At 34.0% G+C, this 115,343-nt stretch carries 112 protein-coding genes (1 of these 112 only partly in view); 47 read left to right on the top strand and 65 right to left on the bottom strand.

Annotated elements, in window-relative coordinates; genetic code table 11:
- From H8R22_RS07120 to H8R22_RS07105, 4 genes are all read right to left on the bottom strand, one after another.
- On the bottom strand, nt 1–947 hold the beginning of the coding sequence (locus tag H8R22_RS07120; protein WP_187009765.1) for a DNA topoisomerase 3. The gene continues 1,345 nt to the left of window position 1, outside the view; 947 of the gene's 2,292 nt are visible here — the first part of the coding sequence; its start codon is at nt 945–947; the stop codon falls past the left edge of the window.
- Nucleotides 948–1,207: 260 nt separating this feature from the next.
- Nucleotides 1,208–1,615 carry a hypothetical protein gene (locus H8R22_RS07115; protein WP_187009764.1) on the bottom strand — a complete coding sequence of 136 codons (408 nt, stop codon included), beginning with the start codon at nt 1,613–1,615 and terminating at the stop codon, nt 1,208–1,210.
- A 236-nt stretch (nt 1,616–1,851) separates the two neighbouring features.
- Entirely contained in the window at nt 1,852–2,700 is an 849-nt protein-coding gene (locus H8R22_RS07110; RefSeq protein WP_187009763.1) for a formate/nitrite transporter family protein, read from the bottom strand.
- 60 nt (nt 2,701–2,760) lie between these two features.
- Nucleotides 2,761–3,192, bottom strand: a complete 432-nt coding sequence (locus H8R22_RS07105) for an RDD family protein (RefSeq protein ID WP_187009762.1) — start codon at nt 3,190–3,192, stop codon at nt 2,761–2,763.
- A gap of 313 nt (nt 3,193–3,505) precedes the next feature.
- Between H8R22_RS07105 and prfA the strand changes: the two genes are divergently transcribed.
- Together prfA and H8R22_RS07095 are read left to right on the top strand one after the other, a co-directional pair.
- Nucleotides 3,506–4,582, top strand: a complete 1,077-nt coding sequence (gene prfA / locus H8R22_RS07100; RefSeq protein WP_187009761.1) for a peptide chain release factor 1 — start codon at nt 3,506–3,508, stop codon at nt 4,580–4,582.
- Nucleotides 4,583–4,750: 168 nt separating this feature from the next.
- On the top strand, nt 4,751–6,769 hold the full coding sequence (locus H8R22_RS07095; protein ID WP_187009760.1) for a DUF5723 family protein: 2,019 nt from the start codon (nt 4,751–4,753) through the stop codon (nt 6,767–6,769).
- A 156-nt stretch (nt 6,770–6,925) separates the two neighbouring features.
- On the opposite strand, the gene H8R22_RS07090 is transcribed toward H8R22_RS07095, so the two are convergent.
- Entirely contained in the window at nt 6,926–7,774 is an 849-nt protein-coding gene (locus H8R22_RS07090) for a mechanosensitive ion channel family protein (RefSeq protein WP_187009759.1), read from the bottom strand.
- 39 nt (nt 7,775–7,813) lie between these two features.
- Nucleotides 7,814–8,923, bottom strand: a complete 1,110-nt coding sequence (locus tag H8R22_RS07085) for an AI-2E family transporter (RefSeq protein ID WP_187009758.1) — start codon at nt 8,921–8,923, stop codon at nt 7,814–7,816.
- A 551-nt stretch (nt 8,924–9,474) separates the two neighbouring features.
- On the opposite strand from H8R22_RS07085, the gene pyrF reads away from it, so the two are divergent.
- Together pyrF and H8R22_RS07075 are read left to right on the top strand one after the other, a co-directional pair.
- Complete coding sequence (gene pyrF, locus H8R22_RS07080; protein WP_187009757.1) at nt 9,475–10,293, top strand: orotidine-5'-phosphate decarboxylase; 819 nt, start codon at nt 9,475–9,477, stop codon at nt 10,291–10,293.
- 250 nt (nt 10,294–10,543) lie between these two features.
- Nucleotides 10,544–11,338: an ABC transporter substrate-binding protein gene (locus tag H8R22_RS07075; protein WP_187009756.1), complete on the top strand. Its 795-nt coding sequence runs from the start codon at nt 10,544–10,546 to the stop codon at nt 11,336–11,338.
- Here the strand turns inward: H8R22_RS07075 and H8R22_RS07070 are convergent.
- Nucleotides 11,333–11,488 carry a hypothetical protein gene (locus H8R22_RS07070; RefSeq protein ID WP_187009755.1) on the bottom strand — a complete coding sequence of 52 codons (156 nt, stop codon included), beginning with the start codon at nt 11,486–11,488 and terminating at the stop codon, nt 11,333–11,335. The two genes, H8R22_RS07075 and H8R22_RS07070, sit on opposite strands and share 6 nt — an antisense overlap.
- A gap of 104 nt (nt 11,489–11,592) precedes the next feature.
- On the opposite strand from H8R22_RS07070, the gene H8R22_RS07065 reads away from it, so the two are divergent.
- Nucleotides 11,593–12,396: an alpha/beta fold hydrolase gene (locus tag H8R22_RS07065; protein ID WP_187009754.1), complete on the top strand. Its 804-nt coding sequence runs from the start codon at nt 11,593–11,595 to the stop codon at nt 12,394–12,396.
- Between the two features lie 241 nt (nt 12,397–12,637).
- On the opposite strand, the gene purU is transcribed toward H8R22_RS07065, so the two are convergent.
- Together purU and H8R22_RS07055 are read right to left on the bottom strand one after the other, a co-directional pair.
- Nucleotides 12,638–13,492, bottom strand: coding sequence for a formyltetrahydrofolate deformylase (gene purU, locus H8R22_RS07060; protein WP_187010169.1), 855 nt, complete (start codon nt 13,490–13,492; stop codon nt 12,638–12,640).
- Nucleotides 13,493–13,521: 29 nt separating this feature from the next.
- Entirely contained in the window at nt 13,522–14,229 is a 708-nt protein-coding gene (locus H8R22_RS07055; RefSeq protein WP_187009753.1) for a DUF4197 domain-containing protein, read from the bottom strand.
- 277 nt (nt 14,230–14,506) lie between these two features.
- Between H8R22_RS07055 and H8R22_RS07050 the strand changes: the two genes are divergently transcribed.
- Both H8R22_RS07050 and H8R22_RS07045 read left to right on the top strand, forming a co-directional pair.
- Entirely contained in the window at nt 14,507–17,947 is a 3,441-nt protein-coding gene (locus tag H8R22_RS07050; protein ID WP_187009752.1) for a methylmalonyl-CoA mutase family protein, read from the top strand.
- A 409-nt stretch (nt 17,948–18,356) separates the two neighbouring features.
- Entirely contained in the window at nt 18,357–19,223 is an 867-nt protein-coding gene (locus H8R22_RS07045; RefSeq protein ID WP_187009751.1) for an alpha/beta hydrolase, read from the top strand.
- Between the two features lie 77 nt (nt 19,224–19,300).
- Here the strand turns inward: H8R22_RS07045 and H8R22_RS07040 are convergent, their stop codons facing one another.
- A complete protein-coding gene (locus H8R22_RS07040) occupies nt 19,301–19,876 on the bottom strand; it encodes a DUF1543 domain-containing protein (RefSeq protein WP_187009750.1) in 576 nt (191 codons plus the stop codon).
- A gap of 85 nt (nt 19,877–19,961) precedes the next feature.
- Between H8R22_RS07040 and H8R22_RS07035 the strand changes: the two genes are divergently transcribed.
- A complete protein-coding gene (locus tag H8R22_RS07035) occupies nt 19,962–20,459 on the top strand; it encodes a hypothetical protein (protein ID WP_187009749.1) in 498 nt (165 codons plus the stop codon).
- Nucleotides 20,460–20,489: 30 nt separating this feature from the next.
- The gene (locus H8R22_RS07030) at nt 20,490–21,011 is read left to right on the top strand and encodes a hypothetical protein (protein WP_187009748.1); all 522 of its coding nucleotides are present in this window, start codon (nt 20,490–20,492) and stop codon (nt 21,009–21,011) included.
- A gap of 73 nt (nt 21,012–21,084) precedes the next feature.
- On the opposite strand, the gene H8R22_RS07025 is transcribed toward H8R22_RS07030, so the two are convergent.
- A complete protein-coding gene (locus H8R22_RS07025; RefSeq protein ID WP_187009747.1) occupies nt 21,085–22,026 on the bottom strand; it encodes a TerC family protein in 942 nt (313 codons plus the stop codon).
- Nucleotides 22,027–22,169: 143 nt separating this feature from the next.
- A complete protein-coding gene (locus H8R22_RS07020) occupies nt 22,170–23,183 on the bottom strand; it encodes a glutamine synthetase beta-grasp domain-containing protein (protein ID WP_187009746.1) in 1,014 nt (337 codons plus the stop codon).
- A gap of 231 nt (nt 23,184–23,414) precedes the next feature.
- On the opposite strand from H8R22_RS07020, the gene H8R22_RS07015 reads away from it, so the two are divergent.
- The 13 genes from H8R22_RS07015 (at nt 23,415) to H8R22_RS06955 (ending at nt 35,889) form a co-directional block, all read left to right on the top strand.
- The gene (locus H8R22_RS07015) at nt 23,415–25,604 is read left to right on the top strand and encodes a glutamine synthetase III family protein (protein ID WP_187009745.1); all 2,190 of its coding nucleotides are present in this window, start codon (nt 23,415–23,417) and stop codon (nt 25,602–25,604) included.
- A gap of 704 nt (nt 25,605–26,308) precedes the next feature.
- The gene (locus tag H8R22_RS07010; protein WP_187009744.1) at nt 26,309–27,160 is read left to right on the top strand and encodes a hypothetical protein; all 852 of its coding nucleotides are present in this window, start codon (nt 26,309–26,311) and stop codon (nt 27,158–27,160) included.
- A gap of 78 nt (nt 27,161–27,238) precedes the next feature.
- A complete protein-coding gene (locus tag H8R22_RS07005; protein ID WP_187009743.1) occupies nt 27,239–27,778 on the top strand; it encodes a hypothetical protein in 540 nt (179 codons plus the stop codon).
- 1 nt (nt 27,779) lies between these two features.
- On the top strand, nt 27,780–28,187 hold the full coding sequence (gene csgH / locus H8R22_RS07000; RefSeq protein ID WP_187009742.1) for a curli-like amyloid fiber formation chaperone CsgH: 408 nt from the start codon (nt 27,780–27,782) through the stop codon (nt 28,185–28,187).
- 14 nt (nt 28,188–28,201) lie between these two features.
- Nucleotides 28,202–28,522 (top strand): CsgE family curli-type amyloid fiber assembly protein, encoded by a 321-nt coding sequence (locus tag H8R22_RS06995; protein ID WP_222616909.1) that lies wholly within the window; start codon nt 28,202–28,204, stop codon nt 28,520–28,522.
- 11 nt (nt 28,523–28,533) lie between these two features.
- Nucleotides 28,534–28,941 carry a curli production assembly/transport component CsgF gene (locus tag H8R22_RS06990; protein ID WP_187009741.1) on the top strand — a complete coding sequence of 136 codons (408 nt, stop codon included), beginning with the start codon at nt 28,534–28,536 and terminating at the stop codon, nt 28,939–28,941.
- 1 nt (nt 28,942) lies between these two features.
- Complete coding sequence (locus H8R22_RS06985) at nt 28,943–30,307, top strand: CsgG/HfaB family protein (RefSeq protein ID WP_187009740.1); 1,365 nt, start codon at nt 28,943–28,945, stop codon at nt 30,305–30,307.
- Nucleotides 30,308–30,345: 38 nt separating this feature from the next.
- Nucleotides 30,346–31,848: a carboxypeptidase-like regulatory domain-containing protein gene (locus H8R22_RS06980; protein ID WP_187009739.1), complete on the top strand. Its 1,503-nt coding sequence runs from the start codon at nt 30,346–30,348 to the stop codon at nt 31,846–31,848.
- 204 nt (nt 31,849–32,052) lie between these two features.
- Nucleotides 32,053–32,895, top strand: coding sequence for an OmpA family protein (locus H8R22_RS06975; protein ID WP_187009738.1), 843 nt, complete (start codon nt 32,053–32,055; stop codon nt 32,893–32,895).
- A gap of 99 nt (nt 32,896–32,994) precedes the next feature.
- Nucleotides 32,995–34,173, top strand: a complete 1,179-nt coding sequence (locus H8R22_RS06970; RefSeq protein WP_187009737.1) for an AIR synthase related protein — start codon at nt 32,995–32,997, stop codon at nt 34,171–34,173.
- 152 nt (nt 34,174–34,325) lie between these two features.
- Entirely contained in the window at nt 34,326–34,688 is a 363-nt protein-coding gene (locus tag H8R22_RS06965; RefSeq protein ID WP_187009736.1) for a hypothetical protein, read from the top strand.
- Between the two features lie 58 nt (nt 34,689–34,746).
- Nucleotides 34,747–35,355 (top strand): GNAT family N-acetyltransferase, encoded by a 609-nt coding sequence (locus H8R22_RS06960; protein WP_187009735.1) that lies wholly within the window; start codon nt 34,747–34,749, stop codon nt 35,353–35,355.
- Nucleotides 35,356–35,451: 96 nt separating this feature from the next.
- Complete coding sequence (locus H8R22_RS06955; protein WP_187009734.1) at nt 35,452–35,889, top strand: hypothetical protein; 438 nt, start codon at nt 35,452–35,454, stop codon at nt 35,887–35,889.
- Nucleotides 35,890–35,980: 91 nt separating this feature from the next.
- On the opposite strand, the gene H8R22_RS06950 is transcribed toward H8R22_RS06955, so the two are convergent.
- The 7 genes from H8R22_RS06950 to H8R22_RS06920 form a co-directional block, all read right to left on the bottom strand.
- Nucleotides 35,981–37,141: a peptidylprolyl isomerase gene (locus H8R22_RS06950; RefSeq protein WP_187009733.1), complete on the bottom strand. Its 1,161-nt coding sequence runs from the start codon at nt 37,139–37,141 to the stop codon at nt 35,981–35,983.
- 33 nt (nt 37,142–37,174) lie between these two features.
- Nucleotides 37,175–38,293: a peptidylprolyl isomerase gene (locus H8R22_RS06945; RefSeq protein ID WP_187009732.1), complete on the bottom strand. Its 1,119-nt coding sequence runs from the start codon at nt 38,291–38,293 to the stop codon at nt 37,175–37,177.
- 20 nt (nt 38,294–38,313) lie between these two features.
- Nucleotides 38,314–38,997, bottom strand: coding sequence for a gliding motility-associated peptidyl-prolyl isomerase GldI (gldI, locus tag H8R22_RS06940; RefSeq protein WP_187009731.1), 684 nt, complete (start codon nt 38,995–38,997; stop codon nt 38,314–38,316).
- Nucleotides 38,998–39,002: 5 nt separating this feature from the next.
- Nucleotides 39,003–40,007: a DHH family phosphoesterase gene (locus H8R22_RS06935; protein ID WP_187009730.1), complete on the bottom strand. Its 1,005-nt coding sequence runs from the start codon at nt 40,005–40,007 to the stop codon at nt 39,003–39,005.
- Nucleotides 40,008–40,060: 53 nt separating this feature from the next.
- Nucleotides 40,061–41,536, bottom strand: coding sequence for a rhomboid family intramembrane serine protease (locus H8R22_RS06930; protein WP_187009729.1), 1,476 nt, complete (start codon nt 41,534–41,536; stop codon nt 40,061–40,063).
- 63 nt (nt 41,537–41,599) lie between these two features.
- Nucleotides 41,600–42,856: a chloride channel protein gene (locus tag H8R22_RS06925; protein ID WP_187009728.1), complete on the bottom strand. Its 1,257-nt coding sequence runs from the start codon at nt 42,854–42,856 to the stop codon at nt 41,600–41,602.
- 58 nt (nt 42,857–42,914) lie between these two features.
- Nucleotides 42,915–43,298 carry a RidA family protein gene (locus tag H8R22_RS06920; protein ID WP_187009727.1) on the bottom strand — a complete coding sequence of 128 codons (384 nt, stop codon included), beginning with the start codon at nt 43,296–43,298 and terminating at the stop codon, nt 42,915–42,917.
- Between the two features lie 224 nt (nt 43,299–43,522).
- On the opposite strand from H8R22_RS06920, the gene H8R22_RS06915 reads away from it, so the two are divergent.
- Complete coding sequence (locus H8R22_RS06915; protein WP_187009726.1) at nt 43,523–44,128, top strand: hypothetical protein; 606 nt, start codon at nt 43,523–43,525, stop codon at nt 44,126–44,128.
- A 193-nt stretch (nt 44,129–44,321) separates the two neighbouring features.
- A complete protein-coding gene (locus H8R22_RS06910) occupies nt 44,322–45,023 on the top strand; it encodes a hypothetical protein (protein ID WP_187009725.1) in 702 nt (233 codons plus the stop codon).
- A gap of 7 nt (nt 45,024–45,030) precedes the next feature.
- Here H8R22_RS06910 and H8R22_RS06905 read toward each other — a convergent pair whose 3' ends face one another.
- Nucleotides 45,031–45,630: a hypothetical protein gene (locus H8R22_RS06905; protein WP_225875999.1), complete on the bottom strand. Its 600-nt coding sequence runs from the start codon at nt 45,628–45,630 to the stop codon at nt 45,031–45,033.
- A gap of 260 nt (nt 45,631–45,890) precedes the next feature.
- The gene (locus tag H8R22_RS06900) at nt 45,891–46,418 is read right to left on the bottom strand and encodes a hypothetical protein (protein WP_187009724.1); all 528 of its coding nucleotides are present in this window, start codon (nt 46,416–46,418) and stop codon (nt 45,891–45,893) included.
- Between the two features lie 180 nt (nt 46,419–46,598).
- On the opposite strand from H8R22_RS06900, the gene guaA reads away from it, so the two are divergent.
- The 5 genes from guaA to yidC all read left to right on the top strand — a co-directional run bounded on the left by guaA (nt 46,599) and on the right by yidC (nt 54,329).
- Nucleotides 46,599–48,128, top strand: coding sequence for a glutamine-hydrolyzing GMP synthase (guaA, locus tag H8R22_RS06895; RefSeq protein ID WP_187009723.1), 1,530 nt, complete (start codon nt 46,599–46,601; stop codon nt 48,126–48,128).
- Nucleotides 48,129–48,262: 134 nt separating this feature from the next.
- Nucleotides 48,263–50,212 carry a LysM peptidoglycan-binding domain-containing protein gene (locus tag H8R22_RS06890; RefSeq protein ID WP_187009722.1) on the top strand — a complete coding sequence of 650 codons (1,950 nt, stop codon included), beginning with the start codon at nt 48,263–48,265 and terminating at the stop codon, nt 50,210–50,212.
- 132 nt (nt 50,213–50,344) lie between these two features.
- Nucleotides 50,345–50,578, top strand: a complete 234-nt coding sequence (locus tag H8R22_RS06885) for a DUF3820 family protein (RefSeq protein ID WP_187009721.1) — start codon at nt 50,345–50,347, stop codon at nt 50,576–50,578.
- Between the two features lie 152 nt (nt 50,579–50,730).
- On the top strand, nt 50,731–52,347 hold the full coding sequence (locus tag H8R22_RS06880; protein ID WP_187009720.1) for a CTP synthase: 1,617 nt from the start codon (nt 50,731–50,733) through the stop codon (nt 52,345–52,347).
- 86 nt (nt 52,348–52,433) lie between these two features.
- Nucleotides 52,434–54,329 (top strand): membrane protein insertase YidC, encoded by a 1,896-nt coding sequence (gene yidC / locus H8R22_RS06875; protein ID WP_187009719.1) that lies wholly within the window; start codon nt 52,434–52,436, stop codon nt 54,327–54,329.
- Between the two features lie 342 nt (nt 54,330–54,671).
- Here the strand turns inward: yidC and H8R22_RS06870 are convergent, their stop codons facing one another.
- Entirely contained in the window at nt 54,672–55,637 is a 966-nt protein-coding gene (locus tag H8R22_RS06870) for a fasciclin domain-containing protein (protein WP_187009718.1), read from the bottom strand.
- A gap of 413 nt (nt 55,638–56,050) precedes the next feature.
- Here H8R22_RS06870 and H8R22_RS06865 point away from each other — a divergent pair, with 413 nt between their 5' ends.
- The 5 genes from H8R22_RS06865 (at nt 56,051) to H8R22_RS06845 (ending at nt 61,080) form a co-directional block, all read left to right on the top strand.
- Nucleotides 56,051–56,755 (top strand): toxin-antitoxin system YwqK family antitoxin, encoded by a 705-nt coding sequence (locus H8R22_RS06865; protein WP_187009717.1) that lies wholly within the window; start codon nt 56,051–56,053, stop codon nt 56,753–56,755.
- Between the two features lie 72 nt (nt 56,756–56,827).
- The gene (gene mnmA / locus H8R22_RS06860) at nt 56,828–58,015 is read left to right on the top strand and encodes a tRNA 2-thiouridine(34) synthase MnmA (protein ID WP_187009716.1); all 1,188 of its coding nucleotides are present in this window, start codon (nt 56,828–56,830) and stop codon (nt 58,013–58,015) included.
- Nucleotides 58,016–58,092: 77 nt separating this feature from the next.
- Nucleotides 58,093–59,700, top strand: a complete 1,608-nt coding sequence (locus H8R22_RS06855; protein ID WP_187009715.1) for a S8 family serine peptidase — start codon at nt 58,093–58,095, stop codon at nt 59,698–59,700.
- A gap of 14 nt (nt 59,701–59,714) precedes the next feature.
- Nucleotides 59,715–60,659: an NAD(P)H-dependent flavin oxidoreductase gene (locus tag H8R22_RS06850; RefSeq protein ID WP_187009714.1), complete on the top strand. Its 945-nt coding sequence runs from the start codon at nt 59,715–59,717 to the stop codon at nt 60,657–60,659.
- Between the two features lie 10 nt (nt 60,660–60,669).
- On the top strand, nt 60,670–61,080 hold the full coding sequence (locus H8R22_RS06845; protein WP_187009713.1) for a hypothetical protein: 411 nt from the start codon (nt 60,670–60,672) through the stop codon (nt 61,078–61,080).
- Nucleotides 61,081–61,104: 24 nt separating this feature from the next.
- On the opposite strand, the gene H8R22_RS06840 is transcribed toward H8R22_RS06845, so the two are convergent.
- Nucleotides 61,105–61,539, bottom strand: coding sequence for a DUF4268 domain-containing protein (locus tag H8R22_RS06840; RefSeq protein ID WP_187009712.1), 435 nt, complete (start codon nt 61,537–61,539; stop codon nt 61,105–61,107).
- A gap of 90 nt (nt 61,540–61,629) precedes the next feature.
- Between H8R22_RS06840 and H8R22_RS06835 the strand changes: the two genes are divergently transcribed.
- Nucleotides 61,630–62,280, top strand: coding sequence for an NUDIX hydrolase (locus H8R22_RS06835; RefSeq protein WP_187009711.1), 651 nt, complete (start codon nt 61,630–61,632; stop codon nt 62,278–62,280).
- A 114-nt stretch (nt 62,281–62,394) separates the two neighbouring features.
- The gene (locus H8R22_RS06830; protein ID WP_187009710.1) at nt 62,395–63,204 is read left to right on the top strand and encodes a lysophospholipid acyltransferase family protein; all 810 of its coding nucleotides are present in this window, start codon (nt 62,395–62,397) and stop codon (nt 63,202–63,204) included.
- Between the two features lie 78 nt (nt 63,205–63,282).
- Here the strand turns inward: H8R22_RS06830 and H8R22_RS06825 are convergent, their stop codons facing one another.
- Both H8R22_RS06825 and H8R22_RS06820 read right to left on the bottom strand, forming a co-directional pair.
- Nucleotides 63,283–63,915 (bottom strand): hypothetical protein, encoded by a 633-nt coding sequence (locus H8R22_RS06825; RefSeq protein WP_187009709.1) that lies wholly within the window; start codon nt 63,913–63,915, stop codon nt 63,283–63,285.
- Nucleotides 63,916–63,920: 5 nt separating this feature from the next.
- On the bottom strand, nt 63,921–64,415 hold the full coding sequence (locus tag H8R22_RS06820) for an RNA polymerase sigma factor (protein WP_187009708.1): 495 nt from the start codon (nt 64,413–64,415) through the stop codon (nt 63,921–63,923).
- Between the two features lie 318 nt (nt 64,416–64,733).
- Between H8R22_RS06820 and H8R22_RS06815 the strand changes: the two genes are divergently transcribed.
- Complete coding sequence (locus H8R22_RS06815; protein WP_187009707.1) at nt 64,734–66,038, top strand: NAD(P)/FAD-dependent oxidoreductase; 1,305 nt, start codon at nt 64,734–64,736, stop codon at nt 66,036–66,038.
- Between the two features lie 97 nt (nt 66,039–66,135).
- Here the strand turns inward: H8R22_RS06815 and H8R22_RS06810 are convergent, their stop codons facing one another.
- From H8R22_RS06810 to H8R22_RS06755, 12 genes are all read right to left on the bottom strand, one after another.
- Nucleotides 66,136–67,197 carry a DUF3810 domain-containing protein gene (locus H8R22_RS06810; protein ID WP_187009706.1) on the bottom strand — a complete coding sequence of 354 codons (1,062 nt, stop codon included), beginning with the start codon at nt 67,195–67,197 and terminating at the stop codon, nt 66,136–66,138.
- Nucleotides 67,198–67,295: 98 nt separating this feature from the next.
- Nucleotides 67,296–67,832, bottom strand: a complete 537-nt coding sequence (locus tag H8R22_RS06805; RefSeq protein WP_187009705.1) for a YfiT family bacillithiol transferase — start codon at nt 67,830–67,832, stop codon at nt 67,296–67,298.
- Nucleotides 67,833–68,170: 338 nt separating this feature from the next.
- A complete protein-coding gene (locus H8R22_RS06800) occupies nt 68,171–68,719 on the bottom strand; it encodes a porin family protein (RefSeq protein ID WP_187009704.1) in 549 nt (182 codons plus the stop codon).
- Nucleotides 68,720–69,370: 651 nt separating this feature from the next.
- On the bottom strand, nt 69,371–69,685 hold the full coding sequence (locus H8R22_RS06795; protein ID WP_187009703.1) for a hypothetical protein: 315 nt from the start codon (nt 69,683–69,685) through the stop codon (nt 69,371–69,373).
- Between the two features lie 712 nt (nt 69,686–70,397).
- Nucleotides 70,398–70,679 (bottom strand): PIN domain-containing protein, encoded by a 282-nt coding sequence (locus H8R22_RS06790; RefSeq protein WP_187009702.1) that lies wholly within the window; start codon nt 70,677–70,679, stop codon nt 70,398–70,400.
- A gap of 238 nt (nt 70,680–70,917) precedes the next feature.
- Complete coding sequence (locus H8R22_RS06785) at nt 70,918–71,757, bottom strand: carboxylesterase family protein (protein WP_187009701.1); 840 nt, start codon at nt 71,755–71,757, stop codon at nt 70,918–70,920.
- A gap of 151 nt (nt 71,758–71,908) precedes the next feature.
- The gene (locus H8R22_RS06780; protein ID WP_187010182.1) at nt 71,909–72,364 is read right to left on the bottom strand and encodes a hypothetical protein; all 456 of its coding nucleotides are present in this window, start codon (nt 72,362–72,364) and stop codon (nt 71,909–71,911) included.
- A gap of 170 nt (nt 72,365–72,534) precedes the next feature.
- A complete protein-coding gene (locus tag H8R22_RS06775) occupies nt 72,535–73,614 on the bottom strand; it encodes a hypothetical protein (RefSeq protein ID WP_187009700.1) in 1,080 nt (359 codons plus the stop codon).
- Nucleotides 73,611–74,132: a DUF4365 domain-containing protein gene (locus H8R22_RS06770; RefSeq protein ID WP_187009699.1), complete on the bottom strand. Its 522-nt coding sequence runs from the start codon at nt 74,130–74,132 to the stop codon at nt 73,611–73,613. The genes H8R22_RS06775 and H8R22_RS06770 overlap by 4 nt, the downstream gene beginning before the upstream one ends.
- Before the next feature lie 306 nt (nt 74,133–74,438).
- Nucleotides 74,439–74,996, bottom strand: a complete 558-nt coding sequence (locus tag H8R22_RS06765) for a hypothetical protein (RefSeq protein ID WP_187009698.1) — start codon at nt 74,994–74,996, stop codon at nt 74,439–74,441.
- Nucleotides 74,997–75,143: 147 nt separating this feature from the next.
- On the bottom strand, nt 75,144–75,728 hold the full coding sequence (locus H8R22_RS06760) for a hypothetical protein (protein WP_187009697.1): 585 nt from the start codon (nt 75,726–75,728) through the stop codon (nt 75,144–75,146).
- A 175-nt stretch (nt 75,729–75,903) separates the two neighbouring features.
- Complete coding sequence (locus H8R22_RS06755; RefSeq protein WP_187009696.1) at nt 75,904–77,124, bottom strand: hypothetical protein; 1,221 nt, start codon at nt 77,122–77,124, stop codon at nt 75,904–75,906.
- A 286-nt stretch (nt 77,125–77,410) separates the two neighbouring features.
- On the opposite strand from H8R22_RS06755, the gene H8R22_RS06750 reads away from it, so the two are divergent.
- Nucleotides 77,411–78,874 carry an aminoacyl-histidine dipeptidase gene (locus tag H8R22_RS06750; protein ID WP_187009695.1) on the top strand — a complete coding sequence of 488 codons (1,464 nt, stop codon included), beginning with the start codon at nt 77,411–77,413 and terminating at the stop codon, nt 78,872–78,874.
- A gap of 89 nt (nt 78,875–78,963) precedes the next feature.
- On the opposite strand, the gene trxA is transcribed toward H8R22_RS06750, so the two are convergent.
- The 6 genes from trxA to H8R22_RS06720 all read right to left on the bottom strand — a co-directional run bounded on the left by trxA (nt 78,964) and on the right by H8R22_RS06720 (nt 83,729).
- A complete protein-coding gene (trxA, locus tag H8R22_RS06745) occupies nt 78,964–79,269 on the bottom strand; it encodes a thioredoxin (RefSeq protein WP_187009694.1) in 306 nt (101 codons plus the stop codon).
- On the bottom strand, nt 79,262–79,468 hold the full coding sequence (locus H8R22_RS06740) for a hypothetical protein (RefSeq protein ID WP_187009693.1): 207 nt from the start codon (nt 79,466–79,468) through the stop codon (nt 79,262–79,264). The genes trxA and H8R22_RS06740 overlap by 8 nt, the downstream gene beginning before the upstream one ends.
- A gap of 1 nt (nt 79,469) precedes the next feature.
- Nucleotides 79,470–80,300 carry a methyltransferase domain-containing protein gene (locus H8R22_RS06735; RefSeq protein ID WP_187009692.1) on the bottom strand — a complete coding sequence of 277 codons (831 nt, stop codon included), beginning with the start codon at nt 80,298–80,300 and terminating at the stop codon, nt 79,470–79,472.
- Nucleotides 80,301–80,333: 33 nt separating this feature from the next.
- Nucleotides 80,334–81,746, bottom strand: a complete 1,413-nt coding sequence (locus H8R22_RS06730; RefSeq protein ID WP_187009691.1) for an MBL fold metallo-hydrolase — start codon at nt 81,744–81,746, stop codon at nt 80,334–80,336.
- Nucleotides 81,747–82,081: 335 nt separating this feature from the next.
- A complete protein-coding gene (locus H8R22_RS06725) occupies nt 82,082–83,122 on the bottom strand; it encodes an RluA family pseudouridine synthase (protein ID WP_187009690.1) in 1,041 nt (346 codons plus the stop codon).
- A complete protein-coding gene (locus H8R22_RS06720) occupies nt 83,112–83,729 on the bottom strand; it encodes a PASTA domain-containing protein (protein ID WP_187009689.1) in 618 nt (205 codons plus the stop codon). The genes H8R22_RS06725 and H8R22_RS06720 overlap by 11 nt, the downstream gene beginning before the upstream one ends.
- Nucleotides 83,730–83,926: 197 nt before the next feature.
- Here H8R22_RS06720 and H8R22_RS06715 point away from each other — a divergent pair, with 197 nt between their 5' ends.
- From H8R22_RS06715 to H8R22_RS06705, 3 genes are all read left to right on the top strand, one after another.
- Nucleotides 83,927–84,895, top strand: a complete 969-nt coding sequence (locus H8R22_RS06715) for a D-alanine--D-alanine ligase (RefSeq protein WP_187009688.1) — start codon at nt 83,927–83,929, stop codon at nt 84,893–84,895.
- 63 nt (nt 84,896–84,958) lie between these two features.
- A complete protein-coding gene (gene coaD, locus H8R22_RS06710) occupies nt 84,959–85,414 on the top strand; it encodes a pantetheine-phosphate adenylyltransferase (protein WP_187009687.1) in 456 nt (151 codons plus the stop codon).
- A 99-nt stretch (nt 85,415–85,513) separates the two neighbouring features.
- Entirely contained in the window at nt 85,514–86,092 is a 579-nt protein-coding gene (locus H8R22_RS06705) for a PhnA domain-containing protein (RefSeq protein WP_187009686.1), read from the top strand.
- A gap of 268 nt (nt 86,093–86,360) precedes the next feature.
- Here H8R22_RS06705 and H8R22_RS06700 read toward each other — a convergent pair whose 3' ends face one another.
- Together H8R22_RS06700 and H8R22_RS06695 are read right to left on the bottom strand one after the other, a co-directional pair.
- The gene (locus H8R22_RS06700) at nt 86,361–87,707 is read right to left on the bottom strand and encodes a DEAD/DEAH box helicase (RefSeq protein WP_187009685.1); all 1,347 of its coding nucleotides are present in this window, start codon (nt 87,705–87,707) and stop codon (nt 86,361–86,363) included.
- Between the two features lie 192 nt (nt 87,708–87,899).
- On the bottom strand, nt 87,900–88,505 hold the full coding sequence (locus H8R22_RS06695) for an NUDIX hydrolase (protein WP_187009684.1): 606 nt from the start codon (nt 88,503–88,505) through the stop codon (nt 87,900–87,902).
- 7 nt (nt 88,506–88,512) lie between these two features.
- On the opposite strand from H8R22_RS06695, the gene pyrE reads away from it, so the two are divergent.
- Nucleotides 88,513–89,166 carry an orotate phosphoribosyltransferase gene (pyrE, locus tag H8R22_RS06690; RefSeq protein WP_187009683.1) on the top strand — a complete coding sequence of 218 codons (654 nt, stop codon included), beginning with the start codon at nt 88,513–88,515 and terminating at the stop codon, nt 89,164–89,166.
- A 6-nt stretch (nt 89,167–89,172) separates the two neighbouring features.
- A complete protein-coding gene (locus H8R22_RS06685; protein WP_187009682.1) occupies nt 89,173–89,565 on the top strand; it encodes an SRPBCC family protein in 393 nt (130 codons plus the stop codon).
- Between the two features lie 98 nt (nt 89,566–89,663).
- Here the strand turns inward: H8R22_RS06685 and H8R22_RS06680 are convergent, their stop codons facing one another.
- Entirely contained in the window at nt 89,664–90,551 is an 888-nt protein-coding gene (locus H8R22_RS06680) for a dienelactone hydrolase family protein (protein WP_187009681.1), read from the bottom strand.
- Between the two features lie 108 nt (nt 90,552–90,659).
- Nucleotides 90,660–91,271: an alpha-ketoglutarate-dependent dioxygenase AlkB family protein gene (locus H8R22_RS06675; RefSeq protein WP_187009680.1), complete on the bottom strand. Its 612-nt coding sequence runs from the start codon at nt 91,269–91,271 to the stop codon at nt 90,660–90,662.
- 360 nt (nt 91,272–91,631) lie between these two features.
- On the opposite strand from H8R22_RS06675, the gene H8R22_RS06670 reads away from it, so the two are divergent.
- Nucleotides 91,632–94,109 (top strand): zinc-dependent metalloprotease, encoded by a 2,478-nt coding sequence (locus H8R22_RS06670; protein WP_187009679.1) that lies wholly within the window; start codon nt 91,632–91,634, stop codon nt 94,107–94,109.
- A gap of 70 nt (nt 94,110–94,179) precedes the next feature.
- On the opposite strand, the gene H8R22_RS06665 is transcribed toward H8R22_RS06670, so the two are convergent.
- From H8R22_RS06665 to H8R22_RS06655, 3 genes are all read right to left on the bottom strand, one after another.
- Complete coding sequence (locus H8R22_RS06665) at nt 94,180–95,532, bottom strand: TIGR00341 family protein (RefSeq protein ID WP_187009678.1); 1,353 nt, start codon at nt 95,530–95,532, stop codon at nt 94,180–94,182.
- A complete protein-coding gene (gene nhaA, locus H8R22_RS06660; protein ID WP_187009677.1) occupies nt 95,516–96,703 on the bottom strand; it encodes a Na+/H+ antiporter NhaA in 1,188 nt (395 codons plus the stop codon). Before nhaA ends, H8R22_RS06665 begins: the two co-directional genes overlap by 17 nt.
- A 308-nt stretch (nt 96,704–97,011) precedes the next feature.
- A complete protein-coding gene (locus tag H8R22_RS06655) occupies nt 97,012–97,530 on the bottom strand; it encodes a GNAT family N-acetyltransferase (protein WP_187009676.1) in 519 nt (172 codons plus the stop codon).
- A gap of 159 nt (nt 97,531–97,689) precedes the next feature.
- On the opposite strand from H8R22_RS06655, the gene yaaA reads away from it, so the two are divergent.
- The gene (gene yaaA / locus H8R22_RS06650; protein ID WP_187009675.1) at nt 97,690–98,448 is read left to right on the top strand and encodes a peroxide stress protein YaaA; all 759 of its coding nucleotides are present in this window, start codon (nt 97,690–97,692) and stop codon (nt 98,446–98,448) included.
- A gap of 71 nt (nt 98,449–98,519) precedes the next feature.
- Here the strand turns inward: yaaA and H8R22_RS06645 are convergent, their stop codons facing one another.
- The 4 genes from H8R22_RS06645 to H8R22_RS06630 are packed head-to-tail and all read right to left on the bottom strand — an operon-like array spanning nt 98,520 to nt 103,144.
- On the bottom strand, nt 98,520–100,100 hold the full coding sequence (locus H8R22_RS06645; protein ID WP_187009674.1) for an MDR family MFS transporter: 1,581 nt from the start codon (nt 100,098–100,100) through the stop codon (nt 98,520–98,522).
- Between the two features lies 1 nt (nt 100,101).
- Nucleotides 100,102–101,181 carry an HlyD family secretion protein gene (locus tag H8R22_RS06640; protein ID WP_187009673.1) on the bottom strand — a complete coding sequence of 360 codons (1,080 nt, stop codon included), beginning with the start codon at nt 101,179–101,181 and terminating at the stop codon, nt 100,102–100,104.
- A 12-nt stretch (nt 101,182–101,193) separates the two neighbouring features.
- Nucleotides 101,194–102,522, bottom strand: coding sequence for a TolC family protein (locus H8R22_RS06635; RefSeq protein WP_187009672.1), 1,329 nt, complete (start codon nt 102,520–102,522; stop codon nt 101,194–101,196).
- Entirely contained in the window at nt 102,512–103,144 is a 633-nt protein-coding gene (locus H8R22_RS06630) for a TetR family transcriptional regulator (protein ID WP_187009671.1), read from the bottom strand. The genes H8R22_RS06635 and H8R22_RS06630 overlap by 11 nt, the downstream gene beginning before the upstream one ends.
- 242 nt (nt 103,145–103,386) lie before the next feature.
- On the opposite strand from H8R22_RS06630, the gene H8R22_RS06625 reads away from it, so the two are divergent.
- Nucleotides 103,387–103,935 (top strand): DUF4494 domain-containing protein, encoded by a 549-nt coding sequence (locus H8R22_RS06625; RefSeq protein ID WP_187009670.1) that lies wholly within the window; start codon nt 103,387–103,389, stop codon nt 103,933–103,935.
- Between the two features lie 306 nt (nt 103,936–104,241).
- Nucleotides 104,242–106,029: an SLC13 family permease gene (locus tag H8R22_RS06620; RefSeq protein WP_187009669.1), complete on the top strand. Its 1,788-nt coding sequence runs from the start codon at nt 104,242–104,244 to the stop codon at nt 106,027–106,029.
- 120 nt (nt 106,030–106,149) lie between these two features.
- Here H8R22_RS06620 and trpA read toward each other — a convergent pair whose 3' ends face one another.
- From trpA to H8R22_RS06565, 11 genes are all read right to left on the bottom strand, one after another.
- Nucleotides 106,150–106,911, bottom strand: coding sequence for a tryptophan synthase subunit alpha (gene trpA, locus H8R22_RS06615; protein WP_187009668.1), 762 nt, complete (start codon nt 106,909–106,911; stop codon nt 106,150–106,152).
- A 38-nt stretch (nt 106,912–106,949) separates the two neighbouring features.
- Nucleotides 106,950–107,270: a gamma-glutamylcyclotransferase family protein gene (locus tag H8R22_RS06610; RefSeq protein WP_187009667.1), complete on the bottom strand. Its 321-nt coding sequence runs from the start codon at nt 107,268–107,270 to the stop codon at nt 106,950–106,952.
- A gap of 179 nt (nt 107,271–107,449) precedes the next feature.
- Nucleotides 107,450–108,631, bottom strand: coding sequence for a tryptophan synthase subunit beta (gene trpB, locus H8R22_RS06605; RefSeq protein ID WP_187009666.1), 1,182 nt, complete (start codon nt 108,629–108,631; stop codon nt 107,450–107,452).
- 18 nt (nt 108,632–108,649) lie between these two features.
- On the bottom strand, nt 108,650–109,285 hold the full coding sequence (locus H8R22_RS06600; RefSeq protein ID WP_187009665.1) for a phosphoribosylanthranilate isomerase: 636 nt from the start codon (nt 109,283–109,285) through the stop codon (nt 108,650–108,652).
- Nucleotides 109,286–109,323: 38 nt separating this feature from the next.
- Complete coding sequence (trpC, locus tag H8R22_RS06595) at nt 109,324–110,103, bottom strand: indole-3-glycerol phosphate synthase TrpC (protein WP_187009664.1); 780 nt, start codon at nt 110,101–110,103, stop codon at nt 109,324–109,326.
- Nucleotides 110,104–110,142: 39 nt separating this feature from the next.
- Complete coding sequence (gene trpD / locus H8R22_RS06590) at nt 110,143–111,135, bottom strand: anthranilate phosphoribosyltransferase (protein ID WP_187009663.1); 993 nt, start codon at nt 111,133–111,135, stop codon at nt 110,143–110,145.
- 75 nt (nt 111,136–111,210) lie between these two features.
- Nucleotides 111,211–111,777 (bottom strand): anthranilate synthase component II, encoded by a 567-nt coding sequence (locus tag H8R22_RS06585; RefSeq protein ID WP_187009662.1) that lies wholly within the window; start codon nt 111,775–111,777, stop codon nt 111,211–111,213.
- Nucleotides 111,778–111,840: 63 nt separating this feature from the next.
- Nucleotides 111,841–113,241, bottom strand: a complete 1,401-nt coding sequence (locus H8R22_RS06580; protein ID WP_187009661.1) for an anthranilate synthase component I family protein — start codon at nt 113,239–113,241, stop codon at nt 111,841–111,843.
- Between the two features lie 317 nt (nt 113,242–113,558).
- Nucleotides 113,559–114,125: a YceI family protein gene (locus tag H8R22_RS06575; protein WP_187009660.1), complete on the bottom strand. Its 567-nt coding sequence runs from the start codon at nt 114,123–114,125 to the stop codon at nt 113,559–113,561.
- A gap of 38 nt (nt 114,126–114,163) precedes the next feature.
- A complete protein-coding gene (locus H8R22_RS06570) occupies nt 114,164–114,796 on the bottom strand; it encodes an NAD(P)H-dependent oxidoreductase (RefSeq protein WP_187009659.1) in 633 nt (210 codons plus the stop codon).
- Nucleotides 114,797–114,805: 9 nt separating this feature from the next.
- Nucleotides 114,806–115,261: a MarR family winged helix-turn-helix transcriptional regulator gene (locus H8R22_RS06565; protein WP_187009658.1), complete on the bottom strand. Its 456-nt coding sequence runs from the start codon at nt 115,259–115,261 to the stop codon at nt 114,806–114,808.
- Between the last annotated feature and the right edge of the window lie 82 nt (nt 115,262–115,343).

Genomic DNA, 115,343 nt, shown 5'->3' with positions numbered 1-115,343 from the left:
TCACTAGGTAAAAAAGTAGTATCAACCCTTGGATAAGTCACTACTTTTTGTTCGTATAATGTTTGTACAATTTTGAGAGTTTCATCTGCCGAAAAGCCAAACTTCGTATTGCAATAAACTTGTAAACCGGTCAGGTCAAAGAGTTTTGGTGCATACTCGTTACCATTCTTTTTTTCGACAGATACAATTTCAAACTCGCTTTCCTTGACTTTATCGGCTAAATTTTGTCCATCTTCTTTTTTTAGAAATCGGCCTTCCTCATAACTAAAAAGTATTTCTCTATACAAGGTTTGCAATTCCCAATAGGGCTGTGGCTTGAAATTTTCGATTTCTTTAAAACGATCCACCACCATGGCTAGTGTTGGCGTTTGTACACGTCCAATAGATAGTACCTGTTTGAATCCACCGTGTTTAACTGTATATAAGCGCGTAGCATTCATGCCCAGTAGCCAGTCGCCAATAGCTCGCGAAAAGCCAGCATAATACAAATTGTCGTAATTAGCCGATGGTTTTAAGTTATTGAAACCTTCTTTTATTGCTTCGGTGGTCAGGGACGAAATCCACAGTCGCTGTACCTCGCCTTTGTATTGGGCTTCGTTCATCACCCAACGTTGTATCAATTCTCCCTCTTGACCAGCATCCCCGCAGTTGATTACTAATGTGGCTTTGTCAAAAAGACTTTTTATAATTTTAAACTGTTTTTGAATGCCCGAATTCGGAACTACTTTAGTTTCAAATTTGTCAGGCAGCATAGGTAAATTATTCAAATCCCAACTTTTCCAGTGTGGTTTGTAATCGTTAGGTTCTTTTAAGGTACATAAATGGCCAAAAGTATAGGTTACGGCATAACCATTACCTTCATAAAAGCCATCACGCTTGGTGTTAGCACCTAAGACAGATGCAATTTCACGCGCGACACTCGGTTTTTCGGCAATACAGACCTTCATTATACTATATGTTTAAAGGCGCAAATTAGGGATTTAGAAATTAGCAAGGAAGAGAAATGCTTCGGAATTAAAATGGCAATTCGTAAGTTATTTTTTTTGTAGCAGCACATTTGTATTCCTAAAGAACGATACCTCCTGCTGTATGCTATATCTCTTCGCTACGCTGCGAGGATGCCGCTCCCATCAGGGCTAGTTAGCACGTTTTATTTTCATAATAACGAGTTTGGGTTAGCAAATAGTAGTAGTGCTTGTAGTTTGAATTACAATTCTTTTCGCCTTAGCTTTATGAAAACAATTAAAAAAAACACAAAAAACATCCAATCATTTATACCATAAATCGAATAGAATAGTCCCGCCATTGTATCTTGCTCCATCACATCTGTGATTTTATTGTTGAGTAGCCAATTAGTCCAGTGCGTTGCATAAATTAATTTTTCGATGGTGAATACCGCAATCAACCATTTTAATTGGTAAAATTGTTTAGCTACAGCAATGTAGGCAAATCCCCAAACTACAATCATTAACAATCCAAAATTTGACATAGCTTGAGCATCATATTGCGGAATCACAGTATTAGAGAATACTCTGGAAAATAACAAAACTCCAATTATATTCATTAATCCAGCTGCAATAAACCCTATGCTGAGTTGTTCTCTTTTTAGTTTCATTTTTTTAATTGAAGTTTGTTCACTTGATTTATTCGTTTTTTGGATTCATGCAGATGCGTTTCAAAGTCTTTTTAAGTTTGAAGTAATTGTTTTACAGGTATTTATTTACTTAATATCGACTTCTATTTTTACTTTAGACTAAATTTTAGTCACAGATTATAAATTTGTAGCCGTTTTAAACTCAGAGCGTAAGAAATTAGAAAAAGTGATGGCCAACCTAGTTAAAGCTTCATGATTTATCGTTTAGAGTAATTAGACTCAAATATTCGGTATTTAAATAACCCTACAACAATAGCACCTCCAATGATATTACCAACTAGTGCTAAACCGAGGAAGCTAATATAATCTAAAAAATGAACGTTATCAGAATATAGTAAAGCACCAAAAACTTCAATATTTCCAACTATACTATGATGAAAGCCACCAAAACCAATAACTCCAGTAATCATAAAAATCAATAAAATTCGGGTTAGGGAATTAATGGTACTGTTGAGCAACCAATTTAATAATCCCATCAGCCATCCAGCGGTAATAGCACTTAAAAATAGCACCCAACTATCATAATGAAGTACATGTTCCCCAATTGCAATCATGGTTTCATGGGTAAACAAATCTAGCTTAGGTCCAAGATACGCTATAAATAAAGTGAATAAAATTCCGCCCACCACATTACCCAATATCACTACTCCCCAAATTCGCAACAACTCTACGACCTTTCGTTGCCCATTTAGTACCGGTAATGTGAGTACTGAGGTTTGTTCCGTAAAAAGAGCCGATTTCCCAACTACTACCAGTATAAAACCTATTGGATATACAAGACTAAAGAGTTTGAAAATTGTATTTTCTCCTACTTTTCCAGTTAGTAGATAGTAAAGTGAACATAGCAAAAAATAGCTGAAACCTATTTCGAGACCTGCAATGATGGCACTGAGACCTATTGCTTTGTTTTTGATTTTAAAAATTTCCTCACCTTCATGTATAACGCGGCTCAAAATATCACGGTATTCGCTTACGCCATCAATTTGCTTTGATGTTTTCTCTAAATCCTTCTGGTATTTTTCTTGATCTTTAGTATCGGTTTTCATTGGGTAAATATTAGTAACTGCAATTTAGGAAAAATTAACTTGGCATGTATTTTAATGTTTCTACTTGATGACATCTTTATTTACTACAATTGTTTTCGCCCAAATATCACCTAGACGTTGGTGCATCGCGGTATTTTTGATTGTAATCAGGCCGATTAAGCCAAACGGAAACATATCAAGTGGGTCTAATAAATGCCTTTTGAAGGATTGGCTAAAAGTAAGTTGTCCATTGTTACGTGTTAAAGATTTAGGTTCAAGCCCAACAACAGAGTTACCCACTGTAGCACCAAAAAGCAATTCAAGTAAAACGGTAAATGAAAACCAAATAACCGTTGGTATTAGAGCAAGAAGTCCAGTTACGGAATAGCCTCCTTCGTCATTTGGAGATCCGAAGGAATAAATAAATACATAGCAAACGGTGAAGATTATAGTGTAATCAATTAGTCCAGCTATAAAACGTTTTCCGAGGTTATTCTTTTTCTGAGGATTCATTACTAGGCTTTTGTTTTTTTAAATTTACTAATCGCAATTCAAGAGTAGTAGCAAGTTTATTTCTTTTTTTTGATTTTAAGAAATTGTATTTAAAGTATTTTCGCTCTTTTAAATAATAACTTGTTTCTAAAAGTATAAATAATCTAGCCCAGATAGCAGCGGCATCCTTTTTTGGACTTATTGACGCAGGAAATAGTCCCTAAAAAGATAGAGCGGATAGCTGGAAATAGCTCCTTAAAAATCTGTAGAACAACATCGAGAAACTGTAAACTATTTTTTGTAAATTTGCACTCCAAATATAAGGACTAATAATATGTTAGATAGACTTCAAATAGTAAAGCAACGTTTCGATGAGATTTCGGATTTAATCATTCAGCCGGATGTAATTTCTGACCAGAAGCGTTACGTCCAATTGAATCAAGAATATAAGACTTTGAAAGCTTTGGCTGAGAAGCGCGATGAATACGTGCTTTTGATGGCTAATATTGAAGAAGCAAATGAAATCATAGCCGACAATAGTGACGCAGATATGACCGAAATGGCCAAAATGCAGCTAGAGGAAGCAAAGGAAAGATTACCGGAGCTTGAGGAAGAGATCAAATTCATGTTGATCCCAAAAGATCCAGAAGACGCTAAAAACGTAATGGTTGAGATTCGTGCCGGTACCGGTGGGGATGAAGCGAGTATTTTTGCTGGAGATTTATTCAGAATGTACACTAAATATTGTGAAAACCGCGGTTGGAGAACTTCGGTTGTCGATATGAATGAGGGTACGTCTGGTGGGTTTAAAGAGGTGATTTTTGAAGTGACTGGTGAAGATGTTTACGGAACTTTGAAGTTTGAAGCAGGAGTACACCGTGTGCAACGTGTACCTCAAACGGAGACTCAAGGCCGCGTGCATACATCAGCAGCAACTGTTATGGTGCTTCCAGAAGCAGAGGAGTTTGATGTACAAATTGATATGAATGATGTTCGTGTAGATTTTTTCTGTTCTTCAGGACCAGGTGGACAATCAGTAAATACAACGAAATCTGCAGTTCGTTTAACACATATTCCAACAGGATTAGTAGCGCAATGTCAGGATCAAAAATCACAACATAAAAATAAGGATAAGGCTTTTGGCGTACTACGTTCCCGTTTATACGAGCAGGAATTAGCTAAAAAACAAGCTGAGGATGCTACTAAACGTACGTCTCAAGTAAGTTCTGGTGACCGCTCGGCAAAAATTAGAACCTATAATTATGCACAAGGTCGTGTAACAGATCACCGTGTTGGTTTGACATTGTATGATTTAGGAAATATAATGAATGGTGATATTCAGAAAATCGTTGAAGAGCTTGCCTTAGTTAACAATATGGAAAAGTTGAAAGAAGCTAGCGAAGTTTTTTAGGCTATTCTTTACTATTATTATAAATACCATACTGTGTTTTCAGTATGGTATTTTTTTTTAGTCAAAAAAGATATTTGGGTTTGTAATAACAAAGAATTAGTAGCTATTTTCTAGTAAAATATGTCTATTTTTGCGAAAAATTAAGAATACAATGTAATTCGAATTCAAATGAAAAAAAGTTTTTTAACAGTGCTTGCCATGGCTAGTTTTGTTTCAGTAAGTGCTCAGTCTTATCTTGGCTACACCCATGATAATTATGCAGGAGTTCAAGGAGTACTATTCAATCCAGCATCGATTGTTGATTCCCGCTTTAAAACAGATATCAATTTGTTTTCTATTAGTTCCTCAGCGACTAATGATGCCTATGGTGTGAGTATATCAGATGCTTTTAAATCTGGTTTTGATTTTGATACCCAAGCAAAAAAATCATTCAGTGCAAATAACAATGCTGTTTTTAATACGGATGTTATGGGACCTTCATTTATGTTTAACATTGCGCCTAAGCATTCGTTAGCAATTTTTACTAGAGCAAGGGCTTATGTAAATGTTTTAAATGTAAATGGTCAAGTAATTAATGATGTAACTAAAGATAATTCAAATAGTTTTCCTTCGGCTACATTAGGAAATCCTAATGCTGTGGGTAACTCATGGGGAGAATTAGGGGTTTCCTATGCAGCGGTTTTAATGCAAAAAGGGCAACACTTTCTAAAAGGAGGTTTTACTGCTAAATATTTGCAAGGAGTTGCTAATTATCATTTTCAAGGTGATAATGTAACCCTACAATATAATGATTTTGGAAACTCATTATTGGACTCTTACACCACAACAGGAACCGCGGTTTATGGTTCAAGTCAAGATTTTTCTACAAATGATAAAATCGATTTAGATAGTAAATCTCGAGGTTTTGGATTAGATTTAGGTTTAGTGTACGAGTGGAGACCGGAGTACGATGCTTCCAGAGCAGATATTAATAATCTGAAAGAGGTTAACAAGTATAAAGTTCGTTTTGGAGTTTCTATTACTGATTTAGGTTCAATGAAATATGAAAAAGGAGTTAGAAATAATTACAACCTAAACAACACAGTAAGTCAAGCAGATTATGATTCTGCTGATAATTTTGATGATTTTATTAAAAACAATTACGTCAATACTGTGGTAAATGGTACTGTTAAATCGTTTTTACCTACTGCTTTGCATGCAGATGTAGATTGGAATATTCATAGAAAATTTTACTTGAATGTAAATGGAGATGTGAATTTGGTTAATAAAGCGGAACTAAATCAAAATAGTATTGCAAACAGAGTAAGCGTAACTCCTCGTTTTGAATCTAAATGGTTTAGTTTCTATGTTCCTGTTTCTTATATGGATTATAGCAAACAAACACAGGTAGGTGTTGGTTTACGTACAGGAGTTTTCTTTATCGGATCAGGATCTGCGTTATCAAATATTATTTCAGATAATTCTAGAGCGGTTGATTTTCATTTAGGATTAAAAATTCCTGTTTATCAAAAGAAAGCTACTGTAACAGAAGTCGTTGAAGTGGTTGAGGTTGTTGAAGTAGTATTGGATACTGATAAAGATGGTGTTGCAGATAAAGACGATGCTTGTCCTACTGTAGCAGGTCCCGTAGCTAATAAAGGATGTCCTTATTTAGATACTGATAAAGATGGTGTATTAGATACAGATGATAAATGTCCTGCTGTAGCTGGTCCTGAAGAAAATAACGGCTGTCCATGGCCTGATACTGACGGTGACGGAATTCTTGATAAAGATGACAAATGTCCTTCTGTAAAAGGTACGGTTGCAAATAATGGTTGTCCTGAAGTTACTCCAGAAGTACTTAAAGAATTAAATACCTTCTCAAGAGCAGTGTTATTCGATTCATCTAAAGCGACTATTAGACCAGAGTCATACGCTAAATTAGAAGAGATCGTAAAGGTGATGAATAATTACAGTAATGCTAATTTCATCTTAGAAGGTTATACAGATAGTACAGGACTAGCTGTCAAAAACTTGCAATTATCGAAAGATAGAGCTGCTGCAGTAAAAGTATATTTGGTAGCAAAAGGAATTAGTGCTGACCGCCTTTCATCTGAAGGATATGGCATCGTTAAGCCTATTGCATCTAATAAAACGCCACAAGGAAGAGCGCAAAATAGAAGGGTTGAAATTTTATTAGTTAAGTAATTTCTGCTCGTATAACTAAAACCAAAAAATGAGGTCTGTAAAGACCTCATTTTTTGGTTTTATAATGTATCGTTTTGTTTTAAGATTATGGAAATTTAATCTATTTTACAATTAAAGGAGGGTAGCAAAATCATTGCTGAGCGAAAAAGAGTTTCGTTATTTATTAGCAGTTCTCTCTATTGAGACAACATTCGTAGGTAAATTAAATTCTCCTTTTTTAAGGGCTTTGTAAATGTCTAATTGTAAATCTGATTTTAATTTATCCCCGGGAGCTTTTATTTCATCAGTTTTATACCAATAATAAACACCTATAATAACCACATCATTTTCAATTTTTTCAACTAATGTTTTATGACTTGGAAACTTTAATACAAATTCGTTTTGCTCCAGAAATGAATTTATGAGTAGGAATGCCTCGTCTATTTTTTCATCATGTGAAATACTAATGATGAACTGACTTCTCAAGAGTTCGTCAATTGTAAAATTCTCAAGATTGTTTTTAAGAATGGAAGCATTGGGAATATATGCATCTATACCGTCTAGCGTTTTAATTGTGGTGGAACGCAAATTCATTTCAATTACTCGTCCTTTTATAGTATCAATTTGGATTAAATCACCTATTCGAAACGGTCGTTGAAAAGCCATTAAAATTCCGGCCAAGAAATTTTCTCCTATATCCTTTAGTGCAAATCCTATAATGAATGTCGTTAAACCAGCACCTGCTAAAATTTTATTAGTCACATCATCAAAACCAATAACACCTAGGCAAATGACAAACAATGTAACGGTGAGAATTAAAGAGATGATGCTTAAAATAAAGTCGGCAATCAATGGGTCGTTAGATTTAGAAACGATAAATTGTTTAGCATATTTATTTATCATTTTGATAATCAATAAACCAAACAATAGAACCACTATTGAAAATAGAACATTTGGTAAATGGCTTATAAAATTAGCCCAACTTTGATTTATTGATTTATAAAAAATATCTAATTCTAAATTCATACTTATCGTATCTAAGGTTTCTAAATCTAAATCTAATTTTTATTTTTGACTTCTAATTCGCTTCCAAACCCTCAAACGATTTTTAGCTTTGTTAGAAAAATATTTGTCATCTGCCTCTCCTAAAACAAATCCAATAGGCTTAAATTTTTGTGTGTGATCAAAAAGTACTTTCAATGATGCTGTCATAGGTAAAGCTAAGATCATTCCTGGAATCCCCCATAACATCGAAAATAAAATGATAGCAAGTATTGAAGCGAATGAATTTAAAGAAACTTTTGAACCGGTGATTTTAGGGGTTATAAAATTCCCCTCTATAAATTGTATAAAACCAAATATGGCAATTACTCCTACTGCATACCAATAGGAATCTTTTGTGGCTAAAGCGACAGCTGCAGGTAGAAGCGAACCAATGATTATACCTATGTAAGGAACCAATAGTAACAAAGCACATAAAAAACCAAAGAAAAAAGGATAGTCAATTCCCAAAATTAATAAACCAATACTGTTTAATAAACCAACTATAATCATTACGCTTCCTAGTCCTAGTAGGTAGTTTTGTTGTACGTCATATAATTTTCTCATAATAACTCTAGTGCTATTTCTATTGTTAGCAGTTGCTCTGTGTAAAAAGCTTATTAGAAAACTTCGATACAGCAAGAAAAAAAACATATATAAAGGGGTCAATATAAAATCGCTCAATATACTACCAGATCGTGTTAATAGTGCTAAGATATTCTCAGAGTTTTCTTTTACAATTTTCTTTACCTCAATTTGACCATTTCCTACAATATCTTCACTTTTTATTCCAGTATAATTTTCAGTTTGCTTGATTAAAATATTAATTTTATCCATAATTTGATCATAATACATATCGCTTTTATCCAAGATGTTTTGAAATTGAATTCCAATTAAGGTAAAAACAAAAAAAATCATTGCAGTAAAAATAAGGATAGCAATAGTAATTGAAAATATTCTGTTGAGATACAATCTCGCTTCAAAAAAACGTACTATTGGAAAGATCATGACGCTTAATAAAATAGCGAATAATATTGGAATCAAAAAGTCTCTTAAAATATAAGATATAAATACAATAAGGGTGAAGGCTAATAAGTCTTTAACGATATGTGTTTTGATAGGTGTTGAATCCATAAATGTTTTTATTTGTTAATAATCTGCCAACATTAAATTAATATCCTATCAAAGTTACTAATAAAAAATTGACAGTGATATCATTTTAAGCTGTGCTTATAATGCTGTACTGATAACTTTGGTTTTTTCATAGAGTGAGCTTTGCCTGTCACATCATTGTAATATAGTTGTATTGATAGCTTTTTAAACTTATGCTTGCCTAAAGACTAAAATGATCCTTAGTTGCTGTCGCTGCTTAAAACCTAAGCTTGCGCTTTGTGTTTTAGGAGTATTTCATTAAGAAATTTATTAGTCTTCAAATCATCTGTTTAACCTGTTCTTTATTATATCATCTAATTTTTGCGGTATTCCTACTTCTGTATCGCCTCTATGGTCGTTTTTCTTGATTTGTTTAGCAAAGATAGGAAAGCACGCTAGCAATAGTGATCTGGAATTTTTAATAATTTTTACAAAATCATAAGTTAGCTTTCAATATGATTTTAAGTAAACTGAAATATAAGTAAGGATTTTAAAATCTAGTTTGTAAATTTGCCAGACACACAACTTTAATAATGACAACACAGCAACTTTACAATCAAATTCAAGAAAAAAAATCATTTCTATCTGTAGGATTAGATGTCGATTTAGATAAAATCCCAAAACATCTTTTAGAGCTAGAAGATCCAATTTTTGAATTCAATAAAGCCATAATTGATGCCACGCACGACTTATGTGTTGCTTATAAGCCAAACATTGCTTTTTTTGAAGCTTATGGCTTAAAAGGTTGGGCTTCCTTGCAAAAAACCATTAACTATATTAACGATACGTATCCAGAAATTTTCACAATCGCTGATGCTAAGCGTGGTGATATAGGTAATACCTCATCTATGTACGCAAAAGCTTTTTTTGAAGATTTAAATTTTGATAGTGTTACAATAGCTCCATACATGGGTAAGGATTCTGTTGAGCCCTTTTTGGCTTTCGAAAATAAACATACCATTATGCTTGCTTTAACTTCTAATGAAGGTGCTTTTGATTTTCAAACTCTAAAGGTAGATGGAAAAGAATTGTACAAGCAGGTATTAGAGACCTCTAAGTCATGGAAAAATAGTGAAAATTTAATGTATGTTGTAGGTGCTACAAAAGCAGAATATTTCACTGAAGTTAGAAAAATTGTGCCTGATGCTTTTTTACTAGTTCCGGGAGTGGGAGCACAAGGAGGAAGTCTTTCTGAAGTATGCAAATACGGAATGAATGCAAATGTAGGCTTGCTAATAAATTCGTCAAGAGGAATTATCTATGCTTCTAACGGAACCGATTTTGCTAAAAAAGCTAGAGTAGAAGCGCTAAAAATGCAACAGGAAATGCAGCAAATTTTGTCTGAAGTTTAATTTGTCTAATTTTTAGAGTTCGAGACCCTAAGAGATTTAGTTCCATTTAGCGAAAGTTTTTTCTCGTTACAATAAAAAAAAATTAGTGCACAAAAAAGGTTTTGCCCTATTGTAAGTTATAGTTATATAGGCTTACTATTCTTAATACCTAATTGGTTTAAATAGTTTGTGATCATTACAGAATCGTTGCGTCCCCGTTAGCTATGGGGATGGTGGTTATAAGAAAACCGTTGTTTTTAAATGAAATAATATGAAAACCCTAATAGATCAATTTGGAACCACACATACTTTTGAAACTTCGCCTCAGCGTATCATTTCGCTCGTTCCTTCACAAACAGAATTGCTATATGATCTAGGATTAGAGACTAGAATAGTGGGGATTACTAAATTTTGTGTGCATCCTTATCATTTCAAATCAACTAAAACAGTTGTCGGTGGGACAAAAAAAGTTAATTATCGTAAAATAAGGGCCTTACTTCCTGATCTTATTATTTGTAATAAAGAAGAAAACACTCAAGAAATGGTAGAGCGTCTGAGAGAAATATGTACTGTTTGGATAACAGACATCCAGACGATAGAGGATAATTTTCAAATGATTACTGATTTTGGTCAACTATGTAATGTGCGTACGGAAGCCAAAAAATGGAATGATAAATTGTCTTATTCTTTAATCGAATTTAAAAGCTTCATTGCTTCATTTCCAGTAAAAAAAGTAGCTTACTTTATATGGAAAAAACCATATATGGTAGCAGGAGACGATAATTTTATTAATGAGTTGTTGCGTCTAAACCATTTTGAAAATATTTACACGGGAAAAGGACGTTATCCAGAAGTTGCTATCGAAGATATTACAGCCGAGGGTGATCCTGATTTTATTTTTCTTTCCTCAGAACCCTATCCTTTCAAAAAAGAAGATGGGTATGAGATTAGCAATTATACAAAGAAAGCACAAACGGTGTTGGTAGATGGTGAAATGTTTTCCTGGTACGGCAGTCGCCTGCTCAAGGCATTTGACTATTTTAGGATGTTGCATAAAAGGCTATAAATCATAGTGCTCTAAAATTAATTCTTGCTTTTTGTTTTGATCTTTGATACAATTGTTATCTTTGTTTATAATGGATTTTTGTTCAGAAAGTGCTTTAAATTCTTTTTTTAGTTGCTCAATTTCATCTCCATCTTGCAGTATTCCGCTCATTTTATTTTTTTTGCAAATTTACATTTTACAATGGTTCCTAAACTATTATTTTTGACTAAAATTGCAGTACTGTTTCAATTAATTATTTTTATCTCAAAAAACAGGTGATAAACTATACTATTTTTAAGAATGATATATCTGACCAATGGGTAACCTTTGTGCATGGCGCAGGAGGTAGTTCTTCTATATGGTATAAGCAAATAAGAGATTTTCAAAAGCATTACAATGTTTTACTACTTGATTTACGTGGTCATGGTAAATCGCAGTCTATTATTAAAGCTACTTTTAAACAACGCTACAGCTTTCCGGAATTAGCCAATGATATTTTAGAGGTTTTAGATTATTTAAAAATTCAATCTTCGCATTTCGTTGGTATATCTTTAGGAACTATTTTAATTAGACAATTAGCCGAAATGTATCCTAATAGGGTTCAAAGTATGATATTGGGTGGAGCAATATTAAAAATGAATTTTCGCTCTCAAATATTGATGCGAGTGGGTAATTTATTTAAGTACGTGATGCCCTACTTGATTTTGTATAAACTCTTTGCTTTTATCATTATGCCAAGAGAAAATCATAAACAGTCACGTCTTCTTTTTATTAATGAGGCTAAAAAGTTGTGCCAAAAAGAATTTATAAAATGGTTCCGATTAACAGCTCAAATTAATCCCGTTTTGAAGTGGTTCCGACATGTGGAGTTAAATATCCCAACATTATACGTTATGGGTAAAGAGGATTACATGTTTTTGCCTTCTGTTAAGTCGGTTGTGGCTAGTCATGTCAAATCATCAAAATTACACATTATAGAGAACTGTGGTCATGTGGTTAATGTAGAGCAAGCAGCTATTTTTAACGATGCTGTTTTATCATACATGCAGCTTATCCCAAAAAAAATGCCAGCATTTTAAAATGCCGGCAATTCTTTAACTAACCAAAACCAATAATAAATAACCAGTTTATTACTCCTGCAAAGATCAGGTATATCTAAATGTTCTTCTGTTAATTTTCTGTTATTAGTTTGTTGTCTATAAGTTAACTTTTAAATGGTGTGTTTTATTAATTAGATTTTTTTAAAAAATCAATAAGAAGCCTTCAAGGTTTGTTTTACTAATTAGAATTTAATGTACACCGTTTTACTACTTCAGATCATTAGGTAAAAATGATGGTTTTATTATTGTAAACCATAGTTTTTCGCTCTGCATGGAGTTGTATTGCTTTTGCTAAAACAGATCGTTCTACATCCTTTCCTTTTATTATGAAATCTTCAATAGAATGGCTGTGTGTTACTCTCGTAATATCTTGAGCAATAATTGGTCCTTCATCCAATTCGTCGGTAACATAGTGACTAGTTGCTCCAATAATCTTTACGCCGCGTTTGAAAGCCGAATGATAAGGCTTAGCTCCTGGAAAAGCAGGTAAAAAAGAATGGTGAATATTAATGATCTTATTTTTATACAAGCCTATTAAATTAGGGGTTATAATTTGCATGTAGCGTGCAAGGACAATAAAATTTACTTGGTATTCTTGCAAGAGCGCAATTTGCCGTTGCTCTCCCTCTTGTTTGATCTCCTTATTAAAAGGAACATGATGAAAAGGAATATTGAATCGATCCGCAATTGGTCTTAAGTCATCATGATTACTTATTATCAGAGGAATTTCAATTGCTAATTCTCCTGCACTATACCGACCTAGTATATCGTAAAGACAATGCTCATATTTAGATACAAAAAGTGCCATCCTAGGTTTGTATTCTTGCGTATAAATTTCCCATGACATATTAAATCGTTGCGCAATTTCAATCTCAAAATTAATTTTGATTTTTTCTAAGTCCCACTTAGCATTTTCAAATTCGCATTCTAATCTCATGAAAAATACGTTTTCTTCAGGGTCAACATGTTGGTCTAAGTACGTAATATTACCGTCAATTGAACCGATGTAGTTCGTGACTGATGCAATTATTGTCTTCTGATCTTCGCAGTGAATTAAAATGGTGATTTTTTGCATCATTTTTCGAATTTAGGTACAATGGTTACTTATTTTTTATCTTGCATTGCAAAAACTGATTGTAGTAAAGGAGTAGTACGCGCGCTGATATTTGTTCTTATATTTTGTTCTTCAACTGCGATCATTTTAAATACACCTACCATTGCCTGAGTAGTAACATAATCATTCAAATCAGGGTTTACTTTTTTTACAAAAGGAATACTGTTGTATTTGGTGATTATATTGGTCCAAACCTGATCTGCGCCTACTTTACTAAACGAGTTCTTAATAACAGGGTTAAACTTACTGTACAATGCAGTCGATGTGCTGTTTTGTAAGTAGTTTGTCGCCGCTATATTGCTTCCCAATAATATTGTTCTGGCATCTGTAAAAGTCATATTCTTAATTGCGTCTACAAATATTGGTGTAGCCTCTTTTACTGCATCTTCGGCAGCACGATTTAGTACTTTTAGTCCTTCATCAGCTAGAGAGCTAAGTCCAATGCTTCTTAACCCTGCATCTACTTTTCGCAACTCTTCGGGTAATAAAATTTTTACAGCTTCGTTTCTGAAAAAACCATCAGTTGCTGTTAATTTTGTAACTTGTTTTGTGATTCCGTTGTTTAAAGCTTCTTTCAATCCAGCGGAAATATTGAAGGTTCCATTAGTTCCTATGGCAGGATATTGATTTGCTATTTGTTGTAGCTCTGCGCAACTAGTAAGGGTAAAAATGCTAAGTAAGAATAGAAATTTTTTCATGATATGTTTTATTTGTTCCAAAAATACTACTTAATTAAAAATAGAGCGGTATAATTTTCTTTAGAAGCAACAACTTTATGTTATATTTCGGAACAGTGGTCCTCCTGTCCGATATATCCAGACTGTAATTGCTCTATTAGCAATTACAGTCTGGGATGCCACTTCCATCAGGGCTATTTATCACGTTTTCTGCTTTTTTATTAACATCTCAAAGGAAGAGTGAACAATCATTAAAAATTTTTGTAAATTGCACTCTTAAAATTATCATATTCTCAAAATGAATCCACAAACACCGTATATTCCTAAGAATAAAGTAAGAATAGTAACTGCAGCCTCATTATTTGATGGTCATGATGCAGCTATAAATATAATGAGACGAATTATTCAATCTACTGGAGTAGAGGTAATTCATCTAGGACACGACCGTAGTGTTGAAGAAGTAGTAAATACTGCTATTCAAGAAGATGCAAATGCTATTGCGATGACATCATATCAAGGTGGTCATAATGAATACTTTAAGTATATGCATGACCTACTTAAAGAAAAAGGGGCAGGACATATCAAAATCTTCGGTGGAGGAGGTGGTGTTATTTTACCATCGGAAATTGCCGAACTTCAAGCCTACGGAATCACACGTATTTACGCACCTGATGATGGGCGATCTATGGGATTGCAAGGAATGATCAATGACTTAGTGCAACAATCTGATTTTCCTACAGGAGATAAATTAACGGGTGAAGTAGCGCAATTAGCTTCAAAAAATCCAACTGCAATTGCCCGAATTATATCGGCAGCAGAGAACTTCACTGCTATTGCTAAGCCGGCTTTAGAGGCGATACATAAAATGAACGAAAACTGTAAAACTCCAGTTTTAGGTATTACAGGAACAGGTGGTTCAGGTAAATCATCATTAGTAGATGAATTGGTTCGTCGCTTTTTAATTGATTTCCCTGAGAAAACAATCGGATTAATCTCTGTAGATCCATCAAAACGTAAGACAGGTGGAGCGTTACTTGGAGATAGAATTCGTATGAATGCTATTAATAATCCTCGTGTGTACATGAGATCATTGGCTACGCGTCAATCTAACTTGGCTTTGTCTAAATATGTTGCCGATGCTATTCAGGTAATTAAAGCAGCAAAGTATGATATTATCATTCTAGAAACTTCTGGAATCGGGCAGTCAGATACAGAGATAATGGACCACTCTGATGTTTCATTGTACGTTATGACACCAGAATTTGGAGCTGCTACGCAATTAGAAAAAATCGATATGCTTGATTTTGCCGATTTAGTAGCGCTTAATAAATTTGACAAACGTGGTGCTTTGGATGCACTTCGTGATGTGAAAAAACAATACCAACGCAATCATAACCTTTGGGACGCAAGTCCAGATGATATGCCTGTTTTCGGGACGATTGCTTCGCAGTTCAATGATCCAGGAATGAATACGCTTTACAAAGCGATCATGGATAAAGTAGTCGAAAAAACAAGTTCCGACCTAAAATCTACTTTTGAAGTAACTCGTGAAATGAGTGAAAAAATCTTTGTGATTCCACCACATAGAACCCGTTATTTATCTGAAATTGCCGAAAGTAATCGTAAATATGATGAAACTGCCTTAAGTCAACAAAAAGTAGCTCAAAAGTTGTACGGAATTTTCAAAACAATCGAATCCGTTTCAGGAAACGTTCCTGTTATTAATAAAGTAGGAATTGATGATGAATCTGTTTACCCATCTGCAGTAAAGGAACAAGATGAGAATAATATCTTTCTAAACCTTTTACTAAATCAATTTGATAAAGTAAAAATGGATTTAGATCCCTACAATTGGGAAGTAATCCTGACTTGGGACGAAAAAGTAAATAAATACAAAGATCCTATTTACTCCTTTAAAGTAAGAGATAAAGTAATCGAAATAAAAACACATTCAGAGTCCTTGTCACACTCTCAAATACCTAAAATTGCTTTGCCTAAATACGAGGCTTGGGGAGATATATTGAGATGGTGCTTACAAGAAAATGTTCCTGGAGAATTCCCTTTTACATCAGGATTGTACCCGTTTAAAAGAGAAGGTGAAGATCCTTCTCGTATGTTTGCTGGAGAGGGTGGGCCTGAAAGAACAAACAAGCGTTTTCATTATGTTAGTGCTGGATTACCGGCCAAACGTTTGTCTACAGCTTTTGATAGTGTAACTTTATACGGAAACGATCCGCACTTACGTCCTGATATTTACGGGAAAATTGGTAATGCCGGAGTTTCTATTTGTTGTTTGGATGATGCTAAAAAATTGTATTCTGGTTTTGACTTGGTGCATGCATTAACTTCAGTAAGTATGACTATAAATGGGCCAGCGCCCATGTTGCTCGGTTTCTTTATGAATGCAGCTATCGATCAACAATGTGAATTGTACATCAAAGCAAATGACTTAGAGAAAGAAGTTGATGCTAAAATTAAAGCGATATACAAAGAAAAAGGAGTTGCTCGCCCTGCGTATAATGGTGATTTACCCGAAGGAAATAATGGTTTAGGTTTGTACCTTCTAGGTGTGACTGGAGACCAAGTATTGCCTCTAGAGGTTTATAAAGAAATCAAAGTGAGAACACTTTCTCAAGTTCGTGGAACAGTTCAAGCTGATATTTTGAAAGAAGATCAAGCTCAAAATACCTGTATTTTTTCTACAGAATTTGCATTGCGTTTAATGGGTGATGTTCAGGAATATTTCATTACAAATAATGTTCGAAATTTCTATTCAGTTTCAATTTCAGGATACCATATTGCTGAGGCGGGAGCCAATCCAATTACGCAGTTAGCGTTTACACTTTCAAACGGATTCACTTATGTAGAGTATTACTTAAGTCGCGGAATGAATATTAATGATTTCGGACCTAATTTATCTTTCTTCTTTTCAAATGGAGTAGATCCTGAGTATGCAGTTATTGGTCGTGTAGCGCGTAAAATTTGGGCGAAAGCCATGAAAACGAAATACGGTGCAAACGAGAGAGCTCAAATGTTGAAATACCATATTCAAACATCAGGACGATCGTTACATGCTCAAGAAATTGACTTTAATGATATTCGTACCACATTACAAGCGTTATACGCTATTTATGATAACTGTAACTCGTTGCATACCAATGCGTATGATGAAGCGATTACAACACCTACAGAGGAATCTGTGCGTCGTGCAATGGCAATCCAACTGATTATAAACAAAGAATTAGGTCTAGCCAAAAACGAAAACCCAATTCAAGGTTCATTCATCATTGAAGAATTAACAGACTTAGTAGAAGCGGCTGTTTTACTAGAATTCGACAGAATTACGGAACGTGGAGGAGTGCTTGGTGCTATGGAAACGATGTACCAACGCTCTAAAATTCAAGAAGAGAGTTTATACTACGAAACCTTGAAACATACTGGTGAGTTCCCAATCATTGGGGTAAATACCTTTTTGAGTTCAAAAGGATCTCCTACAGTGATTCCAGCTGAGGTAATTCGTGCGACTGAAGAGGAAAAGCAATTCCAAATTCAGACATTAGAGAATTTACATATAGCGAATGCGAAGCAAGTTCAAATACAGTTAGATAATATTCAAGATGCAGCCATTAAAAACGAAAATTTATTCGATCATTTAATGGAAGCTACTAAAGTGTGTACGCTTGGACAAATCACTGCTGCTTTATTTGAAGTAGGTGGTCAGTATAGAAGAAATATGTAAGCAGAGAACCACTTTTTGCGTAGCAAAAAGTGTGTGAATCGCTTATCCCGATTTTTATCGGGATCTAACTCATTAGATAACGTGATTGTTTTTGTGAAGCAAAAAGTGTGTGAATCGCTTATCCCGATTTTTATCGGGATCTAACTCATTAGATAACGTGATTGTTTTTGTGAAGCAAAAAGTGTGTGAATCGCTTATCCCGATTTTTATCGGGATCTAACTCATTAGATAACGTGATTGTTTTTGCGGAGCAAAAAGTGTGTGAATCGCTTATTTCAATTATACAGAGATTTACAATAGATAACTAAAAGACCTTTCAAAACGAAAGGTCTTTTTTTTGGTTGCAATGGATTATCAGATTTTTATCATAAAGCAGTATATTTACTTTTTTACTACAAAACTATCTAACATGAAAAAACTTCAAATTCTTTTATTATTTCTTCTACTGGTTCAGATCACATCATCTTATGGTGCGACAGTGGATACGTTGCAAATCCCTAGTGTTTCCATGAACAAGATGTATAAAGCGGCTGTCGTTTTACCTAGCTCTTATGCTAAAAGTACAACAAATTACCCCGTAATGTATTTGCTTCATGGGGCTTATGGTCATTTTGATAGTTGGCTATCTAAAACTCCGAATAAAAATTTATTACATCAATTGTCAGATCAATATAATATGATCATTGTAATGCCCGAGGGAGAAACATTTAGTTTTTATTTAGATAGTCCGCTAAGCAATGGTAGTCAGTTTGAAACTTATATTACTAAGGAAGTTGTTAATAAAATTGACAATACGTACAGAACGATTAATGATCGAAATGGTCGAGTGATTACAGGGCTATCTATGGGTGGTCATGGAGCCTTATATTTATCAGGTAAACATCCCGAACTTTTTTGCGCAGCGGGTAGTATGAGTGGTGCGGTAGACATGGGAAGCATGATCACAGCTGAATCTAAAGAAAGAATTACGAAATTAATGGAACCTGTGTTTGGAAAAGAAGGTAAATCGCAAGAAACATATGCTTCCTATGCTGTTTTAAATATGGTTAATAAGATGGCTGATAATAATCTATCGCTAATAATAGATTGTGGTGTAAACGATTTTTTGCTAGAATCTAATAGGGAGTTGCATAAACGATTAGTTGTAGCTAAAGTTAAGCATGATTTTACAGAACGTCCTGGAGCACATACTTGGGATTATTGGGAAAACGCACTTCCATATCATGTTCTTTTTTTTAGTAAAGTATTGAAAACTAATAGTGGATTAGTAAAATAAATGCAATAAAAAGGACTTTCATACTGTTATGAAAGTCCTTTTTATTTTGTGTCAACACAAGAGCTATACTAAGAGAACTATACGGATATAGTTTTTATTTTCACATAACCTATATGCAATTCGTCTTCTTCTAATGGCTGATTGGATTTCGTTATTTTTAAGCCGTATTGATCTTTATACTGCGAGTCTAAAATATCATTAACTCTGTGTGTTTCATCTACATCGATACCATATTTATCATCAATATGAGATGCTCCTGCTCCTTCAAAACCACAATGCTTGAAAAAAGTAGTTGATTTAACCTTTCTGGTAGCTGCGCCTAGCGTTTTGGATACAGTTACCATTTTATAATGGTATTCTTCAAACTCTCCTTTTTTATATCCACCTAAATTAATGAAAAACAAAGTATTTTCATTTTCGGGCTGTTTTTCAGTTTTATCAATAACTTGAATCAAATGATTATCAACAGCTGTGATTTCGCGCCAAGCATCAATATGAATTTTTCCTTTAGCTTCAGGCCAAAAAGCCTTCATTTCTGGAACTAAATCTTTAACAGAAGTTCCAATTCCAAAAAAAATATCGTGTTGCTCTGTTAGACGTCCTTTCGGTGTACAGCCTAGCATTACCATGTATAGTTTAAGTTGCTTTTCCATAATTCAAAGCTACAAATTATTATTAAAATATTTTTTGGCACAGTTAATGAATATTGTAAAAAAGAACAAATAAAATTACGACATCATGAGAAAATTATTTACCCTTTTAGCCTTTATTGGCGTCCTTAGTTTGCAAAGTTGTACGATCACCGATGAAGTTTATATAGAAGATACCTCTTCAAGTGAAGTATTTGAAGTTCCAACCTCTTTTACCGCTTCTAATTCTTTTAGTAAACAGATTATTTTTAATTCAAAAATATTTGCTTCGGATGAGGTGTTGGTATATAGATTAACCGGAACTTATCAAGGTAAAGAGGTTTGGGCTTTGTTACCAGAAGATCATTTTTACAACGACGGTTCATTTGATTTTGGTTATGAATATGATTATTCCTTAAGAGATGTTACCGTATACTTGGTAGGGGCTAATTTAAATACGGTGCCAACATCGTTTAGATTGAATCAATTACTTCGTGTTGTCATAGTACCAGGGAGCTTTGCCAAGCAGGTGAACAAGAAAGATTATTTTGATGTAGTTTCAAAATTAAATTTGAAAGAAAGCGATATACAAAAAATCACACTTTAATAGAAAATACAACCTTAAACAATTATTATTATGAAAAAATTATTTACCCTTTTAGCGCTAATTGGAATAGTGAGTCTACAAAGTTGCACAGTATCTGAGGTAGCGCCTATCAATGATAATGACACGATACCACAAGCATTTGAAATTAAGAATGTTAATTTAGGTAGAGTTGCTGATAATGAATATAATATTTCAAGTACTTTTCAATTTGAAATCGGAGGAGATTTATTTAATGATGAAACTATATTAGTTTATAGAATGAGCGGCCTTGTAAATTCTACTACTCCAATTTGGCAATTAATACCAAGAACAATTTATCTCTCTAATGGAAATGAATTAGATTACGATTTTGATTTTAGTAAAAAAGATTTTTTTATCACTGCCAGAGGAACTTATAATTTACTGATTACTCCTCAATATATCGATAATCAAACTTTTAGGATTGTCATCTTACCGACTAATTTATTGTCATCAGTCAATAAAAATAATTATATTGCTGTTATGGCCGCTCTAAATTTAAAAGAAAGTCAAGTTCAAAAAATCAACTTTTAATTCAAAATTATAATTTGCAAAAAAAAAAGGATAGCACAGCTATCCTTTTTTTATTTAAGTAATTCTAAAATTGCTATTTAGCTTTATTTTTATAAAGGGAAAACACTACTCCGGAAAGTAGTGACAGCGCTATAACAGCAAGGGACACCCATTCCGGAATTTCTATGAAATCTTGTAAAATCATTTTTACTCCTACGAAGGTTAAAATTACAATTAGACTGTACTCGAGGTAACTGAATTTTTCTAGCATATTAGCCAAGAAAAAGTACATAGATCTAAGTCCTAATATTGCGAAGATATTAGAGCTAAATACTAAAAAAGGATCATTTGTGATAGCTAAAATTGCAGGCACGCTATCAACTGCAAAAACAACATCCATAACTTCAATTACAACCAAGGCGACAAAAAGTGGTGTTGCAGCGGTTAAGTGACGTCTTTTTACAAAAAAATGTTCACCATCAATATGATTCGAAATTGGCATTATTTTCTTTAAAGCTTTATAAACAAAAGACTTTTTAGGTTCAAATTGATCATCATCACCTGTTAATAACATTTTTACAGCAGTATAAATTAAGAAAGCTCCAAATATGTATGTGGTCCAGGCGAATTTATTGATAATTAGAACACCAAAATAGATCATCAAACCTCTAAAAAAGACGGCACCAAGGATACCCCAAAAAAGTACACGATGTTGATATTTTTGGGGTATTTTAAAGGCGGAAAAGATAATTGCAATGACAAAAATGTTATCAATACTCAATGATAATTCAATTAAATAACCAGTGATGTATTTTATTGAAGCGGCTAAAGGTTTTAAATTATCGGGGTTTTCAATATAGCCATTACCATAGATCCAATAGATCACACCGGAGAATAAAAAGGATATTGTAATCCAGATTGCGGTCCATTTGGTTGCTTCTTTGGAGCTTATTATATGAGGATTTTTATTAAAAACCCCTAAATCTAAGGCAAGAATTATAATGATAATAACGAAAAAAGAAATCCAGATAATCATAACTTTATTTTTAGTTTCTCACACAAAGATACCTTTTGATTCTTAATTTCTAATTATTTATATGAAAACTTGTTGTAGTGCGAAAATAAAAAAAGTGCCATTAAAAATAATAGCACTTTTATAATTTTGTAAAGAGGTTTAGATTATAAAACTGAATTTACTGTTTGTATAATTCGTGCAGCAATTTTATAAGGATCTCCGTTTGACGCTGGTCTTCTATCTTCAAGCCAACCTTTCCATCCTTTTTGAACTGTCATTAAAGGAATACGTATTGAACATCCTCGATCAGATATTCCATAAGAGAAGTCATGAATAGAAGCAGTTTCATGTTTACCAGTTAAACGTAAATCATTATAAGCACCATAAACAGCGATATGCTCAGCGGTTACTGGGCGGAAAGCTTCACAAATTTTTTCGTAGGTTTCTTGAGACCCACAAGTTCTAAGGACTTCGTTAGAAAAGTTAGCATGCATTCCTGATCCATTCCAATCCGTGTCTCCAAGTGGTTTTGGGTGGTACTCAATGTAGTAACCGTATTTTTCAGTTAAACGGTCTAATAAATATCTTGCTACCCAAATTTCATCACCTGCTTTTTTCGCACCTTGTGCAAACAGTTGAAACTCCCACTGACCGCAGGCAACTTCTTGATTAATTCCTTCAAAATTAATTCCAGCTGCGATACACAAGTCTGCATGTTCTTCAACTAATGCTCTTCCGTGTGTATTTTTCCCACCTACAGAGCAGTAATACATTCCTTGAGGAGCTGGATACCCACCAATAGGGAAACCTAAAGGTAAAAGGGTCTTAGTGTCCATGATAAAATATTCTTGCTCAAAACCAAACCAGAAATCACCATCATCATCAATTGTAGATCTTCCATTAGAGGAATGTGGTGTGCCGTCTGCGTTCATAACTTCGGTCATTACCAAGTAACCGTTAAGGCGAGTTGGGTCTGGGTAAATCGCAACAGGAACTAACAAACAATCAGATGAACCGCCTTCTGCTTGTCGAGTTGATGAACCATCAAAAGACCAATTTCCAATTTCAGCTAAAGTTCCTTTAAAATTTTCGTGTTCTTCAACTTTAGTTTTACTCCTAAGGTTTTGAGTTGGTTCGTATCCGTCTAACCAAATGTATTCTAATTTTATTTTTGCCATGGTAACAAAGTTTTGTTGCTTATTTACTTTTTTTGCAAATATATAGATATTTTGTCTTTTGCTAAAAACAGAGGGGGTATTTTGTTTATAGAGGTACTATTTTTATTAAAACCCTATTTTTAATAGGGTTCAATTTATGAATTACTATTATTTGGATGTATTTTTATTATATTATCATACTGGTTGTTCTATTTTTTTGAAGACAAATCATTAACTTTGTAAAAAAAAAATATGTCAACAATTCGTTTCCAAGCTTTGAGAGAAGCTTCCACAAGAAAACCAGTTCAATTTGAAGAATCAGGAAAAAAATCTGCTATTTTCGGTTCAAATGTGTTCAACGAAAAGGCAATGAAGCAGTATTTAACTTCGGATGCTTTAAAAGGTGTTCAAAGTGCAGTGCTACATGGTACAAAAATTGATAGAAAATTAGCCGACTACATAGCAATGGGTATGAAGGAGTGGGCGCTGTCTAAAGGTGTAACACATTATACACACTGGTTTCAACCACTTACAGGTGCGACTGCTGAGAAGCATGATGCTTTTTTTGAAACGTCTTATGATGGGAGTGATCCAGTTGAGAAATTTGGAGGTGCGCAATTAGTGCAACAAGAGCCAGATGCTTCTAGTTTTCCAAATGGTGGAATTAGAAATACATTTGAAGCTAGAGGTTATACGGCTTGGGACCCAACATCTCCTGCTTTTATATATGGTACTACTTTATGTATCCCAACTGTATTCATTTCATATACAGGAGAAGCATTAGATAATAAAATACCTTTATTAAGAGCTTTATCAGCTATTGATGAAGCAGCTACTGATGTGTGTAAATATTTTGATAAAAACGTAAAGAAAGTTACTGCCACTTTAGGTTGGGAGCAAGAATATTTCTTGATTGATAGATCTTTAGCAGAATCTCGTCCTGACTTAATGATGACGGGTAGGACTTTACTAGGTCATACTTCTGCAAAAGGGCAGCAATTAGATGACCATTATTTTGGTGCCATTCCCACTCGTGCTTTAACATACATGAGAGATTTGGAGCAAGAATGTATGTTGCTTGGTATACCTGTTAAAACACGTCATAACGAAGTTGCACCAAACCAATTTGAGTTTGCACCAATATTTGAAGAGACAAATTTAGCAGTTGATCATAACTGTTTATTAATGGATGTAATGCAGAAAGTAGCAGAACGTCATGATTTGAAAGTTTTACTACATGAGAAACCATTTAAAGGAGTAAATGGTTCTGGAAAACACAATAACTGGTCATTAGCAACTGATACTGGAGTAAACTTATTAAGCCCTAGCAAGACGCCAATGACTAATTTACAGTTTTTGGCTTTCTTTATTAATACAATTAAAGCAGTAAATGATTACGAGGCTTTATTGAGAGCAGCAATTGCAACAGCAAGTAATGACCATAGACTAGGAGCAAATGAAGCGCCACCGGCTATTATCTCTGTTTTTATTGGAGCACAATTAACAAAAGTGTTAGAAGAATTAGAAGGTGTAACCAAAGGGAAATTATCTCCTGAAGAAAAAACCGACCTTAAACTTAATGTCGTTGGTAAAATTCCAGAGGTGATTTTGGATAATACGGACAGAAATAGAACTTCTCCGTTTGCTTTTACAGGTAATAAATTTGAGTTTAGAGCCGTGGGTTCAACTGCAAACTGTTCTAATGCAATGACGACTCTTAACACTATCGTCGCAAAACAATTAAAAGACTTCAAGAAAGAGGTAGATGCTTTGATTGAAACTAAAGACATGAAAAAGGATGATGCGATCTTTAATGTTTTAAGAGAGTATATTAAACATTCTAAGAAGATCCTTTTTGAAGGCGATGGTTACAGTGAAGCATGGGAAATAGAGGCTAAGAAAAGAGGTTTAAGTAATTTTAAAACTACTCCGCAAGCTTTAAAAGCTAGAGCATCAAAACAAGCTTTAGATTTATTTTCAGAAATGGGAATTATGAACCATATCGAAGTAGAGGCACGTTACGAAATCGAATTAGAAGAGTATACTAAGAAAATTCAAATAGAAGGACGTGTTTTGGGTGATATTGCAACAAATCACGTTATTCCAACTGCTATACGATACCAGAACACCTTAATTGAAAACGTAAAGGGATTGAAGGATATTTTTGGTTCTGATTTTGAAAACATTGCTAAGGAACAAATTATCATCATTAAATCAATATCGAAGCACATAGAAGGAATTAATTCTAAGGTGATGGCAATGACTAATGAAAGGAAAAAAGCTAATGTTTTGACTGATGCACAAAAAATGGCTGAAGCGTATTGCGATAATGTAAAGCCTTATTTTGAAATCATCCGTGAGCACTGTGATAAATTAGAGCTTTTGGTTGACAACGAACTTTGGACCTTAACAAAGTATAGAGAATTATTGTTTACGAAGTAATTTTGTAAAATTAATACTTACCAGCCGCCTTCCTAATAGAAGGCGGTTTTTTTTATGGCTTATCTGGAATGAAGTAAAATGGTTTTTTTTAAATTCAAATGAATTTTGTTTTTATTAAAGATGATCTACTACTATTTCTCTAAAAGTGGTGTTAAATCGAAGCATGATTTAATAGTAGGAATTTATTTTATTCCTACAAATATACTTGTAGGTTTACCAACTAAATTTGATTTGCCCGCATATTGTCTATTTTATACTAGATTTATTGTGTTTACTCCATAGGATTCGCAAATAGATATTGATTTAGTCGAAATCATTATAAATTATCTTAAAAACAACTAGTAATTTGCGATTATTTCTTTTTTTGTATTAAAAAACTAAACGGAGTAGTTTTTTTCTTAGACACTCTAAAATTTAAAGTGTAGTTTATCGATTATGAGTAACACTTTATCGAAAAAACCATTATTTGTTTGAAAAACAAGTGTTTATACGGGGTATGTATTGAAATATTATTTCTATATTTGAATTGTAGTAATGAAATAGTCGTTTAGCAATTTGTTTCTGACTATCTCCTTTTTACAACAAGAGATTCCCAAATCTTAAAAAAAATAACCTACAAAAAAAGAATAAAAAAAGTTAAGCCCATGGCTTTTTTTAAAACCTACGTAATAACTTGTATTAATAACCAATTAAATATATTTATTATGAAAAAAGTAGTTTTAAGCGTCTCAGCGATGCTATTTGTAGGAGCGATGTCATTTGCTCAAGTTAACATGTCTAATGTTAACCAAGTTGGTAATCTAAATGGTTCTACCGTGAATCAAAATGGTGGTGCTAACGATTCGGATGTAGATCAATATGGTCGAAGCAACACATCAACAGTTTATCAAGGTACTCAGCCTTCTATGGTACATGCAATGAGAAATAGTGCAGAGGTTTTTCAAAGAGGCCAATCAAACACAGCATTCGTTTCTCAAAGTAACCAAGACAATGAGGCTTTCCAAAGACAAGTTGGAGATAACAACCGTGCAACTATTTGGCAAGATCAAGTTGCTGGAGCTCCAGGAGCGACTCAAGGATCTGATTGGGCTAGACAAGTACAAAGAGGGGATAACAATACTGCGACAGTAGATCAAGGTACTTCAGGTAATGATATTCCATCAACCACAGCAGTTTTTAGTACTGCACAGATAGGTCTTGCAGGAGGTGTTGTAGTGCCAGTTTCTCCACATAGAAACAACAGAGCGCTGCAGTTGCAGACTGGAGATGGTAACTCTGCTTATGCTAGCCAAGGTGGTATAGGTAATGACTCTTCTCAAACACAAACTTCTCCAACTGGTACATCTATGGCTGATGGAAATGTTTCTAATCATTATCAATATGGAAACAGAAACGTTGCTTCATTAACTCAAAATGGTACTAAATTGGTAGAGAATACGATGCAGATAGGTAATAATAATACTTCTACTGTTGTACAATCTGGTACGGGTCATCAACATGTTGGGTTTTCTTTTGGAAACGGTAACACTATTAATAATACTCAATCAGGAATGTAAATTTCTATGAATTAAAAAAAAAGGTGAGGTAGTTCTAAATAAAACTATCTCATCTTTTTACTTTAAAAGACAAGCAAAATGAAAACGATATATTTATTAAATACTGTATTATTTCTGTGTTTGGTACCTTCTGTATTTTCGCAAAAGTTAAAGATCGATTCTAATGCAGAAAACGAATATTTCTCAGTTTTAAAACCTAAAGAAGTTGCTTCTATCTTAACAACTTTTGTTGATGGAAATGCTTTAAATAAAAAAGACGCTATAGAAAAAAATAGAACTACAGGTATTTTAATTCAGCAAATAGGTAACTACAATACTTCAGCTATTATTGTAAGTTCAAGAGAAACTTCCATCTCTCTAACTCAAAACGGAGATAATAATGACTATATGCTAGTCAAGAATGCTGCGAAAATTAAAGCTAATATAATTCAAAACGGAAATAGCAATTCGATCAATGATTATACTAAGGCAACTAACTATGAGACTAATTCTCAGATGATGCAAAACGGTAATAATCTAAATATTAAAAGTATTGGTACTAATTCTATTTCGAAGGATATGAAAGTAAATCAAGCAGGCAATGGAGCTTCAATAATTATAATAAATAAAAGTAACTAAAATGCAAGTACTTAGAAATTTTATAACGATCAGTTTTTTATTACCTACAATCTTAGTTTACGCTCAAAAGAGTGTGCCACAAGATGAAGTAAAGGCTAAAATTGAAGTGAATAAAATGGAAAATACTATTAAAGTAACGGGTACTGCTGAAAATAAAACGGCTATAACTAAAAGCGCTTCTTATAGATTATCTGTTATTAAAAATAGTGTGACATCAAATGGTAATCAATCGAATAATTCGCAGGAGGGTGTATTTACTTTAAACCCAAATGAAAAAATTAAATTATCTACAACTCAAGTTACTATTAATGATGATGAAGTAGTTATTGTGATGTTGCTTTTTTTTAATGAAGATAAGGAGATAATTAGTAAAGAGAGAATCGAATTTAATGGTGAAAAAAAAAAGTAGAGGCGGTAGAGCTTCTGCCAGATGATAGTTTTATTCTAAAAGGTATTATAACGGATAATACCAAAACTAGAATTGGGCTAGATTTTTATGACAAATATTATTATAAATACAATGATTTAAATATTAATGGAAACGAGATAATTACCATCTTAGAGGAGCTGAGCCTTGGTAGAAATACCAAAATAAGTATTGTAGTAAATAATGAAGTTATTTATGAGTTTTTAACTAGGCCAGATGATGAGTTTTTAGATGCAGTGGCAGAAGAAGCGGTGAGAATATCCTATTATTATTTTAAGGAGAAAGAAAAGGAAAAGACCTATTTTATTCAGTATTAAATATTAAAGTTATGAAAAAGCAAATCGTTATTTTGGCTATGGTTTTCATTTGTTCCGTAGCTGCGCAATCGCAGGCACTGGTTTATAAACCTATAAATCCTGCATTTGGTGGAGAAACTTTTAACTACCAATGGCTAATGAGCAGTGCTGAGAATCAAAATAAATTTACCGAGAAGATAACTGCCGGAGCTGAGAAAACAGAATTACAGCGTTTTAAAGAAAGTTTAGATGCGCAATTATTGAGTCAAATTTCAAGCTTGCTATACCGTCAACAATTTGGTACAGATGGGCTTGCACAAGGATCTTACACTTTTGGTAGTTACTCTATTGATATTTATCCTACTGCTGATGGTTTATCATTAAATATCTTAGATACTAAAACTGGAGAAAAAACTCAAGTAATTATCCCAAACAAATAGTATGAAAATCTATACCTACTTTACGATAGTTCTACTGTTCATATTATCAAGTTGTACGGCATTTTATAATCAGCCCACTGGGATTGAAAAAGCAATTATTGGTGAAGGAACACCTGCCACTTCAGCACTTAAACAATTACCCAAACCTAAACAGCAGGTTGTTGTGGGTGTTTATAAGTTCAGAGATCAAACAGGACAATACAAACCTCTAGAAAATGGTAGTAGTTTTAGTACTGCTGTTACTCAGGGTGCTACTTCAATTTTGTTAAAGGCACTTGAAGATTCTAAATGGTTTATTCCTATAGAAAGAGAGAATATTGGTAATTTACTGCAAGAACGAAATCTTATTCGCTCGACCAGACAAGAATACATAAAAAATAGTGATCCTAATGAATCTCAGTTAACACCTTTATTGTACGCAGGAGTTTTATTAGAGGGTGGTATAATATCCTACGATTCTAATATTATTACTGGAGGATTTGGAGCTCGATATTTTGGAGCCGGTGGTTCTTTAAAATACAGACAAGATAGAGTAACTGTCTATTTAAGGATGGTATCAACTTCAAATGGTAAAATTCTAAATTCGGTGTATGTTTCTAAAACTATTCTTTCCCAAGCTATAGATCAAAGTCTATTTAGATATGTAAACTTTAAAAGGCTTCTAGAAGTAGAAACTGGATATACGACTAATGAGCCAATTCAGATGGCTGTAACAGAAGCTATTGAAAAAGCAGTGCAATCTATAGTTTTAGAAGGTATTAAAGACGGAATTTTAGAGACAGAGGATCCAAAGGCTGACGTTGATACTTTACTAGCGGCTTATAAAGCGGAAAATGATGTTGCAGATGGATCTAAACTATATAATAGAGATTTTCAGCCAAAAAGAGCAAAAATGGGCATAGAGATTAGCGGTGGTGCTTCTTTAATGGATGGCGATTATTCGAATCCTGTATTAAAACCATTCGGTAAAGCAGCAATAAGGCTGTTTGTTACTCCTAGCCTTGCTATTTCTGCTGCAGGAAGCGCCATGAGGTTAGCAAATGAAAATAAGCCCTACGGCGGTTTTGTTTCCTTCGATTTAAATGGAGAATGGATCATATTACCTAGAGATTCTTTTACTCCATTTATTTATGGGGGCTTTGGGCTTGGTGGTCGCAGCGATTTCTCGACCTTGTATGGAAAAACACAGTTCGGAACCGGACTTGAGTATTTAGTTTCAAATAACATAGGAATAAAAGCTTTTGCAGAATACAATATTAATTTTAATGATAATCTCGATTTAACAAAAGTTGGGGTACGAGGAGATAACTACTACATGTTTGGAATAGGATTGAATTTTTATTTCGGGAAAAAAAATAAAAAGTAGGGGAAAATATTATCAGCAATAATTTAATTCAAAGACAGATGAAACACATAAAAATTATATTTTTTCTAATCATTTTTTCTCTTTTTATAGGGTGTAGTGAAGATAAAATAGATGGTAGTACAGAAGTATACGGATCGATCTCTGGGAAAGTTGTTACAGGAGATACCTTTAGTCCCTTAGAGAATGTGAAGATATTTTCAAGTCCTACCTCTAGTATAGTTTTTACAGATGCAGAAGGGAAATTTACGATTACTAATGTCAAGGTTGGGGAATATGCTCTTCAAGCTCAGAAAGATGCTTTTTTAACAAAGTTTGAATCCGTTACGGTTAATAAGGATTTAAATAGTGAGGTTGTCTTTGAGTTGTCAAAAAATTCTGGTGTCAACGTCGCTCCAACTGCTCCATCTGCAGTAGCGCCATTAGATAATGCGATTGGTCAAAATTTGACAACAAAATTGCAATGGGAATCAACGGATACGAATGATGATGCACTCACCTATGAGGTAACGGTGCGTAATAATAAGAATACTACCGTCGCTGTTTTTTCTGATATCAAGGTTAAAGAGTTAGAGTTAACTGGTTTATTATTTGATACTAAATATTTATGGCAGGTCTCAGTTACAGATGCGAAGAGCACGGCTGTTTTGAGTGCTGTTTTTACTTTTTCAACGGTTTCATTCCCTAATACACGGTACTTGATGGTGAAAAAAGTGAATAATAATAATGTCATATTCGCAGCTGATACTGACAAAAACACTTACCAGATTACCAATTCTGAGAATAATAGCTGGCGACCAAGAAAAAATATTCAGTCAGGTAAGATTGCTTTTATTCAATCAAGTGGAGGCCAAAATCATATCTACACCATGAATTCCGATGGTTCTAGTAAAACTAAAGTAACAAATACTATTCCTATCGCAGGATTTAACTCAGATCATATCGGTTTTTCATGGAATGCCTCTGGTGATAAAATAATTTATCCTAATTTTGATAAATTGTATGAAATAAATAGTTCAGGGAGCGGACTTAGAAAAATATTTCAAACACCAAATGGTAAATTTATTTCAGAATGCGACTGGAGTAACGACGGTTCTAAAATTGCCATAAAAGTAAACGATAGCCAAGGATATAATTGTGAAATTTATATAATTAATTCTGCGGGTGTCGTGATTTCGACTGTACTGTCTGGACAGAATGGTGCTTTTGGAGGTTTGAATTTGTCAGTAACGGGTGAAAAATTATTGTACACATACGATATTTCCGGTTACGAAAATCCATCCTATAGACAACTTGACACACGCATTTATGAGTTCAATTTTAATACCGGTTTTAGTACACAAATATCAACAGAAAAAATTGCTGGAACAAATGACTTGGACGTACGGTACGCACCTAATGAAGCTGAGATCATTTTTGTGAATACCTCTAATGATGGTATTTCTGAAAAATTCATTACAAAAATGGAGTTAGTCCCTACGAATGTATTAACCTTTAGAAGAGAAATTCTATTTACAGGTTTTTTCATGCCAGATTGGGAATAGATAGTTCTCAAGTATAAAAAATTAGTTCAAAAAATACCCAGCAACAGTGACTGGGTATTTTTTTGTTTTATACTACAATAGTATACTTGGCATTTTCAATACTATTGAAACGTTAAGACGAACTTTATAATTAATTTAGCAGGTCTCAACAGATTTTAATATACTACTTCTGTAATTTTTTCGTTCTAAAAACAAAAGCATCTCATGAAATTAAACTTTACTCTGTTTCTTTTATTTGGTTTCATTTCTACCTTTGGACAGGAAAAACTTCAATTATTTTTTGATTTCAATAAAGATGTTGTTAATAAGAAATCGATTGTAGCTTTTGATAATTGGATCAAACAATCCAATCAAGTAACTATTCTAAAAATTGAAGGATATTGCGATAGTATTGATACAAATAAATATAATGAATTATTGGCGTCTCGCAGAATAAATGCTGTTCTTGCATTATTACAAAGCAATGCTGTAAAACTTGATGATAAACTCGTCATTGGCGCAATAGGTGAGAATTTTGATCAAGCAAAGATTCAAAGTGAAAACCGAAAAGTGATAGTCTATTACCAATCGTTTGAAGCTAAGATGGAAAATAGTAATTCTTCTACTGCAGGACAAGAAGCAACAAAACCGCAAGAAAAGAAACCTACTGCAAAGCTCGAAGACAGTTCGATTCTTAATCAATTAGAAAATGCTAAAGTTGGTGATTTAGTTCAGATTCAAAATTTGAACTTTTACTTTAATTCAGAAAAAATAGTGACTGAATCGGAGCCAGTACTATCTAGCTTGTTGGAAGCATTGAAAAGGAACGCCCAATTAAAGATCAATATTTATGGTCATATATGCTGTAATAGTGATCCTAATGATGTAAAACTATCCTACCGTAGATCAAAGTTCGTTTTTGATTATTTAATTAGAAATGGTATTGCAACTTCGAGATTAGGGCACCGCGGTTTTGGAAGCAGCAAACCCCTGTATGCATTACCCGAAAAAAATGAAGCAGAGCGAGTGGCAAATAGGAGAGTCGAGATTTTAGTGATTCAAAAATAGTGTTAATAATCCTAAATTCTTAGTTCTGATTCCTAAATCAAATTTGTATATTTGCCGCACAACCCGGTTGTCTAAAAACAGCCAACACAACTACACTACATGAGTTTAGATACTTCAAAAAGATATGCACAGCGCGGTGTTTCGGCATCAAAGGAAGATGTGCATAATGCCATAAAAAATATAGACAAAGGATTATTTCCTCAAGCATTTTGTAAAATTGTCCCTGATTATTTAACGCAGGATGATGACTATTGCTTGATTATGCACGCAGATGGAGCAGGAACAAAATCCTCATTAGCGTACATGTATTGGAAGGAAACAGGAGATATTTCTGTGTGGAAAGGTATTGCACAAGATGCCTTAATCATGAATATCGATGACCTATTATGTGTGGGAGCAACCGATAATATTTTACTTTCCTCCACCATAGGTAGGAATAAAAATCTAATAACTGCTGAGGTGATTTCAGCAATAATCAATGGGACTGAGGAATTAATAAAAGAGTTAGCCACTTTTGGGGTAACCATTCATTCCACTGGTGGTGAGACAGCTGATGTAGGTGATATTGTTCGTACGATTATCGTCGATTCAACTGTTACAGCACGTATGAAACGTTCAAAAGTGATCGATAACGCAAATATTCAAGCAGGTGACGTAATCGTGGGTTTAGAATCTTTCGGACAAGCAACTTACGAAAAAAGTTATAATGGCGGAATGGGAAGTAACGGACTTACATCTGCTCGTCATGATGTCTTTGGTAAATATTTAGCCACCAAATATCCTGAAAGTTTCGATGCTGCAGTTCCAGAAGAGCTAATTTATTCGGGTCAAATAAATTTGACTGATGCAGTGGCTAATTCTCCTATTGATGCAGGACAGTTAGTCCTCTCACCAACTCGAACCTATGCGCCAATTATCAAGCAAATTTTAGATAAATACACATCGAACGAAATACACGGAATGGTGCATTGTAGTGGTGGTGCGCAAACTAAAATTTTACATTTTGTAGAAAACTTACATATTATAAAAGACAATTTATTTCCAATTCCACCTTTGTTCCAGCTTATTCAAGGGCAATCCAAAACAGACTGGAAGGAGATGTATCAAGTTTTTAACTGTGGTCACCGTATGGAATTGTACGTTCCTGAGGCCGTTGCACAGGATATTATAGCTATTTCCAAATCATTCAATGTAGATGCTCGCATCGTAGGAAGGGTAGAAGCTGCTACCACTAAAAAACTGACTATAACAAGTGAGTATGGAACTTTTGAATATTAATTTTTCTAGGAGTTAATCCCCCCTTCTGCTGCAATCTTTTATTCTGTACCAATAACTATCGGAACCGGCAGAAAAGGATTTTTAATATTATTGCGGCTAACTTAAAGTAGTAGAAAAATTAAGATATTATCTGTTATAAAAAAGCAAACACTATGTACGAATTACTGTTTTGGAAATACTTAGACGAGGTGTATTTGAACCATCAAGAAGTTTACGAGGCTTTAGAAGTAGAACCATCTGTTCAAGGTCTGGAAGAGCTGCCTATTCAATTTATTCGCAATAGGATAGCAACCGTTTTTGCCAAATGGGAAAAAGTAGACGACTCAAGCTGGAAAAACACGACTGGAGTAGGTGCCTTTCATGTACGCACTACTTCGCAAAGTGTTCAAATTGATTGTTACGGTACAGCAGGGAAAACTATGGATACCTTAGTTGGGATAATGGAAGAATTCAAATGTCCGCTTTACGATCCACAAATTCCTGCACGTTATGACGAAATGTATGAGGAGGAGTAGATGCAGTTAAGTTAGTATTGTTCTAATAGTATTCTAAAGTTTTAGTAGTAAATGTACGATGCAGATAACTTTTGACTCTTTCCCAGATTTGGTTTTAGAAAATGAATCTGTTTTGCTTCGTCCACTTTTGAGTTCAGATGTAGAAAATCTTTTAGAATTTTCTATTAACGAGCCTGATACATGGCAGTTTTCGCTAATTCGGGCTAACGGAAAAGAAAATCTTGAAAAATACATTCAACTAGCATTAAAAGGAAAAGCAAATAAATCCGAATTTCCTTTTATCGTTTTCGATAAAAAATCAGCTAAATATGCGGGAAGCACACGCTTTTATGATATTAACCTTTCTCATAAAACACTTTGTATAGGTTATACATGGTATGGAAAAGATTTTAGGGGAACGCTATTAAATAAAAATTGTAAATTCTTATTGTTACAATTTGCTTTTGAAACCATGGGAATAGAACGCATCGAGTTTAGAGCTGATAATAGTAATCTTGCGAGTATAGCCGCTATGAAAAGTATTGGTTGCACGGTTGAAGGAATATTACGGAATCATATGCCCATTTTAGGCAGTGAATTACGACGAGATAGTATTATACTAAGTATTCTCAAAGAAGAGTGGTTTAGTACGATTAAACATCAATTATTAGCTCGTTTGATTTCATAAAAGAATAATAGCTCTAGAAGTAATTTTGAAAATAATGAATAAATAACATAGCTTAGTTTATTAAAACTTTGCGAACTTTGTAAAAAATACAAGCAAATGAAAATAAATTTGAAAAACGGAATTGATAAACTCATTTTCGGGATGAAGCAAAAGGATGTTACTGCCATCTATGGTAAGCCAGATAGAAATTATAAGGATGAAGATGATAACGTAATTTATGCCTACAATAAACTAAAAATACGGTTGACCTTCTACCAAGAAGAAGATCTAAAATTAGGATACATGGTTGCTTCAAGTGCTGATTTAGATTTATTTGGAACTAAAGTTATTGGTAGACAAATAGCCGATGTTAAAAAAGATCTTTCTGCGAAGGGAGTTATTAAATTTACGCAAGAGGAGTTTGATACCTTTGAAAACTATTTCAATGAAGAAAACTGGATCATTTTACAAACGGAATTCGAGGAAGTTGTAAAATTTGAGATTGGTGCTATCATTAATCAAAAAGATGAGTTCGATTGGAAGTTTAAGAGCTAAACTCTCTAAGAAACTTCAATAAATAAGAGAATCCCAGTACATAACCATGTATTGGGATTCTCTATTTAAATCAATTAAGATGCGTTCTTTATTAATTTGTTGTGGGTTTCTCGAACATTTCAATTTCAAAAATTAAATTAGCGTTAGGGGGTATTACACCTCCTGCGCCTCTTTCTCCGTAAGCAAGCTTAGCAGGAAGAAAAAGTAATACTTTATCGCCATAATTGATAAGACTTAATCCTTCTATAAAACCGGGAATCATTCCATCTTTTTTACCAGCTTGGAAAGGGAAAGCCTTGTATCCGTTTTGCATTGCTCTATTGGCATCAAATTTACCGTATTCTTTGTTTACTTCCTCGTAACTACTGTCAAAGAGTGTTCCGTCTTCAAAATAGCCAGCGTAATGAAAATAAAATGTAGAACCGTCAACAGGCTTGATTCCGTTCTCTGTTTTTACTACTTTATATGTTAGACCAGATTCAGTAGTAGTAGCTGTCGCTTTCATTTCAGTAAAATAAGCTAATTTTTTAGCAATTACCGAAGCGTATTTAGCATTTTCTATTTTTTCTGCTTCAGCAGCTATTGCCGCTTGTTTTTTAGCATCACCTTCTTTGTTATTGTAGTAATCTGCAAATGTTTTTACAGCATCAAATTTCTTTGCTGCAGCGCCTTTTCTAATAATCGTAACTTTCGTCATCACATCTCCTTGAGTAATGCTATTAACAACATCCATCCCAGCAGTAACATGACCAAAAATAGTGTGTTTGCCATTTAACCAAGGTGTATCCTTGTGTGTTATGAAGAACTGACTAGAATTAGATGCTGGTCCTGAGTTTGCCATTGCCAAAATCCCGCCTTTATTAAATTTTAAATCAGATATAAATTCATCCTTAAAGGAATAACTTGTTCCTCCTGAACCAGAACCTGTAGGATCACCTGTTTGAATCATGAAATCTTTAATAACACGATGAAATACAAGTCCATCATAGAATGGTTTTCCTTTCAACTTTGGTTCTGTTACAAAAGTGTTTTTTCCTTCAGCAATTGAAATAAAATGAGCTACTGTTACAGGTGTTTTTACATACTCCAGCATTACGGTAATGTCTCCTTTACTTGTAGAAATAGTAGCAAATATTCCTTCTTCAACAGCTGTTTTCTTTGCAACTGTAGTAGCTGGCTTTTTTTTAGTTGTGTCCTGCGCATGGAGGTTGCAAATAGCCAATAGGGCAATAAATAAAAATTTTAATTTCATTTTTTTTAAATTAAATTCTAGTATGATTTAGGTTTATTTTTTTTCAAGTAACTCTACTTCGAAAATAATATCAGAATAAGGTGGTATAACATTTCCTGCACCTCCAGCGCCATACGCTAAATGCGACGGAATAAATAAGATGGCTTTATCACCAAAAGACATCTGCTCAATTCCTTCTATAAAACCAGGAATCATTCCATCTTTTTTGCCTGCTTGAAACGGAATCGGTTCGTATCCACCTTGTGCTGCACGTTGTTGATCGTGTTTTCCAAAAGTTTTTGCTACATCTTCAATGCTTGTGTCAAACATGGTGCCATCTTTAAGAAAACCGGCATATGCGATTGAAAGTGCTGTTCCTGCAGAAGGCTTTTTACCTTCTCCTTTTTTAGTAATTACATATTTAAGCCCAGTGGAAGTTTTATTTGCTTTGCTTTTTAAAGCTTCAAAATAACTTATTTTATCTTGAATAACTTCACCATATTTTTCTTCATATTCTTTTTTCCCTTGCTCTTCCATCTCCGCTTGCTTTAGCTGCTTATCAGCTTCAATAGAGAAATAATCATAAAAAACCTTAACGTCATTGAATTTTTTGGCTGCTTCTCCTTTTCGGATGATTGTTACTTTTTTCATCAAATCATTTTGATCGATTAAGTTGACAACATCCATTCCGTTTCCAACTACATGACCAAAAATAGTATGCTTACCATCTAACCAAGGCGTTGCTACATGGGTGATGAAAAATTGACTACTGTTTGTAGATGGACCATTGTTAGCCATTGCTAAAACCCCGCCATTGTCAAAACGTAAATCACTAAATTCATCCTTGAATTTATAACCCGCATCGCCAGATCCAGTTCCCATTGGATCTCCAGTTTGAATCATGAAGTCTTTTATAACTCGGTGAAAGCGCAGTCCATCATAAAAAGGACGCCCTTTTAAGTTTTTATTAGTCACAAAATCATTCTGACCTTCTGCCAAAGAAACAAAATTTGCTACTGTAAGAGGTGCTTTTAAGTAATCTAATGCTACAATAATTTCCCCTTTGTTGGTTTCAATTTTGGCATATAATCCATCTGCTAAATCACTATTCTCTTCTTTACAAGAATAAAATGAAGCAACGACAAGTAATATTAATAAGAGTCTTTTTTTCATAAGATTAATAAATTATAGTTTTATTTTAAACTGTCTTTGGTTTTTGTTTGATTGGGAAGTGTTTTTTTAGAATCAGTATTTGTTTTTTTGTTGGTAGTGGGAATAGCTGCGTCTCTAGGTGTAACTGAATTTCGTAGTTCTATTTGCTTTTTATAATTTGCTTCAGACATAAAATCTCTTAAAGTAACTGTACAAGACAAAGGTTGATTTATACCAATTTCTTTATTGTCTCCATGATAGCCAAATCCCATATGCGAGGGAAATAGAAAATTGACTTTCTCATTGCGGTGCATCAATTTTATACCATCTCGCAAGCCCATCATGATTTCCTGTTTATCGACGCGGTACACTTGTGGTCTCAATTCTAACTCAGAGTAGATTATGTTGCCCTCTAAATCTTTAATTTCATAATCAAAAAAAGCTATATCTCCTTTTTTAGGACTCAAAGTGTCTACATCATTTTTGGTTATATAGGAGTACCAATATCCTTTTTTTGATGGGATATAAGATGTTGTAGGTGAGTTTTTGATAAGTGCCTTTATAAGGTCTTCCTCTGAGGCGACTAGTTTTTTATTCCTAATAACTGACTTTTTGATAAAAGTACCAGAGGACTGAGAAACAGGTCTTCTTGCCTCTTGTGATTGTTTACAACCACTAAGGAACGCTATAATTAAAAATGGAAATAGGATATGAGTTAGTTTCATCTGGTTTAGATTGTTATTTTAGTGACCAAATCCTCAAATTTATGAATCGTTTCTGCCATAGATAATTCTGATTTTCCTCCGGCTGCATTGCGATGTCCGCCGCCGTTAAAATGATCTCTAGCGAATTGATTTACGTCAAAACCGCCTTGGGAACGGAAGGATATTTTGATAATGTTTTCGTCTTTGTTTTCGATAAAGATAGCAGTAAAATGAATTCCTTTGATACTTAACCCATAATTTACAATTCCTTCTGTGTCACCCTTTACATGTTGGAAAGAATTTAATTCCTCTTGCGTCAAAGTTATATATGAAGTATGGTGTTCTGGTATTACTTTCATGTTTTGTAGTGCTCGACCAAGAAGTTGAAGCCTATTGTAAGAGCTATTTTCAAAAAGTAAAGCAGGAATTAGGGTGTTTTCGACACCTAAATCAATTAGGTCCGCTACAATACGGTGGGTGTTACCGGTCGTTCCTGGAAATTTAAATGACCCAGAATCAGTTAATATTCCGGTGTAAATACAAGTTCCAATGATTTTATCAATAGCTTGTCCTTCTCCTAAAAAGTTGATAAAATTGTATAGCATTTCGCATGTTGAACCAAACGAGGTATCAGAGTACATGTAGGCAGCATAACTATCTGGCTTTTGATGATGGTCAATCATTATAAAAGGTGCAGTGAGTTTCTCAAGCACTTTTTCCATTTCGCCTACACGATGCAAAGCATTAAAATCAAGGGTAAAAATTAATTCAGCCTCTTCCAAGATTTTGCTACAGTTTTCCTTGTCTTTTTCAAATATTTTAACTGTTTCTGAACCTGGTATCCAGCTCAAGAAATCCGGAAATTCGTTAGGAGCAATGACGATAGGTTCGTGATTGTATTTTTTTAGAAAGTGGTATAAACCTAATGTTGAGCCCATCGCGTCTCCATCAGGGCTTCTGTGGGGGATGATGGCAATTTTTTTTGGCGCAGCCAATAATGACTTTAGCGCTTGAATATCTTGTATTTTCATAGGTTGCGAAAATACATTTTTTTACTGTAAAATTGTTCGTGATTAACAGGATTTTATTCTTTTTGATGTTTTTCTATTTCTTTGAGTAATCGTTCAATTTTATAATTTAAAGCTCCTATTGGACCGTCATACATAGAAGTATTTTCCTTTATTTTTTTATAGCCTAATTGATATACTTGCTTTCTTAATAAGCAATAGAGTATAAGTTGCTTATTTTGATCATGTATTTTTTTGGGAAGGTATAATTGATCTAATTCTTTTATAAGGTTACTATTTTCGTCCCAGTAATATATTCCTCTTTCTTTAATCATATATAAAACGTCCTCTTTGTTGTCACCAGAATAGCTTCTGTAAGCCTCAAGTGCCATTTTTTCCATATCTACAAATTCTTGCATTCTGCTTCGGTATTCGAGAATGTCATAAATGTAGATTTTCTTTTGTGTACAATAAAAACCAATTGTTACCACTGCAGTAATAGTGATGGTTGTAATAAGTAGTAAAGCTCTTGATCTATGGTTTTTTAGCACTACATATATGCTTCCGAAAATAATTCCTGCTAAAAAACCGCCCACGTGTGCAGCTCCATCTATTCCTTCTTTAAAACTGCCTAAAAGGTTGATTATAACAAAGAAAACAATGAAGAAAATAGTGTTAGAATTTAATTTTTTACTAATTGTTTTGGTGGTTAGAAATACAATCAAAAGTCCGTACATGCCAAAAATAGCTCCCGAAGCCCCAGCACTTACTAAGTCGTCGTTCCAATATAAGCTAGTTAAACTTGCAATTGTACCGCAGAAAAGATAGAGAGATAAGTAGGTGATTCTTTTTAAATGGGACTCTAAAAACAACCCAACGTAGGCTAGTGCAAAGCAGTTGGCAACTAAATGTATAAATCCAATGTGAATGAAGCAACTGCTCAATAATCGCCACCATTCATTATCAATAGTAAGTGGTCCATAGTTACCTCCCCAGCTTATAATATCTTGTGTTTTAGGAGAGAAAAAGCGTACTCCTGAAAAAAACATTATAAAAAATAGAAAACCATTTATTGAAAGAAGTATAGGTGTAATAAAGTAGTTTTTAACAGGTATTAGTATCGACAAAGGAGAGTAAAATGACGTTATAACTTTCTCTGATGCTTCGTTTTTCTGAAACGCATCTATATTCGAAGCGTTTAGACTATCAATTATACAATCCGTTGCAATTGTTGTAGGTACTTCTTTTCTAAATATGTTAAATTGTTCGAAAAAAATTTCGGTGTTTAATTTGTTCCGACCGCGATCATAAATTTGTTTTCCGTTACTAGTACTAATTATCAATGGATCACTCCCTTGAAAGTTGATTTTTATTTTCTCGTTCCAAGTACCATTTGCTGGATTCGTTTCTGCAATAATTTCATTATCATCTAGAGTAATTATTGTCCAATTTAATTCTTGGCAACATCTAATTGCGGTGTGTTGAAATTCTAATTTCGATAAATTATTAAAAGGAATATATTGAAAAAAAGATGCGGGTAGTCCAAGTGCCATCGATATAAAATATAAGGTATGATTTATATTACAATAATATTCTTTTTAATTGGAAATGCAATTTTATAAGTTATCTAATTTTATAAATTTAAGTTTTTTGTACAATCGATGTTTTGGGCCTCTAACAATTTGTGATTGATATATACCTTTAGTCCCGGAGGCAAAATAAGCGATAAAACAAGCTAGTGCAATATAAAGACCACTCTCGAATCCAAACAATTCTAATCCCATTACTGTACATGCGAATGGTGTATGCGTAGCTCCTGAAAATACAGCGACAAATCCCATTCCTGCAAGTAATCCGATTGGTAGAGGTACAAAAAGGGAGAGAGCACTGCCTAAGGTTGCGCCTACAAAAAAAAGAGGCGTGACTTCACCTCCTTTAAATCCTGCACCTAAAGTAAATCCTGTAAAGAGTATTTTAAGAAGAAAATCAGAGTTGTTACTCGGGTTTGTAAAAGCATCTACAATCACGGGCACTCCTAGTCCCATAAATTTTGTTGTGCCAATAAGGTACATTGCAATAGCTAGAATGATTCCGCCTGCTAATGGTCTAAAAGGGGGATATGCAATTGATTTTTTAAAAAGTATTCCCCAGTAATGTGTGCTTCTGGAGAATAACATGGCCGTTAAACCAAAAATGATGCTAATAATTATAGTCCATAGTAAAACAATGCTATCAAAGTTAGGTACAATTGGAATGAAATAATGTGTGTGTTTTACGCTCCATATTTCTACTGTGAAATAGGCTGTAAAGGCTACAAAAAAGGATAAAAAGATGCTTTTAAGGCTTAATTTACTAAAATACAGAACCTCTAAAGCGAATAGGGCTCCTGCTAGGGGAGTACCAAAAACAGATGCAAATCCGGCACTTATTCCTAAAATGATGATCGTTTTTCTATCGGAGGAGTCAAGTTGAAACAGTCTCGTGAATTGATCAGCGATGGCACCTCCCATTTGTACTGCCGTTCCCTCACGGCCAGCAGAACCGCCAAAAAGATGCGTTATAAATGTTCCCACTAGGATAAAGGGAGCCATTCTTAATGGAATTATTTTTTCTGGCTTTGCGTACTCAATCAATAACAAATTATTTCCTTTTACTACTTCTTGTCCGTAATAATGATATACAAGTCCTATAATTAGTCCTCCAATTGGTAACAACCACAGTAACCATGGGTTAAGTTCTCGCATTTGTGCTGCCCACTCTAATGAGCTAAGTAATAGAGCAGATGCAGATCCAGAAAGAATACCTATTAGAATACAAATGAAAATCCATTTGAATAAAGTGAATACTGCTTCTTTTAAGTTTTTTAAATTCATTTTTTCTGGTACAGATACAAGCTTATTATTTGTAAAAGTATTATAATCTGTAAACTTATTAGGCAATTACTGCTGTAAATTCGATCTCAACTAAATATTCTGGTGCTACAAGTTTACTGATTTCATAAAATCCGGTTGCAGGTTTTATATCTTTAAAAAACTTTGAATGCGCTTTTGCAACAGATTCAAAAGTGGTAATGTCTGTTGTAAAAATACGTGTTCTAATAACATCTTGTAAAGAAGCGTTTAAATCTTGTAAGACTTTCTCGACGCGTTCAATTATATTATAGGTTTGAGCATAAGCATCAGTAGCTTTTACTAACACTCCATCTATAATGGCTACGGTGCCAGAAATTTCAATTGTATTACCAATTCGAACCGCTCTACAATATCCCATTTTTTCTTCCCATGGTGATCCAGTTAAAACATTCTCTCTTTTCATAAGTTGGTTTTGTGCTCTAGTTGAAAATTAGTGATGTACATACATTTTTCTGCAATTTATAAAATTTGTGAGAGAAAAAAGAGTACTTATTTGTTAAAAGGATGTTTAAACAACTATTATTTTTGCTCTGCAGTATACTTTTTTATAACTTTCGCAGTTAATTATAGAAGTAGTATTAGTTAATTTTAACTACCACACTCTTTTACTAACTAAAAAAAAGTATAATGAATTATATGTCGACAAAATCTTTAAATCGAATATTACTTTGCGGATTGTTTATAGGAACTATTGCAAATGGTTATTCTCAAGAAGAATTTAGTTCAAAGTCTAAAGCGATTCCTGCTAAAGAAAAACCAGTTAAGCCAAAAGTTGTAAGTAAACCTATGGCTGATCCACCAATAGTAAAGCGTTATGTAGCAGATCCTATTCCAGAAAACAACTTTAAGGTACCTAAAAGTGAGCCCATAGTAGCTTCTGAAGTATATAACAGAGATCAGGATTTAGGTATTTATAAATCAGGATCAACTACGGCAAAAGTAAAGTTCAAAGATGGTGCTTACCTTGATGGCGATAAAATTAGAATATCTTTCAATGATAAAGTACTCGATTATGAAGTAGTATTAGATGGGAGCTTTAGAGAGTTTGAATTAAAACTTGAAAAAGGGGTGAATCGCATTGTTTTTGAAGCTCTAAATGAGGGATTTGCAGCGCCAAATACAGCTGAATTTCAAGTATATGATGATCAAGGAGCCTTAATTGCAAATAATAAATGGAATATAGGAACAGGCTTTATCGCAACGATAATTATAGAAAAGCCTGAAAGTAAATAATTTAGAATTTTTATTTATTCCTCTATTTATTCGCAGAAATAGAGGAGCAATGGATTCCTCAGAAAATATTAAAAAATGACCTTCAGATAAGTTTGAAGGTTAAAGTTTTTTTAATGTTTTCTGAGGTTTTTGGTTTCTAAATACAAAGCTTGGTATATTTGTTGCATGTAGATTGTCAACAAAGAATTATAATATGAGAAACATACTATTGGTTATTTTGATGTGCATAGCTGCAAAAGGAAATGCACAAATGGAGTTTGGTAAAAAGTTTAAATCAATTCCGCCAGTAGATACCGGTATTAAAACGAAAACTGTAGCTCCCATTCCCGCAGAAAAGCCTGATATAATCGCACCCAATCTTTTCAAAAAACCAGAACTAAAATTGCCTAGTACTGATTTTAAAATTGGTGATCCTGACCCTATATCGATGACAAGAACGAGTGATTTCATCAATCCTGGAGATGTTGTTAGAGATAAAATGAATAAAAACATTGATAAATCTTTAGTAAAAGAAGGTTTGAAGGAAGATACTTCTTATTTAAATTTAAAGGATTTAGACTTTGGGGTTATTACAACGCAGTCAAATGGTTTAGTAATTAGAGTAAGGGATTACGGAGCTATAGATGGTGATTTAATAAAGGCAAGTATAGTACACAACTATATAAGTACAGTTCTTGCGCCGAGTTTGTATCTAGAAAGCACTTTCAAGGATATAAAGGTTGATCTGAAAAAAGGAATAAATAAGTTGGAATTAGAAGCTTTGAATCGAGGAACCTTAGGCGGGAATACTGGTGCTTTTTACATCTATGACGCCGAAGGCAATTTATTATTATCTGATTTATGGAATAACTTCGATAAAGGCGTGAAATCTAAATTCACTTTTATTAAAGAATAATTATTTGTTAGATTTTGACCTGGCTCCAGTTTTCACCCGTTTTTATCCGGCTAATTTGCATTTCACTAACACCAAATTGTTTGGCAATCATCTTTAATCTTGTTGTTTGATTTGGTTTAGCTAGAAGTTTTTTGATTAGCATGACCTTTGTAACCGTTAATTTAGCTCCATCAGCTTTTAGATTATGCTCTATTAGGTTCAGTCTTGCTTGCTTTACAAATGGACTGTTTCTACTATGTTCCATCATCTCTTCTCTTGTAGCCCATTTTAAATTTCTATAATCATCATTATCGCGTACTCTATCTAAATGCAGGACGTAGGTTTGGTCTTCACTAGTTTTAGGGATAAAAAGTTCTGCAACAAGTTTAGAGATAAATTTATGTTTTGTTTTTATTTTGCCATCACTATTTATTGGATAACGAAACATTTTGTAACCGTCGGCTCGAGCACCTTTTAGTATACGACCAAATTTAATATCATTTACGAAACTAATTAGTCGTCCTTTATTAGAAACGGCATAACGAAGTCTTAATTTATCTTCAACTATAATTTCTTTAAATTCCTCATTAGGATAAATCCTAATTGGTTTCATTTCTTCCAGTTTCATAGATAATAGTTTATTTGTTTTTGTTAATTGGCACAAACAACAATCTCGACTATTTAGTAATCGTTTAGTTTGATAATGCGTTTTTGTGGTATTGTAAATGTAAAAATACTAAAAAACATATGGATCTGAGAAAAATTGCGTTTTTTATCAAAGCCAATTTAGTGGTCTTATTATGATTTTTTGTAAATAGAAGGAATCTTAAAATTGATAAAAATTATTAAAAAAGTAATTGTTCTTCGTCCCTGTTTTAGTTTATTTGATTAAAAAGGATCTGCAGTTACTTTGAACTTCATGTCCGCTTTAATAGTTATATCTTGCGTTAGTGTTTCTTTTAAGACAGCCATAGTCCTTATTTTATATGACGAAGCTTTGATGTATTTATCTAATTTAGCGTTACTAGGTATTAAATCAATAGTGTTTGATGTCGAATTGATATCATCTAAGTAAGCTAACTCAATTTCGTCATTGGCATCAGTTGAGATGTATAAAGTGACAGATTTTAAAAAGTGGAACGACTGGGCAGTTGGGTCAGTAATAGTTAGTTTCAACGACGTTAATGTGACGTCTTTTACTAAGTCTGCTTTCGTATTATTATTTTCAAAAGTAGAGTTGGAATTTGTTGTCACTTCCGGAGTTACGACACTAAATGCAGTCCCAATTGGAAAGCCACTCGCAATTTTAAATGTGGTTTGGTTGTCAACAGAAAAAGTTAATAAATCATCAATTATATTACAAGAACTAAAAATAAGTATAAGTATTACAATAGATAAAGAGAATTTTGTTTTCATGAAATATTAATTTTTTGGATTTTATAAAATTGTTTTTTTAAAGATACGAAAAATTGATAATAGTGGTTTTACTACCTGTATTTAGGTACTCTGTTTTTATTAATTGAGATACTCAGAAATAAATATAATAATTTTCAAAAATCAATTTTTCAATTCAAAATATAAAAAGTATTTTTGCGCATGCAACACAACGTACTTATTTTAGATTTCGGATCGCAATACACACAGCTTATTGCGCGTAGAGTTCGCGAATTAAATATATTCTGCGAAATTTTCCCATACAATCATTTCCCGAGTGATTTATCAAGTTATAAAGCCGTAATTTTAGGTGGAAGCCCATTTTCTGTAAGAGGAGAGGATGCTCCGCACCCTGATTTATCTCAAATCAGAGGAAAGTTACCTATGTTAGCCGTATGTTACGGTGCTCAATACTTAGCCCATTTTAGTGGTGGAGAAGTAGCAGCATCAAATACGAGAGAATATGGTAGAGCTAATTTGTCATATATAAAAGAGGATGAAATTTTCTTTGACGGAGTTGACTTAAATAGTCAAGTTTGGATGAGTCATAGCGATAGTATAAAGGCTTTGCCAACTAATGGTGTGAAGTTAGCAAGTACGCATGATGTCGAATTTGCTGCTTACAAAATTGAAGGTGAGACTACTTATGCTATTCAGTACCATCCGGAAGTGTTTCATTCAACTGATGGTTCTAAAATGCTTGAGAATTTCTTGGTAAAGATTGCTGAAGTTCCTCAGAACTTTACTCCAACAGCCTTTGTCGAAGAGATGGTTGCTGAGTTAAAAGAAAAGGTAGGAAATGATAAAGTGGTATTAGGACTGTCTGGTGGAGTAGATTCTACTGTAGCGGCTGTTTTATTGCACCAAGCAATAGGTAAAAATCTTTACTGTATTTTTGTTAATAATGGTTTACTGCGCAAGAACGAATTTCAGAGTGTGCTAGATCAATACGAAGGAATGGGTTTGAATGTTAAGGGAGTAGATGCTTCTCAGCGTTTTTATGATGCCTTGGCAGGTGTTACTGATCCTGAGTTGAAAAGAAAAGCAATTGGTAACGCTTTTATTGAAGTTTTCGATGCTGAATCTCAACTTATTGAAGATGTAACTTGGCTAGCCCAAGGAACAATATATCCAGATGTAATTGAATCGGTTTCTGTAAAAGGACCATCGGCAACAATAAAATCGCATCACAATGTAGGTGGACTACCTGATTACATGAAATTAAAAATTGTAGAGCCTTTGCGTATGCTTTTTAAAGATGAGGTACGACGAGTTGGTGCTTCTCTTGGTATTGATCCAGAATTATTGGGTAGACATCCTTTTCCAGGACCTGGATTGTCTATTCGTATTTTAGGAGATATTACTTTAGAAAAAGTACAAATTTTACAAGATGTAGATAAGGTTTTTATAGACGGTCTTAAATCTTGGGGATTGTATGATAAAGTATGGCAAGCCGGAGCCATATTGCTTCCTGTAAATAGTGTAGGGGTAATGGGTGATGAGCGTACTTATGAAAAAGTGGTAGCACTTAGAGCGGTCGAGTCAACAGACGGAATGACTGCGGACTGGGTTCATTTACCTTACGATTTCTTGATGAAGGTTTCTAACGACATTATTAATAAAGTGAAAGGGGTTAATAGAGTCGTGTATGACATTAGCTCAAAACCACCAGCAACTATCGAGTGGGAATAAAAAATTAAATTACTTAACAGTGTCTTAAAAATCTATTTTAATACACGCATAATAATAGCGGTACCCAATTTTTGCTACAAAATTTGGTACCGTTTTTGTTATCTTTGAACCAAATCATTTACAAAAATATAAAGATGAAGTATTTTTTTGCAATATATCTAACATTTCTACTCGGGGGTACTACCGTTTTTTCTCAAAATAAAGTCATCACTCATAAGGTAGAGAAAGGGGAGACAGTTCTCCAAATTGCTCAAAAGTATCATGTTACACCTTATGATATTTATCAACTAAATCCTGATGCACAATCTGGTTTAAAGCCAAACACAGTATTGTTAATTGCTAAACAATCAGATTCAAAAAAAGAGATTGCTACTGTTGTTCAAAAAACCAATTCGGGTGCACGATCTCATACAGTTACAGCAAAAGAAACATTATATGGTATTGGAAAAACATATGACATTAGTGATGACGACTTAAAGAAAGCTAATCCGTTTTTGGAAAAAGATGGTTTGAAAATTGGTCAAACACTTGTAATTCCTTCTAAGACAGGTTTAAAGACTGCAAGTTCAAGTGTAGTATCTCAGAGTTCAGTATTTCATGAGGTTATCGCAAAGGAAACTAAATACTCTATTGCTAAACAATACGGAATCACGGTTGAAGAGTTAGAAAAAAAGAATCCGGAAGTAGTGGCTAATTTACCTATTGGTTACAAACTAATAATCAAAGGAACTGCTCCAAGAGTTGTTGCAGGGACTGTTCCCGTGCTAAATGGGAAAGAAAAAGCAGAAGCTGTAGTAAACACAACCTTGCCGGAATTTACTACTTATGAAGTCCAGCCTAAGGAGACATTGTATAGTTTGTCTAAAAGTTTTGGTTTAACCCAAGAAGAACTAATTGCTTTGAATCCGTTAATAAAAGAAGGTGTTGAAATTGGAATGGTTTTAAAAGTTCCTACAAAAACAGCTACAGCGCAAGAGGTGAAGAAAGAATACACGGCTTTGACTCCAAAAGTTAATTTTGACAATCGTAAAAGATTAATAATGTTGTTGCCTTTTAATATTTCTAAAATCGAGAATGACTCAATAAATACTACAGTAGAACGATTAAAGAAAGATAAGTTCTTAAATATGACTTTAGATTTTTATGCTGGTGCACTTATTGCGATTGATTCGGCCAAAACAATGGGTCTGCCTATTGATGTTGAAATCTACGATTCGGAAGAGACAAAAAACAGCTCGGCAATTACTGGCTTAGTATCCAATTATAGATTGCAAACAGCTAACGCCGTGATAGGGCCCTTTTATCAAAGCAATGCCGAAGCAACTGCGCAACTTTTAAGTATGAATAATGTGCCAGTTATTTCTCCGCTTTCTAAAGATGTAGGTAGGCCATACGGTAACTTATTTCAAACAATTCCTGCCCCTGAAGTGGTTAAAAACACAATGTTTGAGTATATGAGAGGGAAAAACGGAAATATAATGGCCGTTGTGGATAAGAAAAAAGAGTCGGTTCTTCAGTATTTGAAACAGTATCAGCCTCATGTTCCCTTAGTTGCTCTAAATAGTGGTAGTAGTATTAGTGCCGAAAGTTTAAAAGGAATGTTGGTAAAAGATAGAATGAACTTTGTCGTTATGGAGACAGCAAATACCATGATGGTAAAATCTACAATTGCTGCGATGCTAAGTGTTATGTCAACACATCAAGTTCAACTTGTGATTTTAGAGCCTAATGAAACTTTAGATACCGATGAGATTAAGTTTACTAATTTGATTAAATTAAAATTAATGTATCCATCAGTAACGAGAGATAGTGCATTACCGGAAGGAATAATCTTTAGTAATAAATTTAAAAAAGTTAATACAATTTTCCCGTCAGATTATGCTACCCGAGGCTTTGATGTAACTTTTGATACGATGATGCGTATGGTTCAAGAGGTAAAATTTGAAGAAACAGTTAATGCGGTAGCTACGGAGCAAGTAGAAAGTAAGTTTGAATACTATAAAAAATCCGATGGTGGCTACACAAACAAAGGTGTATTTATCATGTATTATGATGAAGATTTAACTATTAAAGAGGCTAAGTAGAAGTAGATTTGTAAATAATCATCGCCTCCTTCTATTTTATTATTTCAGGTTTAGGTGATTGTTACCTTTTAAAGCATAAATACGTAGGTGGTATATTGATTATAAATAGGATCACTTACATTAGATACTAAGATGGATAAAAATCAGGAACAACTTGTAAAATTAGCACATACTAAAATGCCCTTTGGTAAATATGAAGGGAAATATTTGATTGACCTACCGGAGTTTTATGTAGTTTGGTATCATAACAAAGGTTTTCCTAAAGGAGAATTAGGAGAGCAATTGAAACTGATCTATGAGCTTAAATTAAACGGGCTTGAAGAATTAATTCGAAACATCAAAAAAAAATATCCAAAACCTCATTGATTGCAATATCAATGAGGTTTTTCCTTTAGAAACAGGGAGGTTTGTTAAAAAGTGATTTTGTGAATTATCTCATTTCCAAATTAGCATATTCTAAATTTATAATCGTATTTTTGCCAAGTTTTTTACACAACTACAACACTAACAACAACAGAATGAATCAAACGAAATATATTTTTGTTACAGGTGGTGTGACTTCTTCCTTAGGTAAAGGAATTATCGCAGCATCTTTAGCAAAATTGTTACAAGCAAGAGGTTACCGAACGACAATTCAAAAATTTGATCCGTATCTAAATGTTGATCCTGGAACACTAAATCCTTATGAGCACGGTGAATGTTATGTTACTGATGACGGTGCTGAAACAGATTTAGATCTTGGTCATTACGAACGTTTTTTGAATGTGCCTACTTCTCAGGCTAATAATGTTACAACAGGTAGAATTTATTTGTCAGTAATTGAGAAAGAGAGAAGAGGTGAATTTCTAGGTAAAACCGTTCAAGTTGTTCCTCATATTACTAATGAGATCAAAGAAAGAATGCAATTGCTAGGTAACTCTGGTGATTATGATATAGTTATTACAGAAATAGGTGGTACAGTAGGTGATATTGAATCGTTACCATATATAGAGTCTGTTCGTCAATTAGTATGGGATTTAGGTGAAAGCAATGCAATTGTTATTCATTTAACTTTAGTACCCTATCTAGCTGCTGCAGGAGAATTAAAAACAAAACCAACGCAACACTCTGTTAAAACATTAATGGAAAGCGGTATAAAAGCCGATATCCTAGTATGTAGAACAGAACATGAACTTTCGCAAGAAATACGTAACAAGTTGGCTCTTTTTTGTAATGTGAAAAAGGAGGCGGTAATTCAATCTATAGATGCGTCAACTATTTATGAAGTTCCTAATTTAATGCTAGAGGAAGGTCTTGATACTGTTGCATTAAAAAAATTAGATTTGCCAAAAAAAGCCGCTCCAGACATGAAAAATTGGAATACTTTTTTAAGCAGAATTAAAAATCCAAAGCACACAGTTAACATTGGTTTGATTGGGAAATATGTGGAGATGCAGGATTGTTACAAATCTATTTTAGAGGCTTTTATTCATGCTGGTGCAGCAAATGAAACTAAAGTAAACGTTGTTTCTATTCATTCAGAGTATATTACAGCGGCCAATATTAATGAAAAATTAAAAGGTTTAGACGCCATTCTAGTAGCTCCAGGTTTTGGAGAAAGAGGAATTGAAGGAAAAATTGAAGCCGTTCGCCATGCACGTGAGAATAAATTGCCTTTCTTCGGAATTTGTTTAGGAATGCAAATGGCAGTTATAGAGTATTCAAGAAATGTTCTTGGTTACTCTGAAGCGAATTCTACCGAAATGAACGAAGGTACATCTCACCCTGTTGTGAATTTAATGGAGGAGCAAAAGAATGTTACTGACAAAGGAGGAACAATGCGTTTGGGAGCTTGGAAGTGTGATATTAAAGAAGGATCGTTAGCTCATAAAATTTATGGTCAAACATCAATTTCGGAGCGTCACCGCCATCGTTATGAGTACAATAGTTCTTATGTGGATGTGCTTCAAAAAGCAGGATTAAATGCTTCAGGGATCAATCCAAATACAGGTTTAGTTGAGATTGTAGAGATAGAGGATCATCCGTTTTTTATTGGAGTGCAATACCATCCTGAATACAAAAGCACAGTAGCGAATCCGCATCCTATATTTGTGAATTTTGTAGCTGCAGCTGTAAAGGCTAAAAGAAGTAAATAATAAAAACCCAAAGTGGGTAGATAATAAATATACGAGTTTATTGAAATACTATAAGCGCGAGAAGAAAAACAATAATTTGTGTTATAATGGAAGAAAAAAAGTTTGACCCTAATTCGTTAATTGGTTTTGCATTGATTTTTGGGATATTTGTTTGGATAATGTACCAAAATCAACCTTCAGAGGCTGAGTTAGCAGCTGAAAAAGCTAAGAAAGAATTAGTAGTAGCGAATGAAACAACTACGAAAGCGGTTGCTGCCAAAGAAATTGTAGATGTTGTCAAAGTAGGAGATACTGTGCAACTAGCTGAACTGCAAAAATCATTAGGTGATTTTGCTTACTCAGCAACATTACCATCAGCTAAGGAATCATATACTACTATTGAAAATAACTTAGTTGTTTTAAAATTTGCTAATAAAGGGGGTTATATTGTTGAGGCTACTTTAAAAAACTACGAGCGTTTCAAAAAAGGTTCAGGCGAATTGGTGTCTTTAATTAAAGACAATAATGCCAACCTAAATATACAATTAATAACTAACGATAATCGTACCTTAAATACTAAGGATTTGTTTTTTGAGCCTACTTTGACAAAAAGTGGTCAAGATCAAGTTTTATCTATGCGTCTGAAAGCAGGAGCTGATTCGTTTTTAGAATACAAGTATGTATTGAAAGCAGATGATTACATGCTTGATTTTGATATTCAATCACAAGGCTTGAATAAAGTGCTTAGCGCAGCTAAACCATTAAATTTGGAGTGGGATTTAAAAGCCTATTCTAATGAGAAAAGTTTAACGACAGAAAACCGTTATTCTGAAATGTATTATGAATATGAAGACGGTAAAAGTGACTACTTAGGTCAGTCAACTGACAAAACTGAAAATGCAGAGAACGTTTCATATATTGCTTATAAGCAACACTTCTTTTCATCTATTTTGTTAACTGACGCTCCTTTTGAAAAGGCAGAATTGTATACTAATAACTTGGTAGGTGGAGATAATGTAGATACAACATTTACAAAGCAGTTTAAAGCAATCGTTCCTTTGGCTTTTAAAAATGGTGAAATAAACGAGAAGATGAATTGGTATTATGGTCCTACGGATTATAAAATGCTTAAGACCTATGATAGAAACCTTGAGGATATTGTAGCTTTAGGTTGGGGTATCTTTGGATGGATCAATCGTCATGCATTTATTCCAATGTTTGGATTCTTGACTTTATTCATTCAACAAGGTTGGGCAATTGTTTTGTTTACGATTTTGGTGAAATTAGTAATGTCGCCTATCACTTACAAATCATTTTTGTCACAAGCAAAAATGAAAGTTTTGCGTCCTGAAATTGCTGAGCTAGGTGAGAAGTTCAAGAAAGAGCCAATGAAAAAGCAGCAAGAGACAATGAAATTATACAATAAAGCGGGCGTAAACCCAATGGCTGGTTGTGTCCCAGGTTTATTGCAAATGCCTGTTTTCTATGCTTTATTTCAATTTTTCCCATCAGAATTAAGTTTGAGGCAAAAAGGATTTTTATGGGCAGATGATTTATCATCATTTGACTCTATATATGAATTGCCATTCCACATCCCGGCTTATGGAAACCATATTAGTCTTTTCCCTATTTTAGCTTCGATCGCTATCTTCTTCTACATGAAAATGACCACAGGTGATCAGCAAATGCAGGCACCACAGCAAGAAGGAATGCCGGATATGGCTAAGATTATGAAAATTATGGTTTATATTTCTCCTTTGATGATGTTGCTTTTCTTTAACAGTTATGCATCAGGATTGAGTTTATATTACTTTATCTCTAATACTATTACAATAGGAATTATGTTAGTAATTAAAAACTACATAATTGATAGTGATAAAATTCATGCTCAAATTCAAGAAAATAAATTGAAAGAGCCTAAAAAGCAAGGTAAATTCCAAAAGAAGTTGCAAGAAGTAATGGCACAGCAGGAGGCCATGAAAGAACAACAAAAGAAAAAATAATTACTTATATCAATTGTATAAAAAGCTTCCATTTTGGAAGCTTTTTTTTTTCACTATTTCGGAAGAATCTAAAATGATTTTAATTCATCAAGATATGCTGGTGTACTTTCTTTACAGTATAACATAGGATTGATATAATAGGCTTTGTACATTTAAATCATTATTTTTTATTGGTTTAAATGCAATGAAGCATTCAATGTTACTTTATTTATTAAAATACTGACCGCAGCTAGACTTGCAGTTACACAACAGAAACTATTTTTACTAAGGATTATAAATGAAAGCATAAAAAAAAGCCTCCAATAGTATTGGAAGCTTTTCTTGTATTGTAGTGTGTTAATTTTACATTGGGAATACAGGTAATAATACTTTGTCTATTGCATGAATTACACCATTTGAACATTGAACATCTGTAACTACTATATTTGATAATCTGTTACTTGCATCTAAAATTTTAGCTCCTCCAGCCAATTGGATTTTGAACGTTTGGCTTGGAGTCAAAATTGGAGTTACTGTTTGTCCTTCGGTTAAGGTTGATGAAAGTACATTTGCTGGACTAACCACGTGATATTGCAAAGTTCTAGTTAAATTAGCAGTCGATACTGAAGCGATTCCACCTGGAGCTAATTCAGTGTTGAGAGCTGTAAATGCTGCATTGGTTGGTGCAAAAACTGTAAATGGTCCCGTACCAGAAAGGATGGATACAAAGTCAGGTTGCCCTGCGCCTGTTAATGCTCCAACTAATGAAGTAAAATTAGGATTTGCTGTTGCATGTGTTACTACAGTTGGTAAGTCTATTACTTTATCTACGATGTGTATTACACCATTTGAGGCTAATACATCTGCTGTAGTTACAGTTGCTGCTCCATTTAGCTTAACTGTGCTGCCTGAAACATTAACATACATACTCAGTGTATTAGTAGTAGAAGCAGCACCTTTAGCAAGTGTTTTTTCGTATTTTGTTGATAAATCAGCTGCTTTTTTGGTTCCAACTAAAACATGGTTCAATAGAAGTTCTTTTAATGTTGCTGTAGGTACTGCATTGATGTTTGATGTACCAAGGTAAGCGGTGAAGGCTGCATTGGTTGGTGCAAATACAGTGTAGTTGTCATTACCTTGAAGTGTTGCTGCTAAATCTGTTTTGACTAACGCTTCCACTAAAATACTAAATTCAGGATTCTTTGAGGCTATTCCTGTAATAGTGTTATCAACTGTTACCTGGTTGTCATCATCACTGCTACAAGAAGTTAGGAGAAAAGAGGTTGCTACGAAAAAGCAAAGAGCAATTGATTTGATTGAATTTTTCATAATTTTTTATTTAGATTTTTTTTTAAGTCATGCTAAACTAGAAAATTATTTGTTTAGCTTATTTGCAATTATGATAAACATTTTAAAATTTTATGTTTTTATTATAGAGTGTTTACTATCATTATTTTGGTATAAGTAGGATTAATTTATCAGTATTATTGGTTATGTAGGAAATTAGCTGAATACTTTATGTTTAGAATATTTACAGTAGTATTAAACAAATTTGTATTTTTTTTTGTAGGTTTTTACTTTTTTATACAACTTACATTTCACATTAAATATGATAAGTACTATTGTTTTGAATCAAATTCATCGGTGTGGTTAATAATTTTAACAACTAAAATCATTAGCTGATAGAAAAGAAGTAATTTCGCAAGAATTATTTCGTTATTAATTTCTAATCTTATGTACTTATGAAATTTTTTAATTTTATTACCGTTTTATGTATATGCTTTGGTTCCTTAAATTCGCAGTCAACAATCAATAGTTTGGATGTAAATGGAAAGAAGGATGGGTTATGGAAAGGAGTATACACGGAATCAAAAAGACCTAAATATGAAGGCACTTTCAGCCACGGCAAGGAAATAGGTTTATTTAAGTTTTTTGATGATACAAAGGCCGGTTCCTTAATAGCAACAAGAGAATTCAACGCAGATAACTTAGTTGCGTATACCACTTTCTATGATCAGAAAAAGAACAAGGTTAGTGAAGGAAAGGTTGTTAACCGCTTGTTTGAAGGGGAGTGGAAGTATTACCATCAAGCTTCAACTGTAACAATGACTTTAGAAAATTACAGAAAAGGAAAATTAGAGGGTTTAAGATCTGTGTTTTATATTAACGGCAAAATAGCAGAAGAACAGTTTTATAAAAATAATCAAAAAAACGGTTCTTATAAAAAATATGCTGAAAACGGAATAGTTCTAGAAGAATCAACTTATATGAACAATCAATACGATGGTGTAGCAATTTTTAGAGATCCTGACGGAAGCATGGTTTCTAAAGGTAAATTTACTAATGGTAAGAAAACAGGATTGTGGTCCTTTTTTGAAAAAGGTGTGTTGGTAAAAGAAGTAAATATGAGTAATCCTGAAGATGCAGCTAAAGCTAATCGGAATTAACTTTGTAGCTACTTAAATACTGCTATAAACTTCGTAACTTTGCCATCTTATAATATTTTTAAAGTTTTTAAAATGAAGCGTGTTGTAGTAGGACTTTCCGGTGGTGTTGATTCAAGTGTTGCGGCTTATTTATTGCAGCAACAAGGATATGAGGTGATAGGTCTTTTTATGAAAAATTGGCATGATGATACCGTTACGATATCAAATGATTGCCCTTGGTTAGAAGATAGTAATGATGCTTTGCTAGTAGCAGAGAAACTTGGGATCCCTTTTCAAACAGTAGATTTAAGCGAGGAATACAAAGAAAAAATTGTGGACTATATGTTCAACGAATACGAGCGAGGCAGGACACCTAACCCTGACGTACTTTGTAATCGTGAAATAAAGTTTGATGTTTTTATGAAAATTGCACTTAGTTTAGGTGCTGATTTTGTTGCTACAGGTCATTATTGCAGAAAAACAGAAACACAGGTTAATGGTGAAACTGTTTACCAACTTAAGGCTGGTGCCGACAACAATAAAGATCAATCGTATTTTTTATGCCAGTTATCTCAGGAGCAGTTAGCTAAATCATTATTTCCTATTGGGGAGCTAACAAAACCTGAAGTCAGAGAAATAGCTGCTGAAATGGAATTAGTTACAGCTGATAAAAAAGATTCTCAAGGTCTATGTTTTATCGGTAAAGTACGTTTGCCTGAGTTTTTGCAACAAAAATTACAACCTAAAGAGGGAGTGATAATTCAAATTGATAAAAATGATCCAATCTATGTTGCTCCAAGCACTGAGGGACTAATTGAAGAAGAAGTGCTTGCGCTTGCGGCACGTAAATTACCTTACACACCTATAATGGGTAAAGTGGTTGGAAAACATCAAGGTGCTCACTATTTTACAGTTGGACAACGCAAAGGATTAAACGTAGGAGGAACTACTGATCCCTTGTTTATTATTGGTACAAATGTAGAAACTAATACTATTTATACGGGTTTGACTAGTGAACATCCGGGATTATTCAGATCAGCTTTGTTCATAGAGAAATCAGAAGTGCATTGGATTCGTCAGGATATGAAACTTGCTATTGGGGAGTCACAAACGTATAGCGTGCGAACTCGTTATAGACAACCATTACAAAAAGCAACTTTGCATCAATTTGAATCTGGGATGTATATTTCTTTTGAGGAGCCGCAGTCAGCTATCACTGAGGGTCAATTTGCTGCATGGTATCTTGACGACGAATTAGTTGGTTCGGGAGTAATTTCTTAGCTTAGTGCTTTGCTATTCTAGTATGCCTTTTTAAAATTCAGCAGATAACTTTTTGAACATTTAAATTAAATCGCACTATGAGGAAATTATACGTAATCCTTTTTTTATTAGTTTCAATAGTAGTATTTCCTCAGGAAGATGCGTGGGTTTATTTTAAAGACAAGCCTAGTGCCACTACTTTTTTAAATGCTCCGTTACAAATGCTCTCTCAAAGAGCTTTAGATAGAAGAGAAAATCAAAAAATAGTGCTAGATCTAAAGGATGTTCCCATTGAAGCAGACTATGTCACTCAAATTAACGCTGTTGTGGGAATTGACGTTAAAGCGAAGTCCAAGTGGCTGAATGCAGTCCATGTTCGTGGAACGAGTACCCTTATCAATTCATTAAGGTCAATTTCTTTTGTTGAAAGTGTCGATTTTGCTAATAAGTCCCTGAACCAAATGGGCAAGACAGCTAAAGAATTTAAGAACAAAATTAGTAGCAAGACTAAGCAGACTAAGATTAACTTTTCATATGGTAATGCTAAGAATCAAATCGAAATGCTCAATGGAACTGTTTTGCATCAACAAAATTTTACTGGATCAGGAAAAATTATTGCGGTTTTAGATAGTGGTTTCCCAGGAGTAAACACTACAGTACCATTTGAAAGATTAAGAGTGAATAATCAAATACTTGGAGGTTATAATTTTGTAGATAGAGATGCTAATTTTTATGGAGGTGATACACATGGTTCCTATGTACTAGCAACGATGGGTGGGTATAAGGAAAATGAATTAGTAGGAACTGCACCAGATGCTTCTTATTATTTGTTTGTTACTGAAGATGCCCTTAGTGAAAATCCTTTGGAGGAGTCTCTGTGGGTAGAAGCGGCAGAGGAAGCAGATCGATTAGGTGTAGATATTATAAACAGCTCTTTAGGGTATTTTGACTTCGACAATTCAGCTTACGACCATACCTATAGCCAACTTAACGGGAGCTCGACTTTTATTTCAAAAGGCGCTGAGATTGCATACAGCAGAGGAATGATTGTTGTAACATCTGCAGGGAACTCAGGTGGTTCATCTAATCCTTATATCACTGCACCCGCTGATGCCGCATCAGTTATAGCGGTAGGAGCAGTAAATGCAGCTGGAGTGAGAGCTAACTTTAGTTCAATAGGTCCTAGCTTTGATAACAGAGTGAAACCAGATGTAATGGCACAAGGAGTTTCCAGCGTTTTATCTGATGAAAAAGGAAATATAATTACTGCTGATGGTACTTCTTTCTCGAGTCCTATTCTTGCAGGAATGATTGCTTGTTTATGGCAAGCCTTTCCGGACAAAACAAATAGTCAAATACGGGATTTAGTTTTAAAATCCTCAGATCGATTTACGAGCCCGTCCGCACAATACGGCTATGGAATTCCTAATTTCGCTACAGCAAAAACACTACAAGTTGTGGAGTTTGGTTCGAAATATTTTGGAATATATCCTAATCCAGCAACTGATTTAATTACAGTTTCGTTTCCTGAAAATTTTAATAAAGGGAGTGTTATTTTTTATTCGACCTTAGGTCAAAAAGTTTTTGAGAAGCAACTTAATGAGTCTGAAGTTTTGTTTTCGGTAGATTCATTAAATAAAGGAATTTATTTTTATAAAATAGAGTCTGAGGCGTTCTCACAAACAGGAAAAATTATAAAGCAATAAAAGTAGTTTACATTATGAATGCAATTTGTTCACTTTTTAACATCAAATATCCCATTATTCAAGGAGGAATGATCTGGGTCAGTGGTTATAAACTAGCTAGTGCTGTAAGTAATGCAGGCGGTTTGGGTCTTATTGGTGCAGGTTCAATGTATCCAGAAGTATTACGAGAGCACATTCAAAAATGTAAAAAAGCCACCTCTAAACCTTTTGGAGTTAATGTTCCAATGTTATACCCTAGCATCGAGGAGATCATGAAAATTATTGTTGAGGAGGGTGTTGAAATTGTTTTTACCTCGGCGGGAAATCCTAAAACTTGGACTAGTTATCTCAAGGAAAACGGAATTACTGTGGTGCATGTAGTGAGTAGCAGTACTTTTGCTCTTAAAGCTCAAAATGCTGGTGTAGATGCTGTTGTTGCCGAAGGTTTTGAAGCAGGAGGGCATAACGGAAGAGAAGAAACTACTACTATGACCTTAATTCCTATGGTAAAAGAGCAATTAAGTATTCCAGTAATTGCTGCGGGAGGGATTGGTACAGGAAGAGGAATGTTGGCTGCCATGGTTCTAGGTGCTGATGGTGTGCAAGTAGGAAGTAGGTTTGCTGCTTCTCTAGAATCCTCAGCTCATTCTAACTTTAAAGAGACCATTCTCTCGGTTAAGGAGGGAGGTACACAATTAACTTTAAAAGAATTAGCGCCTGTGCGTTTAATTAAAAATAAATTCTTCGAAGATCTTCAAGAGTTGTATGGAAAATGTCCTTCAAAAGAAGATTTAATTGCTTTTTTGGGTCGAGCAAGAGCAAAAAGAGGTATGTTTGAAGGAGATTTGACGGATGGTGAACTAGAGATAGGTCAAATAGCGGGTTTGATTAACGAAATTAAATCGGCAGAAGATATTATAATTGAAATGCTTGCTGAATTTAATACAGCCCAAATAGAAGTTACTGAATTTCTTTTTTAATAAATCAATAATGAATAAAATAAAACTGTTTGTAGTATTACTTTTTCTTTCTTTTGGGATGCAGCAAGCCTATAGTCAGACCTACAAGTTTAAGACCTCTGGTGTTAGTGTTTTAGAAAAAAACAATAAAGGAAAATGGGATAAGTGGTCTGATCTGAACTTGGTAAATATTTTAGTGACACTCGATACCAATAAAAATAGATTTGTAGTGTACTCTCAAATTATACAATTATTTGAGATAGTAGATTATATTCCCACTCAAGAAAATGATACTGATATTGTTTATTCCTTCACATGTAAAGACAATAATGGCTTAGATTGTACCATCTCTATCATTACAAGGAAAATGCAAGAAAATAGAAAGCAGCTTTACATTACTTATGACGACCACATTATTTTATACAATATATTTAATATGTAGGGGCTGTTTTATAGCATATTACAACTAGTCTATATCCTTTATAAATTCGTCATATTCCAAATAGAATAATTCCAAAGCATTCATCTTTTCAAAATAAAAATCAAATATTTCATCCCAGTAATTGCGATTGCTAAACCCTACACCTAAGCGCTCTACCCATATTCGAGCGATTGTTTTACCGTTTTCTAAAACGTGATTCTTCTCGTAAACTAGGTCTTTTACAAATTCCTCTTCAAGAATGTTTTTTAGGGCTTCAATTTTTTCAAAATAAGCATTTCGTTTTTCATCGCTGCGGTGCTCAATGTCAATTAATACTTGTGCTTTTTTATTGTCTACATAAAATTTAAAGGAGAAATCTTTGATTTTAGTATCATATAAAACCCATTTGCGCGGATATTTCTCTGCGAATGTTACCCAGAATTCTCTTTTTAACTTTTGAGTTTCTTCCCTACTATACATTTTATTTAAATTTGGTTTTTAGAAATAGGCACAAAACTTTTTTCTAAACTATATTTACGATATCTTATACTGCAAAAATAGACTTTGATTATGGATTTCCAATATTTTTTAGAACATGTTGCCTATTTAGCTGAAGCACAACTTCCAGCTATGAAGGCACACGCTATTATGGCGCCTATTGAAAGATTAGAAACATTACAAAATCCAATAAATGTTATAAATACCCCTAGAACAGCCGCAGTATTGATGCTGTTGTATCCCAAGAAGGGAGAAACGCATTTAGTTCTAATAGTTCGAAACGCTTACGAGGGAGTACATTCTGCACAAGTTGCCTTTCCAGGAGGTAAGTATGAAGATACTGATAGTGACTTTGCTTATACAGCCCTACGCGAAACACAAGAGGAGGTAGGAGTGAACCCGCAAGAAGTAGAACTAATAAAACCGTTTACGCCTATGTACATACCGCCAAGCAATTTTATGGTGCACCCCTTTTTAGGCTTTGCTAAACAAGAATTAAGGTTTGTTCCTGATCCTTCTGAAGTTGCTCGTATTATAGAATTACCGTTAGCTGTTTTCTTAGATGAGTCTATCGTTATTGAGACGCGATTGGCGACTTCATATGCAAAAGAAATAAGTGTTCCTGCTTTCAATATTGAGGAGACCATCGTATGGGGAGCAACAGCGATGATGTTAAGTGAATTAAAAGAAGTACTAAAATCCGTTTTTGAGTATAAAACATAAAAAACAGTTCTTTTGTTAATCTTTTGTTGTTAAAACAGTTCATAAACAACAAATAATTAACTTTAAAAATATTTTGTATGTTTGCGATCCAAAAATGATAAATTAAAAAATTTTATGGGATTATTTAAAAGAAATCCTTTTGGCCATATTCTCTTCTTAAAGAAATGGTTAATTCGACTATTTGGAGCTATCACGCATAGGCGCTATCGTGGCTTCAATGAATTACAAATAGAAGGGTCTGATATTATTAAAAATTTACCAGAGACTAATGTGCTATTTATATCTAATCATCAAACATACTTTGCTGATGTGGTCGCTATGTTTCATGTTTTCAACGCAAGTCTAAGTGGTCGTGAGGACTCTATAAAAAACGTGGGTTACCTATGGCAGCCTAAAATGAATATATATTATGTCGCCGCCAAAGAAACAATGACGGCAGGACTCTTGCCTAGAATTATGGCTTATGCGGGCGCAATCACTGTCGAACGAACTTGGCGTGCCAAAGGTATTGATGTCGCCGAAAAGAGAGACGTGAACCCCAATGATACAGAGAATATAAAAATAGCCTTAAAAGATGGCTGGGTAATAACGTTTCCGCAAGGAACCACTAAGTCCTTTAAGCCTGTTCGCAAGGGTACTGCGCATATCATAAAAGATCACAGACCTATTGTTGTTCCTATAGTGATTGATGGCTTTAGGCGTTCGTTTGATAAAAAGGGATTACGAATGAAAAAGAAAGGGATTTTACAATCCTTTATCATAAAAGAGCCACTTGACATTGATTATGATAATGACTCTATCGAGGAAATTGTCGAAAAAGTAGAGTATGCCATTGAGCAACACCCTTCCTTCTTAAAGGTGATTCCTCTAGAAGAAATTGAGGAGCAAGAAAAACTAAATAAATTCCGTAAATGGGAATATTAATTCCAATTACAAGAAACAAAAAACCCGATAACTCAACTACGTTATCGGGTTTTTTTAAACACAAATTGAAGGTAAACACTACAAGTCTATTTTCTTCAATTCCTTGTAATTAGCTAGTAATCGTCGTAATAAGGTTCCGTAAAGCAATCTATAAAAAAGCCAAAATGTACCAAAAATTAGTAAGGTTATTAAAACTAGTAAACTAATCGTAATGGCGATTGCACCGTTATTAGTGGCGATTTTTTCTTGTAAAATGTCAATTTCTGGGCTAAATGAAAACGCAATTATAAAACCTACAATCATACTATAAGCAATCATGATCAGGTTATAATATACATAGTATTGCACCGTTTTTCGGGTTCTTAGAATATCTCTCATTAATTGTTTAGTCGAGGCGATGGTCGATATTCTTACATAATTTTTATAAAATAAGTATATAAACACTAGTGTGATAATATATCCTGAGATATTCATAACTCTAAAAACGAGTTCTAAACTCGATTTACTTATTTTTTCTAAGTAATCGTCACTATTAAACGCTAAACCAAGCGCAGACCACAAACCAACCTCGATAATACTGATGATTAAAATCCACTTCACAATCGAAGACGATTTTTTATGAATCATTTTATAGAGTTCAAGTTCTGATATCTGTTCAAAGGAATCCGTATTCTTCTTCCAGTCTTTTTTTAGTAAATCCAGCTCTTCCATATTCCTTAAGGATTTAGTATTTTTTTTAATTTCCCTTTTATTCTGTTCATCTTCACTCGCGCATTCACTTCACTAATCCCTAGTGTTTCGGCTATCTCATGATAATCTTTGTCTTCTAGATACATAAAAACTAATGCTTTTTCAATATCGTTAAGTTGATAAACCGCTTTGTACATTAATTTTATTCGTTCTTCCTCTTCGTAGTTGTAATCAACATCCTTTATAAAATGTTGTCCTCCTTCGTACTCTACAGTTGCAATTGTTCGCTTGCTTTTGCGGTACAAAGTAATGGCAGTGTTCAAGGCAACACGATAAGCCCAAGTAGAAAATTTGCTATCGCCTCTAAATTTTGGAAAGGCTTTCCATAGCTGAATCGTAATTTCTTGAAACAAATCCTTATGTGCATCCTCACCGTCAGTATATAACCTACAAATCTTGTGGATTATATTCTGATTGTCTTTTAGTTGCTGTACAAACGATTGCTCTAGATTATCACTCATATATACGTTAGTGTGGGTATGAAAGTTTTTGTTACAAATAAAGCTTTTTTTTTGAAGCACGAGCAGCTAATTTAGCTCATGCATTGTCCCGCTCTCCATTGCAATCTCCCACAAGATTACCTCGTTCCTCGCAAACCTGTCGGGAGGATTTTCATTGCGATCGGGGCTAGATTATAAAACTACTATTTCAATTCCCGCGGGGAACTGCAGTTCTAAAATGATTATCATCTTCAATTGCATTCAAATTTTATTTTTTACTACCGTAAACAGTAGATAACTTGTATATTTGATTTTACACAATCAGTAATCCTACGATCCATGAATATTCCTCAGTCAAAAAATCCACGTATAGTAATCATAGGAGGTGGCTTCGCCGGAATCGCATTAGCAAAACAGCTCAAAAACAAAGGGGTGCAAGTAGTACTTTTAGACCAACACAACTACCATAATTTTCAGCCCTTATTGTATCAAGTAGCTACTGGCGGTCTCGAAGCAGGTTCTATCGCTTATCCCATTCGTAAGGTGATTCAGGAATACGATGATTTTTATTTTAGACTGACGTCGGTTCAGGAAATTGATACTACTAACAAGAAAATCATTGCCGAAATTGGCGAACTTACCTATGATTATCTCGTTATAGCAACTGGTTCTAAGACTAATTTTTTTGGCAACAAGGAGATCAAGCGCCATAGCATGTCTATGAAAACTATTCCGCAGGCGCTAAATATCCGTAGCTTTATTCTCGAAAATTTTGAGCAAGCAGTTTTAACTACTGATGTTGTAGAACAAAACAGTTTAATCAACTTTGTACTCGTGGGTGGTGGTCCTACAGGCGTGGAATTGGCTGGGGCTTTGGCCGAAATGAAAAAAGCCATACTTCAAAAAGATTATCCCGATCTCGATATTTCTAGAATGCAAATTAACCTGATTCAAAGCGGAGATCGCATCTTGAATACCATGAGCGAGAAATCATCTGCTGCAGCAGAGCAATTTTTAGTCGATCTAGGAGTTAAAATCTGGAAGAATGTTCGTGTTACTAATTACGATGGACGAACCGTCACGACCAATTCTGATTTGGTTTTTGACACCGCAACGGTGATCTGGACAGCAGGAGTACAAGGTGCTGTAGTAGCAGGATTGAATGCCGATGCTTTAGTGGAACGTGTAGAGCGTATTCGAGTAAATGCATACAATCAAGTAAAAGGCTATGAGGATATTTTTGCTATTGGCGATATCGCTTCGATGGATAGTCTTGATTTTCCTGACGGGCATCCCATGATGGCACAGCCAGCCATGCAACAAGGTACACTTTTAGGTAAAAACATAATTCGTTTAATCGCTAACAAACAGATGGAACCATTTTCCTATAATGACAAAGGTTCCATGGCAACTATTGGTCGAAATAAAGCAGTTGTAGACTTACCTAACTATCATTTTAGCGGTGTTTTTGCCTGGTTCGTTTGGATGTTTGTTCACTTGTTTTCGCTAATAGGTTTCAAGAACAAAGCGGTAGTTTTTCTAAATTGGGTGTACAACTACATTCGTTTTGACCGTGAAGGACGATTAATTATCAGACCATTCAAAAAGCGCAGTTTTACCACTTTCACTACTGATGAAATATAGTTTTGAGCGTAACCCCTTTTAGTAAATACCTGTATTTAAAGAAAGTTTGAAAGTTAAAAAAGAGAAGAAATTCACAAAAAATGAATTTCATCAAAACCTATAATTTTTCTGTTTTATAATAGTTCACCATCAAATCTACAAATTTGCTGTAACTGTTTATGCCTTCAATTTGTTGGTTTATCTTTAAGAAATTGTCATAGAATACGTGGAAACCCTTGTCGATAAAGCTTTCATATTGATCCCAAAAATCATCAGATTCTTTATAATTTTTTAGAATGCCTGGATGAACAGTTTTTAATAATTTTTTAAAAACGATTTCATCTCTCGCTTGCCAGTTGTACAAGCAGTATCGTAAAGCAAAACTATATCCTGAATATTTAAAATACAAATCATCATTTTGTATAGTAGCTAAAAAACCAATAAAATTACACTCACTTTCACTTGCAAAACCTATTTGATGTGCCATTTCATGACAGCTGGTCATAGGTGAACTATAGCGAGGTAATAAGTAGTTCACTTGCGCTTCATTCGTAAACGGATTTAAATACCCACCAAAACCCATGTAAGTGAGTGGTACGCTAAATAATGAGTTTTTCACACTTAGACCGTGGTATTCAAAAAAAGGGTGATGTTTTGCTAGATTTTGATATCCTACTATATTTTTATCCCACTCTTGTTCTGAGGTATACGGAAAAACAACGGCTAGACTGTCATTATTTGTAAGCTGTAGCTGGACTGCATTTGTTTTGAGAATTAATTGTTGAGTGAATGCTAGTAAATCAGCATCGCTGTATTCTTTTTCGATTTTTAATTTTTCAAAAAGAGGTTGGCGGTAATAATTAAGCGCCCAAAAAAAGTGAAAGAAAAAATAAAATACCGATACAAAACCGATAAGCTGCAGACTGTTATTTTTCCAATTTGTTTTCCACGATTTCCGACTAATCCAAAACCAGCGTACTAGTAACACAATCAAAATCAAATACAAACAATCGCCAACAGAGAATGGAATAGCACCCAAAGCCATTCGGGAAAATCGCGAAAGGTACGGAAACAAACCTGTGCTGTAATATTGTTCAACTGCCTCCGGAAAGTACGCGATGATCTTTAAAAAAAGAATTTGAACTACTAGAAAAAGGGATAAAAAATATTTTGATTTCACTAATCGATGGTTTATGTAAGTTGCAGTTGTCCTAACTGGTAAATGTAATTTCTTTTAATTCTTACGAGTAGACTAAATAGAGTGAATATAAATTGTTTTTATTTCCAGTTGTTTCTTCGTTTTGTGGATGTAATATGTGCCAAATGATGATTTGAATGCCAAGCATACATTCCTATGTATTCGTCTAGTCTGATTTTATTTTCATGATCGGGATGAATAAATTTGCAATTGTATTGCTCCTCCGTTAAGTTTTTGAGTGCTACTGTCCATCTTTCATGAATGCCTTCAATCATTTGCAGTGAAGGGGCAATAGACATGGTTTTAGCATCTGCTAGTTCTGCCCATTTACTTTCATCAAAAGGCTTTATAGTAGGTTCATTCTCCGTTATGGCTAGTTTTAAGCGAATAAAACTATTCATATGGCTGTCTGCGCAATGGTGAACGACCTGCCTAATTGTCCAACCATCTGGGCGATAAGGCGTGTCTAATTGTTCCTCAGTTAATAATTGGACTTCGTTTGCTAATCGTGCGGGAAAAGTAGCAATAGCCTCAATCCATCCCGCTATCTGCGCAGTTGTAATCGTTGTTGGTGTTTCAAATTTACCAATGGGATATCTTAAATCTTCTGAAGTCATTTTCTTTTTATTTTGGTTATCTCAATTTTTGTTATGCAGTGCGCTAAATTTACTTTTTATAATATTTTTAAAAGTAAAACTTTTTTTAAAATTAGACTGTATTACAAAGGCAAATAGCTCCTTCAATTTTAATTTTTATTTGATGGGAAGTTAGAAATACGGCGTATTTTATATTTTCAATTTACACTTAAGTAAATTAAAGATAGAGTTTAGTTGCTTGTATTTCTCTCCTTCACTTTTTGATCCCATCATTTGTGCTGCTTATGCTCGCAGCTTTTGCTTTAAAATCAAAAGTCCCAAGCATTAACTTGGGACTTGAAAACAAGAATATGTATATTTTATAAAAAGAAATAACCTACTGATAATTGTACAACAGCGTTTTTATTGGTCGTATTTGCAACGCTACTAATGTTAGACAATCCTAAATTATATCTAGCACTAAAATTAAGGCCGTTCTCAAGTTTGTAACCTAGACCGGCATTAACTCCAAAATCAATTTTTTTAAATAAATTTTTCACATCGGCATTGTCCGTTTTTGCAGAAAGTAAAAATCCAACTTGTGGACCTGCCTCAAGGCTCAGTCCTTTTGTTACATAATATTTTCCCATCAATGGAACGTTAAGATAATTTAGGGCTGCTATATCATTCCCAAAACTGTAACCTTGACCTGAAAATAATATTTCGGGTTGGAATGAGATTTTTTCCGAAAGCGGAATTTCAGCTACAGCACCCAAATTAAAAGCAGTTACAGTATCGTAAACATCTGAATTTTCTCCCCTAACTGAGGCAAAGTTTAAACCTGCTTTAGCACCAAATTTAATCTCTTGTGCATTACCACTAACGAATCCTAAAACTGCAAGTACAGCTACCAATAAAATTTTTTTCATAAAATTAAAATTTAAGTTATTTTGTACAAATGAATGCTATTTTGAAATACCAAAATTATTTTTTATACAATTTAACTTACTTTTAACCGACTTTAACATTACTTTTCGATGCGGCGTTATTTAGCGGGTTGAGTGAGGTAGTTTTCGTTTTTTTTTAAGAGTATCAATTACTATGGTTCTTGTTGTAAACGCTAACTGACACTGCTCTTGAAGTAGTTAAATGATAACAAATTAATGGAGAGGTTTGTTTATATAGTTCTTTAGAATAAATCCAATAGGAATTTGCGTGCTATAGAATTAAAAGAAATTTTAGCAGGTAGCTATTTTATTTAGTGCTTCGCCAGTTCGAGCGAAGCTCTTGGGTCTTACAATCATACAGATGCTGGTGGCTGCCATAAGCAGACCACATATAGGAGTGTGAGCTTTAAGAGTATAAAAACATAAATTATGAAGTAAAAGAGAAAAGAACTCCCTGCATCTTTGAAAAATGTAAAATAACTTTTTCAGTCCTAAGCCTTCGGCGGACAAAAAGTTAGTTTCCAACTTTTCCAACAAGCCGCTGGAGCGGAATTTTATACTCGAAAAATAACCTAAATATAACCCTCTCAAAAGTTGTTGATAACTAAAAGATGCTTTACAAAGGAACAGTTGTTATGTGCTGGCTTCCTCACTTTGTTTTTCCAAGTATAATAGTCCAAAAATTATGATTCCAAGTAATGGGTAAAAAAGACTTGATATACAAGCTAATATTACATAATTCAGTTTCTCTTTTTGGAAATCTGTAATCAAAAAGACAATCGTTAAAAGTCTAACTAAATAGTCTCCGTATTCTTGGATATCTCCAATATTCCGAAAAACTTCTGGATTAAATATATCAAAAACAAGAGCCCAAGGCGCAAATAATAATGAATTTAAAATCATTATTGCGATATATTTATTTAGTTTGTTGAGTAATCTACTTTTCATTTTTCAGGTATTTTTTTTGATCAAAAGCTATGAATAGGAAAAACGCGACGCCAATTATATTTGAAAAAAAAGTCAGAATTAATACTAAACTTGATTTCAGATTTAAACATTTCATTTCTTTGGCGATGACAAATACTAATAACACATTCAATAAATATCTAATTCCAGTTCTTAGATATCCTACTCCGATGTTTAGGTGTTGACCATTTGCTTTTTCAAAAGATAATAAATTCGGAAATATGTAGGCTATAATTTCGGATGATAAGTATGCAAATACATAAATAGCTATCAATATTTTCGAGTATTTTCTAATTAGTTTTTCCACTACTTTTTTAAAATTTTATCGGTTTTGCAACCAGCTTGCACATAACGTCAGTCTGTGAAAAAACTTCCGTTTATTTCTTTCAAATATACTCTATCTTTCTAAAATAAAAGGCAGAAAAGTTGTATGTTTAAAAATGCAACACATCACAGGAATACCTCGCAATCAAATAATTTTTTCGAGTTTAGAAGACCTGATTTCTCTAAAAAATCCCGTTCGTTTTGTAGATGCTTTTTCGACGCCTTATTATTAGTGGCTATAGGACTTAAGTTTCAAAACTTTAGAGACGAAGGTCGTCCAAGTTTTGACTGAACGAAAACGCGAATTGAAAACGATAATGCCACTATAGTCTTATGTATTATGTAACTGCTGTTAGGTAGCATACTTTTCTTAATCTTTCAGAATCTTTAATATTTCTGCCGAATAATCATCACTTTCTGAGTATGTTAAATGCAAATCAAAAGCTTCATTCAAGACTTCTTTGATGATTTTAGATAACTGCTTTTTGGTAATACTTTTTTCTGGAAAGCCGTATTCTATTTCGAGATTAAAAATAATATCGTTAACTTCTGTTTCATAGTCATTTAAGCCAATTATATTTTTTTCAGCAGTTCCCAAGGGATTCCACTTTTTTAAGATTGCTTTAAATTCTTCGATTTTATCTTGGTTCATTTTGGTTTTCAGATATTTCTATTTAGTATTATGATTTTTATTATCCACCTTTCTTACGTTTGTACAAGAATGTACTTTTAGGATTTGCACCTTGTGGTAGTGTGCCACATAACGTTATTCTACTTCTAGATAGCTGGAAGTTCGTAACCTTTCAATTTTCTGCATAACGAAAAATTGACGCGAAACGCTAATTCTACTAAATTTCAGCTAGCGCAAAATGGCTTTTAGCCGGAGTTTTTTATTTATGTTTCTCAAATAACCATTTAGGAATTTCTTCGGTTATTAAAAAAGGAATGACAATATTATTATGATTTAGGTTACTAAAAGTTGTTAAAGTTAAATTTTTATTTAAGAATAATTTATTAAACAACTCAAGACTTCCCATATATGGATTTTCGTCATCTTTTTCCCCATGAATAAGCCATATGTTTTTATTGCTTATTTTTTTAAGATTTGAAAAATCAGGAATGGCTGCAACAGAAACAATAGCTGCAAATTTGTTTGGCGAAATATTCAGTAAGTTTTGTGCAGTTGAGGCTCCCATAGAATAACCAATTAAGTAAATCCTATTTTTATCAATGTTTGGATATTCTTCTTCAATATTTTTAATTAAGTCCAGTAAGGCAAAAACATCTTCTGAAGGTTTTGAAATTTGAATGCCATCAATATTTTGTTCATAATTTGATGAGCGCTTGCTGAATTGTGGAGCAATTACATAACATTGATATTTATTATAAATTTCTGGTCTTAACCAAATTTTTGCAAAGGGTTCAAGTTGATTTTCATTATCATTTCCAATTCTGGTAGAGTTGTGGAAGGTTATTACTAGAGGATATTTTTGGTTACTACTATTATTTTTAGGCTTTAGAAGCCGATAAGGAATTTGTATGTTTTTTTTAGTAAATGTTTTTTTTACATAAAAATCAGTATTTAAGTTGTTTACAGAATTTCTGTTATTTACAAAAGTTAAACTATCAACGGTCGTTTCTCGGAATTCTTTCGTTTGTGCAAAAGTGAAATTCGCAATTAAAATTAAAAATATTATTGTTAGAATTTCTGTTATATTTCTTTTAGACATACTGTTTTTCTAAAATTACGGTTAAGGTTATGCCACTTTGAGATGGCTGGAAGTTTGTAGCAGCGTAATTTTCGGCTTAATGAAAACTTGATGCGAAAAGGTAATTAAACTAAATTCCAGCTAGTTTAAAAGAGCTATTGCGAACTTTGTTTTAAAGTACTCTTTTTTCGCTTATTGCTTTTTTATCAAATCGACTACCAATTAATAAACCAGTAGCCAACCCAATTGGTATTCCTAATGCAGGACCTAAAGCAATGTTGCCAATTGCCACAGCAAAAGGCAATCCAAAACACAATCCCATACTAATTCCTAAAGCTAAGTATTGGCGAGTATAGTGCTTTTTTTTAACCAAATTAAATTTCTGTTTAACGGCAGTTTTTAAATTACTTATTTTGTTTAAATGTTGCGATTTATAATCTAATTTCTTTTCGTTAGTTTTGATTGGCATTTCATTTATAACTGACTCAATTGTAGTTTGAAGTGCTGGTTCAATAATTAAATTATCATTCTCTATCTTAGAAAGTAAATTTTTTAAATAGTCGATTTGTAAGTTTTGTTTTTCCTGATCAGCATAATTTGCAGTTTTATTTTGTAAAATAATATTCAATTCTTTAATCCAGTTTATCATTTTTTTTACTTTTTTTGTTCGCTACTTTTTTATAGTTTTTGGTGATTCTGAATTTGTTAAACCTACTTTTTTCGCTAAATGAAAACTTATTGAGAAACGGTAATTCCACTAAATTCCAGCTAGCTCAAAATGGCTGTTAGTGGCTGGGCTTATTCTTCTATTTTGAACTTTGTTATTTCTATAAAACGCGCTTTAGTTTTAGTTTTTTTAGCAAGTCCAGTAATTGTAATGTTTTGTTTCATTTTATGAGCTTCAATTGCGTCTTTATACAGTTCGCTGTCTAAATTTGCTGAAACTATTATTGCCATATTATCATAAATTCCAGTAAATACAACACTGTTTTTAAGTCCGTCAGGATCTTTTGATTTAAGACTAACTATTTTTCCAGTAAATGTAAACTCACCAACTTCATATGAATGTGATTCAATTTGTTCAACAAATTGTGTTAATTTAAAAATTTTTTGTTTAGTAATATTTAAATTCTCAATTGTATTACTACTCGTAATATTGTGAAAAGTAAAATCTACATTTTTCAGATTAGATCTATCAAAAAAAGTTTCTATATCCTTGAAAAGTTTGATATTTATTATTGCCTCATTTTCTATTAAATATTCTTCTGACACCTGTACATCTCCTTCCAAAATATTTAGACTAACAAAACTTAAAACCTCTGAAAGTTTGTTATTTATTTCTTGTGAAAATATTTCTTCACGATCAAAAAGCTCACTGTCTTTAATAAGTTCTTTAGAAGGAAGTTGAATTTTCGCAATAAAACTTCCTTTTTCAGTTTGCATGAAGTTGCATAAATTTAAATATTTTGCAACTTCTTCAGGAACTCTAGTAGATGTAACACTTTTGTCTATGACAAAACTGGCGGTATCTCTTAATATTGAACGTATGCTATCAACTACATCATCGAATCTAGTTAAAGAAATTTTACCATCAACTGTTTTTTCATCGTGAATTCTAATTTTTAGTACAGTTGATTCATTTTTTAGTAAAACATTTAAATCTTCAATAGTTAGAGAATAAAACTCACTAACAATTTCTAAAATATTATTGATAAAAATACTTGAATCAATTTTATCAAGTAAAGTTGGGATATGAAGTCGAAAATTTTCTGGTAAATTAAATTGTTCGGGAGGAAACAGCTCAATAAACTGATGATTTTGACTAGATATTAGCCAATCTCTATTAGTAAGAAATGATATTATATTGTCATTGATCATGGGTAAAATTGTTGATGTAGTTCATTAAAGCAATCAATTCCCAAAATATTTCCTTTTGGAATTTCAATTCTTATTCTATGTTCATTTGTAGTTTGAGCTGATCCTGTTGGTGGAATGTACCAATATGCATGTTTTTTTAGTTTTATTTCATTGATATCAACTTCTACCCAAGTATTTTGATCAATTGGTAAAACAAATAAAATCAGTATTAAAGGTGCAACTCCATTTGATTGTCTTTCTATTAAATCATTATAGGATTTAACTTCTAAATCATATTTTATTGAGTTAACATCATAAACAATCGAATTATCTGTTGTTGCTTTTAATTGGATGTCTATGTAACGACTATCATAATTCCATCTTGATTTACCTGCCGGAGTTGTATATTGGTAAGTTTTTTTTAAAGTATAGTCAATTCCTAAATCAATTTCGCCTTTATCTATAACAAAACCTTTATTCGTCGCTAATATTCCAATAAAACGATTTGATAACTGTTCTTTTATTTGTTCTATCGTCATATTATTGTGTTGTTGTTTAACATTTGGTGTAGCCTTGCCACCAACTCGTTTATAACTTCAAATATACATCACTTTTTAGTTTATTTTGACTGTATACTAAGTTTTTTCTTTCTTTTTATACTCGTACGTTCATACAGTTGTTTGTGTGAGGGATAACAGTAAGCTACCGTACTAGTGCGAATAGTACAACAGCACTAAACTTGATACGAAGCATAAAGCTTCATTTAATCACTGAACCCGTTTTTTTTGCCAAACGCCTGTTAGTACGTGCCGTTCTGTTCATCGCTGCTATTTCTATTCTATTTGTTAAAATATATCTTTGTCTTTGCCGTCAATTTTATGATTTACTTTCTGTCCCATACTTGAAGTTACATAACCTGCTACTGTTTCTTCTTTTCTTTGTCCGTTTGATAAGTAGTCAAGATATATTGAACAGTCGCCTGTGATTGTTACCCAAATTGTTTTACTTTCTCCAATTTCTAATTTGTCAATGTGTCCACCGCCACATCCAACAATTTTTATATCCGTTATATCAATTCCTGTGTCGTTTGTAAATGTAATTCTCATTGTTCCGAGTAAAATTAAGACCACCCAACAATATGCTAGCATTATTGGTACATTAATCAGCATAAGTCCTGAAGTCGTTAAAAGTCTTTTTCGGTTTTCTTTGTCTTTGTTGGTTCTTACTAAAATTGGAATTAAAACGCCTAAGTTTATTATTCCTGTCAACGCTATACATACATATCCAAAGAAAAGAAGTTCAAACGCAGAAGTCAGAAAGTAAAATCCGAAAATACCTGTTCCAAACAAGAATGAAATTAATGCTGTTTGTCGTCCTGTTTTTATGTGTCGTTCTGTCGTCATACGCTCGGTGATAACGTTATGCCACTTCGCTATGTTGCGAACTTCGTGATCGATTATTTTCTATTAAAGATAAAATTTCTTGCGAAACGTAAACGTGAATTTACCATAAAACTCGCAATATTGCTAAATGGCGGTAAACAGTAGAATTTATTTTTTAAATTGTTGTTTATCAATTAATTCATATTCTTCACCATTTTGAAGTTGTATTTGAACTAATCCAAGCTTTTTGCTCCAAATGAAATTTTTTATTTTGAAATCTGGAAGATTATTAAAATCTTGAAAATTGTTAAAAACATGGCATTTCTGAATTCCAAAATTCTTTAAAAATATTGTGGTGTCTTTCAAAGTTTCACCATTAAACTCTATGTCATATATTCTAATTACGGGCAAACTCAATCCAATTTCTTTTACATGTTGAATTAAATAATTTGAATCACTCATTTTTCCATTATGTGAATATTTATAATCTATAAAGTATGCTTCAGGATCCACATTAGATACTGAAGGGTTGCAATTTCCAGTGGGTAGGTTATGGGTGTTTTCTAAAATAAATATCGTGTCTCTTTTAAGTGAATCCAAATTGGATTGAAATATTTCAATGTTGCCTTTTTTGTATGGAGTTATCCAATATTTTTCATTTTCGGTAAAATAGATTTTTTTACAACTAAAATCGCACGCTGAAAATAAAATAAGGAAGAATACAGAAATACAGAATGTGAATGTTTTATACATATTTTTTTATTCGATGCTCTCGCGAGATTTTACTTTTAACGTTTGACCGCTTGGCGAGGTTGCGAACTTCGTAACCGATTATTTTCCGTAAAAGATAAAATTTCTTACGAAACGTGAACGTGAATTTACTACAAAATTCGCAATCTTGCCAAACGGCGGTTAGTGGCTGTTTTTTCTATTTACAATACTGTTCTTTCGCATTTAAAACCATTTCTACAGTATCGCCTAGAGAAATTGCTTTTTCCAAATCACTACATATTTTCTGTTTTTCACTTTCTGAAATTTCTGCTTTCTTTTTCGAAGCCAAAACAGTTACTTCACTATTCTTCATTAATTCTCTGTCACCACCAAACTCATATTTTCTAATTCTTGCAAACGCTCTGTTTGCAATTGCAAAAGTCATATATGGCTCGATAGTTAATGCTTTATCAAAATCAACAATTGCTTCGTCAAATTGCATTTCGTTTAGTTTCAATGTTCCTCTTGAAAAATATGCTTCAGCATATTCGCTATCCAATTCTAATACTTTGTTACAATATTTAATTGCTGATTTTCTATCGCCGTTTTGGTTACTTTCATTGCTCTTTTTCATTAATTGAATAATTTTTTCAAGCCTTTTGTCAGGAATTATTTTACCATTTTCTCCTAATTCAACCGATAAAATTTTTCCTGTAGAATAGTAAACTGTACTTTCTCCATCAACTATTCCGTTTTTAAAATTTGTTTTTTGTTTAATTTGTCCATTTGGAAAATACATTTCCCAAACGCCATCTTCTTTGCCATTTATAAAAATCCCTTTTTGTTTTAAAGTTCCATCTTCATAAAATTCTTTTTCTAAACCATCAGAAATGGCATTTTTATAATTTCTTTCTACAGATAATTTACCGTTGTGGAAGTACATTTTGCGCATCCCTTCAAGTTTTCCATTTTTCATTATTCCATCTCCTTGAATTTTTCCGCTATAATAATAATCAATAAATTTTCCGTTATAAATTTCATTATTGAAATACCAAATGCCGTTCTTTCTTTCCATTTGTTTAGCAGAAGGAATTTGTTTTATATCCTCTGGTCTTTTTCTGTATTCTTTTGTATAAATGAAAATTGCACCGTCAAATTTTTCAAAACCAAGAGTTTTTAAACTGTCTTTGTTTTTGATAATATTCATATCTGCAATATCACTTTCGGTTATTTCGTTACCTTTTTCTGGGTCTTCACGAACAGTAATTTTGTCAACTATATAAACAATATTTTCAGACTTGTTTTGTCCAAAACTTTTTATTGATAAAAGTAAAATTCCTATTGTAAAAAATAATATTTTGTTCATTTTCTTCTTGTTTTTCGGTAGTTCGCGTAAAATAGCCACTAACTCATCAATACCATCAAATATACGCCACATTTTGGTTTATTTCGCTTCTGTACTAAGTTTTTTCTTTCTTTTCACGATCGTGAATTTATGTTGTTGTTTGCGTGAGGGATAGTAGCAAGCTACCATAGTAGCGCGAATAGCCCGACAGCAATCTAGAAAGGGCTTTTTATTTACAACTAGTAGTAAGCCCTTTTTAGATTGCTGGCACGCCCTACTAATTATGCTTTTTTTGCGGATTTAATAGTTTCTTGGGGCTATAAGCTGTTTAAACTTTGTAACTTTGGGTTTTATTAAATTTTAAGTCAAAAATCGATATATGAGTCAAGAAATAAGAAATCTAGAACCAAAAGAACTTTGGAATAAATTTGCTGATTTGAATGCCGTACCACGTCCTTCTAAGAAGGAAGATCGTGTGATTGCTTTTATGAAAAACTTTGGGGAAAGCCTAGGTTTAGAAACGTTTGAAGATGAGATTCGCAATGTAATCATCCGTAAACCGGCAACGGCTGGAATGGAAAACCGCAAGCCTATTGTGATGCAAGGGCATCTGGATATGGTACATCAAAAAAACGGAGATACGACCTTTGATTTTGATACCCAAGGGATCGATATGTATGTTGATGCTGACTGGGTACGCGCTCTCGGTACGACGCTTGGTGCGGATAATGGTTTAGGTGTAGCGGCTATTATGGCGGTTTTAGAAAGCAAAACGATTGCGCATCCTGCTATTGAGGCTTTGTTTACCATCGATGAAGAAACGGGAATGACGGGTGCTTTGAACCTGAAAGGCGGAATCCTGCAAGGGGAGATTCTATTGAATTTAGATACCGAGGAGGATGACGAAATTGATATTGGTTGCGCCGGTGGAATTGATGTGACAGCTTCGGCTGAGTTTGATGAAGAGGATACACCTGATGGATCTGTAGGATATAAAATTACGGTTAAAGGATTAAGTGGTGGTCACTCAGGAATGGATATCCATAAAGGTCTTGGAAATGCGAATAAAATCATGAACCGCTTATTGTTTGACGGTTTTGATAATTTTGGGTTGCAAATTGCCTCGATTCACGGTGGTAGCTTACGCAATGCGATTCCGAGAGAAAGTGTGGCGAAAGTAATTATCGCTTCGGTTTATGATGAAGCTTTTGTTTTTGATATGCAGCAAATTGTAAACGAAATCAAAACCGAGTTTAAAACTACTGAGCCGAAACTAGAAGTCGTTTTTGAAAAACTAGAAACGGTACCTGCGAAGGTAATGCCATCGATCGCTCAGTTTTATTTTGTTCGTGCGATGTACACGGCGCACAATGGGGTGTATCGCATGAGTGCCGACTTTGATAACCTAGTAGAAACGTCTAACAATATCGCTAAAGTAATTTTGGAGGATGGCAAACTAACAGTGCAATGTTTAACACGTTCGTCAGTAGAGACGTCTAAATTTGATTTGGCTAACGCCTTGCGTTCGGCATTTGAATTGATGGGTTGTGAGGTAGAGTTTTCAGGAGCCTATCCTGGTTGGACTCCTAACGCGCAATCGGAAATTTTAGATGTTCTTGTGCCAATATACGAGAAACAAAACGGAGATAAACCAAGAGTAGTAGCCTGTCACGCGGGTCTTGAATGTGGAATTTTAGGAACGAATTATCCAGATATGGATATGATCTCTTTTGGCCCTACGATTCATGGAGCGCATTCTCCAGATGAGAGAGCGAGTATTAGTTCGTCTCAGAAATTCTGGAAATTTTTAATTGAAATTTTAGCAAATATTCCTGTAAAATAATAGGTAGTTACGCTGTAAATAAAAAAACCCTCGTTTAGTGATAAACGAGGGTTTTTAATTTTAGTGCTGTGGTATTGTAAATGGTGGTATTATTTATTGCTTTTTTCTAAAATGGTTTTGATGATCTCCCCTTTATCCAAAACGCCAGATTGTCTCCATAATTGCTTTCCATTTTGGAATAAAATCATGGTAGGTACACCACGCACTTGGTACTGAGCAGCAATTTGTTGGTTTTTGTCTACATCAATTTTAATGATGGAAACGCCATCTCCCATTTGATCTTTTACATCTTTTAGGATCGGGCCCAACATTTTACATGGTCCGCACCAAGTAGCGAAAAAATCGATTAAAACGGGTTTTTCAGATTGTATTAGGGTTTCAAAAGAGCTATTCATTTTTACTTTTTTTAAGGGTTGGAACTTCGCATCCGTTCAAACGGCAGCCCGTGTTAAAAACAGATTGGAAGATAAAAAATGCGGCTACTGCACCAGCCACTATTTCGCGGTGCTGTATCGCTTGTTGCATGAAAAAAAGACCGATTACGAGTCGGATCCAGCGCATGCTATGCCAATTGGTAAAAAGTATTTGTTTCATATTACTGCTTTTTTATTTTATATTTTTCGTCGTAGGAAACTAGGGCTTGCAGTTGTGTTAATGGTATTTCAGAGGTACTAACTAATACTACTTCCGAAAAATCAGTACTCATACTTACATTTTTAACTTCTTCTATATTCATAAAGGCCGTGCTAACCGTATTCATGCAACCGTTACAAGTGATTCCTTCAAATTCATATAGAGAAACCAATAGATCACTATTTTTTTTAAATTCAATGAACAATTCTGATCCTGCTCTTGGGGCGATTGAATTCGTAGCTATTTCTATTTGTTGCAAATGAAATGCCTGTTGAAATAGTTTTTCGTACTCCTCTTTGCTTCCCCCAAAAGGCGGACTCACTTCAAAAGTACGATTAAACAGGAGTCCGGCTAAAAGTCCGTTCTTGGCTAACAGTTGGTGCATTTTCCAAACATATTTTTGACGTAGGCTAGGAGGTAAGGCACAAAAAAAAGTTTGCTCAATAATTAAATCATATTGTCCTTTATGTTCGAAAAAATCACCACAAATAATTGTAATGTTAGGATTGTTTCCAAATTTAGTTTGCAAACCAGCCACTAACGTAGGTGCAATATCAATCACGCTAACATTTGTAAAACCTTGTTCTAGTAGATATTCCGCTTCATAGGTATTTCCACAACCAGGAATTAAAATGGCAATGTTTTTATCAGATACAGTATCGACATAGGATTTTAGGGGAGGTGAAACCTGCCCTAAATCCCAGCCTGTGGTATTATGTTGGTATTGTGTATCCCAATATTCTAGGTCTAAAGGCCTATCACAAGAAACCACACAACATTGATCCGTACTCATATATTTTTCTTTTTTTCTTAAATTCAGTACGTATTAAAGCACTTTACTTTGACAAACAAAATCTGTTTTAGGAATTGTTGTTTCAGTGATGGCATTAAAACCACCTGCTACTTCTTTGAAATTTCTAAACCCACGTGCTTGCAATATAGATGCCGCCATCATGCTACGGTATCCTCCTTGACAATGCAAGAAGAAAGGTTCTTTTGGATCAATATCTTTAATCCAATCGTTGATATTAGATAATGGTCTGCTGTAGGCTTCATCAACGTGCTCTGCTGAGTATTCACTTTCTTTACGAACATCAACCACCTTGCTTTCTCCTATTTTCACTTCTTTTGCAAAAGTTTCGGCAGTAATTCTGTTGACCATATCGGTTTCTTTATTCGCTTTTTCCCAAGCTTCAAATCCACCTTCTAAGTGACCTACTAAATTATCAAAACCTACACGGCTTAGTCTAGTAACTGATTCTTCTTCTTGACCTAATTCGGTAACCAAAATAATAGGTTGTTTCACATCAGCGATTAGTGCACCTACCCAAGGAGCAAAGTCACCATCAATCCCAATGTTAATAGATTGCGGAATAAATCCTTTAGCAAAAACGCCATTTTTACGTGTATCTAATATCAAAGCGCCCGTGTTTTCTACGATTGCCTCAAAGTCAGTAACGTTTATTGCTTGCATTCCGTTATTCAATACTGATTCAAAACTATCATACCCTTTTTTGTTCATCGCTACATTCATCCCAAAGTAGGCAGGAGGAGGTAGTAAGCCATCGGTAACTTCTTTTACAAATTCCGCTTCCGTCATATTCGCACGTAAAGCGTAATTTTCTTTCTTTTGGTTTCCTATAGTCGATACGGTTTCCTTACTCATGTTTTTACCACAAGCACTACCAGCACCGTGAGCAGGGTAAACGATTACTTCGTCAGGAAGCGTCATGATTTTAGTACGTAAGGATTTGTATAAAGTAGCTGCTAATTGATCTTGAGTCATATCAGCCGCTTTTTGAGCTAAATCAGGTCTTCCCACGTCACCAATAAACAGGGTGTCTCCCGAGAAGATTGCGTGTTCCTTACCCTCTTGATCTAGTAATAAGTAAGTTGTACTCTCCATGGTATGTCCAGGAGTGTGTAACGCTTTTATTTTTATTTTTCCAATTTGAAACTCTTGATTATCGATTGCAATAATTGAATCGAATTCCGGTTTAGCCGTAGGGCCATAAACAATTGGTGCCGCTGTCGCTTTACTTAAATCAATATGTCCTGATACAAAATCAGCATGAAAATGAGTTTCAAAAATGTATTTTAATTGTACGCCATCTCTTTCCAAACGGTCCAAGTACGGTTGTACCTCACGAAGCGGATCTATAATTGCTGCTTCGCCATTAGAAGTGATATAATATGCTCCTTGAGCTAGACATCCAGTATATATTTGTTCGATTTGCATAAGTGTTGTTTTTTATTATAAGTTTAATACAAAGATAGTTCATGTATTTCTATCTCACAGTGACTAATGTTACACAGTGCTATTTCCTTGAAAAAAGTCAAAGAATGTGGTGTGTTTACAAAAAAGAATTGTGCACTGTAGTAAAACAAAGATAAGAATTTTATAAAAGAGAAGCTGTTGCATTTTGTTTCTCTTAACATGTAAGCTAGTTTACATTAACTAAGCATCACTAAAAAGAGTTGCATAGTAACAGTTATGCAGCGGTACAAAAAAAACACCTCTTGAAGTGTCAAGAGGTGTTTTTTAGTATTGTATATTACGCTTAAACGTATTGTTTAATCTTCGTCAGTCATATGTGACTTTGAGTATCCTCTCCATTTTTCGATACAATCCTGAAAATCCTGCGGAAGCTCTGTATCAAAACGCATCATCTCCTTAGTTGTAGGATGAATAAAGCCTAAGGTTTTAGCATGTAGTGCTTGTCTAGGCAACGCTTTAAAGCAATTATCAATAAATTGCTTGTATTTGGTAAAAGTAGTCCCCTTCAAAATTAAATGACCACCATAGCGCTCGTCATTAAATAAAGGATGTCCTATGTGTTTCAAGTGTGCACGAATTTGGTGTGTACGTCCCGTTTCTAATTGGCACGAAATCAAGGTAACGTAACCAAAGCGTTCTAGAACCTGATAATGTGTTATCGCTGGTTTCCCAATTTCAGGATCAGCAAAAACAGCCATTTGCATGCGGTCTTTCAAGTGACGTGCTAGGTTTCCTTCTATCGTTCCTTTTTCTTCTTCTACATTTCCCCATACTAAAGCAATGTATTCCCTTTCGGATGTTTTAGCTTCAAACTGTTTGGCAAGGTGCGTCATTGCCGCTTCTGTTTTGGCAATAACCAGTAAACCCGAAGTGTCCTTATCAATACGGTGTACTAATCCCGGACGTTCACTGCTGTTCATAGGTAAGTTATCAAAGTGGTAGGCTAATGCATGCACTAAGGTTCCTGTATAATTCCCATGTCCAGGGTGTACTACCATTCCCGGTTCCTTATTGATCAATAATAAGGCATCATCTTCATAAATAATATTTAACGGAATGTTCTCCGCAATAATATGATTTTCGTAGGGAGGATGTGTTAACATCACACGTACAACATCAAATGCTTTTACTTTATAGTTCGATTTTACAATCGCATCATTTACAAAAATATTACCTTCTGTAGCGGCATTCTGAATTTTATTTCGGGTTGCATTTTGAATCAATCCCATCAAATATTTGTCAATTCGTAAAGGAGTCTGTCCTTTAGGAACCTCAAATTTAAAATGTTCAAATAATTCTTCTTCTTCTAATTCAACCGGCTCTATATTATTGTTCATCTGGTAATTCTTCTGATGTATTTATTATGCTATCGTTAGCAATGTCTTCTTCATAACTCGCTTTTCCGTCTCCTAAAACCAAATCAATTTTAGACGATTTCAAGACTTTTTCTCCCGCCTTGATGCTTCTGCCTTTGTAGCGCATGTCAAGAACCATGTCTTTTCCTAGATTAGGAATGTAAGTAATAGTACCTTCTTCCAAGCCTAATGCTTTTAAGGTTGGTACCGCCTCACGGTATGTTTTTTCTATTAAATCAGGCACTTTTACGGATGAAAACCCTGAACTATTGATTTTAATATACACCTTACGTCCTTCTTTTACCTTCGCACCTGGCAATGGATCTTGCTGAACCACACTGTATTTAGGATAATCGCTGCGGTAATCTAAACTATCAAGTAAAACATAGGTTAGATCTAACTCGTCTAATTTCTCTTCCACTTGCTCCTCTGTCAATTTGCTCAAATCAGGAACGGTAATTTCGTTTCCGTGATTTGTAGTAAAGGTCAACCAATGCATGAACAGGTATCCTAACACAGCAATAATCGACACGGCAATAAGAAATTGTGTCAAAAACACACGGCTAGTAAGGTATTTACGTAAACTCATAAATTTATTTTTATAATAGGGCAAAGATATAGCTTATTCGTTTCAAAAAAAATGATAATTTTGTTTAAGCTTAGAATAGTAGTTTTTATTCGAAGCTATTCCCGCTATCCGCTTTATTCCCACCAAAAAAAAGGTGGGCGATGCCGCTGCTATCGGGGCTAAAAACGAACTGTTTTCAGAACATATAACTTAAACAAATGAAAAATATTGCCATTATCATGGGCGGTTATTCCAGCGAATACAAAATCTCTCTCATCAGCGGAAACGTAGTCTACAACAATCTCGATAAAAGTAAATACAACGGTTTTCGTATCCATATTTTTGAAGAAAAATGGGTGTATGTAGATGGTAATGATGCCGAATTTCCTATTGATAAAAACGATTTTTCAACTACTGTAAACGGAGAGAAAGTTAATTTTGATTGTGTGTTCAATGCCATTCATGGTACGCCAGGCGAGGACGGACTTATGCAAGCCTATTTTGAATTACTCAAAATTCCGCATACGTCTTGCGGATACTACCAAGCAGCACTTACATTCAATAAACGTGACTTACTGTCTGTTTTAAAACCATACGGAATCAAAACGGCGATATCCTATTACCTAAACAAAGGTGATGTAATAGATACCGCTGAAATTACTGCCAAAGTAGGAATGCCTTGTTTTGTAAAACCGAATAAAGCAGGTTCAAGTTTTGGAATCTCTAAAGTGAAAACCGAAGCCGAATTGCCTATCGCAATCGCAATGGCTTACAAAGAAGATGATGAGATAATAATTGAAAGTTTTCTAGATGGTACTGAGGTTTCTGTTGGTGTAATCAATTACAAAGGCGAAATTGTGGTGTTACCAATCACCGAGATTGTTTCAGAAAATGATTTCTTCGATTACGAAGCAAAATACCAAGGAAAGTCACAAGAAATTACTCCCGCACGCATCTCAGATGAAATGACTAAAAAAGTAGCAGTCATTGCCAAGCGCGCTTACGAGGTTTTAAAAATGAAAGGATTCTCCCGCTCTGAATTCATATTAGTAAACGGAGAACCGCATATGCTGGAGATGAACACTATTCCTGGTTTAACAACCGAGAGTTTGATTCCGCAACAAGCAGCAGCAGCTGGTATCTCTCTGGAGGATTTATTTACTAACGCTATCGAATTATCATTTTAAATTTAAATGCCGCTTTCTGCTTTTACAACAAGGTAAACGCATTAAGTCAAAATACTAAAATAAATGAGAAAAGCCATCTTTCCTGGGTCATTTGATCCTATTACTTTAGGTCACGAGGACATCATTAAAAGAGGAATTTCTTTGTTTGATGAAATTGTAATTGCCATAGGTATCAACGCTGATAAAAAGTATATGTTTCCGCTAAAAGAGCGTAAACGTTTTATTGAGGAGACCTTCAAAAATGAACCTAAAGTAACTGTAATTACTTATGAAGGACTTACCATTGACTTATGTAAAAAAATCGATGCCGATTTTATTTTACGTGGTTTGCGTAATCCTGCCGACTTTGAGTTCGAAAAAGCCATTGCCCATACCAACAGGCATTTGTCTCAAATAGAAACTGTTTTTTTACTTACCGCAGCTCGAACGTCCTATATTAGTTCTAGTATAGTGAGGGACGTTCTTCGTAATGGTGGTGAATACGAAAAATTAGTTCCTAAAGCAGTTCGGATAAAATAAGGCAGGTGTTTTAGTGTACATTTGAGATCAAGAATAAGACAATATCTAAAATAAAGGTAGATAGTATAATTGCGCTATCAACAACAAACAAAACAAAAAATGAGCATAGAAAGAGAGTTGAACAAACGCAGTGGGTCGAAATGTGAATTATGTGGGTCTACAGAAAACCTGAAGGTGTACGAAGTACTACCTACAAAAAAAGGAGGTCTGGACGAAGCAGTAATGACTTGTGCTACTTGTAAAGACCAAATAGAAAATCCTGGAAATGAGGATTTGAATCACTGGAGATGCTTGAATGATAGTATGTGGAATGAGAACAGTGCAGTTCAAGTAGTGGCTTGGAGAATGCTTAGTCGTTTGCGTGGCGCAGGATGGCCAAAGGAATTACTAGACATGATGTACCTTGATGAGGATTTGTTAGCCTATGCACAAGCGACAGGTGAAGGTGAGGATGATGAGAATAAAATTATTCATAGAGACAGTAACGGAGTGATTTTAGAACACGGAGATAGCGTTGTTTTAATAAAAGACTTGAAAGTAAAAGGATCTAGTATGGTTGCAAAGCAAGGTACAGCGGTACGTAACATTCGTTTGGATCATGAAAATGCCGAATATATCGAAGGAAAAGTAGACGGACAAACTATTGTAATCATCACGCAGTACGTTAAGAAAACATAGTTTTTTTAGTGAGAGGTGAGTAGTCGTGAAAAGTGAGAAGTGAAAAGTGAGAAGTGAAAAGTGAAAAGTGAAAAGTGAAAAGTGAAAAGGATTAGGATCTAGTTATCAAGATTATCACTTTCAGTAAAAACATACCTCCATAAATAAAAAAAAACGTTAGCAATAAATTTACTGCTAACGTTTTTTCTGTTTATAGACAACTCGAAAATTGCTTACTTCTCACTTCTCACTACTCACCATTCACTTCTAGTGATTCACTAAAAAAAAACTACTCTTCTTCTTTCTTAATTACTTTTCTAGCGACTTCAATTTTGAATTTCTTGCCTTTCATTTTTTCGTCTCTAATGTTGTGCAATAAGTCTTTTACTTTATTGAATTTAACTGCAGCAAAGGAGATGAAATCTTTTACTTCGATTAAGCCTAGATCGCCTTTTTCTAGTTTTCCTTTCTGAGAAAAGAAACCGACAATATCAATTTTGTTGAGTTTGTTTTTCTTTCCACCACTGATGTAAATCGTTTGGTATAAAGGTGGTTTTGGTAAAACTACGCTAGCTGGAAGTTGGTAAACATCCATACCATAATCAAGGTATTCCATTTTTTTCTCGCTATCGTGCGCAATAACGTAGGCAGTACCTGAGGCCGTCATACGTGCAGTACGACCATTTCTATGCGTGAACTCGTCTTCTTTTAGTGGTAAATGGTAATGAATTACGTGGTTCATCTCAGGAATATCTAGTCCACGAGCTGCTAAATCAGTGGTGATCAAATAGCTCACACTTCCGTTACGAAACTGGATAAGCGCGCGTTCACGTTCGTCTTGATCCATTCCTCCGTGGTAGTAGGTGGCGTAAATTCCTTTTTCGTTTAGTGTATCACTAATGCGCTCAGCAGCATCTCTATGGTTACAAAATACAATGGCAGCTTGCGATTTTAGCGAACAAATTAACTGGAACAAGCTTCCTAGTTTATCTTTTTCCTTAGATACGACTAGTTTTATTGCGAGGTTTGATTCTTCCTCATTCTCTGGGATGAAATCAAGAATCGTAGGGTTTACAACTCTCGTGTATTTCGGGATCTCAATATCTGAGGTAGCCGAAACAAGAATACGTTTGTTCAGTTTTGATAATTTACCAATGATAAAAGACATTTGCTCATGGAAACCCAGTTGCAATGATTTATCAAATTCGTCCAGCACCATAGTTTGAATTTTATCCAATCTAAAAGTGCCACGATCGATATGGTCCGCAATACGTCCTGGAGTTCCAATAAGAACAGCAGGAGGATTGCTTAAGTTTTTAATTTCAGTATCAATAGAGTGTCCACCATAGCATACATTAACTTTATAATCGGTACCCATTTTTTTCCATACTTGTTCAATTTGAAGTCCTAATTCACGTGATGGAACCAGAATTAAACATTGTACCGATAAAATTTCAGGTTGTAATAATTCTAAAATAGGTAATAAAAAGGCTAATGTTTTCCCAGAACCGGTAGGTGATAACAATAAAATATTGTTATCATGTAAGATGGCGTCTTGTGCCCTATCTTGCATTTCGTTTAACTGAGATATACCTAAGTTTTTAAGTATGTTTTGTGGGAGGTGTTTACTATTCATAGCGCAAAGGTAATTAAAAACTTTTCACTTTTTTGGATGGTTTTCGTATGGAGGATTGTGATTTTTTTGCGTGAGGGATAGGAGTAAGCTACCAAAGTAGCACGGATAGCCCGACAGTATACGAAATAGAGGCTACTAATTGTTACAATTAGTAGCCTCTATTTCGTAGGGTGGCACGCCCAAATTATGTTTCTAAGAGTGCGCGACTGGCTCTTCCTGAAACAATAACTTAATGTTCTCGTAGGAGTTTTTTAGTAACTCAGGAATATCCTTAGGATGTACCCAAGCGACCTTCTCAATGCCTTCCTCTAATTGTCCTTGAGGCGTTCCTTCAAAATCTGAATGCATTTCGAACCAGTGCGTGATTTTTAGCTTGTAAACGCCGTTGCGCTTAAAAATATGATAGGTTTTTTGTAATTTTTTTATGATGCGCAGTTGGTCAACACCAGTTTCTTCCTCTACTTCTCGCATAGAAGTACCTTCGATATCTTCTCCTTTTTCGGTTCCGCCCTTAGGTAAATCCCATTTTCCGTTCCTAAAAATGAATAAGACTTCTCCTTTTTTATTGTAAACAAGGCCGCCGCCCGCTTTGTTAACAGGAATTTTTGCCTTTAAGGTTTTCATAATCTCTTTTTCGTCCGGATGGTAGAGATAGGCTTTTTGAATTTTATTTTGAAATATTTTGATAATAAGTTGTTCGATATCAATACTCTCTAATAAGAATAGTTGAAAGTCCGTTTCTTTTGATATTTTATTTGTCAAAAAAAGTGGTTTGTCGTTCACAAAAACTTTATACATTTGTACTATGATTTTTAATAAAGATACTGCCGAAAAAACAGCCGAATTGCTTTTACAAATAAATGCAATTAAATTGAATCCAGGAAATCCTTTTACATGGGCTTCCGGATGGAAATCGCCTATTTACTGTGATAATAGGTTAATTCTTTCATTTCCAGCAATAAGAAATTATGTTAGAGATGAATTTGCAAAAAATATCGAAAAACAGTTTGGGAAGCCAGATGTTATCGCAGGAGTTGCCACTGGAGCTATCGGAATTGGTATTCTTGTTGCCGAAAGTTTGGGATTACCATTTGTTTATGTTCGCCCAGAGCCTAAAAAGCACGGACGTCAAAACCAAGTAGAGGGCTTCTTGCAAAAAGGACAAAATGTAGTGGTTGTCGAAGATTTAATTAGTACTGGAAATAGTAGTTTGATGGCTGTAGAAGCATTGCGTGCAGCTGGAGCGAATATTAAAGGAATGGCAGCTGTATTTACGTATGGTTTTGCTGTTGCCGAGGATAATTTTAAAGCAGCTAAATTAGATTTATACACTTTAAGTAACTACCAAAATTTATTAAATTTGGCAGTCGCAAAAAGTTATATTACTGAAAAAGAAGAACAAACTTTGAGAGAATGGAGCGTTAGCCCATCGACTTGGGGAGTTAATATTGATAAATAAAAAGAGATGAACTTAGAAAGTCCTAAAGTTACTGTCGAAAAATCAGCACAAGAATTATTTGATTTATTGAGCGATGTAAGAAGTTTCGAGAAATTAATGCCTGAGAATATTGCTAAGTTCGAGGTTATTGGTGATGATGCTTTTATTTTTGGCCTTAAAGGTATGCCGGAAATAAAGTTAAAGATGAAAGAGAAAATAGCTCCTTCTAAAATAGTTTTAGGTGCAGCAAGTGATAAACTACCATTTACTTTAGTTGCTAATATTGATGCGATATCAGACACATCTAGCGCAGTGAAACTAGATTTTGAAGGTGATTTTAATCCTATGATGGCCATGATGATAAAAGGACCAATTGGTAAATTTATCGAGACATTAGCAGGAAATATGGGAAAACTATAATTTAAAAGTGTACCCTTATTTTTATAAGTATTGGGTTGCTAAAATATAAAAAATGGTAGTGAGCTTGTGTTCACTACCTTTTTTTGTGGTATTTGGTCTTATTTTAAATTAGTTTTAAAGAAAGCGATGGTTCTTTCCCATGATAAATCAGCAGCGGGTTTGTCAAATCTAGGAGTTGAGTTATTATGGAAACCGTGATTTACATCAGGGTATATGTAGGCTTTATAATCTACCTTGTTGGCTTTTAGCACGGCTTCATAAGCAGGTAATCCCTCGTTTACTCTTGTGTCTAAACCTGCATATTGTAATAATAAAGGTGCTTTTATTTGTGCAGCTTCTTCGGCAGTTGGTTGTCCTCCGTAGTAGGGAACTGCTCCTGATAGATTAGGAAGTCGAACTGCCATCATATTTGCGATCCACCCACCAAAACAAAATCCTACGACACCTATTTTACCGTTACAGTTTTCATGTTTGCTGAGGTATTCGTACGCTGCGATAAAATCCTCGAGCATTTCATAACGATCTCTTTTTTGTTGCATAACGCGACCTTCGTCATCATTACCGGGATAGCCTCCTAAAGGCGATAAAGCATCAGGTGCAAGACTAATGAATCCATCTACAGCACAGCGACGGCCTACATCTTCGATGTAAGGATTTAATCCGCGGTTTTCGTGAACAACAATAATCCCGGGTAATTTCTTTTTAGTGCCTTCAGGAATAGATAATAATCCTTTTATTTTTCCTCCACCCTTTGGCGAATCGTACGTAATGTAATCAGAATTTAAACGCTCGTCGTCAGGTTGTACTATTAAATTATCAAGATAATTGGGAGAAATAAAACTCAATAATGACCCGACTGTAATGGTTCCAACTGCATAGAGTGATAATTTAGCTAGGAAATCGCGACGTTCTAATTTGTTATGTGCGTATTGATCGTATAAGTCAAATACGTCTTGATGAATGTCTTCTTTTTTTAATGGTTGCATATTTTTGTGGTAAGTGTTGTACAATAGATACTTCTAAATTATGTTTTTTTACAACATAATTGCAAATTTTAACGTTTGTTCCTGCTGTTAAACAACTGTTTGTGATTTTTACTTTAGGTTAATGGTTCTAAAGGTAAGGTTTACACGGGGCTTTTGTACTCGAGTGCTGGGCGGCAAACGGTGCAGCCAATAGGTCTGTGTTTCATCTTTCATTACTAAGACACTACCGTGTGCTAAAACATGTGAAACCACCTCTTTCGTTTCTTTATGTTTAAAAGCAAATTTTCTTTCAGCTCCTAAACTAACCGAAGCTATGGCACCATTTTTTTTTAGTTCTTTTTCTCCATCACTATGCCAACCCATTCCTTCATCGCCACTGTGGTATAAGTTAAGCAAACAAGAATTGTAGGTTTCTCCAGTTTTTTCTTCTATTATTTTTTTTAATTGCAGTAGTTCAGGAGTCCATGGCAAGGCTTCTTTAGTAGTTTTAGAATAAGTGTAACTATAGGTTGTGTCTCCGTACCACGCGACTTTTCGTTTGGTTATAATTCGTTTTCCAAAAATAACGGCTTCGTCATTTTTCCATTCAATTGTTTCTAAAAATGTGTTGAGGTAGTAGTTGGCTTGCGCTATTGAAACTACGGGTCCGTAGTAAAGTACGGTTCCATCTTTTGGTAAAAGATTAGTGTTTTCAGGATCGGCGGTTGAAAATAAATCCATTTTGGAAGCTGTTTTAAAAAGGATTACAAGGTCGGAATTTGTTATGAATTTCAAAGCTGAACTTTTGTTAATTAGTCAATGAGACTTTGCTTGCGTAAGGGATTGCAGCGGAAATCCTCCCGTTTTTCAGGGAGATTGTAACGAAAAGCCCGACCTTGCTGCACGCTTATTAGTGATAGTGTATAATTTGTTGTGCAGTAAGGATACGCCCAATTGGAAAATAGAATAATAAATTAGAAGTAACCGAGTATAATGTGCTTTCAAACAGTTGTTAATTATAAGTTAAATCACTGAACAATATATAGACTAAAGGTGTTTAAAATTATTTTTGGTAATGAATAACTAATAAAAAACCACTAAATGAAGAAAATTCTCATTTTATCTGCTTTTAGTGCATTGATGATTGCTCCAATCGTATCAAATGCACAATCGAGTAGGGAAAACAAAAAGAAAAAAAATGCACCTGTCGCTGTTGCCCCTCCAGCAAAAAAGCCGGAAACAGGAATTAAGGAGTATGACAAAGTAATTACTAAAGATGCCATTTCTGATGCGGGACTTTTTACTGTACACCGTGTGGATAAGAAATATTATTTTGAAATCCCTAATAATTTATTAGATAAGGACATGCTTTTAGTAAGTCGCTTGTCCAAATTACCTTCTAATCTAGGTGGTGGTTATGTAAATGCTGGTTCAGAAACGAATGAGCAATTAATAGTTTGGCACCGCTTTCAAGATAAAATATTGATCAAAATTAAATCCTATGCAGCTGTTGCTGATGAAAGTTTACCGATTAGTATTTCAGTAAAAAACAACAACTACGAGCCTACTTTATTCGCTTTTGATATTGCGGCTTTTAGCAAAGATTCGACAAAAACAGTTATTGATGTTACTAAGTTTTACAGCAGCGATGTAAAAGCAATTAGCGGGTTATCATCAGCTATGCGTGAAACGTATAAGGTGAAAGGAATGGATGATTCTCGTAGCTTTATTACGGGAATGAAAAGTTTTCCGATGAATATTGAGGTTGTACAAGATTTAACTTATAATGCTTCAAAACCTCCTGTTTTAGAGGATACAGAGACTATTAGTTTGCAAATGAATCAATCCATGATTTTATTACCTGAGGTTCCAATGACTCCAAGAATAGCTGATTCAAGAGTTGGCTTTTTCACAGTTAGTCAGTACGATTATGGTAGCAATGAGTTGAAATCAGATAATAAAACCTACATCCGTAGATGGAGACTGGAACCAAAAGATCCTGCTGCATACGCTAGAGGAGAACTGGTAGAGCCTGTTAAGCCAATAGTTTATTATATTGATCCAGCTACTCCAGAGAAACTAAGAAAGTACATTAAGCAAGGTATCGAAGAATGGCAAAAACCATTTGAAACCGCTGGATTTAAAAATGCTATTATAGCAAAAGACCCACCAACGAAAGAGGAAGATCCAGACTTTAGCCCAGAAGATGCTCGTTACTCTGTAATACGTTATGTGGCGAGTACGACTAGAAATGCAGTGGGACCAAGCGTATCTGATCCGCGATCAGGTGAGATTATTGAGAGTGATATCATATGGTACCACAATCATTTGCGTTCATACAGAAACCGTTACCTACTAGAAACAGGTGCAGCAAACCCATCAGCCAGAACTTTAAATACTAGCGATGAAGAAATAGGAGAGATGATGCGCTTTGTTATTGCTCACGAAGTAGGTCATGCGTTAGGTTTTCCTCACAACATGGGTGCAAGTAATGCGTATGCTGTTGAAGATTATAGAAACGGTGCTTTTACACAAAAAAACGGGATTGCAGCTAGTTTAATGGACTACGCTCGATACAATTATATAGCACAACCAGGTGATAAAGATGTTCGTTTTATTCGCCAAATGGGTCCGTACGATCATTACGCTGTAAATTGGGGATATCGCGTGATTCCGAATGCAACCACACCAGAAGCTGAAGTGTCTACCTTAGACAAGTGGATTTTAGAAAAGGCTGGTGACAAAATGTACAAGTTCGGTAAACAAAGCAGTAGTTTTGATCCAACTTCACAAACAGAGGATGTAGGTGATAATTCCATGAAAGCGAGTACTTACGCACTTAAAAACTTGAAATATGTTGCAGAGAATTTGTCTACTTGGACCAGTGATGTAACCAATAATTACGAAGATCTAGATGAATTGTACCAAGAACTACATGATACATGGAGTAGGTACGTAGGTCACGTAGTTACCAATTTAGGAGGTGTTAAAGAAGATTTGAAAAAACCAAATCAGAAAGGAAGTGTATACGAAGTAGTATCAAAAGCGCAGCAGCAAGAAGCCATGCAATGGTTGCAAGCTAATGCATTTGCTTCTCCAACTTGGATGGTTAATGTTCAAACTTTGAAAGACATTGATTATGCAGGGTATACAGAGCGTTTTAGAGCGCTTCAAGTTAGACATTTAAACAATGTTTTAAGTTTAGAACGTCTTGGTCGATTAATGGATGCTGAAATTCTAGGAGCAAATAATTATAAGGCTTTGGATTTGTTACGTGATATGAGAACGGGTTTATGGAAAGAAACAGCTTCGAATGCAAGTGCTACTATTTACCGTAGAAACTTACAACGTGCTTATATAGAAAGAATGGAGTTTTTGATGACCCAAGATATTAAGCCAAGTAGAAACGGACAATATTACAATGTATCACAATCTGATTTACGTGGTTTAGTTAGAGGAGAGCTGAATAGCTTGAAATCAACCTTAAATACTGCTAAAAATGGAGCGGTAAATACAGAGACTAAATATCATTATCAAGATTGTATTAAACGCATTGATATGATTTTAAATCCAAAATAATTTAGATTACCAATAAAAAAAAAATCTGCTTTCGAGCAGATTTTTTTTGTTTTTGTATTTTTTTTTGTTTCTATTTTTTCACCCCTTTTTTATCGGGAGATTGTGCGACTGGCTGATTGGGTTGTTGGTATAGCTCAATATTAGATTTGGCCAAACGTTGTTCTAACCACAAGGTCAACTTGATTTTATACTCGTCTTTTAACACCGTTTTACTGTTGTAAATAAGTACAGGTACTGTTTTTAAACTATCGGTATTATCATTAAAAATATGATTTGTCATTGAGATATTTTCAATTTCAGGAAACAGTATTTTAATCTCAGAAAGTAATGCTTTGTTATCGTATAAGCTGGAATTAATTTGTTTTTTTAATTTCAGAATCGTTACATCCTTCTCACTCAAGACGGATTTGTTATACTTTATTTCGTTTAGAATATCACTTTTTAGGTCGGTTGTGTCTTGAATAACGCGCAACTGTGTATTGTTGATGTCGTAATTTTTCAATTTATCATTTAGCACTTTGATTTCAGGAGCAGTAAATTTTTTACTTAAAAAACCAAGATCTAACTTTTTAGGGTTTTCGGTAAACTTTGTTTTCTTGTATAAAATAGCTATTCCTTTGTTTGAAAATTCAGTTTCTATAAAAACATCAATTTGATGCTGGTAATTTTTCTGCTGAATTAATTGATAGGCGAAGTAAATACTTGGCAAAATCAAGATAGTGATAAGCGTTGAGATAATGTACTTCACTCTCTTTTCACTCCTATCGTCTAATTGCTTTGTCTTTGGATATTTTAAATAGGTTACTATAAAAAACGTAGAAATACATATAAATACACAGTTGATTGAGTACAAGTAAATTGCTCCAAAAAAGAATTTCATACTACCTATTGCAATTCCGTATCCTGCTGTACATAAAGGAGGCATCAAGGCGGTTGCTATAGCTACCCCAGGAATTGGATTCCCCTTTTCGACTCTTGTTATTGCAATGGCACCTACTAAACCACCCGAGAAAGCAATCAAAATATCATAGATATTGGGAGCTGTTCTGGATAATAATTCGGGTTGCGTTTCTTTAAAAGGACTTAAATAAAAATAAATCGCAGAAACTATTAAACCAACAAAAGTGGCAACGGCTAAGTTTTTTAATGATTTTTTCAGCAAATTAAAATCAAAAACACCAAGTCCAAATCCGGCACCAATAATAGGTCCCATCAATGGAGATATTAACATGGCTCCAATGATTACTGCTGCCGAATTTACGTTTAATCCTATAGAAGCAATAACAATAGCACAAGCTAAAATCCAAAGATTAGCTCCTCTAAATGAAATATTAGATTTTACATTATCGAGAACCTTATGCTTGTCATCTTCGCCTCGGCTTAGGTTAATGTAATTGAGAATTTGACTAACTAATGTTTTCATTCGGATTCGCTTTTAATGTTTTCTTTAATGACAAGAATCCAACTATACCAGCAGTAAGTGATGATAGTAGAATAACGAATTTAGCATGACTGATTAAAACTTGATCATCGAAGGCAAGTAGAGTGATAAAGATGGACATGGTAAATCCTATTCCTCCTAAAAAGCCGACACTAATTATGGTTTTCCATGTCAAATCCTCGGGTAATTTACAGAAGCCTGCTGTAACTGCAAGAAAACTAAACAAGGCAATACCGATAGGTTTACCTAAAACTAATCCCATTGCAATTCCAATACTGTAGTGTTGCGTCAGAGTTTCAACAATATCTGAGCCTATTACAATTGCAGTATTCGCTAATGCAAATAATGGAAGAATGAAGAATGCTACAGGTTTGTGTAAGAAGCTTTGCAATTGATACGAAATAGATTTTTTGGTTCCGTCTCCAAATGGTATTACAAATGCTAGTAATACACCGGTAACTGTAGCATGAATACCAGAGTTTAGCATAAAGTACCACATAAATACTCCACCAATTAAGTAAATGGAGAGTATGTAAACTTTCATGCGGTTCAAAATGAATAGAAAAAGCATAATTCCCATCGCGATTCCTAAATTTAGCCAAAAGATAGTTTTGGTGTAAAAGATTGCAATAACTAAAATTGCTCCTAAATCATCAATAACAGCTAGGGCGGTTAAAAATATTTTTAAAGATAATGGAACACGATTTCCTAAAAGAGATAATACACCTAGAGCAAAGGCAATATCTGTAGCCATAGGTATACCTGCTCCTGCCTGAGCTACAGTTCCGTAATTAAGCCATAGATATAATCCTGCTGGAACTGCCATTCCTCCTAAAGCAGCGAAGATGGGAAGTAATGCATCTTTTATATTAGAGAGCTCTCCATCATAAATCTCTCTCTCTAATTCTAAACCTATTAGTAAAAAGAAAATGGTCATTAATCCATCATTAATCCAATATTCTAAACTTTGTCCACCAAAGCCAATATGCCAGGTGTTTAGGTATTGTGCACTAAAGATTGAATTAGCTAATATTAAAGAAATCAACGTACAGCCTATTAGTATAAGTCCACTGGCTTTTTCATTGTTAAAAAAGTCATTCCACAATTCAGCATTGTATATTTTTTTAATCGTCTTCTTTACCGTTCTTTTCATGTATTCTTTTTTTTGTAATCAAGTATGATAGTTGATCTTTTTAAAACTCATAGGTGAGCCTACTATCGCAGATTCACAAAAATAGCTAATTAGTTACTAATCCCCTCGCAGAATTTGAGAATATTGAAGTGATTTTTACTTTTATAGGTCTTAAAGCAAATAAAAATTTGATGATTGCTCTTTTTTTTTAATTTACAAAAACTTACATCTTAGTCGTAACTTTTTGGTTTTATAAATAAATGGTCCACTAGCTTAGAAGTCAAGGTAGTTTAGATATTGGTAACAATAGTGAGATAAACTACTTATCTTCAAACTTCTAGTTTTAGAAGCAAGTCGGTTTGTGTGTCATTTCCGAGTTTGAAAACGTGAGTGTCAAAAGAGATAAAACCATTTTTTTTATAAAAACGTAGAGCTTGATGGTTATTTTCCCAAACACCAAGCCATATAAAGTTTACCTTTTTATTATTTGCAATAGTAATAGCTTCGTCAAGTAAACGTTGACCTACCTGCTGGCCGTGAAATTCTTTAAGAACATAAATGCGATGAATTTCTAACGCTTGACTTTCTAAAGTTTCAGTTTGTGCGTCTCCCCAATTGAGTTTTAGATATCCTACAATTATGTCATTTGCTTTAGCGAGATAAAATGAAGACTGGATGTTCTCTATTTCTTGTTTTATAACCGCTTCGTTCAATCTTTCATTGATGTAAAATGCTAGATTTTGCTCAGTATTCACCGCTGCAAATGTTTCTGTAAAAGTTTGTATGCTAATTTTTCTAATTAGAGCAAGATCAGATATTGTGGCTTTTACGATTTGGATTACTATCATTGTTTTTGGGTTCTTTTCACTTTAAGATGGGGTCAAAAATACTGATTTTTTATTGCTCATTTAGATTTTCTATTACGCTATTAAACTTATCAATTTGGTTTGCGCTATTTCTTAAATTCAATTTGTACTTTTGAAAATATAATCAGAATTAAGAAGTATATGAAAATTGTTATCTCTCCCGCAAAGTCCTTGAATTTTGAAAAAGAATTACCAATCAGTCAGTTCACGGAACCTTTGTTTTTGAAAGAGTCGCGACAAATTCAGCAGGTTTTAAAGCAGGAATCTCCAGAGAATTTGTCTGCGTTGATGCATATTTCTGATAAGTTAGCTAATTTGAATTGGGAACGCAATCAAGCGTGGAAAACGCCTTTTACAAGCGACAATGCTCGACCGGCCATTTATACTTTTGATGGTGACGTATATACAGGGTTAGATGCTTACACGATTTCCGTCGAAAAGATTCCTGTTTTACAAGATAAACTTAGGATTTTATCGGGGCTCTACGGTTTCTTAAAACCACTTGATCTTATGCAAGCCTATCGTTTAGAGATGGGGACAAAGTTACCTATTGGAGAACAAAAAAACCTTTACGAATTTTGGAAAACAACAATTACTAAAGCTCTTAATAAAGAATTAGAAAAAGACGAGTTGTTTGTGAATTTAGCAAGTAACGAATACTTCTCAGTAATAGATACTAACGCCTTAAAAGTACCTATAGTCACTCCAGACTTTAAAGATTATAAGGATGGAAAACTAAAGATTATTAGTTTTTTTGCCAAAAAGGCGAGAGGAATGATGGTTCGTTATATTATAGATACAAATGCTGAAACGATTGATGATTTAAAGGGGTTTAATTATGACGGATATATGTTTGACGCCAATTTATCAGAAGGGAATAATTTAATTTTCACTAGATAAAATCATCCTTTATTACAATTTAAAAAGCGCCATTTTCGAAAGAAAATGGCGCTTTGATATATTTAGCAATTTTAGTGCATGGCATCTGCGGGGTTAATTTTGTTTTTACCTCTTTTGATGAAAAACACAATTGGAATACATAATAAAAATAAAATTCCAAGGTATAAAAAGATATCCATATACGCTAGAACGGTACTTTGCTTTAAAACGCTGTACTCTATAGCTTGGTATGCTTTTTTCAAGGATTCATTAACTGTAAACCCCTTAGCTATAAACCCCTTTTGCAATAGCATAATCCGTTGTTGTACTTCAAAATTACTTCCGTCTAAATTCGAAATAAGATCGACACGGTGTTTTTGAGTAAATCGTGTGATGAAAGTAGTTATAATAGCGATACCAAACGACCCTCCTAATTGTCGCATCATTCCCGTAAAGGCAGCTCCTTCTCCAATATTTTTTCCCTTCAAGGTCGATAAAGATAGAGTAGTAATAGGAACAAAAAGTAATCCTAAGCCAATTCCTCTTAATATTAATGGCCAATACATATGCTCGACACCAGTATCAGGCGTCAGCACATTGTACATCATGAAAGTAAAAATAAAGAAACTTAAAAATCCAGCAGCAACCATGTAGGCTTGCGGAACTCCTTTTTGAATCATTCTACCTACAAAAGGCATCATGATTGCTGTGGTTATCGAACCAGGTATCAAAAGCAAACCAGCATCTGTGGCCGTCCATCGTAAAATAGATTGCGTATAGATAGGTATGATTAGTGTAGAACCATACAAACCAAAACCAAGAATAAAACTCATCAAGGTACCAATACGTAGATTACCATCCTTTAGCACGCTTAAATTTACAATCGGATGCTTATATACTAACTGCCTCCATATAAAAAGTATTAAGCCAAATACAGACATTGTACTTAAGGCAACAATTAACGGATTATTAAACCAATCGTCCTGTTGTCCGTGTTCTAATACAAATTGTAGAGAGCCAATAAAAGTGGCTAGCAAAATTATTCCAATCCAATCTACCTGATTAGATTTTAATTTTTCACCATATTTAGGACTTCTAACAAAGGAAAGTGTTAAAAGAGTAGCGATAATCCCTAGTGGAATATTGATGTAAAATATATAAGGCCATGAAAAATTATCTACTAAATACCCACCTAAAGGCGGACCTAATGTTGGACCCACAATTACTCCCATTCCGTATATGGCTTGTGCCATTCCTCTTTTAGCTATAGGGTAACTCTCAGTGATAATAGTTTGTGCAGTAACTAATAAAGCACCACCTCCTAAGCCTTGGATAAAACGAAAAGCGACAAGTTCCCATATATTCGTAGCATTACCGCATAAAAAGGAGGCTACTGTGAAAATTATTATAGATACGGCAAAATAATTACGTCTACCAAATTGTTGTGAAAGCCAACTTGTCATAGGTATTACAATGACGTTTGCAATAGCATAAGCGGTAATAACCCAAGCTACATCGGTCAAAGTAGCTCCAAGACTTCCTCGCATATTTGTTAGAGCAACATTGACAATAGTAGTATCAACAATTTCAAGCAAAGCACATAGTACTGCTGTGATGGTTATGATAACTCTCCTAAAGCCATACTCTACTAAATCGTCTTCTGATTTTTCCATTTTATTTGATATGTACATCTACATCCACATTCATACCTGGACGTAATAATTTTACCTTTTCGCTATCATTGTTGGGGTCAATACTGATTTTAACTGGTAAACGTTGAATTGTTTTTACAAAGTTTCCGGTTGCATTATCAGGAGGCAAAATAGAAAAACGAGATCCCGTTGCTGGTGAGAACGAAATCACTGTCCCTTCAAAGTCATAATCAGGATAAGCATCAACCTTTAGTGTAACTTTTTGTCCAGCTACCATTTTATTCAGTTGCGTTTCTTTAAAATTAGCGATAACCCAAGCAGTTGTATTATTGATGATGTAAAAAAGAGACTGTCCGGGTTGTACCAATTGTCCTGGCTGAATATCGATTTTAGATACTTGACCATCAATAGCTGCTGTGATAACAGTATACGTTAAATTTAGCTTCGCTGTTTCAAGCATGGCTTTTGCCTTCTTGATATTGGCTGCTGCAACATCGGTCTGCTTATCGGATACTTTTCCTTTTGCCTTGATCACTGACGTCTGGTAAGCAGTTGCTTTTTCTTGTTGTTGTAAAATGCGAACTTGACTTTCAGCTTCCTGTTTTGCTGCAAGTGCTTGCTCATATTGTTGCTTTGTTATTGTACGGCTTTTGTATAGATTTTCATAACGATTAAAATCGTTGGTTGCACGTCCTAATCTAATTTTAGCTGTTTCAATTGTACCTGCTGCTGATTGCACATTAGCATTAGACACGGAAATACTAGCTAAAACACTTCCAACATCTGCCTTTGAAACTTCAAAATTACCTTCCGCTGCTGCCAAGGTAGCTTCTGCTTCGTCAATCCTTAATTCATAATCATTGTTATCTATCGTAAACAACGTATCTCCTTTTTTTACAAAGTCGTTGTCCTTAATATACACTTTACTTACATATCCCGAGACTCTAGGGATAATAGGATTCATGTTTTTTTCTATCTGAGCATCATCTGTGCCTTCGTGAGAAAGGGAGTGAATGTACTTGTAAGTTCCGTAGGTAATTCCTAAAATTAGTAATGTCCCTATTATAATGATAAACTTTTTGTTTGTTGGTTTCTTTTCCATTTTAGGTCTTGATTATATTTTTGAAAGATTGAAGGTTTGGTTTAATTGTCCACTTACAGAAAGTAGTTCGTAATATTTTTGAATCACGTTAGCCTTTGCTAATGCTTTATTGATCTTAGATCCTAATTGTTCCACATCGGCATCTAATAAGTCATTAGTGTCTGATAGGCCATTATCGTATTTCTCTTTTATGATTCTATAGTTTTCTGATGCTTGGTCAACAGCCTCGTTGTACACAAGATCTTGCTTAATCGCTAAATCATAGTCTTCAATTGCTTTTTGAACTTGAATCTTGATATAATCGGTAAGGAGGTTTTCTGAGTTTTGAACCTCTAAGGCTTTGCTCTCTGCTATTTTTACATTAGTACCGTTTTTTAAAATACCACTTAAATCATATGAAAATCCTACACCTATATTGATGGCGTTTTGCACTGTTACTACATTTTTTAATCCTAAAGAAGTATAGCCTCCAATAATTGCTACCTGCGGATAATAGGCACTTTTAGCTACTTTAATATTCGCTAAACTTGCTTTCTCTTGTAAGCGAACTGCCTCTAAATCTTTTCTGCTCTCTAAAGCAATCGATTCATTAGTAGGAATATTGATCATTTGAAAGTCTGCGAAATCACTTTCTCTAATAATTAAATTAATTTTAGGATCTAATTTTAAAAGTGAAACGAGTTCATAATTAACATTGTTTAAGTCACTGTTAGCTCTGTCAAGCGATAATTGTAATTTTGAAACTTGCAACTGCGCTTTAAGTAAGTCATTTCGTGGGATGATACCGTTTTTTTCTAAAGCAGTAAAATCAACAGCACGCTGCAGCGTGCTTTTTTGGTTTTCTTTTAAAAGCTCAACTGTTTTTTGGGCTTTGTATAGACGAGCATAATAATTAACTACTTGCATTGCTACCTCTTCTTTAGTTTGCATCGCATTGGCAGTTTCTGCTTGATACATATTGTCGAGAGCAATAATGCTGTTTTGTATTTTAAAACCGGCAAATACCGGTAGTGTAGCGTTAGCTTGTCCTAGTAAAAGCTGATTAACAACCGGACTTGGCTCTGATGAAGCACTAGTATTGTTCAACTTTAAATTAATTGTCGCTTTTGTTAGATGTTGGTATTGTCCTGATACTTTTACATCAGGATATCTTTCGTTTTTCACCGCTTGAAGCTCATATTTTTTGGTATCGACTTTGCTATTAGCTAATGAAACCTCATTACTTTTTAACCAGGCCATATTGATGGCTTCATCGAGTGTTAAACTCTTTTTGTCTTGTGCCGTCGTATAGGATATTCCGCTAAGGAAAATCCCAAAAAGCAATAGTTGACTAACTTTCATAAATAAGAAGGGCTTTTATGGTTTGTTGAATGTGCTTTATAAGCGTTGTTTTAATATAGTCTTCGTAGCTTTCCTTGGTGTTTAGATTTAGTAAATTCTCGAAGAAAGGCTTGTTTGTTTGAAAATGGAAATAAGTTCCAAGAATGGTGGGCGTAATTAAGGGAATAATAATATCTCCTCTAAAGATCCCTTGTTCTTGTCCTTGTTCAATGATTAATTCTAGTGTTTTTAAATTCCCCTTTTTTATTTCAACAAAAGCGTCCATATTGATTTCTCTCTTTTTAGAAGAGAATTCGAAGTGGACTATTTTATAAATTTCACTATTACAATGAATTTTAGTGATGTATAGCTCAATCAACTTGTTGATTTTTTCTAAGGGATCTAGATTTTCAAGTCTTAGCGTATCTAATTGCAACTTTAAATCAGTCGCTCGATGAATAATCAAAGATTCTAGCATTCGTTCCTTGGATCCAAAATAGTACGAAACCATCGCGATATTTATTTTGGCCTCCTTAGCAATATTTCGAATGGAGGTAGCGTCAAATCCTTTTTCAGCAAAAAGGGATTCGGCTACTTGTAAAATATGGATTTGTTTATCGGTAAAAAGAGATTCAATTAACATTGGAATAATTTATCCTACAAAATTAAACGATTGTTTAAATTAAACGTTTGTTTAATTTTTAATTAACATAAAATTAACATAAATAAAATCTAAGTTTTACTTTTTCTGTTTGTTATTCTCTAATTACTAAAACGCTATTATGTACTTGTTACTATTTTAAAATTGTGAATATCTATTTAAGAAATTTAGTTGTTTTTTTATTCTAAAATCTATCTTTGGCTTCCGATAAAAAAATAAAACTTATGAGCGCAATTTGGTACGAATGCAAGGTAAAATATAGAAAAACAGATGAAACAGGAAATCAAAAAGTTATTTCAGAACCTTATTTAGTTGACGCTTTATCATATACTGAAGCAGAAAGTAGAATGAATGAAGAAATGGCGGCTTATACTAGTGAAGAGTTTAAAATCACTACTATTAAGGTGGCTAATTACGCTGAAATTCACCCTTTTGAAAATGCTGATCGTTGGTTTAAGTCTAAAATTTCATTGTTGGCTTATGACGAAGAGAGTGGCAAGGAACGAAAAACAAATATGTATTTCCTAATTCAAGCAAATGATGTTAAAGAAGCTTATGATAATACGGTTGAAACCATGAAAGGAACTATGGGAGACTATAGCATTCCTGCTATTGCAGAGTCACCAATTATGGATGTTTTTCCTTATTTTAGTGGAGAGGAAGACAAATTAGAGCAACTGGAGAAGTTTAATGCTTTGAAAGCTTCTAAGCCGGAGGTTGCTGCAGAAGTAGAGGATCACATGGAGTTTGTTTCTGAAGAAGCATCCGTATAAATAGCATTTACTTTTTGTTATAGAATTAGTTAATTCGCAAGATTAAATTTTACCATTGAAATTTAATCTTGCGAATTTTTCTTTTGTATATTAGTCTACTGCTAATTAGAACTATCGCTTATTGATAGTAGGTGTTCATTTTAAAACTAATATTTTCATTTAATTTGAAAGCAGATTCAAGTGTGAATCAATTATTAGTTTATTTCCCAGGAATTTAATATAAGTTAAAACATAATATTTTTCGCCAATTGTATAACTTTAGTTGACTAGTGATGTTTTAATTTAGTTTTTTTAATTAAGTACTATATGAATGTTGAAATAGCCATTGTATTAGGGATTTTAGGAATCGCCTTCTTATTATTTGTCAGTGAAAAATTCACTGTAGACAAAACCGCATTTTTTATATTGACGAGTCTTTTACTTTTTAGTCTTGTCAGTCCAGAGGAGGCTGTATCTGGATTCTCAGATAATGCGGTCCTTACTATTTTGTGTTTAATGATTATCGCCATAAGTTTAGAGAAAAATGGTGTAGTGTCTTGGGTGGCACAAAAAATGATTCCTATAATCAAACTTCCAATTTGGGTATTTTTACCTTTTTTAATGATTAGTGTCGCCTTTTTTTCCTCCTTTATAGCTACTACGGCTGTTGTAATTATCTTTATTAAATTAGTCAATGAACTCGACAAAATGGGTAAAATTGATCGCTCTAGAGTATTACTACCTATTTCATTTGCTGGAATTTTGGGAGGAAGTTGTACATTGATGGGGACAAGTACTAATTTAATTGTTTCAGATATTTCGAGAAAGAGTGGTGTTGGTCGCTTTAGCTTTTTTGAATTTTCCACAGCAGGTATTGTATTTCTGCTTATCTCTATTCCTATTATTTATTTCTTAGCAAAAAAGTTTTTGCCACGATCTGCAGCTCAGAAAGATATTAATGTGCATCAAAAGTTTGGATATATTACAGCGGTCAAAATTAAAGAGAACTCTAAATTAATTGGTAAACAAGCTGGTGAAACCGAAATTTGGAATGAAAATGATATTCGTTTAATCAAAATCCAAAGAGGTAAAAAACATTTAAAGAATAATATTAAAACTGAGGTTTTAGAGGAGGGCGATGTTTTGTGGTTAGACCTTACCTTAGAAGATTTGACTGCTAAAACAGAGAGTTTAGGGTTGAATATCTTGGGAGTTGATCATGATGCTATAGAAGAAAATTTTAGTAACGAATACCATGAGGTGATTATCTTACCTAACTCTCGCTTTATCAATATGTCTTTGGAGGAATTTAATATGACGTTGCCCAATAATATTTATGTAAAAGGGGTAAGTAGTGACTCTAAATATTCTAAAAGTAATAATTATTTTAAAAAGATTTTTTCGAAAAAATTTATGAATCCTGGAAATAGAGTTTTATTATCGGGTGATCTAAGTGAGATAAAAAAAATAGCAAATGATAGTAATTTACTGTTTGCGAATACGGTGATTACAGAACCTTATATTCCCACATATAAAAAACTAATTTCGTTCCTAGCCATAATTTTAGTTATCGTTTTAGCAGCTACTAATACTTTTTCAATACTTAAAAGTTGTTTGTTTGGAGTTGCTTTGTGTTTGTTTACAGGCTGTATTCAATTAAATGATGCTTACAAGGGAATTAACTGGCAAGTTATATTTTTACTAGCAGGAATGATTCCGCTTGGTATCGCTATGAAAAACACAGGTACTGATGTATTTATTGCCAACCAATTATTCACGGTATTAAAATCAGTTCCAGCCTCAGTGACTATTACTATTATTTTTGCTTTTACCATGCTTATGAGTGGTTTTGTGTCTAATAACGCTACTGCCATTATTGTTGCACCTATCGTAATAGCGGTTGCTGCTAAATTAAGTCTGAATCCTAAGCCATTACTTTATGCCGTAATGTTTGGAGCTAACTTTAGTTTTTACACTCCTATGGGATATCAAACCAATGCTATTATTTATGGTTTAGGAATTTATAAATTCAAACACTTTTTAATAATTGGTAGTGTGTTGTCATTAGTGTTATTAATTGTTGCTTCATTTTTACTACCTATGCTTTACCTTTAAAATAAAGTCGAAAGAAGTCACTAAACTCCATTCTAAAGCTTCTTTCTAAATAAAAACAGCATTTTGTCACTTTGCAAAAAGAGTCAAAACGCTGTTTGTTATTAGGGTTGTAAAGGATACTTATCGAATCGCCTTTACAAATTCACTGATTTTAGCAGTGCCATTTTTAGTTAAGTCTTGTATAAAAGCACTTCCTATAATCGCACCTTTTGCATATTGAGTTGCTTGGTTGAAAGTCTCTGCATTGTTGATTCCAAATCCAATCACTTGTGGATTTTTCAAATTCATATTAGCGATTCGCTTAAAGTAATCAGCTTGTGTATCTCCAAAACCCGTTTGAGAGCCTGTAACACTTGCAGAGCTTACCATGTAAATAAAGCCATTTGATACGCTGTCTATAAAGTGTATGCGTTCATCAGAAGTTTGTGGTGTGATTAAAAACACATTGATCAAACCATATTTTTCAAATGTAGGCTTATACTTTTCTGCGTATACATCAACGGGAAGATCAGGAATAATTAAACCGTCAATACCAATTTCGGCACATTTTTTACAAAAAGCTTCGATACCGTATTGTAACATGGGATTAAAATAACCCATGATGATTAAGGGTATTTTTACGCTTTCGCGAATGCTGCTTAGTTGATCAAACAAGGTTTGAGTAGTCATTCCATTATGTAAAGCTGTAGTAGAACTTTCTTGAATTGTTGGTCCATCAGCTAATGGATCACTAAAAGGTAGTCCTATTTCGATCATATCTACTCCGTTTTTCTCTAAGTCTTGAATGATTTGTACGGTATCATTTAAATTAGGATATCCAGCAGAGAAGTAGATGGAAAGTATTTTTTTATTTTCTTTGAGTTTTTGTTCTATTCTATTCATTGTTCTATTTTATTGAAAAAGTCTTTTATTACTTAGGATTAGTTTACGGCACTAAAAACCCAAACCTTTTCTTTTGATTGCAATAGTACTTCAATACGTCGATAATACTTGCCTTCATAAGTGTCAGCGAGTTCTAATTCCTTTTGAGAAAGGTCATAAACAATCCCTTCGATACGGTCTGAAGCATCGTTTGTGGGTGTAATGATTGGATAGGTTTCAACACCAAATTCTTCCTCAATTTGTATCGTATGTACACTATAACCAAGTAAATTTTCTGGAGTACCTGTAAGACTGCGACCGAAGATGTTCTCTTGAATGTCTTTATCTTTCAAAGTTCCGTAAGCAAATAATTTAGCCATTTTTCTATTTTTGAAACGTTATTTTTTTGTTTGCGTTAGGGATGGTAGCGGTATCTCCCAATTTGTGAGAACGGAGGCTTTTTCTAAGCCAAAGTTTTTACAAATAGGGAATTTAGCGTACAGCCCGACCCGCTTTTTTTGCGGGTAACGCCCTGAAATATATTCAGATGCAAGGTACTCTATAATTTAAAATAATCAATATAGGTACTCAAATCTTTGTCTCCGCGACCAGATAAACTGATGACTACGATATCGTCTGGTTTAAATTTTTTATCATTCAAAACTGCTAGCGCATGTGAAGTTTCTATCGCTGGAATAATGCCTTCAAGCTGAGATAAATCAAGTCCTGCTTGCATCGCATCATTATCAGTCACTGAGAAAAACTCTGCACGACCTGTTGTTGCTAGGTGTGCATGCATGGGACCTACACCGGGATAATCAAGTCCAGCTGAGATTGAGTATGGCTCTGTAATTTGACCATCAGGAGTTTGCATCAGTAAGGTTTTACAACCATGAATAACACCTACTTTTCCTAGTTTACTTGTAGCTGCACTTTGGCCACTATTAACTCCTTTTCCAGCTGCCTCAACAGCAATGATGCCTACTTCAGGCTCATGCAAAAAGTGATAAAATGTTCCTGCGGCATTACTACCACCACCTATACAAGCAATTACGTAATCAGGATTTTCACGACCTTCTTTTTCTTTTAACTGCCATTTTATTTCCTCGGATATCACAGATTGAAAACGAGTAACCATATCAGGATAAGGATGCGGACCAATGGCTGAACCAATGATGTAATGCGTATCAACAGGATTGTTGATCCAGTCACGAATCGCTTCGTTAGTGGCATCCTTAAGTGTTTTTGAACCCGATTTTGCTGGACGCACTTCGGCACCTAACATTTTCATTCTAGCTACATTTGGTGCTTGTCGAGCGATATCTACTTCGCCCATGTAAATAATACATTCTAATCCCATCAAAGCACATACTGTTGCAGTAGCCACACCGTGTTGTCCTGCTCCAGTCTCAGCAATAATTCGTTTTTTTCCTAATTTTTGAGCTACTAATATTTGACCAATTGTATTGTTAATTTTGTGTGCGCCCGTATGATTCAAATCCTCTCTTTTAAGATAGATTTTTGTATTGTATTTTTGTGATAAACGGGTTGCGAAATAGAGTGGGCTAGGTCGTCCCACATAATCTTTTAGCAGTTGATCAAACTGAGCCTTAAAATCAGGTTCAGCAGTGATTTTTAAATATTTTTGGCGTAATTCTTCAACATTTGGGTATAACATTTCAGGAATATAGGCTCCGCCAAATTCTCCGTAATAGCCTTTTTCGTCTACGTTGTATGACATTTTTTTGTTAATTTAAGGTTAGAGTGCCAAATTATGTTGAAACTCTCTCAGTAACTCTGTATTTTTTAATCCTGGTTCTATTTCAAATTTACTGTTCACATCGATGGCATAAACGGGTAAATTTGTTTTTGTAATTGCATGCACTGCTGCTGTTTCTTCAAGTCCAATACCGCCACTTAAAAAGAAGGGTTTCGATGAAGGATAGTTCTCTAAAACATTCCAATCGAATGTGGTTCCGTTACCGCCGGGTAATTTTCCTTTGGTATCAAAAAGGAAATAATCACATAAACTTTCAAAGGGCTTTAAGAGCTCAAAATCAAAATCATCAGCCATCGAAAACACTTTTATAATCTCAATTGCGTTTAGGTTTTTAAGCTTGAATTCACTCTTCAAATTTAAGCAAAAATCTTCAGATTCTTTACCATGTAGCTGTACTGCTTGTAAATTATTTTTAATTATTTTTTCAATAATAATCGCAAGCGATTCATTAACAAAAACACCTGTTTTTTTTATTGATTTTGGTAAATCTGGAATTTGCCCATCAAAATATCGAGACGATTTTTCCCAAAATATAAATCCCATGTAGTCTGGTTGTAGCGATGCTACTTCGAGAATATTTTCAGGATACTTCATGCCACAAATTTTGAGTTTCATAATACTGGGTTTTAATTTTTATTGCCTTTCGTTTGCATTTATAGCTGTGAAATAAAATCGGTAGCTGCTTTTCCAGCATTATCTGTTTTCATGAAATTCTCACCTATCAGAAACCCTTTATAACCGTATGGTTTTAGCTCATTAATTGCTTCAATCGAGCTGATGCCACTTTCTGAAACCTTCACGAAATCAGTAGGAATTTGACTAGCCAATTTCTTACTGAAATCTAAACTAACCTCAAACGTTTTTAAGTTTCTATTGTTTACGCCAATCATATCTAAGGTGGGCATAACCGATTTTTCTAGTTCTTCTAGATTGTGAACCTCTAATAATACTTCAAGATCTAAGTTTTTAGCAAATTGAGACAAAGATTTAATTTCTTCTCGAGTTAAAACAGCAGCGATCAGTAATATTAAATCAGCTCCATGCGCTTTTGCTTCTAGAATTTGGTATTCATCTACAATAAATTCTTTTCGTAATAGCGGAATATTTACAGCGGCTCTTGCCAATAGTAAATCGTCTAGTGAACCGCCAAAATATTTACCATCTGTTAAGACAGAAATACCGCAAGCACCTGCTAATTCGTATCCTTTTACAACCTCTTCAACAGTGAAACCGTAATTGATTTCTGCTTTAGAAGGAGAACGTCTTTTGTGCTCAGCAATAATTCCAGTACTACTGTTTTTTAAATTGGTACTTAATGAAATTGTTTCTTTCTCAAAAAAAACAGAAGCCTCTAATTGTGAAACGGGAATTATGGACTTTTTAAGAATGACTTCTCTTTTTTTATCAAATATAATTTTATCTAGAATATTCATTTTTTTGGTTTAAATAGTGAAATTGATCTCTTTATTTTTTTATTTACTCAAAGCTTGAACTATTTGCAAAGTTTTTAATCCTTTTCCGGACAATAAACTTTCATGTGCTAATTCAAATCCTTCTATAGGTGAACAGCCATTTACAGTTGCGATCGCCATACCTGCGTTAGCACATACGACGCTATTTTGCGCTTCAGTTCCTTTACCAGAGATAATAGTAGTGAATAATTGTGCCGACTCTTCAATGGTAGTTCCGCCCTCAATTTCGTTTTGCTTTAATAGTTTTACACCAAAGTTTTCAGGGTTTAGCATGCCTTCCATTTTAGGAGTAATAATTCTAGTAGGGCAGGTGAGTGATACTTCGTCGTAACCATCCAAGGAGTGTAAAATTGTATAATTTGTTGTTGTGTCCTGATATAAGTAGGCGTACATACGAGCTAATTCTAGATTGAAAACACCAACTAATTGGTTTTGTGGAAACGACGGATTGACCATAGGGCCTAACATGTTAAAAAAAGTTTTTACAGCAAGCTCTTTTCTAATTGGTCCTACATTTTTCATGGCAGGATGAAACAGAGGTGCATGCAGGATTGCTATTCCTGCTTTATCCATCGATTTTTCTAAAAAATCATTGTCGTTACTGAACTTGATCCCTAGCTTTTCCATCACGTTACTAGAACCAGATATTGATGATACCCCATAATTACCATGTTTTGCAACTTTTATTCCTGCTCCAGCGGCTACAAATGATGCTAGGGTCGAAATATTAAAAGTGTCCTTACCGTCACCACCAGTTCCACATAAGTCAATGGTGTTGTAACCAGATAAATCGACACGAATACATAACTCTAGCAAAGCCTCACGAAATCCAGCAAGTTCGTCTATAGTTACGCTGCGCATCATGTAAACGGTCAAGAATGAAGCAATTTGGCTACTATTGTAACTGCCGTTAGAGATATTAACTAACACATCCTTCGCTTCGTCCTTAGATAAAGTTTCGTGATTAATCAATCTATTTAATATATTTTTCATTTTGTTGAAGTAAATCTTAAAGTTGAAATTCGAATTCCTAAAAGTCATTCGATTTAATATGGTGTGTTTTTGAATTTAACTGTTTACCCAGTTTTCTAACATTTTTTTTCCAGTGGGAGTTAGCACACTTTCAGGATGAAACTGTACACCTCGCACGTCGTACGTTCTATGGCGCAAAGACATAACTTGACCATTATCGTCAAATGAAGTTGCTTCTAGTTCATCAGGCAAAGTTGTATCTACCACCCACGAATGGTAACGACCTACTTCAAACTCAGTTTCGAGTCCTTTAAAAAGAATTTCATCATTGACTACAGTTCTTACTTTTGTTGCCACACCATGATACACTTTGTCAAGGTTAGATAGTGTACCCCCATAAACTTCTCCTATCGCTTGTTGACCAAGGCAAACACCAAAAATGCTTTTAGTAGGTCCGTACTTTTTAATAACTTCTTTTAATAAGCCGGCTTCATCAGGTATACCCGGTCCAGGTGAAAGTAAAATCTTGTCGAAATGACTTATTTCATCTAGCTCAAATTCATCATTTCTGTAAACAGTAACCTCACAATTTAGGTCTTCAAGATAATGTACTAAATTATAGGTAAAGCTATCGTAGTTATCTATTACTAATATTTTTTTCATGGCACTTTATTTTTTTAAGGAGAAAATAAATTTTTTAAAGTTCCCTCCTTTAAGAATTTATTATTAAATCTGTTCCGCTAAATCTAAAGCCGTATTTAATGCTCGTAATTTATTGTATACTTCTTGCATTTCGCTTTCTTCATTGGAGCTAGCCACAATTCCTGCTCCCGCCTGTGAATGTAATTGGTGATTTTTACTTAAAAAAGTACGAATCATTATGGCGTGATTAAAGTTGCCTTCAAAATCCATAAATCCTATTGCACCTCCATAAAAATTACGATTTGTTTTTTCGTACTCTTCAATTAGTTGTATGGCTCTGTGTTTTGGCGCTCCGCTTAATGTTCCGGCTGGAAAAGTATCTGCTACGACTTGCATAGTAGTTGCTTTTTCATGAAGGTAACCTGTAACTTTAGAAACAAGATGAATTACATGTGAAAAAAACTGAACCTCTCTATAACTTTCTACGTTTACTTGGTGTCCGTTTCTGCTCAAATCATTGCGAGCGAGGTCAACGAGCATCACATGTTCACTATTTTCTTTTTTATCCTCAGATAATTGTTTCGCTAATACAGCATCTTTTTCGTCGTCGCCAGTTCTTTTAAATGTTCCAGCAATTGGATGTATTTCGGCTTTTCTATCTTTAACGATGATTTGAGCTTCGGGTGAAGACCCAAATATTTTGAAATCGCCATAATCAAAAAAGAATAAATAGGGAGAAGGGTTAATACTTCGTAATGCACGATAAACGTTGAATTCATCTCCTTTAAAACCTTGAGTGAATCGTCTAGATAGCACTAACTGAAAAACATCTCCACGGAAACAATGTTTTTTTGCAAGAGCAACGTTGTGTTTAAATTCTTCATCAGTCAAATTAGAGAATCCATCACCAACTTTAGAGAATTTGTAGGATGGCAGGTTTCTAGATTGCATGAGCTGTTCAATCTCGGCAATATTATCAACACCTTCTAAGCTGTGACTAAAAATGTAGGCTTGGTTTTTAAAGTGATTGATGGCGATAATATTTTGATAAACTGCGTAGTAGATATCTGGAATAGTATTGCTGTTTTCTTTTTTTGCTATGGTGACTTTTTCAAAATAACGAACCGCATCATAGGAAATGTATCCAAATAAGCCATTGTTAATAAATTTAAAGTCATTTTTTTCAGATTTGAATTGGCTTGAAAATTCCTGAATAACAGTAGGGATATCAATAGAATCGTCAATTGTTATTAGTTCTGAAGTTCCATCAGGATACTGTTTAGTTATAATTTCGTTTTCTATTTTAATAGATGCAATAGGATTGCAACAGATGTAAGAAAAACTATTGTCGTTACCATGGTAATCACTACTTTCTAAAAGTAAACTATTAGGGAATTTGTCTCTAATTTTAAAATACAAGCTTACAGGAGTAATTGTATCTGCTAGTATTTGTTTGTATTTTGTTTTTAATGTAAATAGTTTCAAAGGAATAGTATTTAGGATTGATAGTGTTGTTCTTTGTTTTCTTAGCACAAAAAAAAGGCTTGTCGTCATGACAAGCCTTTTATAATTGTATCTAATAATACCATAGGAGCTCAGTTCACGACGTATGACGTAAATTGTTCCACCACCAAGTATTGTTTGTAATCGTTTTCATGCTACAAATATAAGGATGTATTTTATTTAATCAAACTTAAAAAATTAAAAATAAGAGTATTTTTTATAAAATTTGTTAGATTTTTTTGATAATAAAAAAACCCAACATATAATTGTTGGGTTTTAATTTTTAGTAAAGTATGGAATTAGAATTTCAAAGCAATCGCTAAGTCAAATTCATCAGATATCGCTTTGTCCCCAATTGAGCTAAAAATACTTGCTGAATTGTATTTGATGTCGTATTTTGTTCTGTCTACTTTGAAAGTAGATGTTGCAGTATTTCCATTTACTGTCATATCAAAAGATACTGGATTAGTAATTCCTTTAATTGTTAAATCAGCTACCGCACTGTATACGTTTTTGGATTTAGCCCCAATTTTTTTGATTACTAATGTTGCTGTTGGGTATTTTTCCGTTCCAAAGAAATCTTCTGATTTCAAGTGACCATTTAGTTTTCCTTGTGAATCTCCTTGAAGATCAGTTGCAGTTAATGAGGTCATATCAACAGTAAAAGTTCCTCCAACTAATTTAGTTCCCTTAAGAACAACCGCTCCATCTTTAAAATTAACCGTTCCGCTGTGCTCGCCAGTTACTTTTTTACCTACCCAGTTGATTGTACTCTTTGAAGCATCAATTTTTTTTGTTTGTGCTGTAGTAGTTGCTACTGAAAAAACTACTGCTAATGCTAATGCTACTGATTTTAAATTTTTCATTTTCTTAAATTTTAATTGTTGTAAAGTTTTGTTGTGAATTATAGTTGAATAAAAAGATCTTTTTCTGCTTTTCTAACTTTTTTAAAATGTTGTGTTTCATCTTCTTCATGACGGTATCCTATTGGTACTACTACAGATGCATTTAAGTTTAAAACACCTAATCCTAAAATTTCATTGTATTGCGCCGCGTTGAATCCTTCCATTGGTGTTGTGTCAATTTTTAACTCAGCTGCAGCATGCAATAAATTGGCCATAGCGATGTAAGTTTGTTTTGATGTCCAAATGTTCTTTAAGTCGTCAGCCATGGGATTAATGGTGCTTTTCATGAAACTACCGTAACCAGCTAACGCTTCTAAAGGAATTTCTCTTGTTGCACTTGTGTTTTCAAGGTATGCATCAATCTCTGCATCGCCCACATTAGTTTGATTTGCAAAAATGATTAAGTGCGACGCATCTACCACTTGCGTTTGCCCAAAAGAGGCCGGTAATAGTTTAGTTTTTAATTCGGTATTTTCAATAATCAATACTTTGTAAAGTTGTAATCCATACGAAGAGGCGCTTAAGCGAATTGCTTCTTTTAATATTTCTAAATCAGTAGCGCTTACTTTTTTATTGCTGTCAAATTTTTTTGTGGCATAACGCCAATTTTGGTTTTCTATAAATGTGTTCATAATGGTTTATTATTGATTTCTAAATTTTTCTAGTAAGGTATTAAGTTGCTTTTGTTCGTCGGTGTTCAGCCTTTTTGCTAGTGAACTATTGTGTTCGAGTACTTTTGGATCAAGTTGAATTAAAATGTCTAGTCCTTTTTGAGTAATCAAAACTTCAATTTTTCTTCTGTTTTCAGGACATACTTTACGTGTAACATATTCCTTTAGAAGTAATTTATCTACAAGTCTAGTTGTATTGCTTGTTCTTGCAATCATCCTTTCCTGGATCATCGACATATTAGCAGGGTTGCCTTTTTGTCCTCTTAAAATTCTTAAAACATTATATTGTTCTCCAGAGATATCATGAGGTTTTAAAATTTCATTAAACTTTTCATTAATTACATTTTGTGTATACATTATGTTCAAAATAATTTTATGATCATCAGCTAGTGTTACTGTTGATTTTATTACATCTTCAATTTTCATAATCATTTCTTATTTGTTGATACAAATGTAACACTTTTTTAATTTGTATATACAAATGTTTAACATTTTTTTTTGTTAAGCA

The organism is Flavobacterium kayseriense (assembly GCF_014305095.1).
Lineage (GTDB): Bacteria > Bacteroidota > Bacteroidia > Flavobacteriales > Flavobacteriaceae > Flavobacterium > Flavobacterium kayseriense.
Note: the sequence above shows the minus strand (reverse complement) of the source record. Positions and strands in the feature narration are given on the sequence as shown.

Bases quoted from the DNA above. Each gene is read 5' to 3' on its own strand.
- H8R22_RS06735 (WP_187009692.1), bottom strand. From the start codon at position 80,300: ATGAGTACGGATCAATGTTGTGTGGTTTCTTGTGATAGGCCTTTAGAC.
- H8R22_RS06805 (WP_187009705.1), bottom strand. From the start codon at position 67,832: ATGACTTCAGAAGATTTAAGATATCCCATTGGTAAATTTGAAACACCA.
- H8R22_RS06975 (WP_187009738.1), top strand. From the start codon at position 32,053: ATGAAATTAAACTTTACTCTGTTTCTTTTATTTGGTTTCATTTCTACC.
- H8R22_RS06980 (WP_187009739.1), top strand. From the start codon at position 30,346: ATGAAACACATAAAAATTATATTTTTTCTAATCATTTTTTCTCTTTTT.
- H8R22_RS06675 (WP_187009680.1), bottom strand. From the start codon at position 91,271: ATGGATTTATTTTCAACCGCCGATCCTGAAAACACTAATCTTTTACCA.
- H8R22_RS06645 (WP_187009674.1), bottom strand. From the start codon at position 100,100: ATGGAAAAATCAGAAGACGATTTAGTAGAGTATGGCTTTAGGAGAGTT.
- H8R22_RS06635 (WP_187009672.1), bottom strand. From the start codon at position 102,522: ATGAAAGTTAGTCAACTATTGCTTTTTGGGATTTTCCTTAGCGGAATA.
- H8R22_RS07040 (WP_187009750.1), bottom strand. From the start codon at position 19,876: ATGGAAAAGCAACTTAAACTATACATGGTAATGCTAGGCTGTACACCG.
- H8R22_RS06870 (WP_187009718.1), bottom strand. From the start codon at position 55,637: ATGAAAAATTCAATCAAATCAATTGCTCTTTGCTTTTTCGTAGCAACC.
- H8R22_RS06775 (WP_187009700.1), bottom strand. From the start codon at position 73,614: ATGATCAATGACAATATAATATCATTTCTTACTAATAGAGATTGGCTA.
- H8R22_RS06785 (WP_187009701.1), bottom strand. From the start codon at position 71,757: ATGTCTAAAAGAAATATAACAGAAATTCTAACAATAATATTTTTAATT.
- H8R22_RS06790 (WP_187009702.1), bottom strand. From the start codon at position 70,679: ATGAACCAAGATAAAATCGAAGAATTTAAAGCAATCTTAAAAAAGTGG.
- H8R22_RS07010 (WP_187009744.1), top strand. From the start codon at position 26,309: ATGAAAAAAGTAGTTTTAAGCGTCTCAGCGATGCTATTTGTAGGAGCG.
- H8R22_RS07110 (WP_187009763.1), bottom strand. From the start codon at position 2,700: ATGAAAACCGATACTAAAGATCAAGAAAAATACCAGAAGGATTTAGAG.
- H8R22_RS06715 (WP_187009688.1), top strand. From the start codon at position 83,927: ATGAAAAATATTGCCATTATCATGGGCGGTTATTCCAGCGAATACAAA.
- H8R22_RS07020 (WP_187009746.1), bottom strand. From the start codon at position 23,183: ATGGCAAAAATAAAATTAGAATACATTTGGTTAGACGGATACGAACCA.
- H8R22_RS06900 (WP_187009724.1), bottom strand. From the start codon at position 46,418: ATGAAAACAAAATTCTCTTTATCTATTGTAATACTTATACTTATTTTT.
- H8R22_RS06665 (WP_187009678.1), bottom strand. From the start codon at position 95,532: ATGAAAACATTAGTTAGTCAAATTCTCAATTACATTAACCTAAGCCGA.
- H8R22_RS06565 (WP_187009658.1), bottom strand. From the start codon at position 115,261: ATGAAAATTGAAGATGTAATAAAATCAACAGTAACACTAGCTGATGAT.
- H8R22_RS07090 (WP_187009759.1), bottom strand. From the start codon at position 7,774: ATGAATTTAGAATTAGATATTTTTTATAAATCAATAAATCAAAGTTGG.
- H8R22_RS06600 (WP_187009665.1), bottom strand. From the start codon at position 109,285: ATGAAACTCAAAATTTGTGGCATGAAGTATCCTGAAAATATTCTCGAA.
- H8R22_RS06610 (WP_187009667.1), bottom strand. From the start codon at position 107,270: ATGGCTAAATTATTTGCTTACGGAACTTTGAAAGATAAAGACATTCAA.
- H8R22_RS06845 (WP_187009713.1), top strand. From the start codon at position 60,670: ATGAATAAAATAAAACTGTTTGTAGTATTACTTTTTCTTTCTTTTGGG.
- H8R22_RS07055 (WP_187009753.1), bottom strand. From the start codon at position 14,229: ATGAAAAAATTTCTATTCTTACTTAGCATTTTTACCCTTACTAGTTGC.
- H8R22_RS06760 (WP_187009697.1), bottom strand. From the start codon at position 75,728: ATGTATAAAACATTCACATTCTGTATTTCTGTATTCTTCCTTATTTTA.
- H8R22_RS07030 (WP_187009748.1), top strand. From the start codon at position 20,490: ATGAAAAAATTATTTACCCTTTTAGCGCTAATTGGAATAGTGAGTCTA.
- H8R22_RS06985 (WP_187009740.1), top strand. From the start codon at position 28,943: ATGAAAATCTATACCTACTTTACGATAGTTCTACTGTTCATATTATCA.
- H8R22_RS06750 (WP_187009695.1), top strand. From the start codon at position 77,411: ATGAGTCAAGAAATAAGAAATCTAGAACCAAAAGAACTTTGGAATAAA.
- yaaA (WP_187009675.1), top strand. From the start codon at position 97,690: ATGAAAATTGTTATCTCTCCCGCAAAGTCCTTGAATTTTGAAAAAGAA.
- H8R22_RS06655 (WP_187009676.1), bottom strand. From the start codon at position 97,530: ATGATAGTAATCCAAATCGTAAAAGCCACAATATCTGATCTTGCTCTA.
- H8R22_RS06945 (WP_187009732.1), bottom strand. From the start codon at position 38,293: ATGAAAAAAAGACTCTTATTAATATTACTTGTCGTTGCTTCATTTTAT.
- H8R22_RS06830 (WP_187009710.1), top strand. From the start codon at position 62,395: ATGGGATTATTTAAAAGAAATCCTTTTGGCCATATTCTCTTCTTAAAG.
- H8R22_RS06930 (WP_187009729.1), bottom strand. From the start codon at position 41,536: ATGGCACTTGGACTACCCGCATCTTTTTTTCAATATATTCCTTTTAAT.
- H8R22_RS07045 (WP_187009751.1), top strand. From the start codon at position 18,357: ATGAAAAAACTTCAAATTCTTTTATTATTTCTTCTACTGGTTCAGATC.
- H8R22_RS07050 (WP_187009752.1), top strand. From the start codon at position 14,507: ATGAATCCACAAACACCGTATATTCCTAAGAATAAAGTAAGAATAGTA.
- H8R22_RS07095 (WP_187009760.1), top strand. From the start codon at position 4,751: ATGAAAAAAAGTTTTTTAACAGTGCTTGCCATGGCTAGTTTTGTTTCA.
- yidC (WP_187009719.1), top strand. From the start codon at position 52,434: ATGGAAGAAAAAAAGTTTGACCCTAATTCGTTAATTGGTTTTGCATTG.
- pyrE (WP_187009683.1), top strand. From the start codon at position 88,513: ATGATTTTTAATAAAGATACTGCCGAAAAAACAGCCGAATTGCTTTTA.
- coaD (WP_187009687.1), top strand. From the start codon at position 84,959: ATGAGAAAAGCCATCTTTCCTGGGTCATTTGATCCTATTACTTTAGGT.
- H8R22_RS06770 (WP_187009699.1), bottom strand. From the start codon at position 74,132: ATGACGATAGAACAAATAAAAGAACAGTTATCAAATCGTTTTATTGGA.
- H8R22_RS06740 (WP_187009693.1), bottom strand. From the start codon at position 79,468: ATGAAACAAATACTTTTTACCAATTGGCATAGCATGCGCTGGATCCGA.
- H8R22_RS06960 (WP_187009735.1), top strand. From the start codon at position 34,747: ATGCAGATAACTTTTGACTCTTTCCCAGATTTGGTTTTAGAAAATGAA.
- H8R22_RS06670 (WP_187009679.1), top strand. From the start codon at position 91,632: ATGAAGAAAATTCTCATTTTATCTGCTTTTAGTGCATTGATGATTGCT.
- H8R22_RS06705 (WP_187009686.1), top strand. From the start codon at position 85,514: ATGAGCATAGAAAGAGAGTTGAACAAACGCAGTGGGTCGAAATGTGAA.
- H8R22_RS06720 (WP_187009689.1), bottom strand. From the start codon at position 83,729: ATGAGTTTACGTAAATACCTTACTAGCCGTGTGTTTTTGACACAATTT.
- H8R22_RS06620 (WP_187009669.1), top strand. From the start codon at position 104,242: ATGAATGTTGAAATAGCCATTGTATTAGGGATTTTAGGAATCGCCTTC.
- H8R22_RS06880 (WP_187009720.1), top strand. From the start codon at position 50,731: ATGAATCAAACGAAATATATTTTTGTTACAGGTGGTGTGACTTCTTCC.
- H8R22_RS06800 (WP_187009704.1), bottom strand. From the start codon at position 68,719: ATGAAAAAAATTTTATTGGTAGCTGTACTTGCAGTTTTAGGATTCGTT.
- H8R22_RS07070 (WP_187009755.1), bottom strand. From the start codon at position 11,488: ATGAGCGGAATACTGCAAGATGGAGATGAAATTGAGCAACTAAAAAAA.
- H8R22_RS06915 (WP_187009726.1), top strand. From the start codon at position 43,523: ATGAATTATATGTCGACAAAATCTTTAAATCGAATATTACTTTGCGGA.
- pyrF (WP_187009757.1), top strand. From the start codon at position 9,475: ATGACAACACAGCAACTTTACAATCAAATTCAAGAAAAAAAATCATTT.
- H8R22_RS07015 (WP_187009745.1), top strand. From the start codon at position 23,415: ATGTCAACAATTCGTTTCCAAGCTTTGAGAGAAGCTTCCACAAGAAAA.
- H8R22_RS06575 (WP_187009660.1), bottom strand. From the start codon at position 114,125: ATGAAAAATTTAAAATCAGTAGCATTAGCATTAGCAGTAGTTTTTTCA.
- mnmA (WP_187009716.1), top strand. From the start codon at position 56,828: ATGAAGCGTGTTGTAGTAGGACTTTCCGGTGGTGTTGATTCAAGTGTT.
- H8R22_RS07075 (WP_187009756.1), top strand. From the start codon at position 10,544: ATGAAAACCCTAATAGATCAATTTGGAACCACACATACTTTTGAAACT.
- H8R22_RS06905 (WP_225875999.1), bottom strand. From the start codon at position 45,630: ATGAAACTGGAAGAAATGAAACCAATTAGGATTTATCCTAATGAGGAA.
- H8R22_RS06935 (WP_187009730.1), bottom strand. From the start codon at position 40,007: ATGAAAATACAAGATATTCAAGCGCTAAAGTCATTATTGGCTGCGCCA.
- H8R22_RS07025 (WP_187009747.1), bottom strand. From the start codon at position 22,026: ATGATTATCTGGATTTCTTTTTTCGTTATTATCATTATAATTCTTGCC.
- H8R22_RS06825 (WP_187009709.1), bottom strand. From the start codon at position 63,915: ATGGAAGAGCTGGATTTACTAAAAAAAGACTGGAAGAAGAATACGGAT.
- trpB (WP_187009666.1), bottom strand. From the start codon at position 108,631: ATGTCATACAACGTAGACGAAAAAGGCTATTACGGAGAATTTGGCGGA.
- H8R22_RS06680 (WP_187009681.1), bottom strand. From the start codon at position 90,551: ATGCAACCATTAAAAAAAGAAGACATTCATCAAGACGTATTTGACTTA.
- trpC (WP_187009664.1), bottom strand. From the start codon at position 110,103: ATGAATATTCTAGATAAAATTATATTTGATAAAAAAAGAGAAGTCATT.
- csgH (WP_187009742.1), top strand. From the start codon at position 27,780: ATGCAAGTACTTAGAAATTTTATAACGATCAGTTTTTTATTACCTACA.
- H8R22_RS06925 (WP_187009728.1), bottom strand. From the start codon at position 42,856: ATGAATTTAAAAAACTTAAAAGAAGCAGTATTCACTTTATTCAAATGG.
- H8R22_RS06815 (WP_187009707.1), top strand. From the start codon at position 64,734: ATGAATATTCCTCAGTCAAAAAATCCACGTATAGTAATCATAGGAGGT.
- H8R22_RS06695 (WP_187009684.1), bottom strand. From the start codon at position 88,505: ATGTATAAAGTTTTTGTGAACGACAAACCACTTTTTTTGACAAATAAA.
- H8R22_RS06970 (WP_187009737.1), top strand. From the start codon at position 32,995: ATGAGTTTAGATACTTCAAAAAGATATGCACAGCGCGGTGTTTCGGCA.
- trpD (WP_187009663.1), bottom strand. From the start codon at position 111,135: ATGAAAAATATATTAAATAGATTGATTAATCACGAAACTTTATCTAAG.
- H8R22_RS06730 (WP_187009691.1), bottom strand. From the start codon at position 81,746: ATGCAAATCGAACAAATATATACTGGATGTCTAGCTCAAGGAGCATAT.
- H8R22_RS06955 (WP_187009734.1), top strand. From the start codon at position 35,452: ATGAAAATAAATTTGAAAAACGGAATTGATAAACTCATTTTCGGGATG.
- H8R22_RS06685 (WP_187009682.1), top strand. From the start codon at position 89,173: ATGAACTTAGAAAGTCCTAAAGTTACTGTCGAAAAATCAGCACAAGAA.
- trxA (WP_187009694.1), bottom strand. From the start codon at position 79,269: ATGAATAGCTCTTTTGAAACCCTAATACAATCTGAAAAACCCGTTTTA.
- H8R22_RS06865 (WP_187009717.1), top strand. From the start codon at position 56,051: ATGAAATTTTTTAATTTTATTACCGTTTTATGTATATGCTTTGGTTCC.
- H8R22_RS06855 (WP_187009715.1), top strand. From the start codon at position 58,093: ATGAGGAAATTATACGTAATCCTTTTTTTATTAGTTTCAATAGTAGTA.
- trpA (WP_187009668.1), bottom strand. From the start codon at position 106,911: ATGAATAGAATAGAACAAAAACTCAAAGAAAATAAAAAAATACTTTCC.
- H8R22_RS06835 (WP_187009711.1), top strand. From the start codon at position 61,630: ATGGATTTCCAATATTTTTTAGAACATGTTGCCTATTTAGCTGAAGCA.
- H8R22_RS06630 (WP_187009671.1), bottom strand. From the start codon at position 103,144: ATGTTAATTGAATCTCTTTTTACCGATAAACAAATCCATATTTTACAA.
- gldI (WP_187009731.1), bottom strand. From the start codon at position 38,997: ATGAAACTAACTCATATCCTATTTCCATTTTTAATTATAGCGTTCCTT.
- H8R22_RS06950 (WP_187009733.1), bottom strand. From the start codon at position 37,141: ATGAAATTAAAATTTTTATTTATTGCCCTATTGGCTATTTGCAACCTC.
- H8R22_RS06625 (WP_187009670.1), top strand. From the start codon at position 103,387: ATGAGCGCAATTTGGTACGAATGCAAGGTAAAATATAGAAAAACAGAT.
- H8R22_RS07085 (WP_187009758.1), bottom strand. From the start codon at position 8,923: ATGGATTCAACACCTATCAAAACACATATCGTTAAAGACTTATTAGCC.
- nhaA (WP_187009677.1), bottom strand. From the start codon at position 96,703: ATGAAAAGAACGGTAAAGAAGACGATTAAAAAAATATACAATGCTGAA.
- H8R22_RS07105 (WP_187009762.1), bottom strand. From the start codon at position 3,192: ATGAATCCTCAGAAAAAGAATAACCTCGGAAAACGTTTTATAGCTGGA.
- H8R22_RS06820 (WP_187009708.1), bottom strand. From the start codon at position 64,415: ATGAGTGATAATCTAGAGCAATCGTTTGTACAGCAACTAAAAGACAAT.
- H8R22_RS06765 (WP_187009698.1), bottom strand. From the start codon at position 74,996: ATGACGACAGAACGACACATAAAAACAGGACGACAAACAGCATTAATT.
- H8R22_RS06885 (WP_187009721.1), top strand. From the start codon at position 50,345: ATGGATAAAAATCAGGAACAACTTGTAAAATTAGCACATACTAAAATG.
- H8R22_RS06840 (WP_187009712.1), bottom strand. From the start codon at position 61,539: ATGTATAGTAGGGAAGAAACTCAAAAGTTAAAAAGAGAATTCTGGGTA.
- H8R22_RS06890 (WP_187009722.1), top strand. From the start codon at position 48,263: ATGAAGTATTTTTTTGCAATATATCTAACATTTCTACTCGGGGGTACT.
- purU (WP_187010169.1), bottom strand. From the start codon at position 13,492: ATGCAAAAAATCACCATTTTAATTCACTGCGAAGATCAGAAGACAATA.
- H8R22_RS07115 (WP_187009764.1), bottom strand. From the start codon at position 1,615: ATGAAACTAAAAAGAGAACAACTCAGCATAGGGTTTATTGCAGCTGGA.
- guaA (WP_187009723.1), top strand. From the start codon at position 46,599: ATGCAACACAACGTACTTATTTTAGATTTCGGATCGCAATACACACAG.
- H8R22_RS06585 (WP_187009662.1), bottom strand. From the start codon at position 111,777: ATGAAAAAAATATTAGTAATAGATAACTACGATAGCTTTACCTATAAT.
- H8R22_RS06910 (WP_187009725.1), top strand. From the start codon at position 44,322: ATGAGAAACATACTATTGGTTATTTTGATGTGCATAGCTGCAAAAGGA.
- H8R22_RS06640 (WP_187009673.1), bottom strand. From the start codon at position 101,181: ATGGAAAAGAAACCAACAAACAAAAAGTTTATCATTATAATAGGGACA.
- H8R22_RS07005 (WP_187009743.1), top strand. From the start codon at position 27,239: ATGAAAACGATATATTTATTAAATACTGTATTATTTCTGTGTTTGGTA.
- H8R22_RS06725 (WP_187009690.1), bottom strand. From the start codon at position 83,122: ATGAACAATAATATAGAGCCGGTTGAATTAGAAGAAGAAGAATTATTT.
- H8R22_RS06570 (WP_187009659.1), bottom strand. From the start codon at position 114,796: ATGAACACATTTATAGAAAACCAAAATTGGCGTTATGCCACAAAAAAA.
- H8R22_RS06990 (WP_187009741.1), top strand. From the start codon at position 28,534: ATGAAAAAGCAAATCGTTATTTTGGCTATGGTTTTCATTTGTTCCGTA.
- H8R22_RS06850 (WP_187009714.1), top strand. From the start codon at position 59,715: ATGAATGCAATTTGTTCACTTTTTAACATCAAATATCCCATTATTCAA.
- prfA (WP_187009761.1), top strand. From the start codon at position 3,506: ATGTTAGATAGACTTCAAATAGTAAAGCAACGTTTCGATGAGATTTCG.
- H8R22_RS06965 (WP_187009736.1), top strand. From the start codon at position 34,326: ATGTACGAATTACTGTTTTGGAAATACTTAGACGAGGTGTATTTGAAC.
- H8R22_RS06755 (WP_187009696.1), bottom strand. From the start codon at position 77,124: ATGTGGCGTATATTTGATGGTATTGATGAGTTAGTGGCTATTTTACGC.
- H8R22_RS06700 (WP_187009685.1), bottom strand. From the start codon at position 87,707: ATGAATAGTAAACACCTCCCACAAAACATACTTAAAAACTTAGGTATA.
- H8R22_RS06920 (WP_187009727.1), bottom strand. From the start codon at position 43,298: ATGAAAAGAGAGAATGTTTTAACTGGATCACCATGGGAAGAAAAAATG.
- H8R22_RS06795 (WP_187009703.1), bottom strand. From the start codon at position 69,685: ATGAAAAGTAGATTACTCAACAAACTAAATAAATATATCGCAATAATG.
- H8R22_RS07035 (WP_187009749.1), top strand. From the start codon at position 19,962: ATGAGAAAATTATTTACCCTTTTAGCCTTTATTGGCGTCCTTAGTTTG.